The sequence below is a fragment of the Leptolyngbya sp. CALU 1928 genome, from assembly GCF_056784215.1.
Genome location: NZ_JBXBCE010000003.1, coordinates 57,672 through 173,014, shown reverse-complemented (window position 1 = coordinate 173,014; position 115,343 = coordinate 57,672). Strand labels below are relative to the sequence as shown.

Annotated in this window: 104 protein-coding genes and 1 pseudogene (2 of these 105 cut by a window edge); 58 read left to right on the top strand and 47 right to left on the bottom strand. The window is 48.4% G+C overall.

Annotated elements, in window-relative coordinates; all coding sequences use genetic code 11:
• The 3 genes in view from AC1S5B_RS18950 to AC1S5B_RS18940 are tightly spaced (at most 51 nt apart) and all read left to right on the top strand, a layout consistent with a single transcriptional unit that may run on beyond the window.
• Positions 1–907 carry the 3' portion of a WD40 repeat domain-containing protein gene (locus AC1S5B_RS18950; protein WP_482037257.1) on the top strand. It extends 542 nt beyond the left edge of the window, so the window shows 907 of its 1,449 coding nt (coding positions 543–1,449); its start codon lies beyond the left edge, outside the window; its stop codon occupies positions 905–907.
• Between the two features lie 29 nt (positions 908–936).
• Complete coding sequence (locus AC1S5B_RS18945) at positions 937–2,664, top strand: hypothetical protein (protein ID WP_482037256.1); 1,728 nt, start codon at positions 937–939, stop codon at positions 2,662–2,664.
• Between the two features lie 51 nt (positions 2,665–2,715).
• Complete coding sequence (locus AC1S5B_RS18940) at positions 2,716–4,254, top strand: FHA domain-containing protein (protein WP_482037255.1); 1,539 nt, start codon at positions 2,716–2,718, stop codon at positions 4,252–4,254.
• A gap of 57 nt (positions 4,255–4,311) precedes the next feature.
• Here the strand turns inward: AC1S5B_RS18940 and AC1S5B_RS18935 are convergent, their stop codons facing one another.
• From AC1S5B_RS18935 to AC1S5B_RS18900, 8 genes are all read right to left on the bottom strand, one after another.
• A complete protein-coding gene (locus tag AC1S5B_RS18935; RefSeq protein WP_482037254.1) occupies positions 4,312–4,977 on the bottom strand; it encodes a hypothetical protein in 666 nt (221 codons plus the stop codon).
• 44 nt (positions 4,978–5,021) lie between these two features.
• Positions 5,022–6,374, bottom strand: coding sequence for a hypothetical protein (locus AC1S5B_RS18930; protein WP_482037253.1), 1,353 nt, complete (start codon positions 6,372–6,374; stop codon positions 5,022–5,024).
• A gap of 217 nt (positions 6,375–6,591) precedes the next feature.
• Positions 6,592–8,061, bottom strand: a complete 1,470-nt coding sequence (locus AC1S5B_RS18925; protein WP_171576384.1) for a beta-barrel domain-containing protein — start codon at positions 8,059–8,061, stop codon at positions 6,592–6,594.
• Positions 8,062–8,084: 23 nt separating this feature from the next.
• Positions 8,085–11,171 (bottom strand): peptidase domain-containing ABC transporter, encoded by a 3,087-nt coding sequence (locus tag AC1S5B_RS18920; RefSeq protein ID WP_482037252.1) that lies wholly within the window; start codon positions 11,169–11,171, stop codon positions 8,085–8,087.
• Positions 11,171–11,944, bottom strand: a complete 774-nt coding sequence (locus AC1S5B_RS18915) for a peptidylprolyl isomerase (protein ID WP_482037251.1) — start codon at positions 11,942–11,944, stop codon at positions 11,171–11,173. Before AC1S5B_RS18915 ends, AC1S5B_RS18920 begins: the two co-directional genes overlap by 1 nt.
• A 3-nt stretch (positions 11,945–11,947) precedes the next feature.
• Positions 11,948–12,553 carry a hypothetical protein gene (locus AC1S5B_RS18910; protein ID WP_171576387.1) on the bottom strand — a complete coding sequence of 202 codons (606 nt, stop codon included), beginning with the start codon at positions 12,551–12,553 and terminating at the stop codon, positions 11,948–11,950.
• Positions 12,554–13,227: 674 nt separating this feature from the next.
• Complete coding sequence (locus tag AC1S5B_RS18905) at positions 13,228–14,292, bottom strand: sensor histidine kinase (protein ID WP_482037374.1); 1,065 nt, start codon at positions 14,290–14,292, stop codon at positions 13,228–13,230.
• 119 nt (positions 14,293–14,411) lie between these two features.
• Positions 14,412–15,122, bottom strand: a complete 711-nt coding sequence (locus AC1S5B_RS18900) for a response regulator transcription factor (RefSeq protein ID WP_482037250.1) — start codon at positions 15,120–15,122, stop codon at positions 14,412–14,414.
• Between the two features lie 374 nt (positions 15,123–15,496).
• On the opposite strand from AC1S5B_RS18900, the gene AC1S5B_RS18895 reads away from it, so the two are divergent.
• The 16 genes from AC1S5B_RS18895 to AC1S5B_RS18820 all read left to right on the top strand — a co-directional run bounded on the left by AC1S5B_RS18895 (position 15,497) and on the right by AC1S5B_RS18820 (position 41,808).
• Complete coding sequence (locus tag AC1S5B_RS18895; RefSeq protein ID WP_482037249.1) at positions 15,497–16,225, top strand: hypothetical protein; 729 nt, start codon at positions 15,497–15,499, stop codon at positions 16,223–16,225.
• Between the two features lie 72 nt (positions 16,226–16,297).
• A complete protein-coding gene (locus AC1S5B_RS18890) occupies positions 16,298–16,705 on the top strand; it encodes a hypothetical protein (RefSeq protein WP_482037248.1) in 408 nt (135 codons plus the stop codon).
• Entirely contained in the window at positions 16,702–19,527 is a 2,826-nt protein-coding gene (locus AC1S5B_RS18885; protein ID WP_482037247.1) for a hypothetical protein, read from the top strand. Before AC1S5B_RS18890 ends, AC1S5B_RS18885 begins: the two co-directional genes overlap by 4 nt.
• On the top strand, positions 19,517–20,584 hold the full coding sequence (locus AC1S5B_RS18880; RefSeq protein ID WP_482037246.1) for a hypothetical protein: 1,068 nt from the start codon (positions 19,517–19,519) through the stop codon (positions 20,582–20,584). Before AC1S5B_RS18885 ends, AC1S5B_RS18880 begins: the two co-directional genes overlap by 11 nt.
• An 83-nt stretch (positions 20,585–20,667) precedes the next feature.
• Positions 20,668–21,795: a hypothetical protein gene (locus AC1S5B_RS18875; RefSeq protein WP_482037245.1), complete on the top strand. Its 1,128-nt coding sequence runs from the start codon at positions 20,668–20,670 to the stop codon at positions 21,793–21,795.
• A gap of 33 nt (positions 21,796–21,828) precedes the next feature.
• A complete protein-coding gene (locus tag AC1S5B_RS18870) occupies positions 21,829–22,587 on the top strand; it encodes a hypothetical protein (protein ID WP_482037244.1) in 759 nt (252 codons plus the stop codon).
• A gap of 39 nt (positions 22,588–22,626) precedes the next feature.
• Positions 22,627–24,327 carry a TrbI/VirB10 family protein gene (locus AC1S5B_RS18865; protein WP_482037243.1) on the top strand — a complete coding sequence of 567 codons (1,701 nt, stop codon included), beginning with the start codon at positions 22,627–22,629 and terminating at the stop codon, positions 24,325–24,327.
• Entirely contained in the window at positions 24,324–25,136 is an 813-nt protein-coding gene (locus AC1S5B_RS18860) for a hypothetical protein (RefSeq protein WP_482037242.1), read from the top strand. The genes AC1S5B_RS18865 and AC1S5B_RS18860 overlap by 4 nt, the downstream gene beginning before the upstream one ends.
• A gap of 4 nt (positions 25,137–25,140) precedes the next feature.
• Complete coding sequence (locus AC1S5B_RS18855; protein ID WP_482037241.1) at positions 25,141–26,445, top strand: hypothetical protein; 1,305 nt, start codon at positions 25,141–25,143, stop codon at positions 26,443–26,445.
• A 7-nt stretch (positions 26,446–26,452) separates the two neighbouring features.
• Positions 26,453–28,267, top strand: a complete 1,815-nt coding sequence (locus AC1S5B_RS18850; RefSeq protein WP_482037240.1) for a type IV secretory system conjugative DNA transfer family protein — start codon at positions 26,453–26,455, stop codon at positions 28,265–28,267.
• A gap of 14 nt (positions 28,268–28,281) precedes the next feature.
• On the top strand, positions 28,282–29,739 hold the full coding sequence (locus AC1S5B_RS18845) for a hypothetical protein (protein ID WP_482037239.1): 1,458 nt from the start codon (positions 28,282–28,284) through the stop codon (positions 29,737–29,739).
• A gap of 34 nt (positions 29,740–29,773) precedes the next feature.
• Positions 29,774–32,008, top strand: coding sequence for a hypothetical protein (locus tag AC1S5B_RS18840; protein ID WP_482037238.1), 2,235 nt, complete (start codon positions 29,774–29,776; stop codon positions 32,006–32,008).
• Positions 32,008–32,526: a hypothetical protein gene (locus AC1S5B_RS18835; RefSeq protein WP_482037237.1), complete on the top strand. Its 519-nt coding sequence runs from the start codon at positions 32,008–32,010 to the stop codon at positions 32,524–32,526. The genes AC1S5B_RS18840 and AC1S5B_RS18835 overlap by 1 nt, the downstream gene beginning before the upstream one ends.
• 19 nt (positions 32,527–32,545) lie before the next feature.
• Positions 32,546–34,228, top strand: coding sequence for a hypothetical protein (locus tag AC1S5B_RS18830; protein ID WP_482037236.1), 1,683 nt, complete (start codon positions 32,546–32,548; stop codon positions 34,226–34,228).
• Between the two features lie 115 nt (positions 34,229–34,343).
• Complete coding sequence (locus tag AC1S5B_RS18825) at positions 34,344–34,466, top strand: hypothetical protein (RefSeq protein WP_482037235.1); 123 nt, start codon at positions 34,344–34,346, stop codon at positions 34,464–34,466.
• 31 nt (positions 34,467–34,497) lie between these two features.
• A complete protein-coding gene (locus tag AC1S5B_RS18820; protein ID WP_482037234.1) occupies positions 34,498–41,808 on the top strand; it encodes a strawberry notch C-terminal domain-containing protein in 7,311 nt (2,436 codons plus the stop codon).
• A 65-nt stretch (positions 41,809–41,873) separates the two neighbouring features.
• On the opposite strand, the gene AC1S5B_RS18815 is transcribed toward AC1S5B_RS18820, so the two are convergent.
• Positions 41,874–42,638 carry a hypothetical protein gene (locus AC1S5B_RS18815; RefSeq protein WP_482037233.1) on the bottom strand — a complete coding sequence of 255 codons (765 nt, stop codon included), beginning with the start codon at positions 42,636–42,638 and terminating at the stop codon, positions 41,874–41,876.
• Positions 42,639–42,791: 153 nt separating this feature from the next.
• The gene (locus tag AC1S5B_RS18810) at positions 42,792–42,932 is read right to left on the bottom strand and encodes a hypothetical protein (protein ID WP_458652232.1); all 141 of its coding nucleotides are present in this window, start codon (positions 42,930–42,932) and stop codon (positions 42,792–42,794) included.
• A 184-nt stretch (positions 42,933–43,116) separates the two neighbouring features.
• On the opposite strand from AC1S5B_RS18810, the gene AC1S5B_RS18805 reads away from it, so the two are divergent.
• Genes AC1S5B_RS18805 through AC1S5B_RS18790 form a run of 4 tightly spaced genes read left to right on the top strand, consistent with a single transcriptional unit; the run spans position 43,117 to position 47,348 of the window.
• Complete coding sequence (locus AC1S5B_RS18805) at positions 43,117–45,522, top strand: hypothetical protein (RefSeq protein ID WP_482037232.1); 2,406 nt, start codon at positions 43,117–43,119, stop codon at positions 45,520–45,522.
• Between the two features lie 9 nt (positions 45,523–45,531).
• Positions 45,532–45,963, top strand: a complete 432-nt coding sequence (locus AC1S5B_RS18800) for a hypothetical protein (protein WP_482037231.1) — start codon at positions 45,532–45,534, stop codon at positions 45,961–45,963.
• A gap of 12 nt (positions 45,964–45,975) precedes the next feature.
• A complete protein-coding gene (locus AC1S5B_RS18795) occupies positions 45,976–46,599 on the top strand; it encodes a hypothetical protein (protein WP_482037230.1) in 624 nt (207 codons plus the stop codon).
• Positions 46,596–47,348: a DsbA family protein gene (locus AC1S5B_RS18790; protein ID WP_482037229.1), complete on the top strand. Its 753-nt coding sequence runs from the start codon at positions 46,596–46,598 to the stop codon at positions 47,346–47,348. The genes AC1S5B_RS18795 and AC1S5B_RS18790 overlap by 4 nt, the downstream gene beginning before the upstream one ends.
• Before the next feature lie 25 nt (positions 47,349–47,373).
• Here the strand turns inward: AC1S5B_RS18790 and AC1S5B_RS18785 are convergent, their stop codons facing one another.
• The 8 genes from AC1S5B_RS18785 to AC1S5B_RS18750 form a co-directional block, all read right to left on the bottom strand.
• Complete coding sequence (locus AC1S5B_RS18785) at positions 47,374–49,074, bottom strand: M23 family metallopeptidase (RefSeq protein ID WP_482037228.1); 1,701 nt, start codon at positions 49,072–49,074, stop codon at positions 47,374–47,376.
• A gap of 237 nt (positions 49,075–49,311) precedes the next feature.
• Positions 49,312–49,863, bottom strand: a complete 552-nt coding sequence (gene lepB / locus AC1S5B_RS18780; protein ID WP_482037227.1) for a signal peptidase I — start codon at positions 49,861–49,863, stop codon at positions 49,312–49,314.
• A gap of 10 nt (positions 49,864–49,873) precedes the next feature.
• The gene (locus AC1S5B_RS18775) at positions 49,874–50,077 is read right to left on the bottom strand and encodes a hypothetical protein (protein ID WP_482037226.1); all 204 of its coding nucleotides are present in this window, start codon (positions 50,075–50,077) and stop codon (positions 49,874–49,876) included.
• A gap of 2 nt (positions 50,078–50,079) precedes the next feature.
• The gene (locus AC1S5B_RS18770) at positions 50,080–50,589 is read right to left on the bottom strand and encodes a thermonuclease family protein (RefSeq protein WP_482037225.1); all 510 of its coding nucleotides are present in this window, start codon (positions 50,587–50,589) and stop codon (positions 50,080–50,082) included.
• Between the two features lie 5 nt (positions 50,590–50,594).
• Positions 50,595–51,080: a hypothetical protein gene (locus AC1S5B_RS18765; RefSeq protein ID WP_482037224.1), complete on the bottom strand. Its 486-nt coding sequence runs from the start codon at positions 51,078–51,080 to the stop codon at positions 50,595–50,597.
• Positions 51,081–51,190: 110 nt separating this feature from the next.
• Positions 51,191–52,486, bottom strand: a complete 1,296-nt coding sequence (locus AC1S5B_RS18760) for a hypothetical protein (protein WP_482037223.1) — start codon at positions 52,484–52,486, stop codon at positions 51,191–51,193.
• A gap of 129 nt (positions 52,487–52,615) precedes the next feature.
• Positions 52,616–54,529, bottom strand: a complete 1,914-nt coding sequence (gene mobF, locus AC1S5B_RS18755; RefSeq protein WP_482037222.1) for a MobF family relaxase — start codon at positions 54,527–54,529, stop codon at positions 52,616–52,618.
• A gap of 6 nt (positions 54,530–54,535) precedes the next feature.
• Positions 54,536–55,024, bottom strand: a complete 489-nt coding sequence (locus tag AC1S5B_RS18750; RefSeq protein WP_482037221.1) for a hypothetical protein — start codon at positions 55,022–55,024, stop codon at positions 54,536–54,538.
• A gap of 365 nt (positions 55,025–55,389) precedes the next feature.
• On the opposite strand from AC1S5B_RS18750, the gene AC1S5B_RS18745 reads away from it, so the two are divergent.
• The 8 genes from AC1S5B_RS18745 to topA all read left to right on the top strand — a co-directional run bounded on the left by AC1S5B_RS18745 (position 55,390) and on the right by topA (position 63,042).
• Positions 55,390–56,538 (top strand): ParM/StbA family protein, encoded by a 1,149-nt coding sequence (locus tag AC1S5B_RS18745; protein WP_482037220.1) that lies wholly within the window; start codon positions 55,390–55,392, stop codon positions 56,536–56,538.
• A gap of 8 nt (positions 56,539–56,546) precedes the next feature.
• Entirely contained in the window at positions 56,547–57,071 is a 525-nt protein-coding gene (locus tag AC1S5B_RS18740; RefSeq protein ID WP_482037219.1) for a hypothetical protein, read from the top strand.
• Complete coding sequence (locus AC1S5B_RS18735) at positions 57,068–57,214, top strand: hypothetical protein (RefSeq protein ID WP_482037218.1); 147 nt, start codon at positions 57,068–57,070, stop codon at positions 57,212–57,214. The genes AC1S5B_RS18740 and AC1S5B_RS18735 overlap by 4 nt, the downstream gene beginning before the upstream one ends.
• A complete protein-coding gene (locus tag AC1S5B_RS18730) occupies positions 57,211–58,287 on the top strand; it encodes a SpoIID/LytB domain-containing protein (protein WP_482037217.1) in 1,077 nt (358 codons plus the stop codon). The genes AC1S5B_RS18735 and AC1S5B_RS18730 overlap by 4 nt, the downstream gene beginning before the upstream one ends.
• Before the next feature lie 87 nt (positions 58,288–58,374).
• The gene (locus tag AC1S5B_RS18725) at positions 58,375–59,676 is read left to right on the top strand and encodes a pentapeptide repeat-containing protein (RefSeq protein ID WP_482037216.1); all 1,302 of its coding nucleotides are present in this window, start codon (positions 58,375–58,377) and stop codon (positions 59,674–59,676) included.
• Between the two features lie 59 nt (positions 59,677–59,735).
• A complete protein-coding gene (ssb, locus tag AC1S5B_RS18720) occupies positions 59,736–60,458 on the top strand; it encodes a single-stranded DNA-binding protein (protein WP_482037215.1) in 723 nt (240 codons plus the stop codon).
• Positions 60,459–60,465: 7 nt separating this feature from the next.
• On the top strand, positions 60,466–60,687 hold the full coding sequence (locus AC1S5B_RS18715) for a Mo-dependent nitrogenase C-terminal domain-containing protein (protein WP_482037214.1): 222 nt from the start codon (positions 60,466–60,468) through the stop codon (positions 60,685–60,687).
• Between the two features lie 99 nt (positions 60,688–60,786).
• Positions 60,787–63,042 (top strand): type I DNA topoisomerase, encoded by a 2,256-nt coding sequence (topA, locus tag AC1S5B_RS18710; protein WP_482037213.1) that lies wholly within the window; start codon positions 60,787–60,789, stop codon positions 63,040–63,042.
• Positions 63,043–63,135: 93 nt separating this feature from the next.
• Here topA and AC1S5B_RS18705 read toward each other — a convergent pair whose 3' ends face one another.
• The gene (locus AC1S5B_RS18705; protein WP_482037212.1) at positions 63,136–65,586 is read right to left on the bottom strand and encodes a two-partner secretion domain-containing protein; all 2,451 of its coding nucleotides are present in this window, start codon (positions 65,584–65,586) and stop codon (positions 63,136–63,138) included.
• Positions 65,587–65,648: 62 nt separating this feature from the next.
• On the opposite strand from AC1S5B_RS18705, the gene ggt reads away from it, so the two are divergent.
• Complete coding sequence (gene ggt / locus AC1S5B_RS18700) at positions 65,649–67,487, top strand: gamma-glutamyltransferase (RefSeq protein WP_482037211.1); 1,839 nt, start codon at positions 65,649–65,651, stop codon at positions 67,485–67,487.
• A 114-nt stretch (positions 67,488–67,601) separates the two neighbouring features.
• Positions 67,602–69,338: a ShlB/FhaC/HecB family hemolysin secretion/activation protein gene (locus tag AC1S5B_RS18695; RefSeq protein ID WP_482037210.1), complete on the top strand. Its 1,737-nt coding sequence runs from the start codon at positions 67,602–67,604 to the stop codon at positions 69,336–69,338.
• On the opposite strand, the gene AC1S5B_RS18690 is transcribed toward AC1S5B_RS18695, so the two are convergent.
• The 8 genes from AC1S5B_RS18690 to AC1S5B_RS18655 form a co-directional block, all read right to left on the bottom strand.
• Positions 69,335–69,988, bottom strand: a complete 654-nt coding sequence (locus tag AC1S5B_RS18690) for a hypothetical protein (RefSeq protein WP_482037209.1) — start codon at positions 69,986–69,988, stop codon at positions 69,335–69,337. The genes AC1S5B_RS18695 and AC1S5B_RS18690 overlap by 4 nt on opposite strands.
• A 21-nt stretch (positions 69,989–70,009) precedes the next feature.
• A complete protein-coding gene (locus AC1S5B_RS18685) occupies positions 70,010–70,738 on the bottom strand; it encodes a hypothetical protein (protein ID WP_482037208.1) in 729 nt (242 codons plus the stop codon).
• A 158-nt stretch (positions 70,739–70,896) separates the two neighbouring features.
• Positions 70,897–71,892: a ParB/RepB/Spo0J family partition protein gene (locus tag AC1S5B_RS18680; protein WP_482037207.1), complete on the bottom strand. Its 996-nt coding sequence runs from the start codon at positions 71,890–71,892 to the stop codon at positions 70,897–70,899.
• Positions 71,879–72,694, bottom strand: coding sequence for a ParA family protein (locus tag AC1S5B_RS18675; protein WP_482037206.1), 816 nt, complete (start codon positions 72,692–72,694; stop codon positions 71,879–71,881). The genes AC1S5B_RS18680 and AC1S5B_RS18675 overlap by 14 nt, the downstream gene beginning before the upstream one ends.
• A 384-nt stretch (positions 72,695–73,078) precedes the next feature.
• Positions 73,079–73,780: an IS66 family transposase gene (locus AC1S5B_RS18670; RefSeq protein ID WP_482037205.1), complete on the bottom strand. Its 702-nt coding sequence runs from the start codon at positions 73,778–73,780 to the stop codon at positions 73,079–73,081.
• 787 nt (positions 73,781–74,567) lie between these two features.
• Entirely contained in the window at positions 74,568–78,443 is a 3,876-nt protein-coding gene (locus AC1S5B_RS18665; protein WP_482037204.1) for a hypothetical protein, read from the bottom strand.
• Positions 78,444–78,464: 21 nt separating this feature from the next.
• On the bottom strand, positions 78,465–78,722 hold the full coding sequence (locus AC1S5B_RS18660) for a Precorrin-3B methylase (protein ID WP_482037203.1): 258 nt from the start codon (positions 78,720–78,722) through the stop codon (positions 78,465–78,467).
• Between the two features lie 42 nt (positions 78,723–78,764).
• Positions 78,765–79,985 (bottom strand): saccharopine dehydrogenase family protein, encoded by a 1,221-nt coding sequence (locus AC1S5B_RS18655; RefSeq protein WP_482037202.1) that lies wholly within the window; start codon positions 79,983–79,985, stop codon positions 78,765–78,767.
• Positions 79,986–80,240: 255 nt separating this feature from the next.
• On the opposite strand from AC1S5B_RS18655, the gene AC1S5B_RS18650 reads away from it, so the two are divergent.
• A complete protein-coding gene (locus AC1S5B_RS18650; protein ID WP_482037201.1) occupies positions 80,241–81,254 on the top strand; it encodes a hypothetical protein in 1,014 nt (337 codons plus the stop codon).
• A gap of 61 nt (positions 81,255–81,315) precedes the next feature.
• Here AC1S5B_RS18650 and AC1S5B_RS18645 read toward each other — a convergent pair whose 3' ends face one another.
• The 3 genes from AC1S5B_RS18645 to AC1S5B_RS18635 form a co-directional block, all read right to left on the bottom strand.
• Positions 81,316–82,149, bottom strand: a complete 834-nt coding sequence (locus AC1S5B_RS18645) for an aldo/keto reductase (protein ID WP_482037200.1) — start codon at positions 82,147–82,149, stop codon at positions 81,316–81,318.
• An 18-nt stretch (positions 82,150–82,167) separates the two neighbouring features.
• A complete protein-coding gene (locus tag AC1S5B_RS18640; protein WP_482037199.1) occupies positions 82,168–82,557 on the bottom strand; it encodes a DUF4174 domain-containing protein in 390 nt (129 codons plus the stop codon).
• Positions 82,558–83,004: 447 nt separating this feature from the next.
• On the bottom strand, positions 83,005–83,151 hold the full coding sequence (locus AC1S5B_RS18635) for a hypothetical protein (RefSeq protein ID WP_482037198.1): 147 nt from the start codon (positions 83,149–83,151) through the stop codon (positions 83,005–83,007).
• Positions 83,152–83,173: 22 nt separating this feature from the next.
• Between AC1S5B_RS18635 and AC1S5B_RS18630 the strand changes: the two genes are divergently transcribed.
• Positions 83,174–83,536 carry an EVE domain-containing protein gene (locus AC1S5B_RS18630; protein ID WP_482037197.1) on the top strand — a complete coding sequence of 121 codons (363 nt, stop codon included), beginning with the start codon at positions 83,174–83,176 and terminating at the stop codon, positions 83,534–83,536.
• Here AC1S5B_RS18630 and AC1S5B_RS18625 read toward each other — a convergent pair.
• Both AC1S5B_RS18625 and AC1S5B_RS18620 read right to left on the bottom strand, forming a co-directional pair.
• On the bottom strand, positions 83,519–83,785 hold the full coding sequence (locus tag AC1S5B_RS18625; protein ID WP_482037196.1) for a hypothetical protein: 267 nt from the start codon (positions 83,783–83,785) through the stop codon (positions 83,519–83,521). The two genes, AC1S5B_RS18630 and AC1S5B_RS18625, sit on opposite strands and share 18 nt — an antisense overlap.
• Before the next feature lie 188 nt (positions 83,786–83,973).
• Positions 83,974–85,443, bottom strand: coding sequence for a transglutaminase domain-containing protein (locus AC1S5B_RS18620; protein ID WP_482037195.1), 1,470 nt, complete (start codon positions 85,441–85,443; stop codon positions 83,974–83,976).
• A gap of 300 nt (positions 85,444–85,743) precedes the next feature.
• Between AC1S5B_RS18620 and AC1S5B_RS18615 the strand changes: the two genes are divergently transcribed.
• From AC1S5B_RS18615 to AC1S5B_RS18575, 9 genes are all read left to right on the top strand, one after another.
• Positions 85,744–86,346 (top strand): class I SAM-dependent methyltransferase, encoded by a 603-nt coding sequence (locus tag AC1S5B_RS18615; RefSeq protein WP_482037194.1) that lies wholly within the window; start codon positions 85,744–85,746, stop codon positions 86,344–86,346.
• 7 nt (positions 86,347–86,353) lie between these two features.
• Entirely contained in the window at positions 86,354–87,853 is a 1,500-nt protein-coding gene (locus AC1S5B_RS18610; protein WP_482037193.1) for a phenylacetate--CoA ligase family protein, read from the top strand.
• Positions 87,854–87,904: 51 nt separating this feature from the next.
• Entirely contained in the window at positions 87,905–88,711 is an 807-nt protein-coding gene (locus AC1S5B_RS18605) for a M90 family metallopeptidase (RefSeq protein ID WP_482037192.1), read from the top strand.
• 26 nt (positions 88,712–88,737) lie between these two features.
• The gene (locus tag AC1S5B_RS18600; protein ID WP_482037191.1) at positions 88,738–89,559 is read left to right on the top strand and encodes a GNAT family N-acetyltransferase; all 822 of its coding nucleotides are present in this window, start codon (positions 88,738–88,740) and stop codon (positions 89,557–89,559) included.
• A 124-nt stretch (positions 89,560–89,683) separates the two neighbouring features.
• A complete protein-coding gene (locus tag AC1S5B_RS18595) occupies positions 89,684–90,010 on the top strand; it encodes a hypothetical protein (RefSeq protein WP_482037190.1) in 327 nt (108 codons plus the stop codon).
• Between the two features lie 23 nt (positions 90,011–90,033).
• The gene (locus AC1S5B_RS18590) at positions 90,034–90,942 is read left to right on the top strand and encodes a hypothetical protein (RefSeq protein WP_482037189.1); all 909 of its coding nucleotides are present in this window, start codon (positions 90,034–90,036) and stop codon (positions 90,940–90,942) included.
• Between the two features lie 45 nt (positions 90,943–90,987).
• Positions 90,988–91,479 carry a hypothetical protein gene (locus tag AC1S5B_RS18585; RefSeq protein ID WP_482037188.1) on the top strand — a complete coding sequence of 164 codons (492 nt, stop codon included), beginning with the start codon at positions 90,988–90,990 and terminating at the stop codon, positions 91,477–91,479.
• 6 nt (positions 91,480–91,485) lie between these two features.
• A complete protein-coding gene (locus AC1S5B_RS18580) occupies positions 91,486–91,881 on the top strand; it encodes a hypothetical protein (protein ID WP_482037187.1) in 396 nt (131 codons plus the stop codon).
• A gap of 57 nt (positions 91,882–91,938) precedes the next feature.
• The gene (locus tag AC1S5B_RS18575) at positions 91,939–92,118 is read left to right on the top strand and encodes a hypothetical protein (RefSeq protein ID WP_482037186.1); all 180 of its coding nucleotides are present in this window, start codon (positions 91,939–91,941) and stop codon (positions 92,116–92,118) included.
• Here the strand turns inward: AC1S5B_RS18575 and AC1S5B_RS18570 are convergent.
• From AC1S5B_RS18570 to AC1S5B_RS18560, 3 genes are all read right to left on the bottom strand, one after another.
• Entirely contained in the window at positions 92,104–92,298 is a 195-nt protein-coding gene (locus AC1S5B_RS18570) for a hypothetical protein (protein WP_482037185.1), read from the bottom strand. The genes AC1S5B_RS18575 and AC1S5B_RS18570 overlap by 15 nt on opposite strands.
• A 54-nt stretch (positions 92,299–92,352) precedes the next feature.
• The gene (locus AC1S5B_RS18565; RefSeq protein ID WP_482037184.1) at positions 92,353–92,574 is read right to left on the bottom strand and encodes a hypothetical protein; all 222 of its coding nucleotides are present in this window, start codon (positions 92,572–92,574) and stop codon (positions 92,353–92,355) included.
• A gap of 65 nt (positions 92,575–92,639) precedes the next feature.
• Positions 92,640–92,978 carry a hypothetical protein gene (locus AC1S5B_RS18560; protein ID WP_482037183.1) on the bottom strand — a complete coding sequence of 113 codons (339 nt, stop codon included), beginning with the start codon at positions 92,976–92,978 and terminating at the stop codon, positions 92,640–92,642.
• Positions 92,979–93,470: 492 nt separating this feature from the next.
• Between AC1S5B_RS18560 and AC1S5B_RS18555 the strand changes: the two genes are divergently transcribed.
• The 4 genes from AC1S5B_RS18555 (at position 93,471) to AC1S5B_RS18540 (ending at position 96,171) form a co-directional block, all read left to right on the top strand.
• Positions 93,471–93,722 (top strand): multiubiquitin domain-containing protein, encoded by a 252-nt coding sequence (locus tag AC1S5B_RS18555; RefSeq protein WP_482037182.1) that lies wholly within the window; start codon positions 93,471–93,473, stop codon positions 93,720–93,722.
• Complete coding sequence (locus AC1S5B_RS18550; protein WP_482037181.1) at positions 93,697–94,893, top strand: ThiF family adenylyltransferase; 1,197 nt, start codon at positions 93,697–93,699, stop codon at positions 94,891–94,893. Before AC1S5B_RS18555 ends, AC1S5B_RS18550 begins: the two co-directional genes overlap by 26 nt.
• Positions 94,883–95,284 carry a ubiquitination-like system serine protease family protein gene (locus tag AC1S5B_RS18545; RefSeq protein WP_482037180.1) on the top strand — a complete coding sequence of 134 codons (402 nt, stop codon included), beginning with the start codon at positions 94,883–94,885 and terminating at the stop codon, positions 95,282–95,284. Before AC1S5B_RS18550 ends, AC1S5B_RS18545 begins: the two co-directional genes overlap by 11 nt.
• A 413-nt stretch (positions 95,285–95,697) precedes the next feature.
• Positions 95,698–96,171 (top strand): SH3 domain-containing protein, encoded by a 474-nt coding sequence (locus AC1S5B_RS18540; RefSeq protein ID WP_482037179.1) that lies wholly within the window; start codon positions 95,698–95,700, stop codon positions 96,169–96,171.
• 634 nt (positions 96,172–96,805) lie between these two features.
• Here the strand turns inward: AC1S5B_RS18540 and AC1S5B_RS18535 are convergent.
• The 3 genes from AC1S5B_RS18535 to AC1S5B_RS18525 all read right to left on the bottom strand — a co-directional run bounded on the left by AC1S5B_RS18535 (position 96,806) and on the right by AC1S5B_RS18525 (position 99,904).
• Complete coding sequence (locus AC1S5B_RS18535) at positions 96,806–97,153, bottom strand: SRPBCC domain-containing protein (RefSeq protein ID WP_482037373.1); 348 nt, start codon at positions 97,151–97,153, stop codon at positions 96,806–96,808.
• A 151-nt stretch (positions 97,154–97,304) separates the two neighbouring features.
• On the bottom strand, positions 97,305–97,493 hold the full coding sequence (locus tag AC1S5B_RS18530; RefSeq protein ID WP_482037372.1) for an ArsR/SmtB family transcription factor: 189 nt from the start codon (positions 97,491–97,493) through the stop codon (positions 97,305–97,307).
• Between the two features lie 431 nt (positions 97,494–97,924).
• A complete protein-coding gene (locus AC1S5B_RS18525) occupies positions 97,925–99,904 on the bottom strand; it encodes a DUF4209 domain-containing protein (protein ID WP_482037178.1) in 1,980 nt (659 codons plus the stop codon).
• A 208-nt stretch (positions 99,905–100,112) separates the two neighbouring features.
• Between AC1S5B_RS18525 and AC1S5B_RS18520 the strand changes: the two genes are divergently transcribed.
• The 4 genes from AC1S5B_RS18520 (at position 100,113) to AC1S5B_RS18505 (ending at position 101,390) form a co-directional block, all read left to right on the top strand.
• On the top strand, positions 100,113–100,598 hold the full coding sequence (locus AC1S5B_RS18520; RefSeq protein ID WP_482037177.1) for a VOC family protein: 486 nt from the start codon (positions 100,113–100,115) through the stop codon (positions 100,596–100,598).
• Positions 100,599–100,602: 4 nt separating this feature from the next.
• Complete coding sequence (locus AC1S5B_RS18515) at positions 100,603–100,986, top strand: nuclear transport factor 2 family protein (protein WP_482037176.1); 384 nt, start codon at positions 100,603–100,605, stop codon at positions 100,984–100,986.
• A gap of 132 nt (positions 100,987–101,118) precedes the next feature.
• Positions 101,119–101,253, top strand: a complete 135-nt coding sequence (locus AC1S5B_RS18510) for a hypothetical protein (RefSeq protein ID WP_482037175.1) — start codon at positions 101,119–101,121, stop codon at positions 101,251–101,253.
• Positions 101,235–101,390 carry a hypothetical protein gene (locus AC1S5B_RS18505; protein ID WP_482037371.1) on the top strand — a complete coding sequence of 52 codons (156 nt, stop codon included), beginning with the start codon at positions 101,235–101,237 and terminating at the stop codon, positions 101,388–101,390. The genes AC1S5B_RS18510 and AC1S5B_RS18505 overlap by 19 nt, the downstream gene beginning before the upstream one ends.
• Before the next feature lie 42 nt (positions 101,391–101,432).
• Here AC1S5B_RS18505 and AC1S5B_RS18500 read toward each other — a convergent pair whose 3' ends face one another.
• On the bottom strand, positions 101,433–102,536 hold the full coding sequence (locus AC1S5B_RS18500) for a PDDEXK nuclease domain-containing protein (RefSeq protein WP_482037174.1): 1,104 nt from the start codon (positions 102,534–102,536) through the stop codon (positions 101,433–101,435).
• Positions 102,537–103,211: 675 nt separating this feature from the next.
• The gene (locus AC1S5B_RS18495; protein ID WP_482037173.1) at positions 103,212–103,751 is read right to left on the bottom strand and encodes a hypothetical protein; all 540 of its coding nucleotides are present in this window, start codon (positions 103,749–103,751) and stop codon (positions 103,212–103,214) included.
• A 135-nt stretch (positions 103,752–103,886) separates the two neighbouring features.
• Here AC1S5B_RS18495 and AC1S5B_RS18490 point away from each other — a divergent pair.
• Together AC1S5B_RS18490 and AC1S5B_RS18485 are read left to right on the top strand one after the other, a co-directional pair.
• A pseudogene (locus AC1S5B_RS18490) lies at positions 103,887–104,765 on the top strand (IS982 family transposase).
• 20 nt (positions 104,766–104,785) lie between these two features.
• Positions 104,786–104,995 (top strand): PIN domain-containing protein, encoded by a 210-nt coding sequence (locus AC1S5B_RS18485; protein ID WP_482037370.1) that lies wholly within the window; start codon positions 104,786–104,788, stop codon positions 104,993–104,995.
• Positions 104,996–105,097: 102 nt separating this feature from the next.
• On the opposite strand, the gene AC1S5B_RS18480 is transcribed toward AC1S5B_RS18485, so the two are convergent.
• Together AC1S5B_RS18480 and AC1S5B_RS18475 are read right to left on the bottom strand one after the other, a co-directional pair.
• Positions 105,098–105,469, bottom strand: a complete 372-nt coding sequence (locus AC1S5B_RS18480; RefSeq protein WP_482037172.1) for a calcium-binding protein — start codon at positions 105,467–105,469, stop codon at positions 105,098–105,100.
• 45 nt (positions 105,470–105,514) lie between these two features.
• Positions 105,515–106,066, bottom strand: a complete 552-nt coding sequence (locus tag AC1S5B_RS18475) for a hypothetical protein (RefSeq protein WP_482037171.1) — start codon at positions 106,064–106,066, stop codon at positions 105,515–105,517.
• Positions 106,067–106,214: 148 nt separating this feature from the next.
• On the opposite strand from AC1S5B_RS18475, the gene AC1S5B_RS18470 reads away from it, so the two are divergent.
• Entirely contained in the window at positions 106,215–106,616 is a 402-nt protein-coding gene (locus AC1S5B_RS18470) for a phosphorylase family protein (RefSeq protein WP_482037170.1), read from the top strand.
• Here the strand turns inward: AC1S5B_RS18470 and AC1S5B_RS18465 are convergent.
• Complete coding sequence (locus AC1S5B_RS18465) at positions 106,580–107,659, bottom strand: ISAs1 family transposase (protein ID WP_482033858.1); 1,080 nt, start codon at positions 107,657–107,659, stop codon at positions 106,580–106,582. The two genes, AC1S5B_RS18470 and AC1S5B_RS18465, sit on opposite strands and share 37 nt — an antisense overlap.
• A gap of 96 nt (positions 107,660–107,755) precedes the next feature.
• Here AC1S5B_RS18465 and AC1S5B_RS18460 point away from each other — a divergent pair, with 96 nt between their 5' ends.
• Entirely contained in the window at positions 107,756–108,181 is a 426-nt protein-coding gene (locus AC1S5B_RS18460) for a phosphorylase family protein (RefSeq protein ID WP_482037169.1), read from the top strand.
• 26 nt (positions 108,182–108,207) lie between these two features.
• On the opposite strand, the gene AC1S5B_RS18455 is transcribed toward AC1S5B_RS18460, so the two are convergent.
• The 4 genes from AC1S5B_RS18455 to AC1S5B_RS18440 all read right to left on the bottom strand — a co-directional run bounded on the left by AC1S5B_RS18455 (position 108,208) and on the right by AC1S5B_RS18440 (position 113,183).
• Positions 108,208–109,827: an SAVED domain-containing protein gene (locus tag AC1S5B_RS18455; RefSeq protein ID WP_482037168.1), complete on the bottom strand. Its 1,620-nt coding sequence runs from the start codon at positions 109,825–109,827 to the stop codon at positions 108,208–108,210.
• Between the two features lie 42 nt (positions 109,828–109,869).
• The gene (locus tag AC1S5B_RS18450) at positions 109,870–110,316 is read right to left on the bottom strand and encodes a Mov34/MPN/PAD-1 family protein (protein ID WP_482037167.1); all 447 of its coding nucleotides are present in this window, start codon (positions 110,314–110,316) and stop codon (positions 109,870–109,872) included.
• 65 nt (positions 110,317–110,381) lie between these two features.
• Positions 110,382–112,118 carry a ThiF family adenylyltransferase gene (locus AC1S5B_RS18445; RefSeq protein ID WP_482037166.1) on the bottom strand — a complete coding sequence of 579 codons (1,737 nt, stop codon included), beginning with the start codon at positions 112,116–112,118 and terminating at the stop codon, positions 110,382–110,384.
• On the bottom strand, positions 112,119–113,183 hold the full coding sequence (locus AC1S5B_RS18440) for a nucleotidyltransferase domain-containing protein (RefSeq protein ID WP_482037165.1): 1,065 nt from the start codon (positions 113,181–113,183) through the stop codon (positions 112,119–112,121).
• A 182-nt stretch (positions 113,184–113,365) separates the two neighbouring features.
• On the opposite strand from AC1S5B_RS18440, the gene AC1S5B_RS18435 reads away from it, so the two are divergent.
• Both AC1S5B_RS18435 and AC1S5B_RS18430 read left to right on the top strand, forming a co-directional pair.
• Complete coding sequence (locus tag AC1S5B_RS18435; protein ID WP_482037164.1) at positions 113,366–114,217, top strand: helix-turn-helix domain-containing protein; 852 nt, start codon at positions 113,366–113,368, stop codon at positions 114,215–114,217.
• Positions 114,218–114,449: 232 nt separating this feature from the next.
• On the top strand, positions 114,450–115,343 hold the beginning of the coding sequence (locus tag AC1S5B_RS18430) for a DEAD/DEAH box helicase (RefSeq protein WP_482037163.1). Its footprint extends 4,629 nt past the window's final position; the window shows 894 of its 5,523 coding nt (coding positions 1–894); its start codon is at positions 114,450–114,452; its stop codon lies off the right edge, out of view.

Sequence of the window (115,343 nt, the reverse complement as noted above, 5' to 3'; positions counted from 1 at the left end):
GTCTCCTCAATGGGCTACAGCGGTAGGAGTTTTGTCATTGATCACGACAGTCGGGTTCGTCGGTGTTTGGCAGTTCTCGGTGCGGGGTGGGCAGATGAGCGAAGCGATCGCGTCCATGTTGCCCATGTCCAATCAAACAAAACTAACGCTCAAGCACGATTTGGTCGTTGAGAATCCCGTTGATCTTCATACCGTGAGTGCGATCGCTGTGAGTCCTGATGGTGATTTATTAGCTGTCAGTAAAGACCAGTCGTTGTACTTATGGAACCTGCGATTTGGGCGATTGGTTCAGACCCTCAATGATCATCAGACTCAGGTAGCTGCCGTCGCCTTTAGCCCGGACGCTCAAATGATTGCGGGTGGTGGATCTGACCAGGTGTTGAAAATCTGGGATGTCCGCACCGGAAAGATCCTGCAAACCTTTGCAGACTTGGGCGCACCCATGACGGCTGTAACATTTGCACCTACTCAGCAACTGGTGATCGCTGCGGTTGGCGAACGGGTCCAGGTTTGGGATCTGCGGACTGGAGAACTCCGAAAGGTATTCGCAGGGCATAAAGGGAAGATCAATCATTTGCTCGTCAGCGAGGATGGCAGAACTCTGTACAGCCTGGGGGAGGATCGGGCGATCGCCTGGAGTTTAGATAGCGGCGAACTCCTACGGGTATTCCCTAAAGAATCTGGCATGGCAATGACCGGGCGAGTTGAAAAACAACACCTGGTCACGGTTCATTCAGATGGAATGCGAATCTGGGACAAAAAAACAGGTGTCTTATCTCGCGTCGAGCGAGACACTTCACCTCATCCATTGGATATGAAAACCGTTCGTTGTTCAGACCGATACCTTATCACCAGTGATTCGGATCAACGGTTCAAAGTTTGGGAAATATCAATGCTTAGGAAATAGTCATGTTAAGCAAAACATCAGAGAAAACAATGCATCGCGTCCGATGGGTGTTGACCCTTGGATGGTTGCTCCTCATTGCATCCCTGTACTTTGACCCGGTTACAAAATTCTTTTTAGACTCCAGCACAACCTGGAGTCCATTTCGGCTTGATCCATCGTCTTATCTGGACCCAACCAAATGCCCCAAGATTCAAGGGCAGTGTGTGGTTCAAGACCCTCGCTATATGAGTGCCATGATTTGGTGGACGATTATCGTGCCAGCCGCTATTTTGATTCTGATATCTGTTGGTCATGAGTTTTGGAGGCGCATTTGTCCGCTTTCGTTCATTTCCCAAATCCCACGCGCATTGGGTATTCAGCGCAAGCGAAAAGTCGTTGATGTTGCCGGAAATGTTCGATGGGAGGTCGTCACCATTGGAGACAATTCCTGGTTAGGTCGTAACCGTTTGTACGTGCAGTTTGGGTTATTTCTTGCAGGACTGTCAGCCCGGTTGCTGTTTGTTAACGCTGATCGCACGGTGCTGGGATTGTTTCTACTAGGAACTATGCTCTGTGCAGTTTTAGTGGGCTATCTGTACGCCGGAAAGTCATGGTGCAACTACTTCTGCCCAATGGCACCCGTGCAATTGGTCTATACAGGTCCGCGATCGCTCTTAGGCAGTGAAGCGCACCTTAAGCCCAAGCCTGCAATCACCCAGTCCATGTGCCGCACTGTAGACCCACAGACAGGGCAAGAACTAGGTGCCTGTGTTGCCTGCAAATCTCACTGTATTGACATTGATGCAGAAGATTCCTATTGGGCAGGACTCAACGATCGCGGACGAGATGTGGTCGCTTACGGCTACTTAGGGGCAGTCATCGCCTTCTATTTCTACTACTGGCTGTATTCCGGGGATTGGAGCTACTACTTCTCTGGCGCTTGGACACGGGAACAAGGTCAGATGACTCACCTGTTTGATCCAGGGTTTTACTTCAATGGGTTAGCCATTCCCATTCCTAAGCTCTTTGCCGCTCCACTCACCTTTGTTGTTTTTGTAGCTGTTTTTGTGGGGATTGGACGACTGGCTGAGAAGGGATGGTGCAACTTCCAGTCGGTTCAGGGGCGACCTGTTTCATCAGAGCAAGCACGCCATTTTATGTTCACCGTCTTTACAGCCGTGTCCTTCTGGACCTTTTTCACCTTTGGGGCACGTCCCTGGGTGAATCGGCTGCATCCAGTCTTGTTCTATGGTTTCAATGCATTAATCGCCGCCTTGGGGTTTGCATGGTTACTGAGAACCCTGCATCGGAGTCATGCTCAATATGAACGTGAACGCATGGCAACCAGTCTCCGAAAGCAGCTCCGAAAGATTCTAGACCCCTCCATGCTAGAAGGGCGATCGCTTGAAGATTTAAGTCCGAACGAGGTCTATACGTTGGTCAAGGCGTTAGACAAACTGTTGCCTGAGATGTCCAAGCAGTCACGGCTTCAGGCGTATATCGGGGTAGTTCAGGATCTTCTGAGTCAACAGGTCGTAAGTGAATTGAACAGTTTGAAGTTTTTTAGTAAGTTGCGGCAAGACCTCGATCTCAAGGATTCAGACCACTTTGAGGCGATGGAATCAATTGCTCTTACCCAACCCAGTCTTTTAGTGTCGCAGGAACTGACAAGCTCCACTCCTGCTGACTCTGAAACGGTTGCCAAAACCTTGCGGAGAAGGCGCGATCGTAACCAGACTATCACCTTCGGTGAGGCACCCGGTCGGTCTCGACGGTAACACCATCCAGCAATCTGATTTGTTCAAGCAATTTAGTGCGGGTATTTTCTTATGATGAAATTCAAATCAGTCAACTTTCAGCAGCAGGTATTCAACGAATACGCACTCCCTCAGAAATACCCTGGACAAACCGAGTGGATCATCGGACGGTGCGACACCTGTGATCTGATCTTAGATAGTCCCGTTGTTAGCAGTGTGCATGGTCGTATCCATTTCACCGAGGGGGAGTACTATTTTGTTGATCTGGGCAGCCGCAATGGTTCGTTTGTCAATGGCAAAGACGTACAGCCTAATCAACGAGAATTGCTCCAGCTTGGCGACTTACTCCAGCTTGCAGAGACCTACCTGCATATTGAAGAACTCGAACCAGTTGACCTCTCAGTCCCATCAATCATGCCAAGCCATTTACAGGGATCTACCTGGACGGCTGAAGAAATCACCGTGCGCTGCTGTCGCATTATTCAAGAAACCTCAGATGTCCGAACGTTCTATTTTGTCGCAGAGCCTGCCGTTCGGTTTGATCACTACCTGCCAGGACAGTTTACTAACTTAGCGGTTGAAATTGATGGACAGCAGGTGATCCGTCCTTACTCCATCTCATCGTCTCCAACCTGTCCAGGCTCTCTCGCTTTGACGATTAAGCGAGTGCCCAGCAGTACTCCTGATGTGCCGCCAGGACTTGTTTCTAACTGGCTACATGACAGCCTGATTGTGGGCGATCGTCAGAAGCTTTTGGGTGGTCCATTAGGTAGTTTCACCTTTCTACCGGATGCTCCATCCAGGCTGCTCCTGATTTCAGCAGGCTCCGGCATCACTCCCATGATGTCAATGGCACGATGGGCTTACGATTCCTTTGCCGATATTGATATTGTGTTTCTCCATAGCGCCTGCACTCCAGAGGATATTCCCTTCTACGACGAGCTGCTGTTGATCGACAAACACATGCCGAACTTCCAACTGGAGATTACGGTGACCCGGCAACGTCCCGGAGTGTCATGGGCAGGGCACAAAGGGCGAATATCCCCAGCAATGCTCCAGCTTGCTGCGCCCGATCTGCATGAACGTTCTGTTTTCGTGTGTGGTACTGATGGCTTCATGCAAGAAATTTGTTCAACCTTGGAAAACCTTAACTTCCCAATGGACAATTATCACCAGGAGAGCTTTGGTGGATTCAGGGCATTTGAAGAAGCTCCAGACTCAACGGAAGACGATGTATGGGCTGAGGAGAGCGCCCAGCAGGAGCATGTACCCATCCAGCAGGATCAAGGACAGACTCAGATCGTCACCAGTAATAGCAGTAGCTTAAATGAGAATCAGCCTGATTCCGCTTCCGTGGTTACGTTCACTAAGTCTCAGAAAGAGATTGCTGGCGATCGTGATCGCTCCATTTTGGAGTTGGCGGAAGAGGCAAGAGTTTCAATCCCTAAAGCGTGCCGGATGGGTGCTTGTGGCACCTGTAAGGTTAAAGTTGCTCAAGGGTCGGTTGAATATAAAGCAGCCCCTACAAACCTTACTTCAGCCGACAAAGAGGCAGGATATACACTTGCCTGTATCGCAGCTCCCGTTGGTCGAGTTGCTGTAGAAGCGTAACAGATGCAAAAAGTGGAGGTGTTACACTTCCACTTTTTGCATCTATCGTCATTATGGCTACTGATTAGACTGATCCGATGAACTTGGTTTGGACTGCCAAACCGCCGAGACTTGACGCTCACTGGTTTGTGGCTCAGTTGTTAGCGATGGGGCTAAATCGCTAGGAGCATATTGTACGGCTAACCAATAACGACCAGCCTTCTGCGGTTGAGTCCCTGTAAAAACGACCGTGTACTCGCCCGTTTCCGGCAATTTCATGCGGATAAACGCATCAACGGTTCCAGGAGCCGCGTTTGTTCTGGCAATCAACCGGTTGCCAGAACCATATAGCAACACGTAAGGGGTCAGGCTTAAGTTGTTTACCTTGCGAGAGTCCTTGCTCCCTTTGACTTGAATTTGAACAGGAGTACCCGCTTGTCCAGAAAATTTGTAGGCTTCCAGGTAGTATCCGTTCAACTTGGCATCCCTACTGTCGAGAATTCCCGGCAACACCGTTCCTAGCTTAATCGGGGTTGTTTTAACCTGAGTACCTGCTTGACCGTCTGTAACCATTTGTTCGCCAATCGGTGGTGCTGGTGCTGGTTGCGTCTGTTGAGCATTGACCTGATTATTCAGTACAACAGGCACTAGCAGCAGTCCAAAAATAAAGCCAGGTAACATTCCTACACCTAAAAGGTGAAACAAACTTGAACTCAACCGATGAACAGATCTGACCACAACCATAAGATTTCCCTCAAATGTAAAAGGTGACGTTGTTTTTGAATGTCCTAAATTGAATCGTCGTGACTGCCTGCCATGCCTCCAAGCAAATCAGAGCTATCGACTCTGACCGTTGACGCATCCGAAACTTTAGGTGCCCTGCTGTTAATCGTCATTGCTCTGGTGGTGTTGAAAGCAGGGCTAATTAGAAGCGGACGATTTCTCAGCAGTGAATCTGTAAATGTGCTCAGCGTCACGGCGTTTCCCAAATGCCGAGAAACTTTGTCTATGTCTTTGGGCTGTGGCAACGAATCAAACGGACTGAACGCTGTCATGACAGTCGTTGTTTGCATAGTGGTAGGTGTTGTTCCTTCTTGCGTCACGCTCGCTCTGAGTTGATCAAACGCTGCCATTCGTTCTTGAATTGATGAAGGTTTATCTTCAATAGGGATTGTGGTAAATTGCTCCCGTGCCATTGTTGAGAATGCTCGATGTGAAGTCATCCCATCAATAGACTTCACGGTTTGTACTTTTATCTTTTCCGTTGCGCCCAAAGTCTGTTCTTTCTCTGAAACAGGAACTATTGCAACGATTTCAGAAGCAGGCGTGGGCACTGTAGCAACCGTTTTGATCGGGGCAGTCGCGGGAATGGGAACTGTTGAGACTAATATCTGTTTTGGTTGAGCCGATGAGATCGCAGCCGGTTTGACATCAACCGCTAATGCGTTGTCTATTTCACTGCCGACGGTGGCTGGCTCTGTGGAGACTTGTGCGGTCACAACGCTATCAGTAGAAGCGGGCATCCTGGCAACGGCTGTCCTGGTTGTGATTTTGTCAGGTTGCCCTAAATGATCGGTTGCCAGTTGAAGGAGTTGCTGTACCTGAGCGCTTTGGAAGATGGGCATTCCCTTCAATCGATCGAGTGATTTGAGCGCACTATGCCAATCCTTTTTGGCGATCGCCGTGCGAACCATTTCAAACTGCTCTCCCTGTTCACCCCAATCCTTTTGCAGTTTTTTGGCTTGAGAAGAACTGGTGCTAGAAGGGGCAACTGCATCCAGCATGGCTAAAGCAGTTTGAATATCACCCTTCTGATATTTGTCGTTGGCGTGTTGTAGCAAACTCTGTGAAAACTCATCCTTGACCTGCTGTGCGTGAGCAAAGTGCTGACTGTTCTTTGGAATCCCTTCCAGGTTCAAAATAGCTTGTTTAAACTGGTTATTCTTTGCTTCCGTTTGCGCCTGCCCAATGAGCGACTCATACGTGTCTTCCAGGTCTTGAGGCACTGGTCCAGGAGAATCAGTTAAAGAAATATCATTGCTGGCAACATTTCCTTGTCCATCGTTTTGCGTCACACCATAGGTAATCGCTGCGAGAATAACCAGCAAACTCGCCAGGGTCCACCGATTTAGAAGAATCATGAGAAGCCTCCATGAACGTGATTAGGTAGAAAAGTACAAAAACCATTCAGCGTAAACTATGCGCCATAGAAGGCGCTCCATTGACTAGAACTGACGAAATAGCGAAACTAGCGGGATTTGAGAGAGTAACAGTAATAGAAATATTCCGTGATTCGAGCGTATCATCCTACAAGCAATACTTTCTCTATCTCTTGTTAGAAAAAGTAGGATTATTTGCTCATCGAGCCGATCGTAAACCGTCGAATGCTCGGACGATTTCCCCGAATACGAAACTAATCGGTGCTCTTGATTCAATCTTGATATTGGCGGTTGTCGCCATGCCAGGAGTTAAATTGAATCGTTCACTCCGCTTCTCTAAAAACTGCTGATCTAAACGAATTTCCACCGGAAAAGCGGTTGTTTGTCCCGTGCGGTCAATGGGCACAGCATCGCTGCCAACCCTGGAAACCACTCCTTTCACCGATCCAAATTCGGTAAATGGAAACGCATCAATTCTCACCTCTACGGGCATTCCTTCCCGGATTGACCCAATATCCTTGTTTGCCACCTGCACCCGTGCGATCAGCGACTCGTTTGGAACCACCTGAAGCAAGACCTGCCCCGGTTGTGCCAAAACACCTGGCACTCTCTGTCCTAAATCAAAGACAACACCAGTAACAGGGGAGCGTAAATCCTGTTGCTCCAGGTCAAGGTTGGTCTGATCCAGTTGAGCGCTGATTTGAATCAGTTGCCGCTGGTCATCTTTGATGACGGTATCAATCTGAGTATCGATCGCTGCCAATTCCCGCTGGAGTCCTTGAAAGAACTGCCCTATCGTTTGATCCCCATCGGCTTGTGCCTGCATTACGCTCGACATCAGCTCACTTTTCTGTACGCGATTTTGAACCACCTGATTTTCCAGGTTACTAACGTCTAATGCCCTTTGTAAGTAGCTGTTGCGGGAAATCGCTCCTGCTTTGACCAGCGGCTGCAACCGATTGACGATTTCTTGCTCGACCTTCAATCGCCCCGATGTGGTTGAGAGTTGAGCGTTTGCCCCAGACACTTGTGTTTGTAGGGCAGACACTCTGACTGAGTTGATAGAGACCTGCTTCTGTAACTGCTGGCGGAACAGTTGATACCGTTGATGCTGTGCCGGAGCTAAACCACTGCCATCTCCAGTAATTTGAGCAACGAGTAACAGCCGATCTTGGACCCGATTCCGCAACTCAGGCGAAAGCCCTTCACCCGATAGAACAAAGCGCCCTTCCCTGGCTGCCCGCAGCACTTCGACCTCTTTGACCAGTAAATCCCATTGCCGGGAGAGCGCATCCTTGCGGGTCAGCAGGGGCTTCTTGTCAATCTGCATCAACAACTGGTCTTTCTCAACCTGTTCACCTTCTCGGACTTGAATCGAGGTAATCATTCCGCCCGCGCGGGATTGAATTGCCTGCGATGCAGAAAGTGGCTCCAACTTGCCGCGTGAGGACACCACCACATCGACCCTGGCAAGAAATCCCCATCCGGTGGCTAACGTCAACCCAATCACAATGATTGTGGTGGTACGCCGAGAAATCTTGGATGGGAGTGGCAAATCCAACGCGGGATTATCCAACGCTTTCTCTGCTGTCTCTATGGTTGATTGGTATCGCTTTTGCAGTGTCCCAACCATGTTTCTAAACCAGCGGTTGTTCCAACGATTGTTCATAGAAATCCCCTTTGACTACACAACTACACAGCTTCGGTTTTTTGCTGTTCCGATAAGCAAAAATAGCGCCCCTGTAACGCCATCAACTCCGCATGAGTGCCCTGCTCTACCACACATCCCTGCTCCATCAGCACAATGAGATCGGCATGGCGAATCGTGTTCAAACGGTGCGTGATGAAGAAAACGGTGCGCCCCTTAAATTTCTTTGCCAAATTCAGACACACTTGTTGCTCTGTGTTGTAGTCCAGAGCAGACGTGGCTTCATCAAGAATCAGTAAGCGAGGATTTCGCAACACCATTCGAGCGATCGCAATCCGCTGCCGTTGCCCACCAGAGAGCTTTGCTCCCCGTTCCCCAACCTGAGTGCTGTAGCCATTGGAGATCTGCATGATAAAGTCATGAGCATCTGCGACTCTCGCCGCTTCAATCACGTCTTCATCGGCAAATGTGTCAAATCGAGTGATGTTGTCCCGGATAGTTCCTTCAAACAGAATCGAATCTTGCGGGACAATGCCAATCTGTTCTCGCAGGGAGAATAGGTCTACCTTGCTGATGTCATACCCATCAACGTAAATGCTGCCTGCATTCGGCAGGTACAGCCGAGGCAGGAGTTTGACCAGCGTACTTTTACCAGAGCCACTTTGACCCACAACTCCAACAAATGAGCCAATGGAAATGTCCAGGCTGACGTTGGATAACTGCAATTGCCCCGGTTTGAAGCCGAAGCTAATTGCTTCATACTGCACCCACCCTTCAACGGGTGGTAGCGCGACATTACTTTCATCCTCTGGCAACACCTCGGTTGGAGCTTCTACAATATCTGTCAGTAGCTCCAACGAAAGGGCTGTTTCCTGGAACCGTTGCCATAGTCTTGACAATCGCACCATCGGACCCACAACATACCCGGCAATAATGCGGAAGGCAATTAATCCCCCTAACGTCAACTCTCCTTTGAGAACTAATTCAGCTCCAATCCACAGCACTAGTAGGCTGCTTAAGGTGTTGATCAGGTTGCTTAAGGAACCGAATGATGTGTTAATCATCCCGGTCTTAAAACTGGTGCCTAAATATTGCAGGTATTGGTCTCGCCAGGTCGCCTGTGCCAAACCTTCCATGTTCTGAGACTTGATCGTAAAAATCCCACCCAGAACTTCGATTAAATAGGATTGAACTCTTGAATTTTGATCTGCTTTAATCCGAATTTGCTTGTTCAGGATGGACGCAACCAATAAGGTCAGGACAATCACGATCGGAACAAATGCCAACACACAAATCGTGAGTTGAACACTGTAAAGCAGCATCACTCCAACGTAGAGGAGTGAAAACACAACATCCAGTACTGCTGTTAATGCTGTGCTGGTTAAAAACTGCCGAATATTCTCTAGTTCTGACAAACGTGCGGATAGTTCACCGACTGGACGCTTCTCAAAGAAATTCAACGGTAAGTTTAGTAAATGACGAACGACAACCGTTCCCAACACTAAATCCACTCGATTGGTCGTACTCGAAAGTAGATAGGAGCGGAGTATTGTTAAAATCGCTTCTAAGGACGAAAATGCAACCATCAAAATCCCAAACATGGGAAGTGCCGCACCACTACTATTGATGATCACTTTGTCAATAATCTGTTGAACTAATAGTGGGTTGGCTAACCCTAAAAGCTGCACAAACACAGAGGCAATCAGAACCTGCATCAACACGCCACGATGCTGATTGAGAATTGGTAAAAACCAACTCACTCCAAACTGCTTGAGTGGCGTTTGTGCGTGTCGCTCGACGATTAATGCTTGGCTGACCGGAGTACCAGATTCAATGCTATCGATCGCGATTTGGTCAGCAACATCTTCTGGTGGAAGTATGACAATGCCTGTCCGAGGCGACCCTACGACGACTCCGTTGTTGCGAGTCAACTCATACAGAAGTGTCAGCACTCCATCCTGCATGATCAAAGCCGGAAACTGTAAGCGTTTTAAGCCAGCAGCGGTCGGTACAAACTTGATAATCTGTGTTTTTAATCCCACTGCCTCTGCTACCCAGGCGCAAAATAGCAGACTGTCTCCGGTTACATTTTCCCGACGCTGGAGCCATTGCCGCAAAAGATCTGGGCGAAACGGCACTTTTAGCCGATCTGCCAGCATCCAGAAGCAAGCAACCAAATCTTCAACTGGATCAAATTCTCTGGAATAGTGAACCGGGTAATTTTTCAGGAGCTGCTTAAGTTCTTTCGTTTCGCCTCGGTTAAGATTTTGCTCCAGGGCTTCTTGTGCCTCTACCAGAGCGATCGCCGACTGCGATTCCAACATCAATTCTGGTTCGACGGGGATCGTCACTCCATCCTCTTCTACTTCCATTAATGTTGGGAGTGAGCCTTTGAGGACGACAGCCGCTAAGAAGTTGCGGTCAATGCCAATCAGTCGGAGTGGAAACGGTGATCCGTTGGGTGGGTGTAAATCAACGCGAACCGTGATGGGAGTTCCGATTTCTACTCGTTTCGTTTTTCCACTCACAAGCCACACTCGTTCAGAAGGGAGTCGCAGCGTTTGAGTTTCTAAGTGTACCGATTGCGGAGACCAGTGAATGACCAATGCCATCTGCTCCTGTTCGGTGTATCGAGCGACCTCCTTGATGTTGATATCCAGCTTGGTGGGAAATAGCGATAGAAACCGGGACAACGTGTCATAGAGTTCTATCTGTGTCACCTGTTCAGTCAATGCCTCCTCTAAATAGGTGATCGCTAACCGCTCGAAATCATCGGCTGGTAATGCTAAGGTAAGCACTTCGTCTGTTCCGGCTGCCCGTACAGATCCATTCGCAACCCGCCGTAGGAGACTGTCCCACCCTACTACCGCGCCCTCCCCTTTTACCGATAGCGTGGGGCTTTTAGCTGCCGCAGAACCCAACAGCCGAATTTGCCCTTGAACCACGCAATGGACGGCGGGCGGCAATTCCCCTTCTCTGTGAATGACTTCTCCAAGACGGAACGTGCAAAGCGTTAGTCTAGAAGCGACTTGCCCTCTAACATCTGCTGGTAATCGGCAAAATGGATAAACGCTAAAGAAATTGGGGATGAATGAGTCAAGCTGCGACTGTCGTGAATCGATCCCTGTCATCAGACTGCTCCTTTAGTTGTCGCACTGGGAAGGATGCCTTGAACCTGCACGCCGTTCGGCTGTGATTTAACCGATTGAATTTGCGATTGCAGCCACTCCATAAAGAGGTGCTCAATTAATTCCGTTCGCACCGAGTCATTTAAACGAGCAAAAATAAACTGTTCAGGTCGGACAATCCAAAAGCTGCTTTGCACCTGAACAGGACTGTACACCTCTCCTGGTTGCCCACTCCGAAACAAACTGGCAATTTCATTAGGGAGAGTTGAAAATCGAACCGGACCGACTAATCCTCCGGTATGTCGCTCAAAATCTTGTGAATGCTGCTGTGCCAATACAGCAAAATCTGCGCCATCGTCACGGATTTGAAAATATAGCTCTTCTGCTAGTGCTAAGTCTGTGACTTTGATGCGTCGGAACTCTACCTGGTCTAGATCCTGCTTCCGCCGCAAAAACTCAGCTTCAATCCGATCTGCAAACAGTAGCCTTTTTAGCTTTCTGACTTGCAAATCTCTCAGAACAACCGTCTTTACATACACTGGGGAAACGCCTTTGCTCTCACACCATTGAACTAAGAACTGATCGAAATCTTCTGGCATTTGAGCTGATCCAGTAAGCGCGCGAACAACTTCTTCCTGGGTCAGTCGAACTTGGGGTAAGACATCATCTAGAACCACATGCCCAATCAGTGACTCCAGTAGCTTGTATCGCACCAGAGACGATACAAGCTGTTCTCCCGTTAGCAGGTGATTTCCAATCTTTAAGCAGGCTTCCATATTTCAACTTTGAGCTTGAGGATTCGCAGCTTGCATGGAGTTGATCGCTTGCTTCAAGTCTTGAACTCTTTGGCTCCCTAGCAATGCAGGATCTTGAATGAGCGAAATTGTTGACAGGGCTGTAGTACAGCGGCGTTCTTGATGGAATTGTTCAGCCAGTTCTAAGACCGTTGAATTCTTAAACCAGGTCTTTCTCACCTGGGCATATTGCTGCTGCGCTGGAGTATTAGCAGGAATCCTTTCAGCCAGGTCGATCGCACCATTCACATCCCCCTGCTCATATTTGTTCAAGGCTTGCTTGAAAACCTCATCTGCCCACCGCTGTTTAACTTGCAGAAGCGTCTTAGCTTCCTCTGGATTAGCGGGTTGGATTTTGTCAACAGTAGCGATCGCGGCTGAGAAATTGCCTTGTTTCGCTAATTGCTGTGCCTGGTTAACCAAATCAACAGCGCTACTGGATGTTGGAGCGGACGTTGGTTGAGCTTGAGCGACAGAAGGAGATGAAAATATACTAGCTGCCGCAGTTAGGGATGGATAAACCTTCCAAGCAGTGCCGATGATAAAGCTGACAACAGCAATAGCCAAGAAGGACACAATTCGCCTTTTCATACAAAACTCCGTGAAAAAATAGATCGAAAATTTGTGGAGATACTTAAAAAAAAATTCATGCCCTGGAGGACATGAATATTGCCCTGGGTAGCTTTCAGGGTGGGGAATTGAATTCGAGTCAGATAGACGAATTCAAACGGCTTTTCTATAAATTAGTTAAACGCAACATTGAGTTTGGTTAAATCACTCGCTGGATAGAGATCTAATACTTTTAAAAACAAAATAAAGTGATTGTATTAATTATATTGTCTCCCTTTAAAGATGAAAAAGCCAACCCTGGTGTGTGGTTGGCTAAACTTGCTTGGATTGGTAGAGCCGAGCTAATGGGGCGCAAGGAAAACGTTAAACGATAACTAGCACTGAGAGCGATTCTGACTTTGGAGAAGAGAGAACACACGGACTGAAATACCAGTAACAAGGGTGCAGAAAATCTTGAGTTTCAGGTGGAGTATCAGACCAGATGAAATCAATGTCAAACTGGGACCGTTCTCTGTTACGAACTAAGACTCTTCGGACTAGTTGCTGAAACTCGATGCTTAGCAACCATTCTGCACCTTACACTTCAAGTGTTTATTGAACGAAATGTTGAGGCTAAAGAACTCTACCTCCAGATAGAGACACAAATACTTTTAAAAGAAACAAAATAGTTTGTGTTGTTTATAGGGTGTAAATAATCAGGCAAGCTCTGTTGTCGCAAGGGGTAGCGAAAAACGAAAAACGGTTCCTTTGTTTAGTTCGCTTTCTACATTAATTTGCCCACCCTGGACTTCTACCAGGTGCTTTGTAATCGCCAATCCGATCCCTGTTCCACATGCATTTTGCCTTCGGGAAGACTCTGATCGCCAAAATCGATCAAACACACGGGGTAAGTCCTCTGGAGCAATTCCAACGCCTGTATCAGAGACTTCAACCCATATCCGCGTGTCATCATTCCAAGCCCGAACGATGACACGCCCTTGTTCCGTGTAGTTCAGGGCATTGCTAATCAAGTTGATGAGAACTTGCCGAACGCGATCGGGGTCTGCAAATACTTCAGGCAAATTCGTAGAGCAATTTAGTTCCAGGCGAATCCGCTTGCGGTTTCTGACCGATAAGGCTCGAACAACACTATTCAACAGCGGATTTGGGTAAACCACCTGCAAATGTAATGGGAGATTGCCAGTCTCCACCTTGGAAAGGGTTTTCAAATCCTCTAATAGTCGTGCCATTCGTTCAGCTTCTTCATGGAGTTGCTGCCCGACCGATGGGGTAAGCGACATCTCTCCATGACTTATCAACTCCAGATATCCACGAATCACCGTTAGCGGGTTTCCCAATTCATGTGCCAGGTCCCCAATAACTTCCCGGCGACGCTCTTCTACACCCTGCAAACGGCTCGCTGCGCTGTTCAGGGTCAACCCTAATCTATGCAGTTCGGGGATATCGCTGGGAGGAATTCGTGCATTCAGATTACCACGATTGAACTGGCTGATCGCTCGCTCAATTCCTCGCAGTGGACGGTCAATCGTTTCCGTTAGGGTCCAGGTAATTAACCCAACGATCACAAAACTAACCAACACAGCCAAGTGAGTTCCCCGGTTATTCACTTGCTCAAATATTTCAAGCAGTCGATCCGCGTCTTTCTTTTCTGGCGCTGGCTTGGATGGGTTGGTTATTACAGTATCGGAAACTTTCTCCTCAAACGTCTGGGCTTTGTAAATGTGAGCAATACTTGTTGCACTGACTAATGTGACAAGCATCACAAGAAAATTTGTTAGGAGTAGTCGCAGACGCAGGCTGAGAGAGGTTCGTCCTTTATTTAGAAGGTCTCTCGCACTCATGGTTAATAATGCTACTTCTTAATAGATTTTTCTGAGAATTAATCAGGGGCATCATCAAAACTATATCCAACTCTTAGATGAGTCTTGATGTAACGCTCTCGATACTCCAAAGGGCAAATTTTATCTCGCAATCGTTTAATGTAACTGTCCATTGAACGTTCGTCCCCCACGAAGTTTTCTCCTCTCACTGCATTTAACAATTGATTTCGGGTAAACACGACTCGTGGTCGAGATGCCATCTTAAACAGCAAATCAAATTCCACAGGTGACAAAGTGACTGTCTCCCGCTCCCCATCGGGTGCTTGTTGCACAAACACTTCTCGTCGCGCTGGATCGATGAGAAAATGGGGTGTTTCGAGGGGACGGTGCTCTGGATGAGTTAACCGCCTTGATCGCCTGAGCATCGCCCGGACCCGTGCGATTAACTCCTGGGGGCTGAATGGTTTAGGAAGATAATCATCGGCTCCAGCGGTGTAACCCATGATGCGATCGCCCTCAGACGCTTTAGCCGTCAACATCATAATCAGTGGCTCTTTTTTGGGGCTTTTACGAATTTGTTCACACACATCTAACCCATTCATTTTAGGCAGATTCAAATCTAGAATGACAACATCGGGTTCCTTCTGCTCAAATAACTTCAGCCCAGACTCGCCATCATAGGCGACTGAGCAAGAATAGCCTTCGGTCTCCAAGCACCTGCGAATCAGCGACGCAATGTTGTGCTCGTCTTCTACTACCAAAATTTCCATAACCTAAAACCTATGCGCGTTGATCAGGAAGTCGCTATGTGTAGAAAAGCCGTTTTTCCTTCGCGCTATTGACGCAATCCCTCACACCAATTTTGCCATACAGCACAAAATTTATCTCTACCTTGATAATGACATTTTTACCAAAAGTTCAGTCTGCTGGCTTTGGATGGTAGTTCCACAAAATTAGTACGTAACAGTAGTACGTAACAGTTGCCAGTTTGGATGTATGGTTCTTGCCTCTGGCAAAAAATTGCGAATGCCATAGAAATCCTGAACCATGCCATGCCCATGCCACATCGCCTATCTAATCTCAAAACTAGAACCCTCATTCATCCAGTCCTATGACCTGGTTTCCTAATTATTGAGAAAAAGATATGCCAACAACCACAACCGTCGCTTCTTCCCCGGATGAAACCGTTGCTGAGATAACTCGTCAAAAGCTGCAACTGTCGCTGTCAACTCCTTTAGCTTCAGAAGAAACTCCTCTTGTCGTCTCTCAATCAAAGTCACACAAGCGCTTTGGCTTGCGCTCGCTATTTGCTCAATTCTTTACGAGTGAGTTTCGTGTTCGACTCCGGAGAATAGCTCCCTGGCTTATCTCTGGTGGTATTTTAGGTCTGAATCTGGTCATGCACGCTCCCACCTTCGTTTTGGGTGCTTGCATTGCTGGGCTGACAGTACAAATTGTCAAAGCCATCATCAAGAGTAATCCTTTGTGCCAACGCATCTGGCAAACGTTGCTGGAAAAAGCTGGTATTCCTGAGCACAAACTGCCCTGGATGTCTGTTTGCTTTGGTTCTGGTGCTTGGCTGGCAGCCGCATTCCCTTCTCATGCCCTATTTTTTCAAGCCGCTGAAGAGTATGTTCAGACCATTTTTGCAGGTGCAAATACGGGTGGTGGAGCAGCGGGTGTTGATGGACTCATCCCTTTGCTATTTGGTACGCTGCGGGTTATTTTCGTCCTCTACATCGGAATTGCACTGGTTCGTGTGATCAACGCCTTTAGAAATGATGAAGACTGGCAAACAGCCGCCAGAATTCCGTTGATCACAGTTCTGTGTATTGTGATTGGAGATGCCCTCTCTACCTTGATCGTGACGTAAGGAGTGGTGGCTGCTTCTCAACGAAGGAAATTCTATTTTGTCCTAAGTTCCCAACAATTTTTGTCCTTCAATATGCCTACTGAACACGACTACAACTTTGACGAATTCATTCCTGTTAACCAGGTGCTCAACTCAAAGCCTCAGCTCGGTCCTATTCCAGGAGAACAGGTAATTCCGTGGGTTGTGATTGCTATCATTTCCTACGTTCTTTGCCAGGGCGTTTTCGGACTTGGTTGGCTACCCACGCTGCTTGTTGTTGTCTGGGGTTGTGCCAGTTGGTGGGTGTTAACTGGAAATGAGGGTTGGCGGTTCTTGAGCAAGTTTCATGGGGTTCCAACCTGGAAGCAAGGCGGACCCGTTCAATATGAAAGCTTGCTTGATCAGCCGTCTTCCTTACGCAAAGATAAACGCGCTGCAACTTGTTCCAGCAAGAACAGTAAGAAGAGGAAGACTCAGGCGCAACGGAGGATATCGAGATGAAGCCCAAATTAGGTAAGCAGCGGGTGGCGGTAATTGAACGAAACAAGAAGCAAACAGTTACGCAAACTGCGTTTGAAGATTTCAACCATCTGGAAGGATTTGCCCAAATTAATCTGAAGGGGCGGAGTGTGGGATCTGCGCTGCTTCAAAAAGGCAAAAATCGATTTTGCTTTGTGTTTGGCTTCAAGGCAACTGGGATCCACGACACGCTCAAGCCAGACCAAGTTCAACCTACCTTAAGGGGGTTTGAATCTGCTTTGAAGGAATTGCCCAATGGTGAACGGTTGACTGTTCACCTTAGCTCTTTTACCTCTGATAGCGATCGCCAAGTAGAGTTAGATCGTTTATTGAGTAAAGCACCTTCAGCCGAGCTACGCTTGCTATTAATGAGTGAGAAAGCGAGGGCACAGGAATTAAAAAAATCCGGCACTCGCAAACCCAAGTCCCTCTATCTTTACGCCACCTACACCATCGAACCCAACCAGAAGGTGACAAACGACGCTGACTGGATTGAAAAAGCTTTAGCAAAAGGGGTTGAGGTTTGGGAGTTATTCAAAGGCAACGGCGATCGCGTTGTGCAAGAACGATTTGAAACAATGCTCCAGCGTGCTTTTAGTGAAGGCTACTTGCGCTGGGAGCATTTGCTCAATATCAAAATGGGGTTGGACATTAAGCCCATGAGTGTCCAGGACATTTGGACACAAGTGTGGCATCGATTTAACTGGAGTCCTGCCCCTCCAGTTCCACAGCATATTGTGATGTCTGAGCGGGGCATCCAAGAAATCGTTCAAAACGATGTTCACGCTGTCAGTGCTCTCATACAAGGGGAGTATGGGTACTCCAACGTCCCGCAAGCAGATCGACGCTGGCTTAAGGTGAAAGGAAAGTATGTTGGCGCTTTGACCTTTAATGCTAAACCGGGTGGCTTCAACAATATGAGCGTGCAATTGCGCTACCTCTGGGATGTCCTCTGCCGTCCGCATGTCGTTGATACTGAAATTTTCTGTCAGATCACCAGTCGCAACTCTACACTGGTGAAAACCAATGTGCAGCGCATTCTTAAACAAAGTAATGTGGCAGCACAATTGGCAGAACAAAGCCGCAGTATTGACGTAGCGGCGCAGGTCAAAGTCCGGCGATCAGTACAGGCACAGGAAAAGCTCTATGAAGGGGCTGTTCCAGTCAATATTGCGACCGTCTTTCTAGTTCACCGAAACAATCTGGATCAATTGGATGAGGCATGTGCTGCTTTATCTGATTGCTTCCTGTTGCCTGCCAAAGTGATTCGTGAAACTGAAATTGCATGGCGCGTTTGGCTGCAAACACTGCCGATCTCCTGGGAAAGATTGTTAAGTGCGCCATTCAAACGGCAGCTCACATACCTGACCAGTGAAGCACCCGGTCTGATTCCTCTGACCTTGACTCATCCAGGTGACTCTAAAGGCTTTGAACTGATTGCTGATGATGGGGGCACTCCCGTCCGAATTGACTTCATTGAGGAACATCGGAATATTGCCGTGTTTGGCACGACCCGCTCCGGGAAATCAGTTCTGGTATCGGGGGCAATGTCACAGTTTCTCGCTGAAGGCTACCCGATCGTCTGTCTGGACTATCCCAAACCAGATGGCACCTCAACCTTCACTGACTATGCTGAATTTCTTAAACCCAGAGCTGCGTATTTCGACATTGGACGTGAGTCCAACAATCTATTTGAGATGCCAGATCTACGGCATTTGAACTTAGACGAAGAGAAGCTACGTGAACGGTTTGAGGAATATCGCTCCTTCCTGGAGGGAGCACTGGTCACGATGGTCTTGCCAACCACTCAGCAAGATCCCCTGTTGGAGAATACGGTACGGGCACTGATCGGTCGAGCATTGGGCAACTTCTTCAAAGACCCCGACATTCGCAAGCGATATGACGAGGCTCAAGAAAATGGATTTGGCTCAGTGGCTTGGAATGATACTCCAACCCTGGCTGATTTCATGCAGTTCTGCTCTCTAGAAAAATTAGGAGTAGAAGATGAAATTGGCGTTGTTCGGAGTGCTCATTCGCAGATTCAGCTTCAACTAGAATACTGGCTAGGTTCTCGTGTGGGACGCGCAATCAGCCGACCTTCGTCATTTCCAACCGATGCTCAACTGCTGGTTTTTGCACTGCGAAATATCTCCAATGAAAATGAAGCTGCTGTACTCTCGTTGAGTGCCTATTCAGCCGCACTTAGACGAGCGTTGGAAAGTCCAAAGTCAATCTTTTTTATTGACGAGTCTCCGATTCTGTTTGCGTTTTCAACGATCGCTCGCTTAATTGGACGATTGTGTGCCAACGGTGCTAAGGCTGGGATTCGCACATTTCTATCTGCACAAGATCCTGGCACAATCGTCAACTCTGTTGCTGGGTCGCAAATTATGGAAAACATGAATACGCGACTTGTGGGACGGATTCAACCGATCGCCGTCGAATCATTCGTTAAAAACCTCTCCTACGAACGCTCAATTATTGCTCGAAATGCAGGAGAGTTCTTCTTTCCAAAACGCTCAGAACTTTACTCCAACTGGTTATTAGACATTAATGGCACTTATACCTACTGTCGTTATTATCCCAGCCCAATACAAATTGCGGCAGTTGCTAACAATCCGGATGAGCAGCTTGCTCGAACCCGTGTCTTAGCCCAATATCCCAGTGATCATCTGCTGGGAATGGCAAAGTTTGCCGAGCAGTATGTAAAAGCGATTCGTTCTGGTTCTAGCCTCAATGAGATTGGGGCATCTCCGACACCGACTCATTCTCATTCAAGGAATATCCTCTCCCATGCTGCCTGAATCTTCTTTACAAACTACAAACTCAACTTTGAAGACGGTACAACCGCCTGTCCAACCAAAACGTGCTACGCAATCTCAGTTCAAACTATGGGCTTGGACATTAATGCTGATTATTACAGGAATAGGAATTGTTCCGATTGCCAAAGCCGCTCCCTTAGATGAACTGACAGGCACATTACAGCAAACAGTCACAGATGTCACTCAGAAGGCACTTAACCCGATCGGGCAGATCCAACAACAGATTGGCGATACCGTTGGCGGACTGACTCGCCCACTCGAAAATCTGGGGAATTTTGGAAACATATTTGGTGGAGGCAACCCAATCGGAAACCTCTTAAATCCATTCACTCAGCAGATCTCACAATACTTCCAGGTATTCAACGATTTCATTAACCGCAGCATGTCCAATATTTTTGGCGATGTGTTGGGTGGCATTTTTGGTAATGGTACAAATTCTGCTAACGGCACTGGAGACAACGGAGACAGCCGTCCTACAGGAGCATTGGGACTTCCTGACTTTGAAGCCGTGCATCAACAGATTGAGCAACAGACAGTCGATGGTGGCGCGAATGGGGCAGCGAACGCTCAAATGCAGAAAGTAGACCAGTTTAACCTCAACCCCTTAGTGCTGGCGCAATCCGTCAAGTCTGAAACGGATCGAACAATGAACCGAGGAATGGCATCTAGTGTGGTTGGCAAAGCAGGTCAAAACGCAATGGTGCAGGAATTACAGGGTGCGGGACAAACGCTCCAAACCATTCAGAGCAAAGCTCAAGAAGCCCAGGGAAAAGATGTTACGCAAGATGTGATGAAAGACCTGGTGACATTACAAGCGGGACAATCTGCTCTGCAAGGAGGGGCTTACACCAACCTGATGCTCCTGCGTCAACAAACGGCGGCAAACAGTCTTGTGATGTCTAACATCTCCGATGCGGTTGACGAAACAAATCGAATGCAGCATTCAGAAAAAATTGCCGGAGCCGTTAGCTTGATTCAGGCTTCTGGAAATGTTTACCTGCCTGGAGTTACAGGTAATCAAACAAATGATAATCCATAGTTAGACAAAAGCTGCTCAATGCCATACGGTAGTCAGATCGCCTGACTACCGTAAAAATATCGATTGATAAGAGACCTTGACTCATGCTGAATCTTCTCTCTTCTTCCTTGCTTGGCGCACTTGGTGCTGGAGACATTCTTCAACGCGGCATTGACACCACGCAAGGGATTGCCCAAGCCTGGAATAATCACTGGCTCAACATTTTTCAAAGTCAGCTATATGCCACGATCGTTGGAATGGCTGGGCTATTTGCGGCAGGTTCGCTAGTCTTTTTCATGCTGCAATTCATTCGCCGTATGGTTCATGAAGAAGACTATCACTCAGCCTTACAAAGCCTGCTTATCCCGCTTATCATCGTTGTTCTGCTAGCAAACAATGGCAACCTGCTAGGAAAGATTACCTTTAGTTTGCGAGGAGTCATCCACAATGTTTCAGAGCAGGTCTTATCAACCACGCTCCTGGAGGTCAAACTCCAGGATGCGATTCAAGCCTCTGTGGATAAAGGGGCGGTGTCAAGCCAGATTGGGGCGTTGCTGAGTCAATGTCAGGGGATGGTTGGGGAGCGGCAGGTTGAGTGTATGAAAAACGCTAACCAGCAAGCCCAGCAAGTGATTCAGGATTATCAGTCGAAGCATCCTGTTGGAAACGCTTTCGCAGATTTGGGTAATTTGCTGTCTCAAACTCCAAACCTGCGTGCTGCTCAAGGTGCTGGTGAAGCTTTTGAAGGTGGTCTTGATCAAGGTCTCTTATTTGGTGGAGCGAGCTATGCGGCTGGTTTTCTAGGTGCTATCTCTCAATCTCTCGTTCAAGTTGTGCTATTAGCATTTCAATGGGCGTTCGCCAATATCCTCGAAATTGCCATGCTGCTCACTGGATTGATGGGACCGATCGCGGTAGCAGGCGCGTTCTTATATGACGGCAAATCAATGTGGGCGTGGTTAACCGGGTTCTTTTCCCTGGGAATGGCGCAGGTTTGCTACAACATCATCGTGGGAGTCGCGGCGGTGGTAGTCGTCAATGCCGAAGTGACAGACACAATGGGCTTTCTGGTGATTATTGCGCTGCTTGCACCCGCGCTGGCTCTGGCATTAGCAGCTGGCGGTGGAATGACTGTTTTCCATGTGATTAACAGTGGCGCAGTTGGAATGCTGTCAACCGTTGCTGCCAATGTCCCTGGACTCAAGAATTTCCGTGGCATTCTCGCTCGGTAGTCCATCACCCACCCATTTGAGGCTTAGGTCATCATGCAGTTAATGAGTAAGAAACGACGGTTTGATTCGTCAGATATTCTCCCGATGTTCGCGCTTGGCACGTTGGGACTTCAAATTTTGATTTTGTTTCTAACTCTTGCTATCGCGACTGGAACCTGGGCAGTGGCTCGAAAACCGTCTCCTTCAATGGTGCAACTTGACAATGGGCGATCGATTGCGATGGAACCAGTCGATCACTTTTCTCGAACGCCAGTCACTGTCCACCACTTTGTCAAAAACGGGTTAGGACTGCTATTCACCTGGAATGCAAAGCTTGCTTCTAAAGATGGGGCAGGAGCGACAGGTCAAGCCAACCGAGGATCGTTAAGTGATCCAGGAGTTCAGGTGGGCAGAGGTCGAATTACAACCGGAACCTGGCAAGCCTCGTTCATGTTAGCTGAGGATTTTCGCAATCCGTTTCTGCAAGAGGTTGCCAAAATGACCCCGAACGGCGTGTTCAGCAATGCGGCTCAAAGTGTCTTGAGCTTTGAATCGGTTTCTGATCCAAAGCCAGTCAAACCGGGAATATGGCAGGTCGATGTGGTTGCCAACCTACTGATTTTCGACGGTGCAAATCCGCAAGGGCGTGTCATTCCATTCAATAAATCTGTCTTTGTGCAAGCCGTTGAACCGACCAGTGACCCTCTACCAGAAAACTCCACTCTAATTCAACAAGCCGTCTATCAAGCGCAGCAAAGTGGATTACGCATTACCGAAATGCGTGATCTGGAGATTCAGCAGCTTACCCGTTAGACCTCGCTACCAACCTCGCAACGATTAGACCTCGATATCATGCATCCCTCCTCCCAATCCTCCAATTCTCAACAATCCCCATCCTCAGAGTGGGATGATCTTGCGGCGATGACAGGCTTTGTCTCAGAACCCCCTCCCGGCAAGCCTACTCCACCTTCAACGGCAACAGTTGTTCTTGAACGAGAGTCTGCTACTGATCAGCCAGAATTTCTAGAGGAACCCATTGACCCAGAAGTATTCGATCTAGAGGCTTCAGAGGAAGAGTTTCTGCTTGACCCCGAAGATCTGGAAGGGGAAGAGGCGTATTCCACCGCTAAAACAAAAACTCCAATCTGGAGTGATCCATTTGCCAAAGCTGGACTTGTCTCAGTTCTGATGGCAGGTGCGGTTGGCACGGTGGGTTTGTTCCTTTTGAGTGTGAATAGCTGGGATGACAAAGCTGCCCCGAAACCGCCTCCGCCATCCCCTGAGCCGACACCGACCGCTGATCCATCAGCACAGGAAATCGGCAGACTCAAGACTGAAACCGCTCTAAGAACCCAAACGCAAACGATCGCGCAAACCAAACAGAATACTACTCAACGTCTTCCCAGCAGACCAAACACCCAGAAAAGTCCGCTCAAGACGGCTTCGTCGAAGCCGACATCTTCCACATCGGTTCGTACTCCCGCCCCTGTCGCAGTCGCTCCACCTGTTCGCAGTTATGCCTCCGTTGTCAGCCCACCCCCGATTGCACGTTCTGCACCTTTGACAGGTAAGCCGCTTAACTCAGTTCCAGAAAGCAAAGAGCCGAACCAGGCATGGCAAGATGCAGTAACGGTTGGTAGCTTTGGTCAGGGGAACGATGGGGAAGAGGATGTCTCTACTGCTGAACCGGCTATGGACTCGCCTGTTTCACCCTCTTCCCTGGGCACTCCTCCCTCTACACCATCAGCAGTGACAGCCGATTATTCCTCTGCCGTGCCCTCATCTTCGACTGCGGTTGTAGCACAATCTAAGTCTTTGAACAGCGGCGATACTCGCCACCAGGAATTTGGTAGTCCGCAGCGGTACGACGCTGATGTGAATGCGATCCTGACGGGTGAGCCAAGTCAGGTATCCCAATTGATGCCTGGATCTACGGCAGTCGCCACGCTCAACACCCCGATTGTGTGGGCAGAAGATATCCAGCAAAAGCAGCCGCAGCAATTCACAGTTCAACTCAATGAACCCTTGCTTGGATCAGATGGCTCAGTCGCGCTTCCGGCTGGGACAGAGTTGGTTGCTCAAGTGGAGGCGGTGTCTGATAGCGGTATGGTTCAACTTTCTGTTTCCTCCGTTGTTATCCCTTCTACCGCAGGCTCTCAAATCGTTCAGGCACCACCAGGCTCTCTGACGATCACGGGCGAGGGTGGCAATCCAGTCATGGCGGACAACATCAACAGAGAGAGGGGCAGATTCGGTAAAGACCTGATGGTGGCGCTCACGGGTGCATTGGGTCAGACTGGCAAACTGTTAAATCGCCCTCAAAGCGAGAGTGTAACCTCAACTCCCTCTCTGTCGTCATCCAACATCACGAACGGTAAGACCGACATTGGCGGTGCATTGCTTGAAGGGGCATTTGGGGCAGTGCAGAAGCAACTGACCGATCGCAATCAACAGTCAGCAGAGAGCAACCGCAATCGAGCAAAAGTTTGGCGGGTTCCTGCCGGAAAGCAACTTCAAGTACAAACCAATTCCATATTTGAGGTGACGCGATGAAAAAGCATCTGCTTTCTTTAACAATGATTCCGCTGTTCGTCGGTATTGTGTTCAGTTCTATCACTCCGGCGATCGCTGCACCACGCGTGCGGCAGGTGTCCCAATCTCAGGCACAAGGGCTAAAGGGTAATGGCACATCCGTAACCGTTTGGCAGGGATCTGGCACCAATATCGATTTCACCCGAATGGGTGAGACGATTTTAAGAGCGTGGCTCGACGACCCCAGCAAGATCGTAGTTGATTTTGATGGTTCGTTAGGAAAGCGTTCTGGAGCCAGTATTGTCCACTTAAAGCGTGTGACAGGAATTCAGTTCCCCAACATTCCTCGAACAGAATCGACCCTGTTGACGATCATTACTCAATCGCAATACGGCAGAAAAACGTACTTATTTCAGGTTGGTTACGGTTCTGGCAAGCCCCAATATGCCTCCATTGCGGTCACACCCGATCATCAAAACCTGGCTGATGGGGGTGGAGTGGTTGTGGCTGGCAATCGTACCGCCAACTGGAACGATGTTGAACGCGGACTGCAACGGGCACTGAGCCAGCGGTTAATTTCCTCATCTAGCCCGGTTGCAAAGCGTGTACGGGCGTTCTTGGCTCAAGTCCGAAACGGGATGCCAATGCAGCAGGCTGCTGGGCGATCGCAACTATCACTAGCCGTTGTGTCCAAATTGGCTGAAATGGGTTACTCAACAACTACTCCTGCGACACTCCCAAATCCCTCATCCCCTACTCCCTCTGTTTTTCCCTCGTCTGCAACCCCTGCGTCAAGTTCGCAGTCAACTTCAACTCCTGGAGGTGTGTAACACTATGTCCTCTCGTCGTATTATTCCTATTGTTCTTGCTGCTGTCTGCTGGGGGTTTACATCACTTCCGACAAAAGCCGCCAGTATTCCGACCGTTACGGTTCAACAAGGCGAACGATTCGCCATTGCCCCAAACTGGGATGCCCTGACGTTTACTAAATTACCCAGGCTTCAAACATCGGGAGCGGTTAAATTTCGATCTTGGCGAACAGGTCAACCGTTGGATCAAGTCCTCACCCTGAGCGACTTTGAACACAGCTTCCGCCTGCAAGACTTGAACTTATTTACGATTGCGGTTGGTACTCAAGTTTCACCGGAAGCAGTCAAATTGAGCCAGTTCAAGCTGTTTGAGCGTCAAACGTTAGCCGATTTAGCTGGGGCAATTCCAGAGTTGGGTACTCAATCGATCGCTAAGGTGCCGTTACTCAAAGATCGGCTCAGTGTCGTCTTTCCACGTCCCACCCTGGCTCGCACACTCAATGAAATCATTACCAGTGATCCCCAACTAGGAACCGTTAACTTTATCAACTTTGATTTATCGCGCTATACGCTCAAAGATGTTCCAGGATTGTTGTCTGTACCATTGCAACGATTTCAGTTCTGGCAGACTGCTCGAATTAGCGATGTTCCTGGGCTAAAAGAATTGCCCTGGAGCTTCTTTCCGGTTCCGCCTCAATCCAGTGGCTCTGTTGGCATCATGAAGTTGACTGGCAAGTTGGGGGTTAACAGTCTATCGGGCAGTGATATTGCTGGGTACAGAGTGCCTTGTAACACCATTACCTGCTCTGGAATTCAGTTATCTGGCGATCAAGCCATTCATCGAAAAGTTTGGCTGACAGGTCGGCAACTGGTTCAAGGTGGACAGGGGGAAGGTGCTCAGTTGAGTAATGGGCTTGAACCAACTGGGCGTAATATCTTCAGCAATGCTTTTAAGGTCGTGTTAACAGAAGCGAGTCAGCAAAGCATCAAGACAGCTTTATATTTTCGTGCTTGTCAACTGTCCTCATCAATCGAACCCAATTGTTCCCCATTCGTGATTGGACCTGTTCCTTTCATCAGCTATCGCCCTGGTGATGGCATTGTCGTAGGTGACATTGAGAATGACACCGAAATGGCTGAGGTGAAACAGGTACACGGCTTTGCCGTTACCGCAAGGGTCGCCCAACCACTTAAACGCGAAACGCCACAAGAACCTGTTCCAATCATTGAGCCGGACGACCCACGCGAAACGCTCCAAGAAAAGCTACTAGCACTTACAGAAGGCTTACGGCAGTGGCTTAAAACGGTATTCCCTGATCTCACCGCTTGAGGTTGAAATGCAACCCTCTCCCTTGATGCAATCCCAAACAATCGCCTTCCGTGCCAGTGAGCCAAATACGTTTGTCCAGAGTGGCTCTCAGTATGGGGGTGGAATCCTCCAGTCCCTTAAAGGGGGTAATGGTCTCATGCTGCTGATTGTGGCGATTGGCTGGATTTCCCTCGCCTGGTTAGGGAAAGGTCGGAAGAATGGCAACAAGATCGCCACCGGCTACCTGGCTGGCGATCGCGAAAAACGAACCGCTCGTAAACGTGCTCTAGACCAACTGGAAAAGCGTAAGCACAATGCGGTGACGCTTTATGCCGGACTGTTTAAGCGCAATGACAAAGGTAAACCTGTTGCTGGGAAGAAAACACTTTGGATTCCGGACGCAAACCGGGGGATTGCCGTGTGTGGTGGACCTGGATCAGGGAAAACCTTCTCACTGATTAATCCGGCGATTCGCTCTGCGATTAAAGAAGGCATCCCCTTGTGTATTTACGATTTCAAATATCCAGAGCAGGCAGAATTGCTCGTGCCGTTTGCGGCAAAGCATGGGTACGATGTCAAAGTGTTTGCTCCAGGCTTTGAAGAATCTGAAGTTTGTAACCCCTTAGACTTCCTCCACAGCCCTGATGATGCGTTAATGGCGCGGCAAATTGCGACGGTGATGAACCGTAACTTTGCGCTCTCTGCCAACGCTTCGGAAGACAAATTTTTCGCCGATGCCGGAGACCAGCTGACCCAGGCGATGCTGATGCTGGCAAAGGGTTTACCAACGCCCGACATTCTGACTGCATCCACCATTCTGAGCCTGTCGAAACTGCCAGAACGAATTCAAGCGGCGTGGGAACGGAGTGAATCCGGTCAGGGGCATCCCATTAGCCAGTGGGTTTATCTGGCGTTCTCGCAGCTTCTACAACTGGCCGGCAGTGAAAAAACAGTATCAGGGGTCGTTGGAACAGCAAGCAAAGTCTTTAGCCGTTTCCTTAGCCCGGAACTGGTGGGTGCGTTTTGTGGACCCACCACACTGCCATTAGACCTGGAAGGCAAACGCATGATTGTGTTAGGTCTCGATCGCCAGCGCCGGGATGCGGTTGCTCCACTGGTTGCCACTATTTTGCACATGCTGGTGGCTCGCAATGCCCGCAGTGGTCGGAAAGATCCGTTTCTGGTAGCCGTTGACGAGCTGCCCACCGTCTACCTGCCAACCCTGACTCAGTGGCTCAACGAGAATCGTTCTCTTGGGCAAGTCACCCTGATTGGCTATCAGAACTTGAACCAATTAGAGAAAGCCTACTCGCGTGAGATCAGCCGCGCCATTCTGGGTGGTTGTGCCACAAAAGCCATTTTCAATCCACAAGAGAGCGAAAGTGCTCGGATGTTTAGCGACTATATCGGCGAAGAAGAACTCACCACGCGCCAAAAAAGCCGCAGTACAGGCAAAGGTGGGGGCAGTACCAGTACGGGAGAGCACTTGCATAAACGCGCCATTGTCGAGTCTGCACAATTCAACAAGTTTGTTGCCGGAAAATGTGTGTTCATTAATCCCGCCTATGGCACCAGGGATGAAGGCTCGATTCCAATGATCACGAGAATCACGTTACCCAAAGAGGATATTAAGGCGGATGAATGGAGCCGCAGTAAATGGGAAAAAGTGCGACAACGATTAATCGAACGGTCTCAACAAGAGTTCTTTTCTGAGGAACATAGCCGAGAACAAATTGCGAAACGAATGGCGATCGCCCAAGAGTATTTCCCAGCACCAGAAGAGAAACCTGCTAAAGGAGGAACCCGTTCTCAAGAAGACGGAAAAGTCAAAGTCACGTTTTAGGGAGACCTTAATTTATGGCTACAGCACCGATTGAAGAAACGGATACACAAACTCAGCCGATCGCTGAACTGAAAGTGTTTGGCAAAGGCAAGGGTGCAATGGTTTTTGAAGATGTCGCTCTAGCAGCGGCTGAAATTTTAGGGGTACAACCCGAATTGACCCGGAATGAAGATCCCATGCTCAAAATTGATGCCGCACAGTTTGAAACGGTGCAGGCAGGATTAGAGGAGCGTGGCTATCAAGTCTCTTTCGTTGAAGAGAAGACCGCTAATATCACGTTGCATGGACACAGTGCCACCATCTACGGACAAGCTGCAAAGGATGTGGCTCAGGAGTTTAATTTGCCATTAGGACAAACTAGCAAACAAACTCCCAAAGTAAAACTGGATCGAGATGATGTTAATTCTATTGCGGAGTGGCTGAAATCTCAAGGCTACAAAGTGGAATCTCAAGAGCTTGAAAGTAACTTGAAGCCCAAAGTGGTTTTCCGAGAGGCACCAGATGGCGAAACCTACCATGTCTATGATGGCTCTGCCAAAAACCTGGCGAAAGCTCTGGAACGTGAACCAGACGAAACTCCGGGTGGGAGACCCATGCTCACTTTTGATCGCGCAGCATACCGACAGATCAAGCAGGAATTTGGTGAGAGCTTAGACATTGCTACCAAGGATCTGAAACTGGAAGCGACGATCGCAACCTACGACGGCAATAACGGCAAAGGGGCAGTGATTACGGGTGCTGTGGCTCAAGAAGTTGCCGGGGTATTAGGTCTAGAAACAGGCTATACCAAGCCCTCTGCTACAACGGGTACGGCAATGCCTAAACTCAACCTGACTGAATCGCAAATCAAGCCCGCCAAAGAAGCGTTGGAATCGCAAGGGTATAAGGTTTCTTTTAAGGAACTAGAGGCGAGCAATGTTGCCAATGTCAGTTTATATCCAGATGGAGGAGCCGTTCTATTTGGTAAGCCTGCGGAGATTGTTTCTGAAAAAATGGGTGCTTCAATGGAGCAGACAGCAAAGCAAACTCCGATGCTAAAACTGTCTCAATCCAATGTGAATGATGCGATCGCGATTCTCAAAAGCGAGGGTTACGAAATCAATACAACAAATCGGCAGTCTGCAAGTCAGCCTGCGGATCAAGCAGAATCCTCCAGCCGCCCACGCCGCGTTGTCAAAGAAGTCACACTTGCCCCAGAGAACCAGACGAATGTCGGAGACTTGATGACCTATTTCCAGGCAGCAGGGGTGGACAAAGCAGATGATAGAGCCACTGGACTATCGCTTGAATATGCTGAAGGGAAGCTAACGGCAATCACCTCTGAAGGTCACACATTGACCGTTGAAGGAGACTCAGTACGAACGAATTTTAACAGTGCTGACTTCAAGGAATTGGCAGATTTTTCACAGAAGACAAATCAGGCTTTAGCAGTAGAAAGCGAGTTTGACTACGATTTTGAAGTTGATGATTAGTAGTCATCGCAATCATGCTTGATGGAGGGACACGATGGTATTTACAGTCAGTGAAGCAAGTGCCGAGAAAATCGAACGGGATATTTCTGAACTTTATCGAGCACTTGCCCGAATACTCAATCAGGACATTCCTGAAATTCCTAAGCCACAACCTGTGTTACCTTCCATTGAAATGCAGGCGGAGTTGGAAGAGGAGTCATTTATTGATGGAGAAGTACTCCCCGAATTGAACGTGTTGATGGGCCCTGAGCAGGCACAGCTGATCGGTAGGGAACCTGATTTGCTGCGTGGAGTTGACCCAATCGCCATAGAAGGGAACGATCCACCTTTATTGCAAGCCTCAGAAGCAGCAGAGGTTCGACTTCAAATTGGCAACACATTAATTGCTCGTCCGCTCCTCGCCATCCCTGAAGCGTTGGAAGCAGCGCCTCCAGAAAAGATTGCAGCTTTGCGTGCAGCAGTTGAGCGTCCGGTGTTACCTCAACAGGCATCTGTTGTAGAGGTGGTAGATGGTGAAATTTTAGATGTCGAAGTCAATGGTGTGCAGCAATTTCATCAAACTGAACAAGGAGTGATTGCAGCGAATTCACTGTATCCAGTTCTAGTGGAGCAGAATGCAGTTGCGGTCGCCAATGGGCAGCGACAGATTCAACTCCAACAGCTTCAAGACCTCGCTAATCATCTGCTGGAGTCTTACGCTGCACCATCGGACAGTGGCTCTCGAATGATGAGCCTTGAGATTGATGAGGAGCGCAACCCAATTTATGGAACATCCCCTCACCTTATGCTTGGCTCGTCAGATGAAGGGGTATGGATACTCAAGCTTCCAGATGAGAATAATCCTGATCTCCAAAACGAAGAAGTGGTGATTGCCGCCAAACTGTCTGGTCAACTTAAAGAAGACCTGTTGGGGCAACCAGAATTCAAGCCCCTTTTGACAAATCAAGCTTATGGCGTTCTGCAACGCGAACTAGGGCGGCAGGTAGAGGCTCAATTTGCTGTTCAAGCCCGGTTAGTGGATGCAGCTAATGTCTTTGCTCAACCTGACGCAGAAGTAACTGTCCGAACTGCTTACTACAATCTGCAAATTAGTTCGGATGCTGAGGATGTTACCGAAATCGGTTGCATTTCTTCTGAAAACCAGGAGGTTCTTAAGCCTGTTCTGACCCGCCAAACCGATGGCAGTTATGTCTCTTTAGCTGAAGATTTAGAACCGATCGCCTACGGGCTAGAACAACAAGCGGCTGCAATATTACAGGTTGAGCAGTTTGGGCAGTGGAATGCTCAACAAACGATGTCGGTAGAGCAATACTACCGCGCCATGCCCAATCAACTGCTGGAGCAAGCCTCTGAAGATATCTGCGGAATCAGGATGCCTCTGGCTTCTGTTGGAGCAGGACTGGATCGAGAAACACTCATCGCAACCATTTTTGACCATCAAGGGGCTGAGTTAAAAGAGCGTAGTCTGGTTGCGGCTCAAGCGATCGCGGATTACCTTGACCCACAAGCCCAGCAAGACTTGCTAAAGATTTATTCGGGTGCTGTGCGCTATGAGCTGTACCGTCCCTATCAAGGCTCAACAGAATTGGAAGGTATCTGTGCTTACGTCAAAGATACAGCACAGCCATTTATTTCGATTGCAGGTGTAGAAGATGGTCCAACACTCCCAACTCAACTAGAAGGGTTAAGCAATCTGGCAGCAGACCTGGGGCAGATTGCAGTCGAACCTCAAATGGTCTTGCGACCCATTGGGGAAGTCGAAACGGTTACAGGAAAAGAGCTTGGAGACTTAGAATATCTACATGGAGCAGTGGTGGCAGAGTCCCCCGTTGTGTTAGTGCAGGTAGATGACCAGGGACGACCAATCGTCACCGCTTCTGTTGTGGCGCATGTGGAAGCCACTGAAGACGAAGTGAAGACGGACGTTAAAGACCGCGAAATGGACTTGGCTCTCCCCTTAATCGAGCCATCCAGTGTCGTTTGGGAGAATCTAACGGCGATCGCCGACTACCTGGACTCCAATCCAGATGTTGCGATCGCCCAAGAAAGTAGCAGCGGTTTAACTGCGAGTTTTGATGCAAATAATTTGTTGAAGTTGCAAACGCCGGAGGGACGAATGCTGATTGTTGGTTTGGCAAGCGAGGTGCAAACTGACTTTACTGAATCAGACTTTCAAGCCGTTGCAACCTTAACTCAAAAGACCACTCTGGCAATGGCTGCTGATGTTGATGTTGATGAGCAGTTTGACTATGAAATGGAGTGTGAATAATGCATAATCCGTTGATTCCTGCGAGTTGGCAACAGCCGTGGCAGGACTTTTACGACACCTTTAAGGCGGCAACTACGGAAACGAAATTAACCCCTCTTGAGGTTGAGAGAACGACTGGTGACAGTGGCAACAACTCTCACCTGCATCAGGCTCTTGGTCAACTGCGTCCTGCAATTCTAGTTCCTGCTTCTTGGGGCTTATCTTCAGAAGCGCTTGTGGCTTTAAGCGAGAATCCGGGCTGGATTGAACGACTGATTGAAGAAAACCGTAAGCCGCCACTGCCACCCAAATACACCCCCCAGGTGATCGAGATCTGGTTTGATGAGATCTTATTTATCCGCTGGATAAACGGGCTAATCGGTTATCTGCGTTCATGCCCTAAAACGTATCAGCCTCCTTTGATGGAAATCTACTTTGATGAGCAGCTTGCTCTGGCATTAGTACAGGGAGAGGTTGTTGTAAATCGAGCTACTGCGATGGTTCGTGTGGACGAGGTTCTCGGACGTTTAGCTGCATAAGTTTGCGAGGGATTTTACGATGTCAACTTCTTCAGTTAACCAACTTATTGATGCGATTGCTGAAAGGTCAGGTGTTGATCCAGAGGCGATGGATCTCAAGATTCGATTTGGTAAAAATGGGCGCACAATTTTCGGTCAGATGGCATCCGGTGAACAACGCGATGAACTAACCGAAGACCGGATTGATTTAATTTCAGCAGTTATCAAAGAGGCACCCAGTCAGGGGGGTGAACTCAACGATTACGCCCAGAAAAATCCGCAACTAGAAATTCGCTCTGGGGACAACATCTTATTTCGTCAAGAACGAGATGGGGTTGTTTCTACGAATGCGCTTTGGCAACCAGAGACAGAGGTTGGCCTGGATAATTCCTGGAGTACTCAGATTGCGGGAATAGCGGCAATCGTTTCTGAGCCTGAAGGCTTGTCTATCACCACTCCACAAGAGGCGGCGCAAGCCATTATTTCTATGGCTGATGAGTTGATGAATCCGTTGGGTGATCCATCCTTAACAGAACCTGTTGTGATGGTTGGCGACTATGCATTGGTGGCGCAAGGTAACAATCTTGCTGTGATGCTGAATGAATCGCCTGTTGCTTATCGTATGGGAACCGAAGCGATCGCAGTAGCAGGAACTTCTCCAGCGATCGCGCAAGCGTTTTCTCAATGGGTAGCTGAGCCACCTCTTAGCCTGACAATCGCCACGGAGTTTTACCACGATTCTGCTCAAGAACCCCATTTTGCCCAGGTGCTGACGATTGACTTACCTCCTGCATTGGTGGTTGCATCGCAGCAAATCGCCCAGCTCCCAGAATCTGACAGCAAAGCTTTTTTCCAATCCGTTGTTGAAGACTTGGCTGCTCATTCGCAGAGGGCAGTACAGGCGGTGAAGGATGGATTGGAGAGTGGAACGTTTCAGACGGTGAAGCAAACAGTTCTAGAGGGGGCGAAAAAGATTTTCAAAGCGGTTCAAGAAGAACTTGGGAGTGAGCGGGTTCAAACTCTCAAACAACAGGCTCAAAGCTCGTTACAAGCAGGAGGGACGAAAGCCTTAGAAGTAGGTGGACGCGGGCTGGAGAAGGCAGGGCAATGGCTTGCCTCTCGACCTGCTGCCATTCGGACTCACCAGGCTGCAAAAGCGGCATTAGAAGTCTTCAATCAAGGTTTTGAGCGTACCCAGGAACGGCAGTATGAACACCACGACTTCCGTGTCGCTTTTGAGGGGCAAAACACTTATCGGCTGAGTGATAGAGAAACAGGTCAAGACCTACTGCGGTTCAAAGTGGAGAGCGTTTTCTATCAGAAAGACCCCAAAATCACGGTTTTGGAGCAGCCGGACACACTCTCCCGTGAACAGAGTCAAGCTTTGTCTTTGATGCGGCAGGATGCTGAAAATGTCCGGGGGTCCGAACGGGGAGAACAACACCATGCCCAGAAGAGTGAGCAGTTTGCGATCGCGGCTAGATCTGTCGCCCAATACAACGAGACGAATCACTATCAAGACCATCATTACTCCGTTGAGATTGGCTCAAATTCGCTTGTGGTGATGGCTGTTGATGGTCGGGGTGAACTTTATCATCAGCAGGGTGATCAGATTGAATCGCGACTCGAAACACAAGATTTTGAGCGTGCCAGCAAGGTGATGCAAATGCTTCAACAGGTCGCTCAAGCCCAAGAAACGAATCGCGACTTTGAATTGAATTAAAAGGAGTCCTCTCTTGCCTAAATCAAATGGATTTCCTAGTAGCTGGTGTGATGCGTGGAGTGCCCTTGCTCTTGCTTTTAAAGATGAGAGCCACCCACACAGTGATAACACTTCTATGAATGCCCCTCTCCCAGTAGCCGACTATGACTCTGATGATGCTTCTTTAGTTCTGCGAGAAGAAGACCCGGATGTTGAGTTACGCCTAGACCAAATGTTTGAACCCAGTACAAAATTCTAAACCCTTTAACAGTTAACGGTTTGCTTCAATCATGCCTGACATTGACCGTGAAGCTCTGATCGAATCATTTCAGAGTCATTTAATTCAAGGAAAGAGCTACGCCCGGATTAATGAAGCACGGGCGCAGGCTGAGGCTGTTTTGGGAACAGCCATTCCATCCGGGAGTCCCCTCACAAAAGTTGTGGATGAGGCAATGGAAGCGGCGGTTGTGCGATCGGCACGGGAAATGATTGGGCAATCTCAAACCATCCATGAAGCGTTTGATCGATTGGTTGATTTGCTAGAGCGTCAACCAACGTTAGGGGTTCGTTCTTCCACATCCGTCCGCCAGCAGGCTTACAGTACTCCAATCGCGATCGCATTTCTGGCAACCTCTCTAGCAGGTATCACGGCAGAGACAACCGTGTACGAGCCAACAGCGGGACATGCGGCACTCCTGCTCACGACAAATCCCCAACGGGCAGTCGTTAATGAGTTGAATCCAGACCGGGTAACTGACCTGAGATTGCAGGGGTATACCGTCACTGAACATGACGCGGCTATTTACTTACCTGCTGAACAGGTGGATGTGATGTTAGCCAACCCTCCATTTGGGTCGGTGAAGGAGAATGGGCGGACAAAAGAATGGTTGGTGTGGGGCGGACCTGCAACTCCGCAGTATGTCACAACCCAGATTGACCAGACGATTGCCCTTAAGGCACTTCAGGCAATGAAAGATGATGGACGCTCTGTTCTCATCCTCAGCGCGCCAATGGGGAATAAAACTGGAAATCAAGCTGATGCTATCGCCAGCTATAACTCGCGGCAAAATGCTCCTTTCTACAAAAGCCTGTACGACAACTACAACGTCACCCAGCATTTCTGTATTGCAGGAAGCCTCTACTCTAAACAGGGAACAACCTTCCCGATCGACGTGATTGTAATTGAGGGTAGGGGCAAATCTGCCCGACCTTACCCTGCTGCTGAATTACCCACTGTTTACCGTTCCTTCTCTGATCTCAAGGAGTTGCTACCCGATGGCGATTTATCTCCCGTCCACCTCGAAATTCTGGACTCCACCGACCGAGGACTCGCTGATTCTGCAATTGACAGCAGTGCTCATACCGCAGAAAGTGACCGAAATCCAGAGCTACAACCAATACCTGGAACTCCTGAGCGATCGTCTGGACTGGCTGATTCGCGAGACGTTGGAACAGAAGAATTTGAGCGAGCAGAAGCTATATCAGCAGATCCTCAATACGCTCAGTCAGGGCGAGATGTACCAATTGGTGATGCCAGAAATGGACGAATCGACGTTGGTATGGGCAGAAGCTCTGACGACGAGCAATACGGAACTCCAGGAGGCGATGCTGTTCTTGCGTCCCTCGGACTGGAGGGAAGGAGTGACACTATTCGACTTTCCGGTTCAACCGACGACCGGGAATGGACTGGAAATGATTCAAACCTTGATTCAAGAGACATCGCTGGAGGAGTGGTTGAACCGGATGATCACCGTTTGCCGCAACCTGTAGCCGCTACTACCACTTCATTGGAAACAGCCATCATGGATAACGACATCAAGCAAGTTCCCTACCAACCGCAGAGTCAAGCACCCTATGCTGGAACATTGGTGCCGACGAATCTGCAAACTGCCGTCAAGGACTCGCTGATCCGCTTGGAGCAGAAAGTGGGTTCAATTGACACCTTTGTTGATTACAAGGTGAATCTGGGCACAACTCGGATTCAGCCCTTTGCCGAACAAATCGACAGTGTTGCTCTGGCGATCGACAACCTAGAGCAGGGTGAAGCCTTTATTCTGGGAGATCAGACCGGAATTGGTAAAGGTCTGCAACTGGCGGAAATTGCCAAGGCTCAACTCAGTGGCACCTTGAATCTGCCATCTTCTCAGGATGTCAATACGTTGGTGTTCGTCACCTATGACGCAAAGCTCTACACGGACTTCCTGCGTGACCTGAATGATGTGGGCATCGAAACGATTAAGCCCCTGGTGACGAACTCTGACTTTACGTTGAACCTGCCAGATGGCACCAAGAGCAAAACAGGGGGAAGTAAAGAGCAGAAAGCCTTGCTAGAACGACTGGCAGTGCAGCAAGATCTCGGTGACTACAATATCGTTTTCACGACTTATTCTCAGTTGCAGACTGTTAAAGGTCAAGAAACCGCACGACGAGATTTCTTGAGATCGATTGCCCCTCAAAGCTTGTTCATTTTTGATGAAAGCCACAACGCCGGAGGGACATCAAATGATACGGCTCAGTCGGGTCCTCAAAACCGTGCCGATTTTGTGCGATCGCTGGTACAACAGGCGGGTGGAGTTGTGTTCTCCTCTGCCACCTATGCCAAAAATCCTTACACGATGACCCTGTATGCATCTCGCACGGGGATGCGCCATGCTGTTGAAGACCAGTTCAGTTTCAGCGATATTGTCCAATCCGGTGGCGTTCCACTCCAGCAAATGCTGGCGGCAAAACTGGCGGAGTCGGGTCAATACCTGCGGCGAGAACGCTCCTTTGAAGGCGTTGAATTTTCAGCCAAAGTGGTTGAGGTAGATAAAGAAATCGCCCAGAATATGGCGACGGTCATGAGTTCCATCATGGAGTTTGACCGTGCCAAGAAAGTTTCTGTTAAGCAAATAGATAAAGACCTGAAGAAAGAAGCTAAACAGGTTGTTTCAGATGGCTCAACGGGTGCGGCTGGAGCCAGCAGTACCAATTTCACCTCCATCATGCATAATGTCATTGGGCAGACGTTGTTAGCCCTGAAAGCCGAGGAGACGGTGCAGGACACGTTGGCAATTTTGCGAAATAACCAAAAACCTGTCATCACCCTCTACAACACGATGGGCAGTACGATCGGGCGTGCGGCTGAGGAACAAGACCTCAAACCTGGTGATCCAATTGATCTGAGTGCTGGAGACTTACTGCTTCGGTATCTGGAACGATCACGGGATGTGATTGAAAAAGATGCCTTTGGCGATCGCACTCGCCGCCAACTAACGGATGAAGAGTTAAATCCTCTCGCACTGCATCTGTATGAGGAGACCAAAGAACTGATTCAAGAAACCGACTGGAGCGGGATTCCGGTTTCTCCGATTGACTATATCCGCCATCGCCTGGAGCAAGAGGGCTACCGGACTGGCGAAATCACTGGGCGCGACGATCGGATTGAATATAGTTCCGATGGATTGCAAACGTATCAAACCCGCTCCAGCAAAGAACGAGGGACGACAGCCGCGATTCAAAATGTCGCTGCCTTTAATGCTGGGGAGATGGATGTCATTATTCTCAATCGCTCTGGCTCAACGGGCATCAGCCTTCATGCCTCCGAGCGATTTGCCGATCAGCGTTCCCGGCATATGCTGATTTGTCAGCCGGATTTGGACATCAATCAGTTCATGCAAACCCTAGGCCGAATTCACCGGACAGGTCAGGTAGAGCTGCCGAGTTTCAGCCTGGTTATGGGTGACATTGCGGCGGAGAAACGTCCTGCTGCGGTATTGCTCAAAAAGATGGCATCCCTCAACGCCAACACAACCGCTGCACGAGATAGCAGCTTTAGCCTGGGTGAAGTGGTAGATTTCCTGAATGAGTATGGCGATCAGGTAGCCGTTGAAGTGATGGCAAACCATCCAGACCTGCACGCCAAGTTAGGCTACCCCATCTCCGGGCTGACAGAGGACTCTGATCTGAATACGATCGACACAGAAGGGGCGATCGCCAAAGTCACTGGACGCATTCCCCTGCTACCGCTGCCCCAACAGGAACAGGTCTATGGGCTAATTGAGCGGGAATATCTGGAACTGCTGGAACGAGAACAAGCGATGGGCACCAGTTCTCTGGAGGCAGAAACCGTCGATTTACAGGCAAAAACTCTTGCTCGCATGGAAGTCATGCCTGCTAAAGAAGGTGTTGACAGCCCATTTGCTGAGCCAGCTTTCCTGGAGATTGTTGAGGCTAAATCACCCCGGAAGCCATTAACGGCGCTGGAAGTAACCAATTTGGTTCGGCAAGAACTGGGACTACCAACCGTTGAAACCTTGGAGCAACACGATGAAAGTTTGATTGATGAACGGGCACAGCAGCAGACTCAGCAAACGATTCAGAATTTGCGAGAACGCACCCAAGTTTATCGAGAGCGGACACTGGAACGGCTAACTCAATCGTTTGTCGGTGGACAGGAAAATGCTGAAAACGAAGGCAGTGAAACCGAAGCGAACGATAAGCTAACCTTCAAAATCACCCAATTAAACGATAAACTCAACCGACAAGCTCGAACCGTCGAGCAGTGGTTAGAGCAGTTTCCAGTGGGTCAGTCCGTCTGTTTGACGGGAAATCGAGATGGTGACTTTCACTATGGCGTTGTGCAAAACGTCATTGATCGCTCCAGTGAAGAAGGAAATCCAGTTGCTCCCTCGATGTGGCGACTTCAAATCCAGGTGGCAGATGCGACTCAGCAACTCATCGTTCCGTTCTCCAAAATCAATACGGAATCAATCACTGGAGTCAGCTTGAGACAAGAGGTGCTGGACTGGCGGGGCAATGAGATTATTAACAAGTTTGACGAAAAGCAGCAAGAGGTTTGCGAACAACGCCAAATTTTCACAGGCAACGTCATTCGGGCAGCGGAGCAGTTTACAGGCAAGCTGATTAACTACACCACTGAGGACGGTGAGATCCACCAGGGGATGCTGATGGCGCGGAACTTCAAGATTGAAGAGGCGCTGGAAGAACAGCCTGTCATCATGACCACACCGGAATCCTGTCAGCGATTTTTGGAGGTAACAGAGAGCAAAGGGACTCTGAAATCGGTAGACCAGAGGCTATCGGTGATGGGGCTTCGAGATGGCAATCTAGCTCTCATGACTGACGCGAGTAAGCAGAAAGGGGGAGATTACTTTCTGGATGAGGGGTTGATTGCTGTCGCTGGAGCGGAATTTACTTCTCTAGGAGAGAGAATGCGTTTGGTAGTTGAGGCTGACAAGGTTGAGGCGGTTTTGACCTATCTCTACGAGTCTCACGGCAAACTCAGGGCGTTCACCCATCAAGACAAAGCGCGGGAATTGATGGGGTTGGATCTGCCTACAATGGAAACCGTTGAACCGCCAATTCTGGGGTCGGTATCTCCGACCCCAGAATCCTCAACAGTTCCAATCCAAGCCGAACTGCCCATTGTCTCATCCGTAGAAGAGGCAAGTCCGGGTGGGGATTCTTCACCAAATGGAGATACCATTGCCTCCAGTGAAATTGCAACGGCTACGCTCTCAACGGCTTTAGGCGATCTTACTGTACGGGTGCTTGAGGCTCCTGATGATTATTTGCGGTTGGAGTTTCAGGGAGCAACGGCAAATTGGATGGAATATCCTGCTCAAACGCGAATTGATCATGTCATGCAGTCTGATGTAGCTGTCATGGCAAATGGTTTACAGGATATAGCCAACTACGCTCAGTTTGCTGTACAGCAAGTGCATCAAGGCTTTGTGCAGCACTTAGATACAGAAGTTCAGCGAATTGCCCCAGCATTGCGTCGATGGTTGCAGCAGAACGAGGTTGGTGATTCAGAAATTGCCCCTGCCTTTATAGAGCATTACCCGGAGCGCGATCGCATAGGGCTAACTCCTGAATTTATGCAATTAGCGATTCAAACAGTGGTGCAGAGTGAATTGGAGCGCTCAGACCAAACCCACTCGCAAGAGGGGCTAGGTCAATCGCCTCAATCGGAAGCCACTGTTGAAGACGCAATGGAAACCTCTCGAATTTTGCCCTCCAAGGATCAATTTGGTCGAGCAGAGAAAACCATTGCGAAATTTCTCGATCAAGCAGGACTTGCGGATGTCATCTTCAACGTACCAGAGCCAGAGCGAGACTTTCATCTCCGAATTGAGAATGAGCCATACCTCCCACTGGTCATTGAACGGCATGACAATCTTCTCTATTGCACCTACTATCGGCAAGACGATTTTGATTTGGTTCATGACGGCGAAATTGTGTTTCATCTTTCTGATACTGGGCATCTGAAACTTTGTGAAACAGCGGTTCAAAATCCTTTCACAGGCGGTGAGTCACGCGGACTGGATAAAGGCTTTGGAGCCATGTTTGCCCGAAATATTCTGGATCAAGGATTTGCAGAAGCGGCACAACAAGCGTGGGCAGCGAGGCAGACAACACAGACCATGCCAGCCGTTGAAAGAATTGAGTCAGGTATGGTGGAAGCTACTACACAAACTGTGCATGACGGTGTAGAACTTTGTGAGGGGCAACTGACTCAAAACTTTGACGTTGAAATTTCTTCAGCGCAAGCAAGAGAGACTGAATTGGGGAGGGGACAAGAGATCCTTCAAATTGCAGAACGTGCCTACGCCTATGGGGAAGCCATAGACAAACTTCAATTGGATGCGAATGATGAGTTCTGGACAGTTTTCAGTCAGAATTACGACATCAGCTACAATCCCCTGAGCGATAACTTCTTCGTGGTTGGCAAAGATGGGAGTGAGATGACGGCTCAAAGCATTGGGGGAGTTCTCGACCCCGATTGCACGGGCAACATTTTGGAGGCAGATTTGCAAGCGTTTCGGGCGACGGCGGCGGCATTGGATCAGGCAAATTATCAAACTCAGCGATCGCCTGCGGAAACAGTTGCGATCGCCCAAGCCAAACAAGAACAATCTGTCAGTCAATCAGAGCCACTTGCATCAGTTTCACCGATTGCTGCTGTTAACGCTATGCCTGATTCTGTGGCTCAACCCAATTCTCCTGCCTCAATGGTTCCGACAACCGAGCAACCGGAGCAATCTCAACGACAGGTTAGTGTTGAGGATGTCCGAAACTGGTATCGCCAAGCGCGAGATGTCGGGCGTTCAGATCGTCATTTGAGCAAAATTGAACAAATTGGCAAGGCTTTTGTGCAGGCGCAACCACTGGGCGATCGCGACCTAAAAGCAATGGATCAGGACAGATCTGCTTGGCGTGAGCAGACATTAGTGATTGCCCATCACGCCAGCACCATCCTGGAAGCTGGGGGAGAACCGGTAGAAACTAGGAAAGGAATTGGCTATATCGGCAGTACCTACACGGTTTACGCTGAACAAAATACGGTTTATGCTTTTGCGAAAGGGCGTGGAGTTCAGCCATCGGAGGCAGATCGTCAGAATCTTCCCTCAGAAATTCTAAAGTCGGGTCGGGGAATGATTTTAAAGGTAGAGCAGGGTGAACCAGATGTGAAAGCAAGCAGAGTGACAACGGCAGACGCTCACCGATTTGAAATGGTTGCCAATCGCCTGCAACGACAATCTCAACGACAAGAAAAAGACGTTGAACGACTACATGCGGTGGGGTTCGATCGATGACTTCGTGACACTCTCCCTCTTCAACACAGTACAGATAATACTTTTGCTAGAACTTCTTAAACTACTCAAATGGGATATTGTGCCCCCTTCTCTCGCCACATAGACACAATATCAGCAGCCCACCTTGGATGGTTGGCTGCTCGCAGAGTTGTACCTGAAAGTACCTTCTGGGCAATCTCCGCAGCTTCATTAGCTTGCTGCGGTCGCCAACCCAATTCAGACACCAGCCACGACTTTACCTCATCCGGGTTGAAAACTTCCCCAGCAACGTGAAGTAGTCGGAACATATCAATCGCGGCAGCTTTGTCTGAGGGGTGTGATAAACCTGTACTAAGATTAATTCGTGTTGTTAGGCTTTCAAGTGCAGCTCGAACTGTTGGGTTCAAGAAAGTTTTTGGAGGGTGTGGAGAAGTATCTCCTAATTCATAGACATCCCACATTTGAATCCAAGGTTGCACTTCAGGAATGGACCAAGGAACAACCAAAATTTCTGACACGCTTTGTAACTCATCCACACTATCAAGCAATCGTTGCGGTGGATAAAGCACGAGAACTGGACCGGCCCATGAGGATCGGCGAATGCTCTCGGTCATTAGGTGAAGTTTGCCACTTTTAAGCTGTACTGTGTTGTTTTTTTGCAGTTGCTTTGCTGTCTCTTCGCCAAGTGCGCCCTTGATATTCTCCAATGTTTTTTTCACAGGAACCGCAAGAAGACCTTGATGTGCGGGAGAGGTGGTCATTTGCCTTTGTAACCAGGAGAAGGCAATCTGAAGTGACTGAGGGTTCGGTCCTTCTTGATTGATAAACCAGCGTTTTGTCTGAACTGCCATTGAAGGTTTCCTTTGCTCGATAGACAGAGTTTCTGAAGATGAATTTATCAGCACTCCGATAGTTAATCTTGCGTTGCTTGCCCTGTAGTTGACCTTCTCCACGCTTTAATTGAGAGGTCAAAACCAATAGGTGTTTACGCTCATCAGAAGTTCTTAATAATCTACTATCTCAGAGAGGACTGCTGGATTAGAAGGTTCTTGTCGTTGGCTGGAAAATTCCCACTTCAACTGTCGTAACAACGCTGCATGGCGATCCCTTTCTGTTCTCTCCCACATTTGAGCAAATTCTTCCATGCTGGCTCCTGTGACTCATTGTTAATGAGGTTGCTGGGAACCAATTGTATTTAATTCTCTAAAAAGTGACTCTCCTTTAGGGCTTTCAAACAAATCTCAGTATTGTCAGACAGACCCTAACCAGTGCCATACGCCAGTCAGATGGCGTTCATAGGCTCGTAGAGTGTGGTTCTTAAGCCCCTCTATGAAAGCCTGTTTTCGACATCTCCTCTGGATCGTCCTTGCCGTTCTGCTGGTCTTCACTGGAATCTTTGGTAATCCCTCAATCGCCAGAGCCGCTGAAACATACGTCCCAACTGCGACCTACAACGGTGCTCCCGTTCCAGATTGGGGTAGCATCTCTTTCTCAAGCCTCCCGACACTTCAAGACGGTGGCTCTATCGACATTCCAACCGATGCGGTGAGTCAGCTTGGGTACAACCCGTCTCGCAGTTGGCAAGCTGGAACTTCACTGGGCGATGTCATGATGCTCGGCGACGTTCAAGATGCTTTTGGCTTTCAAGGGTTCAGCTTGAATGACATTGCTCAGTTATCAGGACTGGATTTAAACGCCATTAGTCTGAGCAACTTTCCCCTCATTGGGCGACAGACGATCGCCAGCCTGATGCGCGCAATCCCAGGTTTAGGAGACCTGCGTTTGGGTCAGGTCAAACCACTTGTGGACTTGGTGAATAGGAACCTGCCCCAAGCTGCACTGAAAAATTTGAACTTAAACGACTGGGGTGGACAGGTGCTGGCTGCGCCAATCTCCGCGATCGCCAACCATGAGGTGTTGGGCAGTCTGTCTCTAGATAAATTGCCACTCGCTCAGTACAGCTTCACCCAAATTCCTGGTCTGGATCAGGTTCAGCTAGGCAACTTTCAGGACTGGCAGACTGCCTTTGTGAATGGAGTGCCAGGACTCTCTCAAGTTGCGTTTTCCCAATTCCCACTGAGTCCAGGACAGTTTCTCGGCTTTGTTGCCATCCATGACGTGACCTATGGGGGCGATCGCTCGCATAAAGAATCACGTCAGACTCCCACAAAATTCTCAATTACGGGAAGCGACAAGGTTGGATTTAAACACCCCTGTGCCCAATCTCAAGGGTGTGACTACATTGAACTGAGATCGCCACTTAGTCTGGGATCAGCAGGTTCTCCTGAATTGAATAATGCTCGATGGATTCGCGGTGGTAAAGGTTCAGGAGAGCAAATGGTGCGAGGTGGAGAAGGCATCCTCGGTCAACTCAATGGTGGTAAAGAACCCACTGGACGGCATCCGTTTGGTCCTGCCTTCAAAGTCGTTTTAACCCAAACAGATGAATCTTCTGGCACGGGTCAATTCAGCCTGTATTTTCGAGTCTGTCACCGGGGAGCGATCGACCTGGGTTGCACACCTTACTTCATCGGTCCTGTTCCCTTCCTACCAACTAAAGAAAAGGGCATGGTGTTTGTCGGTTTGACTCCCATGACTCCGCCCGCAGGCATTGAACCACCTGAAACTCCTCAAGAAGTACAAGACCTGATTGACCAATATGATTCAGGCTCAAGTAGTGACAATTCAGAAACCTGCCAGATTGATCCAAGTAAGCTGGATGCCGTGAGTCGAGCTGCACTATCTGCTCTACCAAATGGCGAGATGCAGAAAGCGGCAAAATATATACCCCACATCATGCAAGCATGTGCGAAAGCTGGGGTGACAGACAAAAATCAACTTGCCTATATTCTCGCTACGGCTGAACACGAGACGGATCACTTCAACACAACCAATGAATATAGTCGCGCAATGTATGACTCCTGCGGTTGGGGTGAAGGATTGATTCAAGTGACGTGGTGTGAGAACAAACGGAAAGTTTTCCAGAAGCTAGGGTTGCCTAGCTACAAGGGGTTAAGTGACAAGCGGTTACACCAACCTCAAATCGCTGCGGATGCGTTGTGCCGTGGCATGAAAGAAGGTTGGTATACCAATCGCAATATTGGACAGTGTATCAGTGGCTCTAAAGCTGATTTAGTCTGTGCTCGTGGTGTTGTCAATGGAGACTACGACAAAGTTGGTGGGGTTGTCAACGAAAAGTATCAACGATTTGAGCGAGCCTTGCGATCGGCAAATAGAACCAGTGCTGCCGGAAAAGATATTTCTGGGGCTGTTGTTTGTTCATCACCAAATGGTTCTACTGGAGGCTCCACTGGAGGTGGAGCAAAGAATAATCGGATTATGCAAACTGCTCAGAAACTGCGAGGAATGAATACGAGCATGGGTCCCCAAGGAGGACGGGAAGCCTGTGCTTGGGCAGTGAATAAGGTGCTTGCAGATGCAGGCATTGCCCCGATTGGTTCCAACCCAAACTATGTGCCCTCGGTTGCGTCTGCCATGAAATCCGGTCGGGGAACTCGTGTTGCGCCTTCTCAAGCGAAAGCCGGAGATATCATCCTGGCAAGAGGCTATGAGCATATTGGAATTTGTCAAAACGACGGTTGCACTCGTGTTCTATCCAATTCGTCCAGTCGAGCAACGTTTTCCTGGCAATCCGATCGCAACTTTGCAGGTAGCTACAACAACAGTTCTCATCTTGGTGAAGCTCCAACTGAAGAAATCTATCGCGTCAAATAGGAGGTCATTATGCAACGACATCGAATTCAGCGTCAGCTTACCTTAGTGGTTCTCTGTGGTGTAGCGATCGCTGCCAGCCTCCTGATCGAACCCTGGATTCATCCTGATCAGGCTGTCATGGCACGTCAACCCCAGGCTGTTGCAATTAATGCTGATTCAAAAGCGATTCAACAAATGGCTCTCAAGCATCTCAACTCACGAGGCATTAAACCCAATGCAGCGATCGCTGAAGTTGCCCAAGCCAATGGATATGCACTGGTTGGGTGGACACGAGGGGAAATGGCTGGCAATACCCTATTGAAGAGAAAAAGAAATCGCTGGAACGTAGTTACTTCGGGTGGTGGTTCTTTGGGTGTGCAGGGATTGGTAGAAGCTGGCGTTCCAAAACAAACAGCAGAGCAGTTGATGGATCGATACGACGCAAATTGGCGTAAGCAATAAGAGAGGCTTGAAATGCGACGAAGAATAAGATTCGCGATCGTCCTGCTGGTAGTTGGAGTTGGCTGCTTTTTTGCGCTTCGTGCCTATACGAAAAGCACCGCGCCCAATCTTCCCAATGCCGCTACTCTATTTCAATCAGTTCGTCCCACACTAGAGCGAAGTGGTGTTCCGTTACGTTTACCGACCTATATTCCAGCGGAAGGACAACGCCCAGCGGTGAAGCAATATTCGCCACCGTCTATTAGCGCAACCGCTCGACAGCCTCAACCCGAACGAGGGTATTTAGCTATTCTGGGCTACTCCCCCGATTGCGATGGCGGAAATGCTTGCCGATTTGGATCTGTTTCAGGTGGAATGAAACCCTCTGAATCCATTGAGGAATCTTTTGGGCGAATCCTGTCTGAGCAGAGCCAAAGCAGTTTTCAGGAGCATCGATCTAAAGAACCGTTGTCACGAGTCAAGCTGGCGAATGGCATTGAAGGTTGGTTTCTGCCCTGGATTTGCCGTCACGTTTGCACTGATGCCCAGGTGTCTTGGGACGAATACAGTTACCGCTACTCAGTTGGAGTCAAACTGGGCGATCGCGCGTCGCTCATTAAAATGGCAAACTCTGCAATCGAGGCAGGTGGAAAATGAAGTGGTGGCAGCGCATCCTGGTGATTTTGCTGTGTTGTAGCATCTGGCTGTTTAACATCATGCCTGTTTTGGCTACAGTGAATGCCAATTTAGAGAAAAGCATTTTAGAGGTCATTGATAAGCACCCAGAAGCAATTCTCAAATCTCTGTCTGCCTATCAGCATCAGCAGCGAGAACAGCAGGCGCAGGCACAGGCGCAAGTGTTTGAGCAAGTCCGGCAGCAGCTTCCGCAAATTCTTGAAAATTCACCTGTTTTGGGCGATCGTCAACATGCCGTTGTCACTTTGATTGAATTTGCCGATTTTGAGTGTCCATTCTGCATTCAGGCGCATCTGGGTCTAAAGCAACTGCGCGATCGCTTCCCGACAATGGCATTTGCGTACAAGAACCTGCCACTCGCCGATATTCACCCACAATCAATACCAGCGGCAAAAGCCGCATGGGCGGCTGGACGACAAGGCAAGTTTTGGCAGTACCACGATGCCTTGTATGAAACAGAGAAACCATTGGATGAGGCGGTTTACCTGAAAATCGCTAAAAAATTAAATTTAGATCTGAGCAAGTTTAATCGCGATCGCCAAGGCATTGCAGCATCACAAGCGATTGCTCAGGATTTGCGACTTGCAGCACAGTTGCAAATCACTGGCACTCCATTCTTTCTTGCCATTAGCTCGACAAATATTGAAGCGGTCTCTGGTGTTGATTTTGAGCGTCTTGAATCTATTCTGGATCAAGCCATTCCCAGATGAGAAAATGATTTTGGTTCTTAGCTACTCACTTTGCTGGATCTAAGTCAAGTCCAATTACCCGGATTATATTCATCAGAAAGGTTGTGAAAGGAACTGAAACCTTATCTGGAGGTCTATCGGTTGCTGTAGGTATCAGCATTGCCAGAAACGGATAGAGCGACCATTTGAACTTGGGCTTATCCGCAATTAGAGAATTTGAAGAATTTCCCTGGCTTGAGTTGGAGGAGAGATGAGCGTACAGCTCAATCAGTGTTGTATGGTCCAAGCTGGTTTTTTGATCCTTTTTACTGCGATCGTCCGTTGGCAATATGGGAGTGTGGCGAGGCGTACCTATCGTTAATGCTTTTGCAAACGCTAGATTTCTTCGTCGATGGTTCAGTTGCTGAATGTTAAAAGGAGTAAAACGATTTCTGGAAACGTGAGCTACAGGAATGGCTTGATTCAATTGTGTTGCTGGATCAACTGCAACCCAGCCCTCGGCAGTGTTTTGCCGAACTTCAAAGTGAAGGTGAGGTCCAGTTGAATTACCTGTGCTGCCAACTGCCCCGATAGGTTGACCCTGTTCAACCCACTGCCCTGATTGAACAAAAATTTCTGATAAGTGAGCATACAGCGTTTCTTCCGTGCCGTCCTTGTGCCGGAGCGCGATCGCTAATCCGTAGCCTCCCTGCCACTGGGCAGCCACTACTTGTCCAGAGTGAGCCGCAATGACCGTTGCACCCATTGGTGCTCCAAAGTCAATTCCTGCATGAAATCGGCTCTCACCACTAATTGGATGGACTCGCCAACCGAATGAGGATGTAGTTGAAGCCGCAACTGCCAATGGAAAAATTAGTCTCAAGTTGCTCCGTACTGACGACGGGTGGGATGGTGACTGCTTAACTATTGGAGCAGGAAAAAACTCCTGATTAGAGAGCGTTCTGGTCGGTGCCGATGGACTAATCGTTAGTGCTCTCCTATCGCCTCTCCGTGGCGCTGGCAGTTGATGGGAACTCGGTTGTAACGGGATGGAGGCTTTATTAGTGATGCTGAAGTTGGCAGTTTTGTTGGCTGTTGGCTGATCTTCTGGAGATAGCGTTGATTGAGATGCTTCCACTGGATTAAGCGGTGCTTGAATGGTCTCCGCCTCAATTTCATTAATCTGTTGAAACAGTTCTGCTTGAATGTCCGCAGGGAGTAGCGGGTTTTGCGCCGTTTTGCGAGCCAGTTCAAACTTTCCAGATTCAGCGTAGTGCAGAACTGCCATGACTAAATACTGCTTGATCTGTTCAGCTTTGTCCTCATTCTCTTGATCCGCTACATCTACCAGTTGTTGCTCTAAAGCCTTCTGCCGTTGTGACTTAGCTTTCGGCTTAGTTAAGCCTAGCCCTGGATTTAAGTCCGACTGCTGGGGAATGCTCTCCGTCTCCTCCAGAGTTTCTGGCTTTGCTTCTAGTTCTTGCTCATCTGTCTGCTGTTTATCCGGTTGTATGACTTGAGTAAAAACCGTTTCAGGTACTTGAACGGGTTGATCTGCCTGTACCGATGTTTTTGTAGGTTTAATGTGTTGTTCGATCTCAGGCTCAACCGTTGATGGTGTCGCTAATCCTTCTGCTGTCGGGTCGGCTTCTTTTGGAGCACCGATCATCGGCGAACTTTTGGGTGCAGGTTCCTTAAGGACTGCTACATCATCAGTTTTTCCAGACTCATAAATTACTGGCGGTAGAGCAGATTGTGTGGAAAACAATGTGTCCTCCTGTTGAGGGCGAGGAATTAATCAGAATTAGAGTTTTTCAACTGGAGGCTCCAGCACGACTCCAAATGGTTGATGTGCTGAAATCGTCGAATTAACTGCTGCTCGATTAGGTAATACCGCCTGAATCGTTGAGGTAGCAGGATCAGAGGTTGTTGCGGTTCAAACAGAGGTTGCTTAAGGTATTGCCAAAGAGGAAAAAGCATTTTTGGTTCTCCTGAATCAAGTAAGTTAAAGGAGTCCAAATCGAGATAGATTCAAGCGTAGTGAGGCGTGCCCCACAATGACATCACGCGGGACAAAGCCCCAAAGATGGCTGTCATAACTCTGATTCCGATTATCTCCCAGTACGAAGTAATGATCTTGGGGAATTGTGACCGGACCGTAGGCGTAATTCGGCAGCGCGTGGAGATAGGTCTCTGAAAGTTCCTGCCCATTGACAAAAGCCTGTCCACCTTGAACCTGCACTACATCACCGGGAAGTCCGATGATGCGCTTGATATAGTCTCCATCCAGGTTTTGAGCCTTCAATTCTGGTGGAGCCTGGAACACTACGACTTCACCCCGTTGAGGAGAACGAATGTGGTAAGACAGTTTCTCCACAATGACGCGATCGCCCTCATGGAGTGTGGGTGTCATAGACCCGGATGGAATATAACGAACTTCAGCAACAAAGGTATGAACTCCCAGTGCCATTAGTAATCCAAGTCCTGCTGTCTTGGCAGACTCAATCCATTCGTTCTTTGGATTTTGTCTTTGTTGAGATGCAGTTTGTGTTGTCATAGCTGTTGTTTTACAGTGAAATTGCAATTAATCCGATCGCGGCGATCAATCCTTTGAGCCAAAGGGGGAGCGGTAGCGGTGGCGCAATGCCTACAGCCGTCAATCCACAGGCAATCGCAAGAAAATTATCAGCGCCAATTACAGACGCTCCTGTAATTAGGAGAAAACCTGTTAAGAGCCAACCGAGAAGGTTTTGCACGGAAGCGAGGGACATCCTTAGTATCCCCAAATGTTTTTACGTTGTTGTTGGGCTGAGGTTTGTGCTTGTTGCAAAGCGTTTCTAACCTCATCTGGTAACTGGCTGAGTTGTGTCTTGTCCAGCTTCGCCAGTCCATCTGCCACTAACACTTGTTGAATTGATGTCCCGTTTGGTAGCTGAGCGATCGCTCTAGCAACCTCTCCTTTTCCAATGGCTTGTGTGATGGTTAGATCAACTTGCTGGTGGGAGGACTGCAATAGAATTGCGATGACTCCATTTGCCTGTGCTTGCCACTTGGAGTCAATCGGCATGATGCCTGCCAATGTTACTTGCTGTTGGGATTGATCTGAGGCGCGCAACGTCCAGACCTCACCACGAACTCTCTCAACGGTATAACGAGGGGTGGAGGACTGAGAGAATTGCCTCTCCAGATGCTCTGCTAAAGGAACCCAAGTCGGAACTCCAAGCTTGACTCCAAATGGCAGCAGGAGGAGTGCAACACAGAAATAGAAAAGAGGTCTGGTCATCACTGTCACCGTAGCCAGTGGTTGAGGAAATCGAATTCCTTAAGCAGGATTTGCTTGAGATACCGCCAGTTCCCTGGTTGTACCTGCGATTGTTCTACCTCCATGCAGGGAGTTCGTTGCTGTGGTTGCGGTTGTAAATCGCTCACACTTAGGGTAATAGCAGTCAATTGCAGCTCAAGCCGACGCATCAAGTCCAGGTGCTTTCTGCCGATTGGTCGATTTGACAAAATCCCGACCGCATAAACAGTGGCATCCACCTGTTGTGTTAAGTGGTTAATCAAGTCTGTGTCACTGTATTCGTTCAACTCAACAGCAACGCTTTTATTCGCAGATTCAGTCATTGCCGTCGCTACCTGTTGTTCTATTCCTTTGAATAAATCGCCAAATGCCGTTCGCATTGCAGTTTTGTCTTCGTCTGATAAATCTTCGGTAAGAGTTGGGTCTCCAAACACCGTATTCAAAAAGCCGTCAAGCGGTTGAGGTTGGCTCATAACAGGAGTGCTCTAAGGCAGCGAGTAATCCATCTATTCACAACATTAGAGAAGCAATCTGACTGTCGTATGGCATGGGTCTGCTTTTATCTGGTTAGGCTGTCGTGGGGTTACTCTCTCTCCTCGTAGTCAATCGGGAGGTTGTCCTCAATCTCAAAGAGGGCAGTTTGTTGCTCATTCACAACTTCTACGCCGCTAGTTTCCACCTCCGGAGGTATTTCCGTCAGTAGAGGATTGTTGTTCTCTAACCTTGAACTAACTATAGGCACTTGTGTTTGGACAATAGCCAGATCCATGCGTGTTTGCCCAATAATTCCTGGCTCGCGTTCAGTCAGTGACTCCTTCGCCTGGAGCCACGCCTGCAAGGATTGGAAGTAGGCAATATCATCCAGGTTGATTGCGCCCAACTCATTGAGTCCCTCCAGTTGCCATCGACCTGCATTCAAATCATAGTGCTGATGATGATTGATGGCGGACACCATCACAGTATCGCCTCGCTGCATCCAAAGGGTATCAGTGGTTGAGTTATAGCCGACTTGATAATCTCCAAAACCATTGGTGACATGATTCTGCTGCGATTCATCCAGTCTCACCCCTCCCTGTGATTCCTGATAAGAAAACACCTGTTCAGCGATCGCAAGCAAGACATTTGCCCGGTTTTCCTGTTGACTCCAGTAGGTTTCCTCCCAACTGTTCTTTGATGCCTGTGCGGCTTCATCCTCCAACCGTTGGCACTCTGCTACCCATGCGCCAATCTCCGCCCAAGTTTTTATGTCTGCTTGAGTAACGCTCTGTCCCGTTGATAAATCAAGGTTTGCCCCTTCCTGTTGAAGGTGATAGCTGCCCGCTGCATCATCCCGACTGACAACGTAAATCTTGTCCTCAACAGCTAAACGGTATAGGTGCTGGGTACTCTCAGGCGACAATTTGTAGGCAACTTCGCCCTGGCTGGCGTAGTACTCAAACAGTTGTTCAACGGCATTGGCAATTGAGCCGCGATCGTCTTCAGTGACAATGTGATCCTGGTTCCATTGCTGTTGTGCTTGCTGCTGAACGGCTCGTAAATCAACATCTCCAACCACATCCTGTTGCTCAAGGTAGTCCCGCAGCGCTTGAAAGTCTTGAAGTTGCTCTTCCGTAATTTGAGTGTCGGGTTCAGGAACAAATGCCTGCTCATGGAAGTTAACGCACCAATTGCTATCATTTGCCTCAATCCAGAGGGCATCGGACTCTGGATCGTAAACCAGGGTGTGCTTGTCCCCCTGGTATTGCCAGCACTCATCACTGATTGGCTCAACCCATCCGTACTGCTGGGCTAGGGCAAACGTGCGTTCCAAAATTGGGCGAATCTCATTGGCTCTTTGCCCCTGTTCTTGCCAGTATTGCGAGTCTGATATTTCAGGCATGGTTACTTCCTTCCTCCCAATTTGATGAGGACATCATTGATGCGGTTGTTGATGTGGTTCATTCCCTTGGGGTGGTATTGAATGAGTGATGCAGTCAGGGATGCAGTACAGAAAATGATGAGGACTATCTCAAGGGGTTTGGCGAAGTTCCATTTCTTCTTGCCAATCGGAATCTCCAGCCACGGTTGACGCTGGTTCCTGTTTTGGTCGGGTGTTGAAGATAGATCGGTCTGGATTGACTTCGAGTTCGTTGGCAATGTGGAGAGCGTTTTCAGTTGCGCCTTCAGTTCGAGGATGCTCTGATTTGTCTGCTTCAGTTGTTCGGTAATCAGGTTCAGGTGCTGTCCAGTCGAATCCTCCACTTTCTGTTGAGGTTGTTGTGGTAAAGACTTCTTCAAGTCTTCCAAAGTCTCCTGCAAGTTGACTAAGGGCATCTGAAGATCGGTTCGCCTGGATGTTGTCTCCAGCAATTGTTTGAGCGTGATCAAACTCTTGGGCAAGGGTTGGAGCAGGGTAATCAGTTGCTCCATCTGCTCGGCTGTGGCAGGTGCTGGAGCTGTCCACCCTTCCCACAAATTGGGAGGAATTGGTCTCGATTGAGAATGAGACCGTCCCAGGTTCTGGCGATAGTTGACTGCCTGATTGTGCGTTGGAACTGCCGTGGTACTTGCTGCTGTTGCTCGATCGCTCTGGAGTGGAGTTCCCGATGTCGAGTGTCCTGAGTCCCCCTGCTGCCCATCGATCTGTTTCGAGGGTGACTCCAGTAACGGACCCGCGATCGCTGACTTCTGCGGCATCTGAGTTGTCTGTGCCGCCGCCTTCGGTCGAGGGACTTCCAGTACCGTGCCTGCTGGTGGTGATTGCAACGTCGGTGGGGAGAGTGAGTTCGCCTCCTTCGCTTCTGTAATCTTGTCTTTCATTTCTTGAAAAATCATAGTCGTTCTTTCTAATGAGAGGAGTTGGGTGGTGGTTGATCGCCTGTTGTAGATCAGCAAAGCTCACTTGTCCTGGTTGTTGCAGAACCAAACGCTCAATTTCTTCACTGCGATAATCGATGCCTTGTTCAGCCAAGACAGTCAGGCTCTGAGCGACCAGGGTTTGTACGAGTTCCTGTGAGGTCTGAGTCATGAGTGGATGAGTCGGAGCTATTTGCAGCATTTGAGCGGTGATTGCTTGCTCGTGCCAGTGCTTTAACAGGTCAGATCGAGGGACATCGTGTTTGCGGCTACGAGTCACACGGGTTGCTGCCCACTCCTTTGTTTTGCTGCTGGCATTCACTCCAACAGCCGCTTCAATTTGCTGGGACCGGGTGCTAAACGCCTTAAGTTGACGGTCAGAAAACCCCTCCAAATCCCAAAGTCCGTGACGCTGATCTGTGACCTGAATTCGGTAGCCCAAGGCTTGAACCTGCAATGCCAACTCATTCCGGTAAATTTGACCCAGTAGCATCTTGGCGTGATAAATTTCAGCATTATCCAGGCTTTGCCACCTGCCGTTATCAGGTCGGCGCTGGAGATTCAGAATGACGTTGTGAGTGTGAATCTGTGGATCGAGTGAACGGCTGGTGTCGTGGTGAAAACTGGCGATCGCTAACTTTCCGGTTCGCACTTTGCGCCGTTTGCCTCCCTCCCGCAAGCAAACGATGGCGTAACGGTCTTCCAGGACTTCCAACATCCTGGCATTCGCCTGCTGTTGAGCCGCTTCTAATCGGTGGTCTCCAAATATCAACGCCTGAATGCTGACCGATTTAGGCGCACTGGCAGTTACATCAATGCCAGCGCGTTCAGTCGGGGGAGTTTTATTGGCATCTCTAGCATTGAGTTGCTGTTGATGCAATCGAAGTTTGTCAATCAGGATCTCTCCCGCTGCCCCTCTGCCATTCAACAGGTTTTCCAACTCAAAGTGGTTGACCGATCCTCCCACACCCAACGGCTGCAACAACTTTCCACTCCAGTGAGATACCTGCATTTGGCTAGAAACATTTTGGGATGCGTAATAGTGGCTGGCATGGGATGGAGAGACATTGATGAGTGAAACAACCATCGATCGCTACCTTGGTGCTAAAGTCTCTGCTTCAATTTGCTGTAGCCGCAGCTTCAGTGATTCAATCAAGTCTTTTCGCTTCAGTTTGAGAGCATCACTGGCAGTGTCTGTCGCCACACATTCCAGTAGGACAAAACAGGCTTCCTGGGTTTTCTGAAGCAGGGATAGGTGAGTCAACGGATTCAAGTGCGATCGCTGGTCGTCCACCTGTTCTTGCATCGACTCCACCCTTTCCATCAGTTTCTCCATGAGCGGCGTGGCGGGTTGGAAGTTCGCGGAAGTGGATGGAGAGGCATTGGAAACCGCTGACTTTTCACCAAAACTCCCATCTGGAAGTAATTGGCATCCAGCTTCCTGGGCGGCTTTGCCCAGTCGAATCCAGTTGCGGATGACATGAATCGGTTTTGCGCCGCGATCGCGGGCGATTTGTTCAATCTCCTGCCCTTCCACAATTGGCAGGGTGATATGGAAATCTTTGGAAGTTCTGGTGCTCATGGAGATGGAAAAGCCTGGAAATGGCACTTGGAAATGGAAAGGGAATGGAATTTCCATCAAGCCGTTAGGTGTGGGAGGTCAGACAGGGTGAATATTGGAATTTCCATTCCCTACCGTACCGCTGTCATCTGACTGGGAGATGGCACAAATCTGCCAACTTCGCGCAAAATCGCAGACCAGTGCCATACGCCAGTCAGATCATCGGTTTAGTCTGAAAATAGTAAAGCTCAAAAAGGTTATCTGGATTCACTTTCAGAAATAGTACCGACCATTTACCGACCATCTACCGACCCAAAAAAGCAGTTCTGAGCCATCGACTGACCATCTACCGACCATTCAACGACCAAAAGAGGTAACAACAAGCAATGGTAAGTGTTACAGCCGTGCCCATTTCAACATCCACACCAGAGAAGCCTGCCACGATTTACCTTGCTGGGGACTTGGGCAAGTCTGCCTGTAAGTTTCTCTATTGGAATACTGCTGAAGAACTCCAACCACTTTGGTTGGGGTCTGACGTAGCTGAAGGAGTCAGCCCCTCCGTTATCCACAAATTTGATGCGGCTGGAGACCTGGCTGAATCTGTCTGGTTGCAACTGGGCGACAGCACGATTCTGGTGGGTAACTCCGCTGCCGATTATGGCAGTAGCTTTTCGGCGGACAAAGTTCAGGTTGCCGCCTATCAAGTTGTCGCAGCGCTGGGCTTAGCGGCGATTCACCTGGGGATTCAGGCGTACAACGCGGTCATTTCCCTGGCAGTTCCACTCAACGAGTATCGCTTCAAAGCGGAGATTGAGACCCGGTTGAGGGAGATCGGAGAAGGCGTAGTCTTCTGCGGACGGCAGCAGCAATTTACTGTGACTCCCTCCTTTTACCCAGAAGGCACAGGGCTATACCTGCTGCACAAAAAAGAGCGAGAACAAGCGATCGCTGATCCCTACACCCGACGAGTCGTTGTCTTGATGATGGGGCACCGCAACTTATCTGTTCTCGTCTTTGAGGGTGGTAGACTCAACGCGAACCAGTCCCAAACCAGTGACAACTTAGGGTTTTGGAATTGTTTCAAGGCGGATGCAACCTCCTCTGGCATTCGGGAAACCGATTACCCCTCACTCATGGCAGCGGTTACCAGCGGCAAGCCGCAACAGCTTTCTAAAGTGGCAGGTGGCTTGAAAGATTTTTCAACGGCAGCACAAGCAGTCAGAGAAGGTTTGACGAGTCGAGTGGAAACCTTCTGCCGCGATAACGTGATGGATCTGCTGATTAATAGCGATCGCCAGACCGATGTGTTGATTGGAGGGGGAGTGGCGCATGTGATGCGCTCTGAGTTGCGGGACTACTTCACCGAGTTGGGATTGGCTGAGAATTTGTACTTTGCTGATATCGTGGGTGGGCGATTGTTGACCCTGGCAGAGCAAACCCGTAATGCTCAAGGAGACCTGGCGCGTCCACTCCGTTTTGCGGATGTGTATGGGTTAGCTCAGGCACTGGCAGGCAAAGTGAATCGGGGGCGTTAGAGAAGCCGATGGCACTTTCAAAAGTTGCTAAGAAACAGACGGGGCGATCTCGCCGGGAGTTTTCCTACAAGGCAGAAGACGGTACGACCGTTGCTCTTCTCATTGATTACTTCAATGGCAAACTTGCCTCTCTCATTTCGATTCGAGAAGGCAAACGCCTTGCGCTGGAAGCGATGGCAGGGTTTTGGCAAGCCTATGCGCTCAGGGCGAGTGGTGCTGAAACCGATCAGCAAAAGGAGGCTGCCCGGTATTCGATCACGGTATTGAGCCAGCAAATTCGGGCGATTTGTGAGGACTTTGGAGTCGTGTCGCCTTTCACTGAGTCACTGCCAACCGCCAACGCTAACTCAACGGTGCTTGATGCCCTGATGCAGCTTCTGCAATCTGGCTCGTCGACTCAGCACGTTTCACCACTCAAATCTGCCTCTGAGTCAACTCAAAACGCTCGCTCAGTTTTAGAGGTAGACAAAGTGTCTGTTGGACTGGAAGCAATTTATGTCGATGACGACGAACTATTAGGAGACCTGGCATGACCGAACTGATTAATGGCGTGATGATAACGACTGGTGTTTTAGCGATCGCCCTGCATGTGTTTGCCCTCACCCGGCAGAAGAGAAATCGCCGCCCTATTCACTACCTTCCTCCGACACGCTCACAGGAGTGGTTTGAGCAATGATGATGCTACCGCTTAGACGTTGGGCTGGTGTGGGGATGGTAGGGGTCACGGGAGTCATTCCACTGGCACCATTGATTGGAGCAACGGTACAAAAAACTACGGCTCAAGCTCAACCCCCAATCCCGACAACTCTTTCTCCCAGTTTGATTGCACCAGGTCTCTCTACAGCAACCAGCCCCTCAACCACGAAATTCAACCTCACTTTCAAACAACAGCCAGCAGCAAAACAACGCTCCAAGTCTTCTAAACCTGAGAGCAAAATGTCCAAAAGTAGGGCGAAGTCATCGACAGATCTATCGGGTGATGCTCCAACCACAGCACCAGTTCAACGACAGGTAGTGCCCCCAACGTCCACTTTTATTCGAGTGCGGGTTGCCTCTCACTCAAACCAATTGCAAATTGCCACCTCTACTCCAGCAGATATCCTTGATGCTGATGGCAAGGTTGTTGCCAGTCTAAACTCCAATCACCCGTACTTGGCAGAGATCGGCTCCAATGGCTTGCAGGTTGGCTCTCAAACCATTCCCAATGGCGCGTTGATTAATCCAGGTTCAGACGGTTTGACATTCGTGGATGGGCATTGGTATCGGGGAGTTATGCAGCTTGTGTATGACGGGGAAAGCCTGCTGGCAATTAACTGGGTTGACCTGGAAGAATATCTTTACGGCGCAGTTGGGTCTGAGATGCCACCTTCATGGAACATTGAAGCGCTGTCCTCACAAGCAATCGCTGCCCGTTCCTATGCTCTTTCATTTTTAGAGCAACCTGCCAGTCTGTACTTCGATCTTGGCAATGATGAATACCATCAAGTCTACCGGGGTGTTGAGGCTGAAACTGATTCGACAATCGCTGCTGTAGAATCTACTCGCGCTCAGGTGCTGACCCAAAACGGGCGAATTTTAATGGCGCAGTATGCCTCCACGGAGGAGGTTAGCCGTGAGGCTCATGGGGGAGTGGGCATGAGTCAAACCGGAGCACAGAATTTGGCGGAAGCAGGCTACCATTACGCTTCTATTCTGCAAACCTATTACCCATCCGCTCAACTCTCACTGCTATCCACAACCAGCAACTGAATGTCAGACATTTCCTGACCCGTGCCATACCGGTGCAAGATCGCAGATTTAGTCTGAAATCATTGAATGTAAATCAGAGGTCATTCAGTGCAACGTTTCCGCTGGCAACAACTCCTACCAACCGCTTGCGCGACCCTTGCGGTATCGGCTTTGCCGTGCGCCCTTGCTCCGTCTCTCTGGTTCGCAGGAGTAGTCCGTGCAGGCGATTCTTTACCCACTCCCTCTACGTCTACTGACCTGCCTCCGATTGAAAAACTGAAGTTGCAACTTCAGCAGCGATCGCCATCGCCCGCTCCACCCAAAGCGACTTCACAAAACGCATCAACTCCTCTCGTCACACCTGTCCCGGTTCCGTCTCCCCAAACAACACCCGCTTTATCAGAAGAAAAGCCGCAAAGTCACAGGGCTAACCTGCCGCTTCTGCTGTTTATGGGTGGAGGTGCTGTGGGTGTTGTCGCTATCGGGGTGACTTTGACTAAAAGGAAGAGCGATCGCAGTTCCGAACTCGATTGGCATGAGCGGCAGGAGGATATTTCTGATTCCGTTCAAGTGCCTGAAATCAGCGTTGATGAGTCCCTCGAAGCAAAGGAACAACTTCCCCCCTTTGCTTTAGCAGACGGGTTGGAATTTCTCCTATCAGGTGACCTCAACGGTTGGAATCAATGGCGTGAGGCATACCCAAATCAAAAGTTGAACCTGTCTAAAATGGATCTCTCCGGTCGCTCTTTGCCGGGGTTTAACCTATCCTGTGTTGATTTGTCCGCCGCGAACTTAGATCGTATCAACCTGTCCAGCGCTGACTTAAGCTATGCCAACCTCAGCGCTGCCCGATTGCAAGGGGCAAAGTTGACCAGTGCCAAGCTTGCCTTCGCAGATTGCCGTAGAGCTTCACTCCAGGGAGCAGACCTGTCATTTGCCGATCTGACCTACACCACGCTCAATGAAGCCAATCTGATTTCGGCTCAACTCAAATCCGCTAACCTCAGCCATGCGCGTCTGATCAATGCCAATTTGTCCCATGCTTTTGCGAAATGGGCAATCTTGCAGTCTACGGTGATGACACAGGCGATCGCTCAGCGCACCAATTTTGAAGTGACCCAAATGATGGGCGTGGGGCTGCAAAGAGCCGATCTCTCTCATGCCGATTTCAGGTGTGCCCTTCTCTATGGGGCAAAGACTGAAGGCACCAACTTCACTCAAGCGGATTTTCTGGGTGCACAGATTGAAAACTGGCAATGCGACCAGTGGACTAACTTTTCTGGAACCGTTTTGGAGGAAGAAGCCACTCAAGCTCTTCCTGCTGCACCTGTGATATCTCAGCCTGCTAGCTGGATTTTGTCGCAGGTTGGAGCGATGGAGTATCCCGAAATTACTCCTAAAGCTGCCTGAACAAGTTATCCAAACCAATCGCCCGTTTCTCCTTTCGACCATAAAAAGAGGACATTTCTATGAACAATATCTTTTTGACTGGAACTTTGATCCGTGCTGAACTCCGGCATACACCCCAAGATCAAACACCCATCTGTGAATTTGACCTGGAATTTCAGTTTGAGCGCAGAGATGCAGTTGTCCGAGAAACAGTAGCTGTGACGGCTTGGAATGAGTTAGGAACAGAGGTTTACAACCAATTTTCAGTTGGCAGTCGAGTCTTGGTCGAAGGGCTGACCCAAATTGAGCTAGTTCCGGTTGCCGAAAATCGCACTATTCCACGGTTGAGCATCCGGGCATTACGGGTTCAAAGTGCATCCCCAGAGCAGTCGCTCAATAGCGTGATGTTGGTTGGGTATGTCGGGAGCGATCCAGACCGCAAAGACCAGGAGTCCGGCAACGTTGTCGCCAATCTTTCGCTGGCAATTAATCGCCCCAAAGCAGAAGAACCCGACTGGTACTCATTGGAATTATGGAATAAACGCGCCGAAGTTGCGATGAACTACGTTCGCAAGGGAAGTTTGATTGGGGTTACCGGGGCACTCAAGATTGACCGTTGGACAGACAAAGCAACCCAGCTTCCACGAACCAAGCCTGTGATTCGAGTCGATCGCTTGGAACTCTTAGGCGGTAAACGCGAAACAGGTTCAGAAGAAACTGAGGCAGTGCCAGACGTTGAAACACAAACACCGGAAGTAGCACCAAACCGCAAGCGTAAAGCCACAAAAGCATCAGCCGCGTGAGAGAACCATGTTGAAACCATTACAGAACTGGCTTGATCGCTGGAAAATCCAGGATAGGCTTACAGCCACTTTGATTTGTTGGTTCATCCCTGCAATCTGTCCATTTGCCCGCGAAATTAAACTGTTTGGTCGAACGATCGCCCGCATTCCGCCGCTATGCAAACTGAATCCTCTTTACGACCAACTGATGGGTCTGCGTTTCCGTGCTTCGACTTTTCTTGAGTCTTGAGGTGATTTCAACTCCGTAATCCTGGCTGCTATGCCCCTGCTCACCTCAATCAGAACACTTGCACTAAAATACTGACAACTGCATGGAAGTGTTTTAACAATGGAGACCTCCACTCACAACCGTTCTGGTTCCGCTACAGGTCATTCTAGAAACTCAAAAGGTAAGCTCCTGATTATCATCGAGGCTCCCGGTAAGCTATCAAAATTGCGTCATATTTTAGGAGATGACTATCTGATTCAGGCAAGTGGTGGTCACATTCGGGAGCTGGCAAATGATGGCGACGAGCAGTTAGGGTTTGACCTGGTGGGCGATCGCGTACAGTGTCGTTGGGAAGCGCGTGGGTCACGAGGTAAACAAGCGATCGCCCAATTGCGAGAAGCGGCAAAGCACGCTCAGAGTGTTATTCTGGCAACCGATGAAGACCGGGAAGGAGAAACTATTGGCTGGCATATTGCTCAGGCATTAGGATTGAAAACCGTTCAACGAATTACCTATCGAGAAATCACGCCTGCTGCCGTCAGAGCCGCGATCGCCCATCCACGCCCCATGGATTTGAACCTGGTTCATGCTGGGATTTGCCGTTCTGTCTTAGATAAGCTGGTGGGTTATCGCGGTAGCCCTCTCGTTTGGAAGCTCAACAATGGAGCGAAATCGATCGGGCGAGTGCAGTCTGCAACGCTGCATCTGGTGGTCGAACGGGAGTTGCAGATTCGCAACTTCAAGCCCCAGGACTACTGGAGTTGCTACGTGGATTACAAAGAAGGGTTTCGAGCGTTTTACTATCGAGGTGGGAGTAGCCCATCTACAGAGGAAACTGTGGACGATGCGGCTGATCCTGCGGATAAAAAAGCCCCCGAATCGGATCGGGTGTTAAGTGAAGCAGAAGCCGATCGACTCATCCAGTTCGCACAGCAGTACCCCCATCGAGTGGTCAGTATCGAGGGAAAAACGGTGAATCGTACTCCGCCTGCTCCCTTTACGACTTCCACACTTCAGCAGGCAGCAGGTTCTAAGTTGCGATTGTCGCCAGAGCAGACGATGCAGATTGCTCAAGGACTGTATGAAAAAGGTATCATCACCTATCACCGCTCCGACAGCACCTACTTGAGTCCGGAGTTTGTTCAATCTGTGCGGAATTGGTTGTCCAGTCATGACCCAACGAACCTGCCGCAGAAAGTGACTCAGCACAAGAGTGGTAAAAACGCCCAGGAGGCTCACGAAGCGATTCGACCCACGGATGTTCATCGTTCATCAGAGTCCCTCAAAGCAGAACTGGATGCGGATACTTTTTCTCTCTATGTGATGCTTTGGAAGCGCACCGTCGCATCGCTTTGTCAGCCTGCACGAATCCAGCAGACGCGCATCATCACTCAATCCGGGGATGTGCAGTGGCAGGCGAGAGGTCAGGTGGTTGAGTTCGAGGGGTTTGCCAAGTATTGGCGCTCACTGGGTCAAGATGCCGAGTTACCGATCGTGCCGCAGGGGCAGTCACTCCATCTAGAGCGAGCTGCCCACGAGAAGAAACAAACTCAACCGCCGCCCCGCTATAGCGAAGCTCAACTTGTTGCGTTAATGGAACGAAAGGGGATTGGTCGTCCCTCCACCTATGCACCGACGATTCAGACGTTGAAGCAACGGGAGTACGTCGGCATTATCAAAAGCAAACTCCAGCCTACAGCGGTGGGTGAGCAGGTCGATCGCTTCCTGGTTCAAGCCTTACCAAAGTTGGTCGATGTTGGGTTCACGGCAGAGATGGAAGCGTCACTGGATCAGATTGCCAGTGGCGAATTGAGTTGGGAGCAGTGGCTGACTCGTTGGAATCGTGACTATTTTGCTCCAGCATTAGAGCAGGCACGGAAGGTGATTCCCAACTATGCCAGTGAAGCTCCAGTCAGGAAGACTCCTGAAGTTTCGGATACCCAATGCCCTCAGTGTCAAAAGCTGATGATCCAACTTCCTTCTAAGAAGGTCAAGAAGGGTTTCTTTCTCAAGTGCCAGGGCTGTGAATCGGTTTTGTTTTGGAGCGATCGCACTTCAACCTGGGAACAGCCGTGTGCTAAGTCGGAGCGATCGAAAGATTCTCCCGCAAAATTAATCGAGCACGTCTGTCCAGTCTGCAAGAAACCATTGGAGGAATACGGCTACCAGAAGGACGGGCAGCCAAAGGTGATGCTGCGCTGTTCGGATGTGAAAGCACGGCAACAGAAAAAGCATGAAGGGGCAGTCTATTTCCAAACGTCGAAAGGCTTTTGGAGTCCCAAGTTTGGAGAGTTGAAAAGTGAACAATCCGGTAAAGCCCCGATTCTAAACGCTAAGCAACAGCCTTTGGGCAAGGCTAAAAGTCGCAGACGTTAGGCAGTGGAAAAAAACAGGAGTTTTCTGCATGGTAAAAAACTTAACCATGCAGAAAAATGAGGTTGGTTCCCGTGAAGTCATGACTATCCTCTATCACCGTTTCACACACCCAGTTGATGCATCAGAGTAGTAAGAACTTGACGCACCAGGTGTAACAGCGAAACGAACCGTTTTGGCGGAGGTTCTTTCCCAACCTTGAGCCTCCACGATCGCTTGCCCTTTACCCAAAGGTGCTGTACTGCTCTGGGATTGCGTTTGCTCTGGGTCTCTCCATCCCCCCTGGCTCCCTAAAAACTCGTCAGGGTTGGTTGGAATTCCTCCTGTCCCACTGATGGTAAAGCTGTTGGCATTGGCAGTGCTACCGCCACCGCACGTTACCGCCACTTCGGGAACTGCTGGAGACGGAACCGCTTGAACGCCGCTCCGCGATAGATCAATATCGGGGGTGTTGATCTGAACAATTCCACTGAACTGCGGTCCTAATGCAGACGTAGCGGTAATCAAGCTGTCAGGAGATAGAAATACTCCCTGGGCATTGATAAAAATCCGCCCACCTGAACCCTGGTTTGCATTGGCACTGATTCGACTTCCTTCCAGTAAAGCAATTAAATCGCTGGCGATGGTGATGTTACCCCCATTGCCCGTGCCACTGACCGCTGCAACGATGCTTCCTCCCTGCCGAAGAATTAGTGTTCTGGAAGTAATTTGAATATTTCCCCCCTGCCCACGGTTGGTTTGAGCCGTGATTGCGCCATTGGATAAAACTCCAACTCGATTCGCGTTGATGATCAGGCTACCCGCATCCCCAACCCCCTCATTGCGGACACTCACTTGCCCTTCATCCCTAACCGTGAGTTGAGGCGTATTGATGGTGACGTTGCCAGCCGCCCCTGTCGGAATTCGTGGCAACCCAAAAAGTTGCTGGAGCGAAGGGTCAACGATCGCAGCCGCAGAACTAATCAAACTGGGATTGCGAGATTCTGGCACTGCTCCAGACACAGTGACAGATCGATCTGCGGTAATAAATACACTGCCTGCCGAACCACTGCTTTGAGTCGATGAGTCAAGGCGACCGCCATTGAGCACCGTTAATGTCGGCGTTTTAATCGTGACAGAGCCTGCATTGCCCGTTCCGAGCGTCGATGATCCCAAGAGACTGGGCTGGAGAAACGGTCCTGCTACCCCATTTAGCTCAACGCCTGAAGTTGCATTCACCCAAACATCGCCACCCTCACCCCTGCCATAAGTAGCAGACTCCAAAAAGCCCCCATTAGTGATTCGGAGAGTTCCCGTGTCGATCTGAACGTCTCCGGCTCTGCCTTCTCCCAGGCTTAACGAAACCAGGGTACTTTGCACACGGCGATCGCGGGGCGAGGTTCCATCCACTTGAAATGTCCCAGGAACCTGAATCCGAATATTGCCTGATGGGTTTGCCCCAAACGTTTCGGTGACAATCAATCCACCCGCTTCCAACTTCAAATTTGGACTGGAGATTTCGATCGTGCCGCCCGGTGCCCTACCAGCCGTCGCATTGATAATGCCGCCTGGAATCCGAGCAATTGGATCAGTGCCACTAACGGTGATTGATTCTGTGGCGTTGAGTGTAAATGCGCCAGAGGCAATGGTGCCGCCATTCAGACCAATCAGCACTGAACCGCGATCGAGCAGGATGTTACGCCCTTGTAAGTTGAGTGAGTTGCCGCCGAATCCCGTGGTATCTGCGAGGGAGCGATTGGTGATCAACAGGTCGTTAAAGCTGTGCGTCTGTCCATAGTTGAACCGCCACCCGGTCAAGCTGGGCACAAGGCGAACCGTTCCATTTCCCACACCCGCAATTTCGACGTGTCCACTGGGAACATTCAACACCCCACCATCCAGTGTCACAGCACCTCCAATGATTGCTAATGTCCGTCCTGGTCTGACGGTGAGTCCGGGATTGGTTCCCAATCCAATTGGAGGGGTCAGAAAAGTTGGACCGATTAAGGAATGTCCCTGCCCTTGCACCTGAATCGGTCCTGGATTGAGGAATCCTAGCCCAACTGGAATGCTGCTGGTGAGTAATGGTGCTGCCTGGGGGTTGGTGGCGCTAAACTCGACTCCATCGGCAAATCGAACGCTTTGGGCAGTGCTGGCTAAAAACGACCCGCCAATATTGAGCCTTGCATTCGGTCCCAGGGTGATGCCATTGGGATTGATGAAAATTAGATTCGCCATACCATTCGCCCGCATCAGCCCATCAATCGTGGATGCATCGGTGCCAGTCACACGGCTAATAATTGACTGGAGGTTGACGGCGTTATTAAAGTAAGCGGAGCCGCCCGTTGGGACTGAGAATTGGCTGAAGCTGTGAAATAAATTCCCCCCACGAACAGATCCGCCGTCGATGGTGCAGTTGCTACAGTTCGGTGTGACGGTAGAATTCACAGGAAGCGTTGCGTCTGGAACAATTTGGGCGATCGCGGGGGCACTGAAACCCAAATAAATGATGAGTCTCCCCAATCCTTTGATTAAGAGTAATCCGAACGCCGTGGGTTTCGTCTGCATAGCGGTAGGAAATCACAGAGATTGAACATTCTTTTAACAGTACGAGCAACAAGCGACAACTCATGTCTAACCTTCGACAGAGAGAACCCGAAAATCACTCGCCAAAGCAACGGAAACGTTCATGGAAACGGTGCCTTCGACTGTGTGGAGGAGCCGTCTTATTACTGACTCTGGGCATTGGTGCCGATATGCTGATGGGTCGAAGTGTCTATCGTCCCCTAACCCATGTCTATCAAGTCGGAAGCTGGCTTTTCTGTCAGCAGTCGCCAGCCTGCCAGGATCAGAAATACTCCACTCGTGAGGTAACAGGCAAGCGTGGAATGGTCGTAACCGAGCAACAGGAAGCCTCATCTGTTGGGGTAGACATCCTTAAATCAGGCGGAAATGCGGTAGATGCCGCTGTCGCGATCGGCTATGCTCTGGCGGTAACCTACCCCTGCTGCGGCAACCTGGGCGGTGGCGGCTTCATGCTGATCCGTCAAGCGAATGGCAAAGAGACGGTGATTAACTTCCGCGAGAAAGCGCCTTTGCGATCGCGTTCCCAGATGTATGTGAACGAGAAAGGTCAGGTGCAGTCCGATCTCTCTAGAAAAGGCTATCTGGCAATCGGGGTGCCGGGGTCGGTTGCAGGATTGGATCAGGCGCTAACAACCTATGGAACCATGACCCGGCAGCAGGTGATGGCTCCTGCGATTAAACTTGCTGAGAATGGATTCGTTTTACAAGCAGGCGATGTTGACATTCTGAAAAAGAATACTCGCAAGTTCTCAGGGCAACCCAATGTTGCAGCGATCTTCTTGAAAAATGGCAAGCCTTTTGAAGTGGGCGATCGCCTGGTACAAACTGACCTGGCACAGACGTTGAAGCTAATATCCCAACAGGGACCGCAGGCATTTTACGGCGGCTCTATTGCGGCAGAAGTGGTGCGAGAAAGCAACGCTCATGGGGGAATTCTGACGCTGCAAGATTTTCAGTCTTACTCTGTTTCTGAATCAAAACCGTTGCGCTGTCAGTATCGAGGCTACACGGTTCTAACTACTCCACTGCCAGGGGGCGGAGTGACCGTCTGCCAGATGCTAACGACTCTGAATGGCTATTCACTGAAGCCAAAGGATTTTCGATCTACTGAGAGTGTGCATTGGTTTCTTTCAACCATGCTATTTGCTTACGCTGACCGCAACAAATATCTTGGAGATCCAGAGTTTGTTCAGAACCCGGTTGACAGGCTACTTTCTCCCAAATATGCCGCTCAAGTTCGGCAACAAATTCAACCCGATAAAGCAACGTCTCCCAAGCAACTGTACGCTGACTCTGAAGGGGAACACACCACACATTATTCAGTGGTTGATCGGTTTGGAAATGTCGTTTCAGTCACTTACACGATTAATTCTCTGTTTGGGGCGGAGGTGATTGCGGGCAAGACCGGATTTTTCCTCAATAATGAGATGGATGACTTTGCCACGCAACCAGGGTCTGCCAATCAGTTTGGGCTTGTTCAAGGAAACGCAAACGCGATCGCTCCTGGCAAACGTCCGCTCAGTTCCATGGCTCCTACCCTGGTGATTAAAGACGGGAAGCCCCAGATTGTGACAGGTAGCCCTGGGGGGCCTACAATTTCCACGACGATCCTACAGGTTGTGAGCAATGTAGTGGACTCTGGCATGACGGTAGAACAGTCCGTTGCTACACCCCGCATTCATTACCAGGGACTTCCCAATGTGGTGGTGACCGAACCCTTTGCCCTTGAGCCAGCCGTTGTGCAATCGCTATGGGAAAAAGGCTATCGGGTTGTTCCTATCCCAAACTGGGGAGCTGCCGAATCAATTTTGATTGATCAAGAATCGACCTTTCACGGGGTGAACGACCCTCGAAAATCTGCAGGGCAGGCAGCAGGATATTAATCCTACGGTTGTTAATTTCTCTTTGGTGAAAGTACGAAATTACTTCTATAGATATATTTTTTAGGTGCCATTTTGCCTTAAAAAATACTGAAAGTTCCTGAGTTTCAGTCAGTTTTGAATCGTTATCTTTTCGCTGTTCTCATCCTTGGCTTATTACCAGCAGGCGTTCCCGCTAACGCTCAAGTTCCCAATGTGACACCCCAACTGCCATCTCCTGTTCTACCCAGACCGATTCCAACACCAGATCTGCCGCGACCTACTCTGCGATCCCCTCCTCTCGATCAATCGCCCCAGCTACTCTTACCATCAGAGCCACTAGAATCTCAAGACACTATTGAAGTTGCTCGATTTGAGTACCAGGGCAACACGATAGTGAGCGATCAAGATCTTGATGCCATCACCGCTCCCTTTAGGGGTAGGCGAATCACCTTCTCTGAGTTATTCAAGGTTCGCTCTGCCATCACCCAACTTTATGTTGATCGGGGATATATTACATCTGCCGCCTTTATCCCAATTGAAGGAAATGAGGCGGTTCAGATTCAAGGTAGTGTGGTGACCATCCAGATTGTTGAAGGCAAACTAGAGCGCATTGATATTACGGACAGCGATTACCCCAATGGGGGAACGGCTTCGCACCGTTTGGCGAAATACATTAGACCCAGATTGGAGAACGCCGCTAATCCAATCTTGAATGAGAAGAAACTACTCGAAGCCTTGCGGCAGCTTCAGTTAGATCCACTCATTCTGTCGATTTCTGGAAAGTTGGAATCTGGTAGCCAGCCAGGTTTGAATGTTCTGACCATCACCGTGGAACCTGCCCCAACGTTTAGAGCCATAGCGGAACTTAATAATCGGCGTTCTCCGACGGTTGGGACGCTTGAGCGGCGGGTTCAGCTAACGCAAGCAAATTTGCTAGGACTAGGAGATGAATTGCAAGTTGGCTATGCTAATACCAATGGCAGCAGTGAAGTGGATCTTGACTACACCATTCCGGTCAGCCCGCGTAATGCAACCGTTTCTTTTCGATACAGCACCCTTTTCAGCCGGGTGATTGAGGAGCCGTTTGATGAGTTTAACATTCAAGGAAATTCACGTATTTATGAATTAACCTTCCGCCAACCCATTATCAGAACTGCCACGGCTCAGTCATTCAAAGAGTTTGCGATCGGCATTACGGCTGCTCGTTTGGAGAGCGACACCTCACTTTTAGGCGTAGACTTTCCCCTTTCTGCTGGAGCGGATGACAGTGGCAAGACGCGAATCTCAGCGCTACGAGTATTTCAGGAATATACTCAGCGGAGCAATCGTCAGGTTTTACTGCTGCGATCGCAGTTTAGTTTTGGGCTAGATGTCCTGGGTGCAACAACGAATTCTTCTCCACCAGACAGCCGCTTCTTCGTTTGGCGAGGGCAGGTAGCATTCTTGCAGCGGTTGGGTCCACGTCCCTACCTGTTGCTTCGCTCTGATCTTCAGTTTGCAGATCGCCCGTTAGTTCCCTTGGAGCAATTTAGCATTGGAGGGTCTTCCACTGTCAGAGGCTATCGACAAGATGCCCGATTGGGCGATAACGGTGCTGTGGGGTCAATAGAGCTTCATTTCCCCGTTGTTTCAACCCAAACGATGGAATTGCAGCTAGTTCCATTCTTCGATGTGGGGTATGTATGGAGTAACCGAAACATTGGATTTGACCGTAATACTCTGGCATCTTTGGGGCTAGGTGTGCAGTGGACGTGGGGAAACTGGATGGTCAATCTCAGCTACGGGGTGCCCTTAATCAAGGTTCCTCGGATTGGAGACACATTGCAGGAAAGTGGATTGAATGCCTCGCTCAAATATTTTTGGGCTTTTTAAGCCTTCACCCAAACGCCTTCAGTCTGGTAAAAGTCGCCCCGTTGTTCAATCACGTATCCTCCGAGCAGCAGTGCCAACCAAATTTCGATAAACGGCATCTGGAGCGATCGCTGGAGTTCAAACAGGGAAACGTCCTTGTTCTGATGCTCGTTCATCCATTGCGAGATTTTCCCTATCCAGGCAGAAATATCTTCATCATGGGCAACGGCAAGCGCGTCTTGCTTAGCTTGTTCTTGCTCCATTTGGGCTAAAAACTCTAGCAGGTTGCTCTGATCAACGGCACCTACAACGGAATCTGATGGCGAAGGATTCTCTTGCCATGATGGAGCATCTTCTAGAACTTCATCCAGATTCAACGTCATAGTTTGCCGCAGGACTTCATGCAGCAACTCAGCCGTCAGAATTGGCTCACCTTGGGCAGGATTGTACTTATCCTCCCATTCTGCTAGCAAACAATTGGCACGGGAGGCATAAATATCAACGAGTTGAGCCAGGATAGTACCTGCAACTTGTAACTGAGATTCTTGGGGTAAATCAATCAGCGCTTGCTCTAGCCTACCTAGGAGTTGATGTAAATTGGCAGAACTCGGATCAGCGATCGCCTGTTGCATCGCCAACTCTAAATCCGATTCTATCTGTTCTACTGGCATCGACTCAACGGAGGAATTGCTTCATTGTACCGGGACTGTAAGCTTCAACGGACAGGGAATAACAGGGCAATGCTGAACTGGAACTTCCTTCACCACATCCTCAAACTTAGTGACTGCAAACTGCTGATTCAGGGATGTTAGTAGTTGTTTAATGTAGTCGGCTACTTTATCGGCTCTCATTCCCATGCAGTGTACAGGCTTGACTTCGGCTATTTTTTGATTGCCTTGCCAAACTTCGGCTGCCACTGCATGAACTGGGGCGTTAGGAGATTGGCGATATAAGACGAGAATGGCGGCAGTCGCAATCGGGAGCGACGGCGGCTCGACCTCAAACACCTCTCCCAGTGAATTGGAAATGGATGGACTCGGCTTGCGAATATTGCGACCCTTGCGACTCTTGTCATCCCAACGACGATACTGGGACTGTTCAATTTTCCAGAGTTGCATTTTGATGTATTCAATTTGGCTTTCAAGCTGCTGCACCTGCTTGCCGCGATCACACGCTGCCTGATAGTGGGCGATTTTCTCAACCGGAATGTAAAGGCTCTTTTTCCCATTTGGAAGGAGTTTCCCTCTGCCCGCTCGTAGCCTTGCATATTTACAGGTTTCCTTTGCTGCAATGGAGGCTGATCCGCCCGCAGGCGATCGCTCAATTCGGACTCCGACGAGATAATCCCCGACTCCCTTGATGGACTCCAACTCCGTTTCTAAAGACGACAACTGACTTTGCAAGTCGTTTATTGGCGGCATGGTATTCGTGTTACAAACAGTCTTAAATTAAAGTAACACGAATACCAGCCAGGTTTGACCAAACTGGCAGCATCGGCAACTTGTCCCTGTGTTTCCGAAGGATTTAATCGAAAGGCAAAAGGTTTAACTGAAATTCTCCCTGATGTCGCTTACCTTTACTACTCCTTTTGCAATGCTGCATTGACCGCTTTAAGCTTTTGCTTCAGAGCATCTTGAAGCGCAACCAAATCTTCATGGGAAAGTCCTTCTGTTTTGATTCGCTGAATCGGTTTAACAAGTTTCGTCGCTTTGTTAGCGGTGGTTTGAGCCGCACCGTTTAACCCTTTAATCTTGGCGTTGATCTCAGATAACGATAATTTGCCTGCGATCGCTGCTGCCAAAATATCTCCCTGCTGCGATTCTGCAACACGAGAAATTGCTAGCGCCTTGGTATATTCTAATTGCCCTGCCTTCAAAACTTCTTGAACATCAGGTGGTAACTTTAATAGCTTGAGACGGGTAGTAACAAAGGACAACCAACTCAACTTCGGTAGATACTCTTCAATCAACCGCTCAATCTGCTCTGCGTTGTAAGGATTTACTGCCTTACCTTCATAAGCATTCTTCATTTGATAAAGAGTGCTTACAACTTCATCGAATGAAAACTCTAGCTGTGAAGCGATCAGCTCAATCATGCCAACCGTCTCCTCAAAAGGATTTAAATCTTCTCGCAGAGTGTTCTCGGTAAATGTAAGTAGTTTGGCAGTCTGAGGATCAACATCTACAACTTCTCCTGGAACGTGAGACCAGCCTAAAAGCTCTGCTGCCCTCAACCGTCGCTCCCCATAGATTAATGGAAACTTCCCATCGTCATCTTGAGTGCCTAGTAACAGGGTGCCCTTAAACCCAAACCTCCCAATCGCATCAGCAAGTTTTTGGAGCTTGTTGGGGTCAAACCATGTCCGCACTTGGTCAGGGCTGCGACGAATATCTGCGATCGCCACCTCTAATCTTGAAGAGGTAACCCCTGATTGATTCAACCGATTCACTAGCTGACTGTTTTCTTGCGACAAGCGCTCTAGTTGCTGCTTGGCTTCTTCCAACTCTGTCTCTAGAGAAGCATTTACTGAACTGGACGCAAAAAAGTCGTCAGCTTCATATCTATTCTTTGCCACGAACTAAACCCTCCAGGTCATCAGCGATTTTGATTAAATCCTTCCATGCTTTATGCCCAGGACGATACTTTTTCAGTGGTACTCCCTGACGACTAGCATTTTTGAACTCAGATGAGTATCGAATTGGTTGATAGCAATTAACATTTTGCCGCGCCAATGCTTTTGGTAAACTCTCGATTAATCCCCGCTGCATTGCTTCACTATCATCGTATTGATTAGGGACAAAGCCTAAAATTTTTGGTTGTGGAGATAGCCTTAACAATCGATTGCGTTCCCGTAGCCATGTCAACATTGAATCTGCTCCCTTAAAACCCTTCGGCGAAACCTCTGAAGAGATAAGGACATAAGTGGATGCTGCATAGGCTATTTCGCTCAACAACCCTAATGAGGCTGAACTATCAAGCAGGATCAAATCATGTTGGAGTGGGTAGTCTTGAAGAATGTCAGCCAACAGATACTCACGTCGCGGTCTGCTAGATAATTCCTTTTCCGCATCAGCCATAATCGGACCCCCTAAGCACAGCTCAAGCATTCCATTCGGACTCCCCCACTCTGGCAAGAAGAATGGATATTGCCCTAAGAAAGATGAGTGAAATATTGCGGCTGTCGTTTTCTGTGGAGGAATGTCAGACCTCAAACCGCTAAACTGCATCATGGACTCATTAGTGTCTAGATCAATAGCCAGAACCTTGAACCCTCGTTGAGCCAACTCGTACCCCAAATTGATTACCAGTGTAGTCTTGCCTACACCACCTGCATTTGCTCCAACCCAAACCACAGGTAGATTGATATTTTCTGCCATACTGCCTTTTTGTCTGTTGCGATCGGTTTAGGAAAAACGTTTTTCCTAAACTGCTTTTTCTAGACTCCACTCTTCAATCTGCAAAGATTTTAGCTCGTAAACGCGAGAAGTTTACTATTTGACTGTGAATTTAAGGTTTCTAGTACTATCAAAAACAAAAATCATTCACATTCAGGTAGTTAGATGGGTAAGTAGACCAATAACGACGTTTTGCAAAGCAAAATTAACAACGAAACAATGCAAGAGATAGGATGAATTCTCAGAAAAAACTTTACTGCTTGCACTTTCCGCAATTATTTTCGTCGTTTGGCTTGTAGAGTATATCGGCAAGCCCACGACATAAAGACTTAGTAATGAGCAACGCAGTAAATAAGAAAAGAGTAACTACTCAGGTGAGAGAACAGGAAACACGGGATTGCCCATCAATAAATCTACCAACGCATCGAGAACGGGAATCCCTTGTTTTCTGAGTGTAGACAAGTAGCCGCGAATGCGGCAGAACATCCTCGCACCGTCAATCGAGCGAAAGCTACCGGAGATTTTCTGCTTCAATTTCATCATGCGTAAGTCCCGCTCGGCTTGATTGTTATCAAACGGAACAGTGAAATCATGCATAAAGCCAAGCACGGCTGCTGGCTGGTGAGACAGGCGATGGAGCAAATTGCGGGGCAGCGATTGTTTGACTCGTCCGCGTCGTTTTTCGGGCGGCGGCGGTAGCGGCGGATTGGCAGCGAGTCCTTGCGCTATCACCGCCTGATAGCGTTGCTCAAATTCTAAGACCCAATCTGGGGCAAGGGCAGTTTGCCCAGCGGCTTTCGCCCCATCGACCTGGTGCTTAATGGTGCAAAGCAGCAGAATCATCTGAAACGCCCAGGGTTGCCCATATCGCTCGAAGATAAAGGTCAACTCCCGCAGATGATGGGCATCACACAAGAAGTGAGTACAGCCCTGGTAGCGGCTATAGCTCACCCAGTTATCATGCACTGCTTTTCCCTCAAATTGGGGCAAAATGTTCATTTCATCCATGGCAGCTTGACCTCGTTTGGGATGGACAAAATAGGGGTCAAGTAGAGAGGTTTCCTCCAATGTTTAGGCTTGCTTTGTATTCCCCGTTGCTCTCACCTTTCGGAATACGAGAGTGTCACACGATTTAGCCTTGCATCGTTGGAAACCTCCCCCTCACAGAAGCCTGCCTGCGGTTTTCCCGCACAAGCCTCTTCATTGAGCCATTCACCCGCTCTAATAGAGCGACACGAAACAACCAGGTCTGGGGAGAGGATGCCACGCCAGATAGCGTAGAAAGCTCTCCCATCGAAAGCTACGTCGTTGACTCCGCCGATTCAGCCATTTGAAGACCAGCTTGTGAACTGCGTCTTCAAAGTGGTAGAGCGCATCCCTGCTCACCTGGCAACTTTGGTTAGCTCGACCAGAAGTGCCAGATTCCCCGCTCCCCTGGCAAAAATCCGCCGCTGACCGCTCACCCGGTCGGACTGCTAACGCCTTTGCAGCAGTTTTAGCCGCGATTGGTTCACCTGAACCCCTCTCAAACCTCGTGGAAAGTCTCCTGGTTGGACTCCAGGTCATCCTCGTGCGCGTCGCATTCGCTATCCCACGGTCAAAAAACGTTTCACCAAACCCAAAGGGACTGCCAAAAAATCCGCTTAAGCTCTGACTTCCTTGATTTTTTTCGCACCACTCAATCCTTATGGGGCTTGGGCTATTTCCCCTGCCATTAGTCTAAACTTCAGTGATTGAAATGTAGGATGTTCGGTTATGGATACACGCAAACGGAGTAGCGCTACGGAAATGCAAGGCACGAGTATCCGTTTGGAACCCTAGCTGAAGGAGCGATCTCGGGAAATTTCTGAGGGACTCAGTTTCGTTCTCTAGATATTTCCCTTTCTAGCGAACGGTAGATATCTCTTGCCCAAAAAGACATTTCGGGCACTGGATGACTAAACCATGTTTGCAAAGGAGCTAAATATGCTTCAAGAGACGGGACTATAGAGCCTGACCATGTACTGGGATAGAGTCTTTGTTCTAGAGAATGTCGAAATTCTTCAACTGCTCCAAAATGATGACTGAGCCTTTCTAAAGCTGGATGCCATCGGCTATTTCTCTCTTCATCTACCTCAATTACGGGATAGAAAATGCATAGGAATGGCGATCGAAGTTCTGGACTAGCTTTAGCCCAGTCTACAAATTCCGCTTCAGAAATGCTGAATAGTGTTCCTTCTTTGTTATGGGATTCTCCATCAAAAGTGTTTTCTAATGATCCGACAAGAGCCTTTAAATAATGAGTTTCTGATGGAGTCGCAATCTCAAAGAAACGCGATAACGTTTTCCACAACAACTTTGGTTTCTCTTGAACTAATAACTGGATAATATTTCGGCAATAACTATCTAATGTAGAGAAGACGTGGTAGTCCTTAACTTGGCAAAGCCTTACAATTTGACTACTGAGTTCAAGGGCAAACTGATCATCAACACCATAATGTTTTTGAACGAGTAGAACAAGTTGCTCAAACAAATGTCCATCTCTTACACCCGTTTTCGTACTTTCAAGAAGCTCTTGCGATGTAATCAGTTGTCGTATTTGATTGGCAAGTTGCTCGTCAAGAGTCTCCCGATCATGCTGGTACATAAGAATAATTTCGAGAGATACCCATATACCTTCTGAGCCATGATTGTTAGCTAACTCGTGAACCAAGGGAAGAATGTCCTTAACTTGGAGATGGTCTAATCCCCTACCGTATGAAAAATATGCACATACTGCCGCAGGAATGCTTCCTTGTCTTACGCTTTGAATAATTTCGTCTAACCTATCAACAGAGATGTTAACAGCAGTGTATATATTTACCATCTGATTCTTGAGAGTATTAGATTCAAGAGCAATCTGAATGCATTTAGATGTAGATTCAGAGGCTCTTTTATCAATACCAGCAAGTAACCCGCGAAGAAAATGTAATCCCTTCTTCTCAGCAGATTTCTCAAACTCTGTGACTGCAATTTGAAAAGCCTCAACTGGATCTTCTAACTTCGTTGCCAGTTCCTCGGTAAAGGGGAACACGTTGTTGAGATCTTCTCTAACCATTATTTGAATGGCACGATATGAAAGCTGCTTGTCTTTTGCAATTTCAGCAGCAATTTCCTTGGCTTTTCTAGACGAGTACTCGAAATCTTGACTGGCTCTATCGTCTCTGTCATAGCTCAGATCAGGGTCACGAATATCTGCTGTCCAAAATTTAGTGTAAAGAAGTGCTCGTTCGATTAGATCAGTTGGTATAAGATCATCATAAAGCTGCCTAACCTTCTGTGAAAAGTTCTCCGGTGCTTTTTTTTTGTCAAAATAAAGCCAATCACCAATTCCCTCGATCGCCTCAAGCCAAATCCCCTTCTCTTTTACAATTTTCTTGACAATACTTTCGACATCGCCAAATAAGTTTTCTAAAAGTAGAGATCGAATGTGAGAGGCAATAATCTTCTCACACCTAGCTGCAAATTTTCTGTGGTTAACACGAACACTTGCGAGTCGTTGAAGACCATGCTTGTAAAAATCAAAAATTTCTTCCCAGATTTTTGGACTCCAGGCTTTAAGAGGAGGTCGGTTTCCTATTAATTCAGCGCCTCTATCCCAAACAAAGTAATCTGGCTTTAACGTTCTTTCTAATGCTTCAATACAAACTAAGATGATCTTCTCATCGCCAGACGATAAACCCTGGTCAAGGATAGCAAACCTATCAGAGGGTTCAGCTTCAGTTCCACTAAGCTGTAGCTGAAAAAGCTGCTTAAAGCGCTCAGATGCGTCGGACATGTAAGTTCCATGCTCGATCGCAGCCAATTGCATCAATAGTGATGCTGCTACATGAAATGAGTTCTTCCGAAAAACAAGGATTTCTAGAACTTGCACAAGATTCCATTTTCCCGTGACTACTTCCTTCAGTTCATCTGTGGATAGCTCTCCATAGGTATACCTAATTCTTTCAGCCACGCCATCAGGGTCAATATGCACGATGGCAGCGAGGCATTCTGAACCAATCTGTGTCTTTAGCTTTTCCAGTGAGCCGCACAACCCATCTCGCGCCAGAAGCCGCTGAGTAACTGTAAAGGCTGTTTTTGAACCATCAAAGTAACGGAATTGGCTTAAGAAAGATGCACGTAATGTCGAAGGTGCGCTTTCTATGAGGTTCAGAACGGTCTTGACACGCAATAAATCTAATCTTCTTGCACCAAGAAACGCTGCTATAGGTAAAGGTTGTACTGCAAAATAGCAACCCCGATAATCGACAAGATGCTGTTTTGCTGCATGGGCTAAATGCTCATACATCTCATCACCAGTTTGTCTAGCTAAACTCTGGGCAACAAAGTCAAGCTCACCACTGCAATTTTCATCTGCGCCTAGCTGCTTGAATAAAGCAAGACACTCAATGGCTCGAACCTGTTCGACTCGATCGATGCCACACCCTACGAGGATGCGTTCCACAACATCTTCAACGGATTTTAGAATATGTGCGCCTTCTGAGTAATTATTTGTTGCGAGAACTGCAATACGTGGGTAGCCTCCACTTAACTCTCTAATAAACCGGAGATCTGAGTAGTCAGCTTTTGGGTATCGCTGCTGAATAATTCCATCTATCAGAGCGTCATCAGCAGGAGCAACGGAAATATTGAGGCAATTATTTTTCTCAATTGGCTGATTGTCATTGCCAATGGTTAATATTCTGAGGTTGCTTCCTTCAGTTGTGACGATTTCGCAAAGTTTAATAGCGGTCTCGCGTGGACATTCATCCACGATCATGAGCGCCGAACTGCCAGCCTCCGAAAAACTTTGAGCGATCTGAAAAATCTGACGACCAACATCCCTAAAATCACAACAGATGATGGACGTTGCAAGCGTTATCCTTGACGTAGTGGTTTCATCTCTGAAGATCTCATACACAAACCGAGTTTTGCCCACACCAGATGAACCGAGAATTCTAACGGATGTTTTAGAGTCAGCCAGATAATCCGAAATTCGCTCTTTTACTTTCGCAAATGTTAGCGAGTTTTCACCAGCGGAATCGTTGTTTGCTTGCCTGCTATTATTCTTCCCTACAATCAGGAATCGGTTTGCTTTATCCTCAACCTGTGGGACTGTCAGGATATCAGACTTTTTGCCCAATCTCTCAATGGTTCGAAAGCCTCTAAAGGTCAGGTCAGACTGCTTTTCATTGAGCCACACTGCGATCGCAGGATATCTAGATGCCCAACCTGCGATTTTGTTCGCATCATAAATCTCAACGGCTTTCAATTGATCAGGATCAGCCCCAGCCTCCCGAATTCCCTGTTTAATGCCTTCAATTCGTTCGTCACACTTGGAACCAATCAATACAGCAGAGGTAAAGCCAATGTAAGATCCACTTTCAGCAATCGCCTTTGTTACTGCTTCGTTCAACGTCCGTGTGTGTCCGTTCTTTTGACTACTCTTTGTCCAAACTTCTTTTTTCCACCCTGCTTTGTTTGGATCGGTCGCTTTTGACTGAAATATACAAAATCTGGAGGGTAAATAATTTGTTTGCTCAAATCCCCCTACCCATGAAACTCTTGCATCCTCTCCTCCATCTGGAACAGTGATCTGAAGAGGAACTGAAACTCCGCGTAAAGAGATGCCAAAACACTGGGCTTCCGCATACAGCAACTTTTTCAGCAATTCAACAAGCTGCTTGCTATCTAAGGCTTCAATTTGGGAGGAAGAGACATCAAAAATCATGCAATTGTTTGGAGGATGGAACTATTTCAATTTGCGTTTCGATCTAGGTGGCGTGCGGTGTACGCCAAAGTATTTTTCACTGCGATAGCGTAGCCACACCCTTAGCTGTTGTGGAATTTGCTCCTGTGTCAAAGTGTTGTAAAGGGCTAGGGCGCGTTCTCGCTCTCCTCGACAGACAGCGTTGTTATGAGCATCCCAATAGCTGCGGGCAAGACGAATCCGCCGACAAACCTCTTTGACCAGTGCATCTTCCACCAGGGGTTTTTCCTGCTTTGCCATCGTTTAATCTAACTGTCCTGTTTCCAATCCTAGCCCACAGAATTACAGGTTCATACTCACGGTCATCCCAGCTCGACGTAATCGTTCTGCCAGCACATCTCCTAACCCGGTGGCTGGTGTGAGGATGCCTCCTCTCGCCTGTCCACCGGTTAGTTCATCGATTTGTAGTGCCAGACTCAATGCCGATTCACAGATAAATTTGACCGTTGCTCGATTGCCAGGGTCGCCCTGATCTCGAATGATTCCGCGCACCTTGCGCCCATCGACAGCGGTACCCACCAGTTCACAGGAGAACCACCCCTCGTTCATCGTTTGTTCAGAGGGACCTTCGCCAGGTTGGGGTAGGAAGGGTTGCAGCAGTCCGCGCACTTGGGATTGTTGTAGAACTCCCATGAACAGTCCCAGTCCGGCAGTCACACCGATTGCCTTCAACCATGCCAGGGGTGGGTCAAACTTGAGATACTCTTGATAAGTGAAGTCGGCTCCATAGGGTTCCTGCCACTCCTGGTACAAAGCACTACTACGACGGACGATGCGAGTATTGACAACTCCCATGAAAAAGGGAGCAACCCAGGTGTTGAGGTCGGCAGCAAAGGAGGGGGCTTGTGGGTCACGATCGCGCTCAGCTTCGGCATGAGAATGAGCGGTCGAGGGATTCAGCAGGAATGGTTCATTCATCTGAGTTGCGTCTGGAGAATCGTAAAGATTGAACGCCGATGCCAGAGTGCCACCGTTAAATCTACCAAATGCTTGAAAATAGGCATTCACCTGCTGACAGGGCACACCCAATTCTCGTTGCAGGTAACGAACGACCAGGTAAGTCCCAAGATCCGATGGAACCGAATCGAAGCCACAACAGGGAATAATGCGCGTGCCATCGGTAGCAGCTTGAGCATGATAGCGATCGATCAAGGTTTTGACCCAGAGCGTTTCTCCACTGATATCGACATAATGAGTTCTGAGCCGAACACAAGCATCGACTAGGGCATTGGCATAGAGGGCAAAGGGTCCAGCCGTGTTGAGGATTACTCGTGCTTGAGAAACGATCGCATTGATCGCCTGTTGATCTTGGCTGTCGGCAACCAGCACATCTACGGTTATGCCAACCTCATCTCGAACAGCCTCTAACCTCTGGCGATTTCGTCCCGCGATCGCCCATCGCACTAATTCAGGAGCAGCATGGTTAGCAAAATATTGCACCGTCTGCTTGCCAACGAAACCACTGGCACCGTAGAGGACAATATCATAGGGGTGATCGGACATGACAAAATCACTCCTAACAACAACTACATTATTGGCAACTTTAACTGAGTTGTCGCTTCCTCTTCCACTTGGGAACAGAGATTTATGTTTAATGCGGCGAAAAGTGAGTCAGTAGCGGGATGTGGAGAGCGGAGCTGTTTTGTAAATCTGTTTTGTGTTGATATGAACAAGCTGTCATAGCTCTAGATTTAAGCAATTGCCAATCTGTCAGAATAACGTATTAGCAGCAAATTCATAAGTAAAGAGAATCTAATTGTGCAACCTCAATGGCTATACGAGCAAATTAGGCAGGATAGTCAGGCGACAAACAAGGCTTGGAAGCCAGAATTTTCACTACCTAGTACTCTCAACTGGATGCAAGCCCTAGCTCATGAAGTTGAACAAGAGCATGGCACAGAACCGCTCGATCAATTCATACGATGCCGTTCACACTTTTCGAGCATTGCACGCTTAGATCGAAAGGCTTCATTAGCTCCAGTCTTTGGCTCTCTATTTCACGCGCTCACCTTTAGCGTGACCCTAATTTCAATGGTCGAATGTCAGCCCTGTCGCCCCTGGATATTTCCCACCGCTATCGTCACTTGGTATTACGCTACATACAATGCCCTCCGCAGTATTGTAGCGGCATCAGGCAATATACCGCCTGAGACGCATACCGGCTTGCAAAAATGTCTTTTTGGCACTAATATCCGTCCGAAATTGCCCCATCCTTTCAATGTGGTGGCAATGTACAAAAACAACGAGAACTACGAGCCTACATTGCCGTGCTATCCTAACGTAGCATCAGAGAAGTTAGAACAAACATTCATTCAGAAACGCTCACAGTCTCAAGGAATGCTACTCGCTTACCTTAATGGAACAGCCGCTTGGGAAGTAGATCATATCAAACTCCAGTTGAAGCGCGATCTCAGGGTTGATAGCTTCCGAACCAAAGATGCTCAGCAAGCTCGAAATGAGCGACTAAAGAGGAAGTTGCCTGAGATTAATTTTCTACATTGCGCCTTTCGCTATCGTGGCAAAGCTAATTATCGGGACAGCATTTTTCTAGCATACGGGCAAGATGATAGTCGGATTAGCACTGCATTTATTGAGTCTTTGGAGATAACTGCCCGGTTTGCATTTATTTGTGGACTAGCCTACGCGGAACGCCGTCTCGGAAAAGCAATAGCTAAAGATTTTCTGGTGGATGTATCCCGCCATTTTAGAGGTCAGACACAAGGTACTGCAAGAGAAAAAATATGGGATGTAATTTTATTAGAACAATATTAGTCAATCCGTACACAACTTAAGGTCTATCCGAGACCCTGTGCGTCATCATTCACTCAAGAAATTACAACATTTCCAGGGGGACAGGTTGAGTGGGCGGTGGAAAGGTAGCATCCAGAGTCGCTAGTTCTTCAGGACTCAATCTCACATCCAAGGCAGCGCGGTTTTGCTCTACATGCTCAATGCGGCTGGACTTGGGAATTACGATTACGTTTTCTTGATGCAATAACCAGGCGATTGCCACTTGCGCTGCTGTCACTCCACGACCTTGAGCGATCGTTTTCAAGGTCTGGTTGTTGAGCAACTGTCCTTGCTCAATGGGGGAGTACGCCATGATGGGAATCTCTTGCTGCCGACACCAGGGTAACAAGTTCAACTCAATTCCCCGTCGCATCAGGTTGTAGAGTACCTGATTTGTGGCAATCGTGTTCCCACCCTTCAAATGGATTGCTTCCTGCATATCTTCAGTATCAAAATTACTCACCCCATAGCTGCGGATTTTTCCCGCCTGCCGAAGGGTCTGAAAAGTGTCCAATGTCTCTGACAACGGTACAGAACCACGCCAATGCAGCAGGTACAGATCTAGATAGTCAGTTTGCAGTCGTTTGAGACTGCGCTCACAGGCAGCAATTGCTCCTTTTTTAGAGGCGTTATGCGGATAGACTTTGCTGACCAAAAAGACTTCAGAACGGCGATTAGCGATCGCCGGGGCAATCACCTCTTCGGCTCCACCTTCTCCATACATTTCGGCAGTATCAATCAAAGAGAGTCCCAGATCCAAGCCGTGACGCAAGGCATTAATTTCAGTCTGTCGATTGCTGGAATTCTCGCCCATTCTCCAGGTGCCCATGCCAAGCACAGGAACGGTTTGTCCAGAGTGTAGTTGCAGCGATCGCATGAGTGTAATCCTTTTAGGCTACTGTCGAGAGCGCATTTCTTGCTGGCGCATCGGCATTGTATCAATTGTGCGAAATAACATTGCCAGATCAACCAGATCAATAGGAGTTCGACTCCGTTGTTTCTCTGTCCCGTCTTTGCCAATTAAAATCACCGCAAACTCTTCAACAGGAACTCCAAATTGTCGCCTGAGCCTGTCCGCTGATGCTGGGCTAAGGAATTTCCCATCAACTCGACTCTCTCCTGTTCCCAACACTTCCACCAACTTGAGGTCGCGATCTCCTACACCAGCTCGCTCCGCTTGCCACATTTGTACTTGTTGTTGGTAAGCAGGTATACGCTTTGAAGGCGCGAAGATCAGCACAGTCCGATGCTGCCATTGGTAGTCACTCAATTTGAATTCAACCATCTGCAAACGACCAGAAGTTGAATCAACACTGGTTGTTGAGAGTCCAGAACAAGCAGGGACAGGTGAATCACTCATTGAGATGGGAGGCTAACTGTAGACACAGCCTTGCAAAAGGGGCAGAAGAACAAAAACCGCTAGAAACCACATTGCTCAGATAGAACCGACTTCCTTACTGTAGCCAAATCTTTGCAAAAGAGGCTGATTCCCAAGAGGGAATTTCGCGGTTCACGGGTTAAGCGGACAAGGGAAAACCTGCTGCCAGTAACCAACCGAAAAATAGAGCAGAACTGATCGCATACACCCATGCTCGATTCAACAAACCTGCAACCAGAGACAGAATTCCCATTAGCGGTGGAAATAGAGGTAGGAGCAGGAACGTGAAGCTCAACTGGGGCAGGAAGTTAAGGTCAGCACGAAGCCACCGATCAGAATGACACTTTGTCCCAGTCACCAAAGGATGCGTTTGCCAACGCCAATATTCTGCTGCACGATTCCTGATGCCAGAAACCAGGGAAGACAGGCGATCTCCAGCGGTAACCATAGCCTCAACCGAATCGGAATCAGCCACCACTGGAGCCAGACCACCTGAGCCATTGCGCCAAAGGCAACCCAGAGGATGCTCTACTGGCTCGTCACGCGGTACAACGATGACATTACAGTGGACGACCAAATCCTGATTTGGATTGCCGGAAAGCAAGCGGGAATTTATGAGATCGCTCGTGTGCTTGAACCACCCCAATTCCTGGATCGTCCACCAGATCTCGCCTATTGGACAACACCCATGCGAGCGATCGGCAGGTTTTATGCTCCGGTCGAGTTCACTCAAAAACTTCTGGATGCACCTCTGCTAAAGTCTTGTCTCCAACACGACCCAGTTTTGCGAAAGTTGCAAGTGCTTTGGACTCCCCGGAGTACAAATTTTGAAGTGACCCAGGAACAATGGCAAAGAGTTGAAGCGTTGCTACAACGGCACTACTAACCAGGTATACGCCAAAACACCCAGAAGGGACACCCCCAAAAACAACTCCTGCTGCTCATGCCAGGTGTTCCGCAGTCCGTTCAAGAAATATCTGAAAGATTCTTGGCGAGCTTGCCCCAGTTCTGCCATCAGCACCTTTACTTGAGCATCGACTTCTTCAAGGGATACTTCTCCCCGTTGATAAGCCGCATCCAGTTGGCTCAACTTGCGCCAATAGGTGTTCGTCGCCTCTAATAAATTTGAACCCATGACAGAAATCTCTCTTTGTTAACCTTTGTAACAAGTCTAACGAAGTAAGTTCCTGACTGAGTTCTGTTGAGCGGTAGAAGCAGCAGCGTCAATAGTTAGAAATTGCCTCACTTCTACATCAACACAAGAGCAAAAATCTCCATGACTTCTCTAAAAAGTACTCCTGTTGTAGATCAACGGAGCGATCGCTACCCCTTGTTAAATTCCAGTTGTCCAACGTACTCATATTGTCCATACTGCTGATCGCCGCTAAATAATTGCACCTCATAAGTTCCCGTACCAGGTAAAGCACAGGACAACTGAGGCTGTTGACTCGTCTGCTGGGCGCAGTGTTGGGATTGCCCACTCCCTTTGGCTCCATAACTTGCCATCAACCAGCGCTGCCCAGGATTTTCTAGTTGAATCATCGCGTTGTTCCGAATGTCCGTTTGCGATCGGGTCGGTGAAATTAATTTCAACCCCTGAGCAAAGAAGTTGGGACGCAGCATCGGTTGCCGCAGGAAATCACCACGAGTTATAGGTTGGGATAGAAGCTGCCAAGCGGCATCATCGGGGAAATGGCTGACAATCATGACTTCTGGCGGTGGAAACAGGTAGCTAGTGCCATATTTTTTCGTGAAACCGGAGGCATTCACGTAGCCACTGTCCCAGGTCGCGTCGATCAAGTACCAATTTCCCTCAATCTTCGCTGCATTCCAGGCATGGCTACCACCATTGAGGTCGCTGATCTGACTGCGAGAATCACCGACCACATACACAATCTCTTCCCCGATCGCCTGCCCCAAAGCTTCTAACAACTTGGCATATCCAGCACAGACCGCTTTGCGGGTGCGAAAGATGGTTTCCGCATCCTGGGGTGGACGAGGAACTTGTCCGAAGAAAGCCGGAGCATCATAGGCAATGCGATCGGCAACATAATCGTGTAATGCTTTCACCCGTAGGAACGGATCTTTTTCCTGTTGAGCGAGGTATTGGGCAACCGCTGCGATACTGGTTTCAACATCCGGTGGCATTTGAGCAACCGCAGGATGAATACTCGCATCAACTGACCATAGATTTGCCCGATGGGTTGCAGCAGTCTTTGCAGCAGGTTGGGGTGTGGGCTGTGGTTGTGGAGAAGCTTGACTGCTTGGTGTGGGCTGTAGAGACGGTTGAACTTCAGGGTGGGGAGTAGGGCGAATCTCTCTAGTGTCAGCGTACTGCTGGTAGGGATTCTGATGCACTGCCAGATACAGCCACTCTAGCCCGTTCGCCAGTTTGAATAGCGATCGCCGTACCAGTTCAATCTGATTTCCCTGCCTGCCATCGAGCATCCAATCGCCCCGTGTTGAAAGCGCCAGAAATGAAGTTTGGGGGCGCAATGCCAGCAGGCAAGCCAGGAAAATCAGGTTGAGCAGGAGAGTTCGCAAGACCAAGCGATCGCCCCAGGTTAAAACGGGCGGCTTTCGTTGGCGACGTTTGCTGCCCCATAAATCCCAGGCGATCGGCAGCAGGGGAAACAGGAGAATGCCGGAGATGACTGCCAACCAGGTTGGACCATTTGTATACGCCACCAGGGAAGATGCTAACCACACACCCAGGACAGGAGTGAGGAAACCCAACAGGGTTAGCAGTCCTTTGAGCCGCAGAATGGGGAGGTCAAGGAGGAGGAAACGCATAAGATCAAAAAGAATCGCTTACCTGACTTAAGGGTGCCCAATCGTATGAGCTGAAAGTTTAAGGTTTGGTTGGAGGGGAAACTTCAAATAGATACACTGACTGGGCGATCGCTTTCTGATTCAACGCATCCTTGGGGCAAACTCGATAAATGAACACTTACACCAATTCTGGGCTGTTCAAGCTCTAAATCCTACCTTTTCAGTCAAGCAGCTTTCGATGCGACTGCTAGTCTTACCCTTTAGTATGAGGATGTTCATCGCTAAAATGAACGGATGCTGTAAATCTTTAACAGAGTAACAATGACGGCACGAGAATTTCCAAACTGGGAAGCGCTTTATCAGGAGAAATCCGTTGAAACCATGCCCTGGTTCAACCCAGACTTAGATCCGGATGTTGAGGAAGCTCTCATTGTCCTTGATCTGAACAGTGGCACCCTACTGGATTTGGGAACCGGACCTGGAACCCAGGCGATCGCGTTAGCTGAGCGAGGCTTCCAGGTAATTGCGACCGATTTGTCAGAAACAGCCATTCGTCAGGCAGAGGCGAAAGCAGCAGAGAAAGGACTAGAAATATCGTTCCGCCAAGATGACATTCTTAACAGTCATCTGGATCGCTCGTTTGACCTGATTTTAGACAGAGGGTGCTTTCATGTTCTGCCACCGGAGCGTAGAGGAGATTACGTTCAGACGGTTGCGAACCTATTAAAACCCAAGCGTTACCTGTTGTTGAAATGTTTCAGTACCCAGCAACCAGGAGAACAAGGTCCTTATCGGTTTACTCCTGACGAGATTCGGCAAATATTTACAGAGCGATTTCATCTGCGATCTGTTGCCCAAACCGTTTATCACGGCACCCTCGACCCGCTCCCTAAAGCACTCTTTTGCATTCTAGAAAAGCGGTGATTTGACGATGCACCACCCTCGATCGCAGCACATTCTTGAAGCATTCCAGGCTTTTTTGACCACGCCGCTTGCAGCCAAATTGCAACCGCACAGTCAAGCGGACTGGGAAAAATCGGTTCTGAACTTGTTCTATCAAACGGTTGCAACGGTTCCTGCCTATGGATCATTTCTGCACACTCAAGGCATTAATCCGGCTGCTATTCAAACGATCGCAGATTTTCAGCGCCTTCCCCTGACCACGAAGGATAATTACCTGCGGCAATACCCGTTGGCGCAGTTGTGTCGTCAGGGGCAACTAGAAGACTGCGACATGATTGCCGTTTCCTCTGGCTCTACTGGACAACCCAGTTTTTGGGCGCGATCGCTCACCGATGAATTTCAAATTGCCACCCGCTTTGAGCAAATTTTTCATGATAGCTTTCAAGCAGATCAACGCCGGACTTTGGCGATCGTATGTTTTGCCTTAGGAACCTGGGTCGGCGGGATGTATACCGCAAATTGTTGTCGTCATCTGGCAAGCAAAGGCTATCCTCTGACCCTGATTACCCCTGGAAACAATAAATCTGAAATCTTGCGGGTTGTTCAAGCTCTAGCTCCCCAGTTTGAGCAGGTGATACTGCTGGGCTATCCTCCATTTTTGAAAGATGTGATTGATAGTGGCATAGCTCAGGGTGTTGATTGGCAAGCTTATCAGGTGAAGTTGGTGATGGCAGGGGAAGTATTTAGTGAAGCATGGCGATCGCTCGTAGGCAATCGGCTTGGCTCAACAGACTTCTGCTACGACTCGGCTTCGCTCTACGGCACAGCGGATGCGGGAGTGCTGGGGAATGAAACACCCTTGAGCATTTGTATTCGTCGTTGGTTAGCAGATCACCCCGATGCGGCTCGCGCCCTGTTTGGTGAATCCCGATTGCCGACGCTGGTGCAATATGACCCGATAAGTCGCTTTTTTGAAGTTCAAGATGGCACCCTGTTATTTTCCGGTGATAATGGCATTCCCTTAATTCACTATCACATCTCCGATAATGGCGGCTTGATCACGTATCCACAAATGCTGCAATTTTTGCAAGAGTGGGGATTTGATCCCATCAAAGCGCTGCAAGGCAGGCGGGGAGTTTATCCGTTGCCGTTTGTCTATGTATTTGGGCGATCGCATTTCACCATGTCTTACTTTGGTGCTAATGTCTATCCTGAAAATGTCACGGTTGGATTGGAGCAAGCGCCCATTTGTGAGTGGGTGACTGGAAAATTTGTTATGCAGGTGACGGAAGATGTGGATCAAAATAAGACTCTTGCCATTGCGGTAGAGTTAGCTCCTGGTGTTATAGGCAGTGAAGAGAAGCAAGATGCGATCGCGACTGCTATTCACCAGCATCTGCGACGACTCAATAGTGAATTTGCCAACTACGTGCCAGAGGCGTACCAAATTCCTCATCTCACTTTGCATCCAACGGGTGATCCCGATTATTTCCCGGTTGGAGTCAAACACCGTTACACTCGCTCATAAAGTGCTTCAGTTTTCCAGCAGGCGATGATTCAAACTTTGATTGTTCTACTGATGGTCGTTGTTATCACTGCCGCGATTTTGCTTCGTCCTGCTTTTATGCGCTGGCATCGCAAACGCCTCAAACATCGCCCATTTCTCCCGCTTTGGAGAGCAGTCATTCAGCAAACTCTGCCCATGTATGAGAAACTCTCGCTAGACGAACGCAGGCAACTGCAAGGACATATTCAAGTATTTTTGGCAGAAAAACAGTTCATTGGCTGCGCGGGGTTGCAGGTTACTGAAGAGATGAAGATCACGATCGCCGCGATCGCCTGTTTATTGCTGTTCAATGAACGAGGACAGTATTTCCCGAAGCTGCAGTCTATTTTGATTTATCCAAGCGCTTATGTCGTCAACACGACAACTTTTGTGGAGAATTTTGTCGTTGAGGAAAGACGAGAAGCCAGACTGGGAGAGTCTTGGAGTGCGGATCAAGTGGTTCTAGCATGGGACATCGTGAAACGAGATACTCTTCATTGGACGGACGGACACAACGTTGTCCTCCATGAGTTTGCCCATCAGTTAGATCAAGAAGACGGTCAAGCTGAGGGTGTGCCGATTTTGCCAAGTCACTCAGACTATGCCATTTGGAAACAGGTGATGACCCAGTCCTATCAACAGCTTTGCCAAGATATAGAGAGTGGGGTTCAAACCGTGATAGATAGTTATGGGGCAACCAATCCAGCAGAGTTTTTTGCCGTTGCGACTGAGACATTCTTTGAAAAACCACGCCGATTGCTGACTCACCACCCAACCCTCTATGAACAACTGCGCCGCTATTATCAGCTTGACCCACTGCAATGGATAGAACGGCAATGAGTAAAAAGTTCTATTCAATTCGACCGATGAGCCGCGTAGATCTTCAGATTGCGATCGCGTGGGCAGCCGCAGAGGGATGGAATCCGGGGTTGCACGATGCTGAGTGTTTTTATACAGCCGATCCAACGGGGTTTTGGATGGGTTTATTGGGGGATGAACCGATCGCTACCATCTCAGCCGTTAAATATGGCGACTCTTTTGGATTTGTCGGATTCTATATTGTCAAACCAGAGCATCGGGGGCAAGGCTATGGGATTCAACTCTGGAATGCAGCATTGGATACATTATCAGGTCGCAATATTGGTCTAGATGGTGTGCTAGCTCAACAGGACAATTATCAGAAATCTGGATTTCAATTCGCCTATCGTAATATTCGCTACGAGGGTGTGAGTGGTAGTGAGTCAACGAATCATTTAGGAGTCGTTGACTTATCCACCATTCCGTTTGAAATGATTGCAGTTTATGACCGCTCACTTTTCCCAGGCGATCGCCCTCAGTTTCTACGGAGTTGGATTAATCAACCTGATAGTACTGCTTTGGGGATTGTGCAAAACAACACGCTGGTAGGGTACGGAGTGATAAGGCTCTGCCACACAGGTTACAAAATCGGTCCGTTGTTTGCGGATCAGCCATCTTTGGCAGAAGCGTTGTTTGTTGCCCTCCAGTCAACGGTAGCGGCAGGTACTCCCATTTACCTGGATGTTCCTGAAATCAACGTAGCGGCTGTCAACCTGGCTGAGAAGTATGAGATGAAGAGGGTGTTTGAGACCGCTCGGATGTACACTCAAGCCTGTCCTGAGTTACCCTACGATCGCCTGTTTGGTGTGACAACCTTTGAACTTGGATGATGAATCGCTGTCGCTTTAAAGGGTATATCTGGCTACCAATTTCTGAGCAGACTGACAATGCTTTTCAACTAGCTTCAGTGGTGCTAGAACCTGAGCATTTTCCAATGGACAGAGATCGCCAGAGGTGAAGATTTACCACTTTGACGGCAAGGATTATCAGGAGCAGGCAACGGGCGGCATTCATCCCGGCAATTTGGAGGGAGATTTAGAGTTGTTGATGCGTGCTGTGTTGAAAGTAAACAACATCCGCGAGGATCTGGGTAAAGTGGGTCCGGTGATTGCCGCACAGGTGGAAGAGGCGATGTTAGGGCGACGGGTGACACTCGACACGTCCAAAGCTGAACGAGAGTCGGAACCTGTGCGTCGGCTGCTCAAGTTTGAGCGCAAGGTGCGGGAGCAAATTGAAAAGCTACGAGAGCACTGCATAAAACGCGGCAGAATTTGCGGCTGACTCCAGAGAACATTGAGTCAGTCGTGCGAATTGGGCTTGAGTTGGCAGATCAGCCTCCATTGATTGAGGCAAAGGGTGAGGAGATACAAGGGCGTGCCTTTCATCTACCCCAGTTAAAGAGTAGCTGGGCAGCCTGTGCTGAGTGGTTAGAGCATGCCCATACCAAGCAAATTCGTCCGATTACATTTGACTCTGATGTTGCCCACGGACGCGATGATGTGGTGCTGGCACACCTGAATCACCGATTGGTGCAGATGTGTCTGCGGCTATTACGGGCTGAAGTTTGGTCCACAGAAGGGCGGAAGAATCTGCATCGGGTGACTGCCAGAGTAGTGTCCACAAAGGCAGGGTTAGAAACTCCGGCAGTGGTGACGTATGGACGATTGGTAATTTTGAGAAGTGATCAGCAACGTTTGCACGAAGAGGTAATTACGGCAGGTGGAGTCTTGAAGGAAGGGCGATTTAGCTGTTTGGGGGTGATGCAATTACAAGCGGCATTGGGAGCGATTTCTTCCGGTTCAGTCCCTGAAACGATGCAGCAGAAGTTAGCCCAGATGTGGGACAAATATGCTGAACCTCTGATGCAAGCTTTAGAGGTGCGGAAGGGAGAGCGTGCTACAAGCCTGCAACGGGATTTGCAGAACCGAGCGGAGAAAGAGAGCGCAGACATTACTGCCATTTTGACGGAATTGCAAAAGAGCATCCTCAAGGAGTTGGAGGAGCTAAAGGTAGAGCATTTGACATTATTTACTACGCCAGAGCGAGAGCAGTTTGAACGAAATATGAACAGCCTCAAAGCCAGAGCGGAGCAAATTCCACAGGAGATTGAACAGGAGACAAGTCTGATCCAGAAGCGGTTTGAAAACCCAACGGCACGACTATTTCCTCTGGCAGTCGTGTTCTTGGTGCCGCAGAAACTCATCCGACCCTAGTAGGCTAGAAAAGCTGACTTTTTGTTTAATAGTGTTCGACGATTTATGCAAAAGACTCACGCCTTCGCAATTCTTGCCCCCGTCCCAGAGATACATTTAATCTCAGGAATGGAGACGCTTGTTGCCCAAATCGATGCCGACGATCTGCCGCCGGATCATGTGCCCAAAGTTGCCTTTGGCAGCATGGACTTTGAAGTGTTTGGTGAGGTCGAAAAGCTGAGGGGTGGCAAGGCGATCGAGGTCTTCATCTACGCCTCTCAAGCCAAAGGCGATCAGCCATTGAACCCGGAAGTGACCTGGCGGGGATTGTACATAGGTTATGTGGGGTCTCGTCGAGGTCGCTATCCGGGTAAATTGATTTGTCGTCCTCAATCAACTGCTACTGATCCCCCGACCTGGGCGGTGTTTTGGGAGGTGCAAGAGCTAGAGCAGCTTAAGCAGCCGATTCCAATTGGTGGCTTGCGTGGGAAGAATAAGAAAACAAACTATCAAGCTCGATTCATTCCAGAAAGTCCAGTTTTGATTGAATATCCTTAACCATCTATGTCTATTGCCCGTCATCATGCTGAATGGTTGTCGCTGGTTGAAGCATCGGGTCCGTTTCTAAGCTTACCTGTGCTGCTCAAGGCGTTTCCAGCAGGATTGGATGCCCACACCCAGAGCATGATTCACCGAGCGTGGGTGGAGTTTGTGCTAGCAAACGCTGGAATTGCTCGAGGAAGTGTTTTTGAGTGGGTAACAGATTCCACCGGGGTTGAGTGTGTCCGTTGCCGAACAAAACGAAACCTTACGCCCGGATTGGGTGGCGGTGAATCCGGCAGAGGCAGCGGATGCGGGGAAGCCCCGGATGCTGGTGCAACTTGCTTCTCTAAACGACTTACCGCAATTTCTAAACGATCAAGTCGTTTGGAAAGACCTTTCAGGTATGACTCAATCTGATCAAGCTGTTCGGTGATGCTGGCTTCACGGTTCAATTCCAGCGGTTGAGATCTGTAAGTGGAATCTAGTTTTGCACCCAGCCTGTCTACCTTACTCCCAACTGTTGCAGCCGCAGTGGCTAAAGGATTCTCAACCGCAATTTGTTCTGGCTCCGCTGTTGGCGTTACCGTTGCACATCCGGCTGCCGCTTCTTGTAAACGGCTGGTCAGCTTTTCTACCTGCTCATTCTACCGCTGAAGTTCTCGGACAATTCGTTCTTCGTTCCTCATCGTCCTGAGCTGCCAGGTTTTCTAATACTCCCTGCCCAACCACAATACCCAAGGTTGCCAGTTGTCCTGCCAGCCCTGCCACATTCACTCCATTGGTTTCGCGCCCATTTACCGCAGCCGAAGCACTGAGCCGCGACGCTTCCTCCATTGGGTCTCGGTAGCGGAAGTCTCAATGATTGGATTTACTAGCTTTGCCTTGAGCCTACGCCCTTGGAGTTTTGCTCTGAGCTTTCGCTGGCATTTTGGCTTGAGGTTTAGCTGTCGGAGGCAAAGCAAGCTCCTCATCCCCTAACTCATCCAAATCGGCATCTAGTAGCGTCTCTAAATCTTCGTCTGGCTCTTCATCAAAGTCGTCATCGAGATCAAGAGCATCGTCCAGGTCAGCATCCAGATCATCAAATTCTGCCTCTTCAAACCCAAACACCTCAGCAATGTTGAAAGGCGTAAAGTAGTTTTCATCCTTGTCTGTAAAGCCTTCTAAGTTTTTGATCAGATACTTGCCGCTGGTTCTCTGCCTGGGGTCATTGCTGAGATAGAAGCGGTAGCCTCGAATTTCATCATCATTGCTACCACCCTCAGAAAGCTCAACAGTGATGGAGCCTTGCCTGATCGCTCACTAAACGCTTCTACATAAACCTTGAAGTCTTCGTGCGGCTCAATGCCCCCCTCTTGAAGTGCCTTGGTAATGGCTTTATCAAGGGTGTTTTCAGAATGGCGGAGTTTGCGACGATCTGTCAAATTCTTCCACGTTCGGCTTTGCCGACTCAAAGAGTCTCGCTTTTGGGCACTCTGCCGCTGCTTGGGTCGGGTGGGTGTTTTGGTAGCCATAGGCAGCCCTGGAACACAAGTTAAGGTGCTATGGATATCACCCTAACAAGGCTCTATGGCTTGCTACCTATACCTAATGGCAATTTGTAGAGTATCCATCTGGCTACAATTAGTGAGAAATTCTTAAATACTGAATTGTAGTTAGTAAGAGTGAGTGAGTGAGGTTCAAAGTCACGAGAATACGCTCCCAAAGCTTGTAAAACTTCACATTAGCAATCAGCATTGCGATCACCTCATGGGAATGGTTATTAAATTCTCAATCCTCAGCTTTCGATCATAATACGTTTTTGCTTCTCTTCAGACAAGTTCACCTTACTACCTCACCCTAAATAAGCTTTTGTCAACCAATTTGTAACAAATTGCTACAATATAGTACAATGGCACTACACTCTAGTAGCAAGAGGTTAAAATTTGCCTATAGTTACGCTAGGGCTGGAGTTGTTAAGTAACTCTCAGTTTATATAGCTTTCATTCACCTACTGAGAACAGATTATGGCGGGAGAAAAAAAGGCGGTCACAATTGTTGTAGAAGGCACTCCTCATGAGTGGCCCAAGGGCGAAATCACTTATGCAGAGGTGGTTACGCTTGAAGTGCCAAACTATGCGCAGCATCCTGAGATCACGTACTCCGTGAAGTACAAAAACGGTCATGGTAACAAGCCTGAGGGTATCCTCTCATCTGGTGCCTCTGTAAAAGTTAAAGAAGGGATGATCTTCAGTGTTTCAGAAACTGGTCAATCATAACGACGACATACGGCGTTTGGTCGAAAAGGGTTACGCAGTTTCCTTTGACAGTAACCATCTTGTTATACGTGACATTCCATATTTGGACAATAATCGACAATTGCAGTTAGGTGCTATTGTCACGAAGCTTGTATTTGTAGATCAGGAGCAAGTTACCCAGGACGATCACCAGATTTTCTTCGCCGGCTCCGTTCCACATAATCTTGATGGAACAGCAATTCCTAATCTTGGGGGTGGCTGCACTCAATGTCAATTGAGCGAGGCTAGTAGTGATGTTATTGTGCAGCGCTCATTCTCGAACAAACCTCGGAGCAGTGGTAAGTTTGAAGATTTTTTCGAAAAGATTGAAAGCTATGTCGGTATAATATCTGGTCCAGCAACTGAATTGTATAATGCTACTCCTTACACCTTTCGTGTTGTAGATGAGGTTGTATCAGACTCTGTATTCAAGTTTCAAGATACGCTGACGAGTAGAGCAGAGATTACAGACTTATCCGCAAAATTTAAGGATGACGTGATTGCTGTAATCGGTCTCGGTGGCACAGGTGCATACGTTCTGGATTTCCTGGTGAAAACTCCGGTGCGAGAGATTCGGGCATTCGACCTCGATACGTTCCACGTACATACCGCCTTTCGTTCACCAGGCAGGCTTGACTCTACTGAACTTGGCCAGATGAAGGCAGAGGTTTATGGTTCGCGTTATGAAAACTTCCGGACGGGGTTATCCATCACGCCTCAGTTTATTGACGCTTCTTCCACAGAAGACCTCAATGGTGTGACTTTCGCATTTGTATGCGTTGACAAAGGGTCGTCTCGGTTTGGCATCTTTGATCTGCTCATTTCAAAGGACATTCCTTTTATTGATGTAGGTATGGGACTTAATCGGAAAAAAGGTTCACTCAATGGTATGTTACGCACAACTTACTACTCCGTTGAGCATAGCCAGACGGTACGTGACATGGATTTAGCCGAGCTTGCTGATAACCCGGGCGATCTATATCGAGCCAATATTCAGATCAGCGAACTCAATGCGTTGAATGCATGCTTAGCTGTTATCCGGTTCAAGCAGCTGCGCGGCTTCTATTTAGAAGAGCTACCGTACTATCACCTTTTGTTTGAGGTAGGAGATCTTAAGATAGTTGGGGAGTCGAAGTTCAGTGATGAAGATTGAACTGCAACATGTCCACTACATGCCAAAAGAACTTAAGCCTGGCGTGTTGTATGTTTCAGAAGAATTCGGTACTGCTGCACATCTTTGCGCGTGTGGATGTGGTTCCAAAATTAGAACCCCATTAGGTATAACTGAATGGTCTCTTGAGGAGACCGATAGCGGACCTACGCTTCACCCTTCAATCGGAAATTGGCAGCAGACTTGCCAATCACACTATTTAATACGTCGGGGTGAAATCATCTGGTCCGACAAATGGACATCTAAGCAAATCAATGCGGGTCGTCGTGGCGAAGAAGAACGCCGTCGCGCTTATTATGATGCTCTTGATCGTCAGCGCAGCGGAGTTCTACGGAAGTTCTGGCGCTGGTTGAAAAGCCTATTTGACCGATAGTTGACACTTTATTGCTTTGTTGTACTCACCGCCTGAGCTTCAACGGGCTTGAGTAAGCAGCCAATTGAGTTAAAGGGGTAATTGAAGAGGCGACGCAACGAGGGCAATTATCCCTCATATGTCACTCTAGTTAAAGTAAAATTCAGGCGAAACCCTGAAAGTCTTGCACCGACTGCTGTCTGGTATATACGCTTCATTGTCAAATGTTTTGAAATATCGGAAATAAGCTGCATATGCTAAGACTCAAGCCGTATAGAAGCTTCAGCATTTTTTATTAAATTTGTTTTTCCAAAAGTGATTCAAGAGGGATAAGTTGCCAAAGAAGAAGTCGTTCAAGTCGTTGACTCTACCGTGATCAACAACAGGGTATGTGGTATCTGGTTCAACGTTCTTCCGGTCAGGATGGTTAGGTCATGGGGCAGTTCATCCGGTTCAGTGGGAACCCCGATCTCTCTGCACGTCCTTCTGTCGTTATGCGAGGGGGAGGACCCATTCTCGCTCAACCTGGCAATGATGCTCGTGTGATTGGACAAGTCCGAGATGGAGAAGTAATGACCATTTCTCGTTCCGTTGAAGTGCCAGAGTTAGACAATCGCAATAGTACTTGGCTTCAAATCAATCGCGGTTGGGTTTCGGCTGAACTCATGTTCCAACCTGCTTGTCTTCGATTTAATGGTAATCCGATGCGAGTGGTGGGTGTAGAGGGAGCGATCGTCCGAGCAGAACCAAGCAGTCAGGCGAAGCAAGCTGGTCGCTTAGAGGGAGGAGAAACCGTTGTTCCCCTGAAGATTGAAACAAATGCACAGGGAGAATGGCTCAAAACTGAGCAGGGATGGGTGAACAGCAAGCCACTGTTTCTTCTAGCCTACCAAAGTCGTGATTTGTAGAATAGATAGAGTGTTCCCTCTCAGATGACTATATCTGGTTGTGCAGAAAAATGATCGCATCAATCGACATATCCCAACTCCAGAAGGATAGACAAAAATAAGTTTGTGGCTAACGCGATCGCACCAACACCACAGCCCAGACAGAGAAATCTTTATAATCGATTGATGAGTGTGTAGCCCAAGCAAACGAGCTTTTACAGTGCAGGAAGTTGGCAGCAATGAAGTGAACCGTCCATCCATCCATTCCAAGAGGAATCATGAAAGTCTTTCACCAAACATTTCACTCAGAAGCAATTTTGTGCGAGGGTTTCAAGGACGCTGAGACCACCTATGAGACAGGTCAAATATTCAAAGGTGTCTGGGTGCAGCCGATGCTCCCCTCGACGATCATGGAGGTGCTAATGGCGACGCAGTTCTCTGCCTTGAAATTCCTGACAGGCTATTCGAGGAATACGAATGGGTTGAAGAAGATCTTGAGTGCAGACTATATCGGGAATCATTCATTCCGGCAGCAGAACTGAATCGCTATCCGATTCAAGTCTGGAATGAGGGAGAGTAGGGATCGTAGCTTTCAAGAATGGATGTTGATTTGCTGATGAGTGAACTCATCAAACATGGAAAGATTCATGCACTTCTAAATTTGCTTCATATGGGCGACAAGCTGATCGAGAGCTTTGCCCCATCCATCATAAAATCCCATATCCGCATGGGTCTTGCAGTCCTCTTGATTTCCATGAATAACAAGTGCGGTATATTTCGTTCCCTGCTCGTGCGGCTCAAGCGTAAGCACGGCTGTGAACGGGAAGTCACTACTGTTTTTTTCAACTGATTGGATGACGGGACGATAACCCGGTTGAAGGGCATTTGTCCAAACCAGCTTTTTGTTCGGGATGACTTCCAGGTAACATCCAATATTTGGAAACTCTTGCCCCTCCGGAGAACACATTACGGTACGGAAAAGCCCACTAGGGCGAAGATCAATTTTACAATCGATCGTCTTTCAGGGTGCAGGCGTAAACCAGTGCTTTAGGTGCTCTAACGTTTTCCAGGCAGCCCAAACCAGTTCTGGTGAAACATCAACGATGCGTTCAAAGACAGGTCAAGTTGAGGATCAGGTTGATGAGTTAATGGAGTCATCGCTTTTCTCCTTCAGTTGGGTGAGGTAAGAATCTAATTGATTGAAACCAATCACACTCGCTCAAAACATTGAGGTGCTGAGTAAACGACGGCAATGCCATATCGAATGGCTGCGCGAGTTCGCTAACGGCAGCAGGTCCAACACTGAGCCGTTCGAGGACGGCACGCCTGGTTGGGTCTGCCAGGGCATGAAAAACACGATCAAGTTGGATAAATTAGTTAGGCATATACCTAACTATAACGCCATCAATACTTGGGTAAATACCTTTCTTTTGTTGGATTACCGAGCGATCGCTTCTCCTGTTTTTTGGAGATGGTGACTGCGATCGCCTACACCCCCCATTTGCTGAGGTGTAAACACCTGCCATTCAGTGTGCATCAGCAGAATGTCGCCTGACTAAGTACCTGTTTGATGTTGAAGTTGAACTTAATGCCGAATAATTTTGTCTATGCCCCCTAAAATGGGAGCTGAGGCCGAAACATTCAGTCTAATAATTGTTAGCCGCAAGTTCTCGATGGTAACTGTACCCAAAAGCTGATCTGTCAGTATCCACATCTAGATGCTGCTTAATTGACTTTAAGGTAAGCTATAGCGATCGCGTTAGCAAATGCTATCCTAGCTTTTTTCCTTCTTCTCATCAGCCCATTTTCTGTAGGTTGGCACGAGGCATAGATGCAGTGTTAGCCACCAAAAATATGGCAACTCAGATATGAAGAAGCGTTCATAGTCAAGTAAACCGTGGCAAATCTCATTTCTTAGATTAGATCCCATACGTTCAACCAACAAACCCTTCAAAGTAAAAATTATGTCCTTCTTTAAGATGGACATTAAATCGGGTGAACTTAAGACTTCATGTAGAAGAAATTCATCCTGAATAGTTTCCCTTTTAGATGCTATAGAACCATTCTGCTTCAAGATATGACGCAAAGAATTCTCTACCTGTGGAATCAGTAAGTGTGCTGCAACAACAGGATTTCCTTTTAATCCAGCTATTAAACCCTGAGCATAGAGAGGCTCGCGCCCTTTTGGAATAAATGAGTTTTCATAGAAGACAAAAGATAAATCCTCTAAAGTTACAGTGTGTTCAGAGCAAATTTGATCACAAGCAGGAACAATAAAATTTAGCCCATACCAACTTTGATAGAATTTTGCAATTTGGAACATTTTGTTCTTTAAATCATTTTCGCCATTTCCGCTAATAGCTTTTGTCTTTCCCTCACCATCAATGGAGGTTGTTGGAATTAAATGCAAGAACTTGTAGGATTGCATTTCTTCTTTCGCTTTCACTTCAAGATCTTCAACAGTATGAATCAGTCTATAGCCAAAGGCTAAACAATACAAAGTTTCACGTAGGGACTTTCCCTTGACTAATTCTCTTGCAACTTCTTGCATTTCTGGATCATAAAAATCATCTGGTTTAGCAAATGAAACACTAACCATTTGAGACATTGACTGTTTCTGATAAGCAAGCATCTCTTTGTGCAACTCTTGCATACGTTCAGAAGTATCTTGTCTTCGCCCAAATGTATCTTCGACTTTCTTAAAGACTGCGATTGCACTTTCAATTCGTCCAGCAGCCACAGCATAAGAATTAGGTTCATTATTAATCAATGCTTGTTGAGCGTACCAAACTTCTACTTCCCCAAGGTGCAGCCTTGCATTGCGTTCAGATTCTTTGTCATTAGATATTTTATACCACTCACCTTCTATTTGTCTGTAGGCTTTCTTTTGATAAAAAGATTTATGATAATCTTGAAAGTTTTCCGCGAAGATTGCTTTCCGTGCGGCAAGTTCTGCACAATTCTTTGCATAGCTAGGGAGATCGGTCTGAATAGCACTGAGGCTTTTCCTTAAGTCCTCTTGAAGTACTTTCATTACACTACCAGTTAAAAATTCATTTTCTATCGTTGCGTAACAATCTATAAGATCGTTGATATATTCAAAAACCTCAAGACGCATTTCCATAGTTTTCTTGCCATCAATTAAAGGTGCCAACTGTGCTGCTCGCTTCAGTCTTGCATAACAGTTCATCCAATCCTCCACACTCTCAAGATTTTTGGCTGATTGAAGGTAAGCCTTTACAGCTTCTCTTGCCATTTGTATCGGTCTAGACCGCTCCGGATCTTGTTTTTTGCAAATCCAAAGAATGTCAGCTATTCTTGCTTTCATTTCGGGATCGTCGGTTTTACCAACTAACTCTCTTAATATAAAAAGTTCTTTTTCCGACAATGATTCATCTATTATTTTCTCTATATAAGAGGCATTTTGTGGCTCTAGGGGTGCTATTACAATCGAATTAATATGACTCATAAATTCAAAGATATTCTGAGCTAAAGTATCGCCAGATGATTGATTTATTGCAGCTTCTACTCGGAATTCATTGCTGTAGTTCCGACATTCTTTTAAGCTTACTCGCTCTGGTATTTCTGTCCATTGGTATTTATCGAAGTCTGCTGCATCAAACAACGGTTCGGGCTTAAATGTTGACATGGTGTAAGTTGTGAGATGTTGGCCAAACTTAATGATTTGCTTGGTTTTTGCTTGTAGCATATTGTAGTATAAAGTCAAGATTTTGGTTGTTGATCGTGGCAGCATAACAACCAAAATGCACACCGACCGCTGAGAGTCTGTCTATTGGGCATTTAAGGTTATCTTTGTCTGGTAATCGCGATCGTTATCCCGCCTATGTAAAGCACAGCGAAGCCGCGCTAGAATGGGCGGAACTGTGGTCCGAGCCAATACTCTTCGACTGAGCACATCGTTGACTACGGTTTTGGGTGGCTCATCTTGATGGAGAAGTAACATGGAGAAGCCAGCAAAGAACACGATTTGCCTCTGGTACGATGGCACTGCCGAGGACGCAGCGCGGTTTTACGCCGCAACCTTTCCCGATTCGTCCGTCAATACAGTGCACCATGCACCGGGAGACTTTCCGTCAGGGAAGCAAGGGAACGTGTTGACTGTCGAGTTTACCGTGATGGGGATTCCCTGCCTTGGACTCAACGGAGGACCTATGTTCAAGCACAACGAAGCATTCTCGTTTCAGGTCGCAACTGTTGACCAAGCAGAAACCGATCTTTACTGGGACGCGATCGTCGGCAATGGCGGACAGGAGAGTGCGTGCGGCTGGTGTAAGGACAAATGGGGATTATCCTGGCAGATTACGCCGATCGCCCTGACGAAGGCGATCACCGATCCCGATCCTGCTGCCGCCAAACGTGCGTTTGAGGCGATGATGCAGATGAAAAAGATCGACATTGCTGCGATCGAGGCGGCACAGCGTGGTTAAGCTTATGCCAGATCAACCTGCACTAGAAATCGAGCTGCTACGCGCAGCGTACGCAGCCTTCAACGGACGTGACATTGATGCCGCTCTTGTCCTCATGGCTCCCGACGTGCATTGGCCGAAAGCATTCAAAGGCGGTTTTGTCCGTGGGACTGAAGAAGTCCGCGCTTACTGGACGGAGCAGTGGAGCGAGATCAATCCACACGTCGAGCCAGTTGCCTTTCACCCAGAGGATGCTGGGCAGGTCTTGGTCGAGGTGCATCAGGTTGTGCGCGATCTAGCCGGAGCCTTGCTTGCCGATGAACACGTTGGTCACCGTTTCACTATTGAGCATGGCTTGATTCAATCGATGGAAGTCTGTCCCCTGCCATCGTCCGACCTCGGTGCCTAACCATTCACTCCAGTGAACAGGCTGGCGTTCAGACCCTTGCTGCTTGTCTTTTCAGTGGCAAGTTTGAAAGTACCTCAGCCACGAGATCGCTTCGATTTCAGAATTTGCTATGATTTTACTCTTTGTAAGCCTATGAAGACACCCGATCAATGTGAGAGTATGGTGGATATCCGAGCCGAAATCGATCGGTTAGACCATCAAGTTGTCCTCATGCCAAATGTGCAGTTTGCGACCAGCAGCACCTCTTCATTTCCAGTGCAAACCTGACTGAGTATGCAATGTCTCTCAATATCGAGATGGGTATTCTAATTCAGAATTGCAGGCTTGCAAGACAGGTTGTGCAACAAATGGAGCAGCTCATTTTCTATGGAGATTTAACGTTTTGGGAAAGCGACTCTTCGTAACCAGGTTGGCACATCCGCTCCGAAGGAAACTTGCAAAACACTTTATTCTTCATCAAGGGTGGCAGGGTCAGCAAATAGGGAAAGCTGTTCTATCTCCTGAGAAGCTAGAGACTGCTCAACTTCGGCAGCGATCGCCTCCATTTCTTCCTCCAGGTCTGCAATCGTCGGTAAACTCATCTGTAACTCTTCTGGTAATGGTGTGCCCATGTGGTAGGTGGAGATGCCGATTGGTTTATGAACGTCTCGCAAGGCATACTCAGCAACTGTTTTACTCTTGGTCCGGCAGAGGATAATCCCGATCGTCGGTTTATCGTCAGTACCTCGCAACAAGTCATCCACCACTGAAACGTAAAAGTTCATCTTCCCGGAAAATTCTGGCTCAAATTCGACGACCTTTAGATCAATTGCGACGAAACAATGCAGGCGGAAATGATAAAAGAGCAGATCGATTCTGTATTCTTTCCCGTCTACAACCAAGGGATATTGACTGCCAACAAAGGAAAACCCCACCCCTAACTCCAGCAAGAACTCCCGAATGTGCTGAATGAGAGCTGTTTCTAGCTCTCGCTCTAGAGCTTGCTTACCTAAACTCAAGAAGTCGAACGAGTACGGATTTTTAATGACCTGCTGTGCTAGTTCGGATTGGGGATCAGGGAGGACTCGGCTAAAATTGGTAATCGCGCTGCCCTGACGACGGTAAAGCTGACTATCCATTTGGTGAATCAAGACATTGCGGCTCCAGCCATACTGAATGGTTTGCTGGATGTACCAAATTCGTTCTTTCGGGGTCTTTACTGCGTCCAAAATCCGGACATTGTGCCCCCAGGGAATTAGTGCAACAACCTGTTGCACAATTTCTATATCTGGGTAAGCCTCTGCGAATGCTCTCATGTAAAGCAAGTTACGGGCAGAAAACCCTTTAATATCTGGGAATGCTTTACGCAGGTCAGTTGCTAGTCGATTAATGACTTTGGCTCCCCATCCCTGCTGCTGCTGTCGCTGCAAAATTTCCTGCCCAATCTGCCAATAAAGGAGAATGAGTTCCTGGTTTACTGCCAGAGCTGCCCTGACCTGAGCGTTGCGAATTCGCTCTTTTAGCTCACCGAGAAACTCTTCATAGCCTAGCTTTGACAGATCGCTCCCCATTGCCTTTCCACTCCCAGCTTATTGATTGTATAGGAGAGGCATTTCAGACGGTAGGCTTGTCCAAGTGTTTTTGGGCAGTTTGTCGGGCTGGCTGTTTTGACTGAGATCGCTCATAGTACCATACTCAAATCTTTCAGCAATAATTAAGAATGAGGCGTCCGAGAGTCAATGATGATTTAAGCATTACACTGATCAGGATTTGTTTGATGAGTTGATCCCTATAAGCAAAGTGCCTAGAAACTTTGAAGAGTTTCTGGTTGTTACTGGTAGCAATACCCATTACCCATTAAAACAAGCAAGTATATTGAATTGTCCCTATCACTCGTGGAGCCTGAGTAGTTTAGAAGGGTATGCAACTGATGCATCACCCATAACACGTTCTAGAGTCAATGTTCCCAGAACTATCTTTGTAACAGAACTAGAGCATCATTGCTCTCATCGGGATATTATTCAAGCTAAATCTAGTCGAATTACACCTGAAAATCGAGAACGATGCGGTTTCCGTAGTGGTAAAGATCAAGAAGCATTTTGTGAAATTTGGAGATTTGAACAGCGTTTGTGTTGCAGAACCTGTGTTTTTGAAAAGGTTTGTACAAAAGCGGAGGTATTTCAAGGATTACCTTGCAAAGATGCTTCTATTTTGAGCTAATAAACGACCCATTGTCATTCTCTAACCTAATTTCTCAATAATTCAAATCGCATGATCTCTTCAGTAGGCGACCAATCCTGCTCTACGTGCAGTGTGTAATGAGTCCCATTTATTGTCGTTGCCGCCATCACTAACCCTTTTGCTTTCGCCTGATCAAACCATTCACTAAAGCCAGCAGGTACGATCGCTTGAGGAACCGCTAAATTCCAGCCTTCTATGATCGCCTGATAAAGATACCCAACTGGATTTTTGATCGGGCGTTTCTGCTGTTGGTGATTCAGATAATCAATTGCAGCTTGCACTCGATCAGGAAATTGCGCGATCGCCCTTTTGAGGGCAGTCGGTAAAGGGGAACCTGCCGGATGCGCGTAGGTTTGCCGCCCGGAGGGTATCGCTTGAGCTACTGCATCTATAAGTTCTGGGAACTCTGCATCTTGAATTGTAAAATCGTTCCCAGAACTAGCTGGAGAAAGGCTATCTTCTCCGAGGGTTTCCGCTTCTACTCCAGAAGCTTGATTGCAACTTTGTGCTTTCAGGGAATCCACATCTTCAAGATTTTCATTCATGTCTAAAACAACATCCGTTTGTTGTTTTGAAAGAAAAGTGTTTGAAGAAGTATCTGTATAACGTGAGTTCGGGATAAGGAGGGGCGGAATAGATAGAGTTGAAAGTACCTAATTCTCAACTTATCTAACCACCCCATGCTTAGTCTAGAATCCTTGTTTTGTCATGTCGATGACTTTTGCCAGTGGTTTGAACCCCAGTGGCAGCAGCAACTGTTAGGGGACGGCTTACAGATGAGGCAGCGGTCGCGTCGCCTGTGCTTAAGCGAAATGATGACAATTTTGATTGCCTTCCATCAGTCGGCATACCGCAATATCAAGTGGTTTTATACTCAGTTGGTTGGTCGCTATCGGCGTAAAGCCTTTCCAGGCTGGGTCAGCTACAATCGCTTTGTAGAATGGATGCCCTCGACTCTCATCCCTTTGTGTGACTATTTGCGTCAGTGCTTTGGCAAGTGTACGAGGCTTAGTTTCATCGATGCGACCAGTATCAAGGTCTGTCACAACCGTCGGATTGCCTCTCACAAAGTATTCAACCCCTTAGCTGCCCGATGCAAAACCTCCGTAGACTGGTTTTTTGGCTTCAAGCTGCTCTGGTCACTAACGAGCAAGGAGAACTCCTCAACGTCCAGTTGACACCCGGTAATACGGATGACCGCAAGCCCGTGCCTCACCTTCTCCAACGGCTCTTCGGGAAGGTGTTTGGCGACCGGGGCTACGTCTGCCAAACACTAGCCCTCCAGCTATGGCAAAATTCTGGCATTCAATTGATCACCAAGCTCAAGCGGAACATGAAGAACCGCCTGGTGGTTTTGAGTGATAAGCTGCTGCTGCGCCGACGAGCGGTGACGCGAATCGGGGATTGACCCGCTCAAGCACATTTCTCAGATTGAGCATTCGCGTCACCGCTCGCCCATCAACTGCTTAGTCAACTTAGTCTGCGGGTTGATCACCTACTGCCACCAACCCAAGAAGCCCTCTCTGCTCATTGATACTGCTTTGCCTGCTTTTGCTTAAGCCGAACTGACGTTAATCTAATTCCAGATCTGCCAAATCTCAGTGCAGGCGAACGCGAAGCCCTCAGTTTGGCGATCGCCATTCCCGATTCCCTGGTGATCCTGGATGATGCACTGGCAAGAAGCTATGCCCAGCAACTGAACCTTTCGATTACAGGGACATTGGGAATTCTGTTGAAAGACAAGCAATCAGGCCATGTGGAGGCGATCGCCCCGCTCCTTGACAACTGAATGCCCTGAATTTCGTCTGGCTCCAGTGAGCCGTGCTGCGGTACTAAAATTGGCAAATGAATGAGTGTGAAACAGGACGAACGTAGAATTGAGCACTAAACGCTACCCAAACTCATAGCCCTGATTGACCCAGTAATGCCAGTCGGCAATGGCTTGTTGCGTCTCTTCGTCTGCCTCGGTTGCCTCAAGCTGGATCAATGGCACTGCAAGAGTATCACCCTCCCATTCAATCTCCACAAACATCTCCTGCTCGCATTCATCCTCCGGTGCCATGCCCACCACCTCCACAGTTGCCCCTTCTTTCAAAGAAGAAATACGTCGCTTACTGACACAGACTGCTGTCAAGGGAAACTGCATTGTATCCTGCAAGTAGTAGTACCAGCCCATTGCCTGATCTTCCTGACCATAGGCATCTACCACAATTTCCATTGTGATGCGCTCTTCACGCTCCTCATCCCGGCTTACTTTTGCCATAACAGCACGCCTTCTTACTACAAAGTGCTACACCTGGATTAATCGTTAACGCCCTTTCCTCAAGTCAGCATAAATGTAAGTTTCAACCCCCAACATGATGAGAAGCAAAAGCTCCACCCAGGAGAGAATCGTTACTCCAATAGGTGGGTTAGGAACCAGAAACCAGAACGCCCCCAGAGCAATCAACCCCGAAGCAACAAACGTAATTTCGTCCACAATCAGCTGCTGAATCTTGCGGCGCTTGCGGTGTTTGTCGTCCCGGTGGGCAATCTCCCAGCCGAAAAGTGTTTCCAGGTCGTCGTAGCCCGTATGCTCTTTCACCTTATCAACCAGCTTGTAGCGAATGTACCTGCCGATCGCCGAAATCTTCTCATCGTTGACCACGTAAGTCCAACCCAGGATCAGGCATACCCAGGGAACCACCAGTAGGGCGTAGTAGTTGCTTGCATTAGAAACCGCAAACGAGATGATTGTGGCAAACAAGCCCAGCGTCACGTAGAGCAGGTTGTCCCGGAAGCCAATGCGTTGAGCCTGCTCAGACTTCAGCTTGTCATATTCCTTAAAGAAAATTTCAAGAATCTGATCCTTGTCGCTCATGGTAGCCCCCCAATTCCTCAAACGCTGTCTCTATTTTGGCTGATGGGGAGCGATCCCTCATCAAACCAAAGAAATCCTCTAAACTATGGGCAATTCGAGATTGAACAGCCAGAATAGGGAGTATTCAGGTTACTCGAAGGATTAGCCTATGCCTTGCGCAGTGATACTAACTGCTTTGCCCGTTGAATATTCGGCTGTCCGTACTCATCTCATAGATCTCCGGGAGGAAACACATCCTCAAGGGACGATTTACGAGCGCGGGCGATTTTTAGGGAACGGCCAAGAATGGGAAGTTGGGATTGCCGAAGTGGGAGCCGGGAACGCAGGGGCAGCTGTCGAAGCAGAACGAGCGATCGCCCATTTCAAACCGGACATCCTTTTCTTTGTGGGCATTGCTGGAGGCATCAAAGACGTTGAGATCGGCGATGTTGTAGCAGCAACAAAAGTTTACGGTTACGAGTCTGGCAAAGTCGGAGAGCAGTTTTTCACTCCCCCTACGTTAGCAGGGCTGATTCATTGGCAGAAGGAAAATAGGCGAGGGATATCATGAGCAACCTGTCGAATCGCCTGAGTCAAAGAGTCAAACCCATGCTGCCGGAAGAGATTAAGGGCAAAGGTTCGCACAATTGCCATATTAATCAAAGCGTGACCCTCACACAGTGGAGTCGTATCTTCTTGAAAGACCACATCTTTACACCAGTGGAGGCGATTCTCAATGTGCCAATGCTGCCGGATACGACGGGCAAACTCGGCGGCATCGGTTGCCAGCGAACTGATATAAAACACCGTCTGTGAAACGGGTATGCCTGCTCTTAGTCCGGTGCGTTCGACCCGAATCACTCGTTTAAGAGCGACCCAACTTGGGTCAATGGTGGCACTTGGCTCCAATACACACACACGGCGTTGGGTTGAGCGATTGCGCGTCCGCTCTGAGTCCACGTGACAACTGAGGGGAGACGAGTGTTCAAACTGCTGCTGGATTTGGGCTAATAATTTGGGTTGATTCCCTTTGATGGCAATTAAGTAGTGGTTCTGACTGGCTATAATTTGCTGAACTGTTTTTTTTTTGGCGTGCAGGGCATCAAAACTAAAACACACCCCTTGCAACTGAAGGTGCTCCAACAAGGTTTGTACCGTTACAATTTCACTACTCGTTTTGTTGTGCATGGATTGCACCCCAACGACCAGTCCCAGTCGAGTGCTGACCACCGACACCACACTGACAAAATCTTGATACGCCTGGTCGTAATCTCTCAGACTGACTCGGATGCTCTTGCCGTCAACGGCACAAGCGGCTTGCTCTTCCAGCTCAACCGTTTCCTGTGCCCATTGATTGAAAACCTCGGTTAACGCCTCAAAGTCCACTCGCACCAAAGCGCGGCGAATCGTCGAGTAGCAGGGTAACCGCTCATAGGGCACTTCGAGTACCCCTAACAATTGGGTTTGATGGCGCTCCACAAAGCACGCGATCGCTCGATACCCCACACACCCGCTCATCGTTGCCATCAGTACCAGCAACAAAATCACCCACAATGGATACTGGGGTTGGGTTCGATAGTCTCGTACTTGTTTGAGAGCATCAATCAGGCTCATGGCTAGCTAGGGGTGAAAGAGCATCACCCATTATCATTTTTCTACCACTGATGAACTAGCCCTGCCCTACGTTAGGACAATCAGCCCGCTGCATTAATGCAGCGGGCTAGAGCAGAGGCAAGAAAAGGCGAGTGGTTAAGGCGGCTACCTAGCAGTCCAGCTTCTCAGCCCCGTGTGTTTGTCGCTTCTATTGCTGCCGGGGAGAAGGTTATTGCCTCGAAAGAATCAGATGTTTTCAACTTTGTTAGAGCAAGCTATAACGATGCGATCGCTGTTGAGATGGAAGGGTTTGGCTTTCTGAGTGCAGCCTTTGCCTATCCTGGAATTAGGGCGATCGTGATTCGCGGAATCTCTGACTTGATTGAGGGAAAAACTTCGATTTCCAAATATTGTGTCAGGAATCAGAACAGACTCGACAGGAAAAGGCGTTCTCTTCACGCTAGTACATTGGGAAGCCTTACGGAGCAACTCCAGTCCATAGGAGTTGAGTTCAACTTACTCCATTCTGAATCGAGCGATTAAGTTAGTAATATTTTGGGACAGAAATTTCACGGGCGCACCACACATTCCTCTCCAACACACGCAGATACTATGTCAATTGCCCAGTCGTAGACTGGTCGATGATGATTCCAGACCACGACAGGTGGGTGAATATTTTCAGAGATCTGTTGCCCTAAATGAAACCCTAAGCCATTGGGTCCTGCATAGAATAGATGAATCCGTTGCCCTAGAGGAAGGTTATGAGCAATCAGATCTAAGACTCGGCGAAACTCTCGTCCATACTCCCGCACCTGCCGTTCACTCCGGACAATACCCCATTCTGGATTGGAAATAGTCATATCAATTTCAATCGCTTCTGGTAAATTCGCAGTGGCTGTCCGGGAAGACAAAACAGGATAGGTGACCGAAACACGTAGAATGACATCTTTAGCTTGCCAAGAATGGCGATTGGGAACGCCATAAACTTCCATTTTTGGAAAACTTTCTCCCTCATCAGGCCATGCCCAACTTCGCGAATCATTGCCAAACAAATCAAACAACTGCACTGGCACCCGATTACTCACTAAATGTCCGATTAACACCTGAAATGGGATATGAACCAGACCTTGAAAAACTAGGTCTACTTCGCTTGAGCGAGCAATTGCTGCTAATAGGTCACCCTGAGGGTTGGTTAATTGTCGAGCCGCCTCCTCCGGGTTTGTAAATATCCCTTTTTCAACAAAACCTGTGAAATCAAACAACACTGTCTCTCGGTTTCGTTGCTTTAACATCTCATCAAATCCAGTCAAAATTTCATCTGGAGCAATTGCCCTCAAGGATTGAGCACACAAAATCAGTAGTGGCTTATGGGAGGAGATAGATTTTGGCTTTGCTGAAGTTAAAGGTGGTATTGGGCGATCGCGCAGCCATCCAATTGTAAAAGCAGCAGCCACGTTAGCTGCATATTCGTGCCAATCGTCGTTCTTCTCAGCATCAGCAAAATCACAAATTCCCCGAATTTCAAGAAAGCGAGGTGGGCTGGTATGGCTTTTAGCAGCACGTGCAACTCCTGCTCCCTCCATTGCAACGGCTACTAGTTTGGGACAAATTTGCAATAGCTTTGGGATCATAGCTACATCTGCAATTACCTTTTCTCCACTAGCAATTGGATCGAAATGCACATTGGGTAAACTCTCCTCCATTTGTATTCCTGGACGTGCAACTCCTATTGTCCCTCTCCATTCAGTCGCCTCATAAACATATGCCCGCCCCAACAAGAGGCGATCAGATGGGAATTGTTCCGGTCGCATTCGCTCACCATTCAGCGTGAGTTTTGCCAGTTCATAATAAAAGCAATATTTAGCAACAACAACATCTCCTAATTGCACTTTGTCGCGGATTCCACCTGCGATTCCTACCATTAAAACATTGGCAGGCTCCCAACGTTGAAGCAACCGTGTTGTTGCAACAGCCGCTTCATCATTGCCCATATCCAGTAAAAGGCAGACAACAACGGTATAGCGATCGGTTGAACCAGGAATACTAATATGCCCAAGATAAAAAGGCAGTGGTTCATTCTCATCCCTGATCAACTGGTAACCATCATCCAAACGATTTAGCACCGCATCTCGCTCAACTTTCAGAGCGGTAATAATTCCAAAGTCCATAGTGGGTTTTATCATGGTCATTGGTAGTGCATGTTTTGAGAGAATCGGTCGGATGATGAAAACTCAGTTGTGACTGTGTTCTGATGAGCAGTTGGCACAGTTCACTTCGCCAATTAATGTATAGTCCAGACTTTTTCGATGGCCTTCCCAAACTCTGATGAATTTAGTACCAACAATGATGAAAAACAGTGTGTCGCCACTGAACCTATCTTCTTGAAGATGCTGGTTCCAATTGGTTTGATCGATCACTGAAGGAGTTGGAGTCTCCTCTGGATGAGTATGCCACTCACCCAGATAATGAGTGGTTCCCTCTGATTCCTGCCATGCCTGGTCAATTGCTTGTTGATGACGATCTCGAGCGCGGAAAAAACTACAGCGTCCTCGGCGATCGCCACGCATAGGAATCGTACCATCATCAATCACCACATTCAGGCAATCTCGAATATATCGCCCCATCAGTACACCCCCTGCTTCACGCTTCCAGCAGCTATCTTGTCGAAATTTCAACATTCGCGACATTGCAAGAAGACTAATTTCCAGTTTGCCACCATCAGATTTTGGAAAAATAGGGATCCTCATAACCAGTTGGCTACACACACAGGGCAGGCAGGATTGATATAACCATACTGATTCTCGCGCAATTGGTCCTCTGTTTGCTGGTAGCGAGGAGAAAGCCGAAACCCCGCAGATGTAAAGGTTTCAAATCTACCTTTCCAGGAAACCAGAGGGCTTTGCTGCTCATGTTTCAATAGTCCATCTAACGCTAATCTGACTGTCTGCTCCGCCGTTTTCTGAGCGTCTAGTCCCCCAAATGGGGTGTAAAAACTGCCGCAGCCCAGATCGTCCTTGGCAAAGGACTGTCCATAAGCGGCAAAGGCGGAGCGATTATATAGCGGAGTATCGGGGTCAGAAGCGTCTGTGAAAAGGCATTGTAGACATCCTGATTGTCCAGGACGGGTAAGCAATGTATGACCACCAATACCATACGGTTCAATCCATGCAAAAACTATGATTGGCTGCTGGCATTCTTTATGCAAAAGCTGATTTAAGTAAAGTTCAATTGTTGGATCACCGATCGCCACAACTACCAGATCGTAGTTGCACAGATTTATACCTCCCTGAAGAATTGCTTTCTCAATAGAGGTTTGATGTGATGCAATTGATAAATAGGGATACTTGCGCTCTAATTCATTTTGCAATGCAATGACCTTAGGCTTTCCTTCCGCACTCATCCCCAAGACATGCCGAAAAATGTTCTCTCGTGTAAGCGTATCGGGATCAATCAAAGTCAGGTGACGAATCCCTGCTTGAACCAGCCCAAATGCAATATATCCCCCGACAGAACCACAGCCAATGAGAATTACTTTGAAGTTTTCCAAGTCTGGTTGTCCACCTCCACGAGGTAGTAAATAACTGGTATCGTAGCGCTGAATTACGATCGGTTGAGGTGCATCCAGTACTTTATCTGCCTTGATAGGTTTTTCTTTATGAGCGGCGAAATTGAGTCCTGCCAGTGTCTTTCCACCACTAGGACGTGGTAATCCTAAAATCATAAATTCCTTGAGTCTCCGCTTCTGCACCAACCTGGCAAATCGCTGGCGATTTTCCCAGGATAAATTCTCCTGAATCAGTTCGTAGATTAGGCCAGAAGTCCAAATTTCCTTAGGATTGGGCGGGGCGACAAAGACTCCTTCGTTCAGAGGGATGTACAGGGCACCCCGTCGATTCAGCGCGTTCAGCCCTTGCTTCTTACCATTGAAGTAGGATTGGATCGTTTCGCTTGAATCTGCCACGAATTGATCACCATTACTGTCACTGTAAACAAAGACTTTACGAAGTACGTCATCAACCGAGAAAAATCCCGGTAACCTTTCCGTGCCGAGCCGTTCCCAGTAGAGCGGTAACTCGTCCATGAAATCCAAATGGTTATCGCCACTGACTCCTGATTGTACTATTGCGATCGCCCGGTCTAACGCATCGTGCAAAATCCCTACAGGGTCAGCAGCATTCAGCAATAATCCCTCAGTCTGGGTGTAACAAATATATCCATCTCCATCAAGATGGGGAATTACCCCAAATGCATTGGGCGGGCGTAGAAAGATAATTGGCAGAGATCGAGGAAAGTTCTCCCGCACACCAACACAAAGTTGAACTGTTGTGTCCGCGATAGTGACATTTCCGGCGATCGCGGCTACGATACCCCAGTTTTGGAGAAATAAATGCTCGACAGGAGAAAGAAGACATACCTCGTGCAAATAGTGGTTTTGAGCGAGGCTTGCCAAGATGAAGTTGATTTGAGCAATTGGCAGCATTTAGGCTGAGGAACTGGAAGAAACAATGGCAGGAGGGCGCTTTTGACCAGTAGAAGGGCGATCCGGTACCGGAAAATCCTCTCCAAATTGTTCATCATGAAGCAGCTTGCATGCTTCGATTGGATCTGCTTTTTCCTGTGCTTCGTGAATTGAAGCTAAGAGAGCAACCAGTTTCTCTTTGAAAGTTGTCATTTGGCTATCGGTCATTTTTTCGAAGAGATCGCAGTACGGCGCAACAGGAAGTTTAACTTCAAGTCGCTCATACCAGCTACCATCAGCATATTTTGACTGAAAGCGTGAAATCATTGCCTGAACAAAGCAGCCGAGAGCATCAAGATCATCGTACTTTCTCTGAGAATTGAAGGGATCAATGCTTCTCTTCGGTATGAACCAATGATATGCCGCTACAGTAATCCCGATTCCAATTGGTGCAGCATTACCACCACTGGAAAATTTCAGATCCTTCCAGCGTTTGAGATACCGAATAATACGGCGAAACTGCTTTTCATCCTCACTATCCTGGAAATGATTTTTGATTAGATCCATTAAGCCTTGTGGATCAGCTTCTTGCCAGATTCGATGCTCTGATGAGGAATTTTGCTTACCTTTAGCAAGATACATCTTGCCATCAGGATTACATTGACTGTCAGAGTAAATAGCTAAGTCAACATGGTAGATAGGTTCTCCGTCCCGTTGATAGAAGACAGTTACGCATGGACGACGAATCTCCACCCAGGAAGTCAAATTCTTGAGTGCTTCAAGCACCCACTCTTTGACTTTGACAGGGTCAAGGTAGTCTGCTTTTGCGATCTTAAAGCAGATGCCCACATCAATGTCATAGTTGCCTTTAAGGGGTTTGACTCCCGTCCCCATTGCGTAGCTACCCTGACCAAACCACTCATAGCTGGGCGGCTGAAGATTTTTATTGGCGAAAATTTTCTTCAAGCCAGCATCTAATCGATCCAGAATAATTTGCCGCTTTTCAAGTAATATTGCGTTCTCCTCAAATCGCTTGAGTTTAATCGCTTCGTGAAACTGCATCATTTGAGTTTGTATATTTGCCATAATTCCTGGAGCCAAAAAACTGTAGAGAGTAGCTAGATATAGCTTGAGAGTGATTTCACAAATTGTGAAATCTTAGAGTTAAGATACACAAGTCCTCTGAAAGTGTCAAATCTTGCTATGCTATTCACGTATTGTGAAATTTAAATTCTAGCAACAGAAAAAGTATTGTAGGTTGTGGAGCTATGGCGGATGACCTTTACCATGCAATCGGAGAGCGGATTCGGCGTGCTCGTGAAAGTGTGGGATTATCTCAGCAGGACTTGGCCAAGCGAATTGGCTATTCGTCACCAGCGACTATCTCCCATTTTGAATCTGGTGAACGCAGAATTAGTATTCAAGACCTGCAACAAATTGCTCAAACTCTTGGATTGCCCACAGACCACTTTCTTCAAACTGAGACCCCTTATCAGGGCATTGAGTCCTTTCGCCTAAGAGCGCACGCAATTCGTCCAGCAGCCAGAGAACCCGTTCTAGCATTTTTAACATTTGCTCAGAAACACAGTCGGACTCTTAAGCAAATGCCATCAGGCTTGGAGAATTTGCGACCGGGAAAAGCTGCTGAGCGAGTTTTGGCTGACCTCAAAATTGAGGAACCTCCAGTTTCTCCCCGCGATGTTGCAGTCGGATTAGGAGTGCCAGTGTTTGAATGGGAGTTGCCGGACGAAATTTCAGGGATCTTCATAAGCCATCAAAATCAGTTTTGCATTGGGGTCAATGAAGCTCATCCACGAGTGCGTCAGCAATTCAGCATTGCTCATGAGATTGGACATTTAGTTTATGACCGCTCGCAAAGCCTTTTCCTGGATTTTACAGAAGTCTCGATGACGGCTGACTTGGAAAAGTTACAGGATTCTAAAGCAGAAACTAGGGCAAATCAGTTTGCGGCTGACTTATTAATGCCTGCTGTGTGGTTACGTAAGGACGTTGAGCGGTATGGTGCAAACGATCTAACCTTCCTTGCTAAGCGCTACGAGGTAAGTCAACAGGCTTTGTGGTTCCGTCTTCTCACTCTGAAGCTTGTAACGGTTGTTTAATTCGCCTTACAGCACTTTGCAAATTGGTAAGCTACGGGAAACACTGAAAGGCTGATTCCTGATCCTTTGGCAATTAGGTTGGGAATTGCTTTAATGGAAAGGGGTTTAAGGCTCCACTGTTGAGGGTGTATTCATGCTGGGAATACTAAAAGAGTTGGTGAGCGGGCCTTTGTGAGATGGGATGAACCTGCGACCAAAGCCCCAGTTTAAAAGTTCTATCCCGAACCAGTGTATGAATATCTTTGACTTTCGCGATCGCCTTGTCCGGGACTACTCTGACTATGTCACCAGCTTCATCGAGATCCAGGACAACCGTATCCGACAGAAAGTTGAGGAAAGCTTCGATGCTGGCATTCTATGGCCCGATCCCTTAATTCAGCTTAATCCTTCTTTTGAGTCTGGTGGTTGGGTCGATGATCTTGTAGCAGAAGGCGTACTGCACTCGGAATGCTCCCGTATTTTTCGGGTTAAGAAAGATCATCCACCGCATCAGGGTAACCCACTTCGGTTACACAAGCATCAGGCGGATGCTATCCGCATAGCCAGAGGTGGACACAACTATGTTTTAACAACGGGAACTGGTTCTGGTAAGAGCTTGTCCTATATTGTTCCGATTGTGAACCACGTTCTTCAGCGCGGGAAGGGGCAAGGCATTCAGGCGATCGTGGTTTATCCCATGAACGCCTTGGCGAACAGTCAGGCGAAGGAACTGGAGAAGTTTTTGTGCCAAGGCTATGAGGACGGGCATCAGCCTGTTGCCTTCGCTCGCTATACCGGGCAAGAGTCAGAGGCGGATCGGCAGATGATTCTAGCAAATCCGCCGGATATCCTGCTGACCAATTACGTCATGCTGGAGCTAATTCTGACCCGACCCAGGGAACAGGATTTAATTAATGCCGCTCAAGGACTACAGTTTCTGGTTTTAGATGAACTGCATACCTATCGGGGGCGACAAGGGGCAGACGTTGCTCTGTTGGTGCGGCGAGTTCGAGATCGTCTAGCAAGTAACCAGATGCAGTGTGTTGGAACTTCAGCCACTTTGTCCAGCGCAGGCACCTATGAGGAACGGCAGGCAGCAGTTGCAGATGTCGCATCACAAATTTTTGGGGCAAAGGTACAGCCAGAA

What these genes read in the sequence shown, in the direction of transcription:
- AC1S5B_RS18945 (WP_482037256.1), top strand. Translation starts at nt 937, where the DNA reads ATGCATCGCGTCCGATGGGTGTTGACCCTTGGATGGTTGCTCCTCATT.
- AC1S5B_RS18940 (WP_482037255.1), top strand. Translation starts at nt 2,716, where the DNA reads ATGATGAAATTCAAATCAGTCAACTTTCAGCAGCAGGTATTCAACGAA.
- AC1S5B_RS18935 (WP_482037254.1), bottom strand. Translation starts at nt 4,977, where the DNA reads ATGGTTGTGGTCAGATCTGTTCATCGGTTGAGTTCAAGTTTGTTTCAC.
- AC1S5B_RS18930 (WP_482037253.1), bottom strand. Translation starts at nt 6,374, where the DNA reads ATGATTCTTCTAAATCGGTGGACCCTGGCGAGTTTGCTGGTTATTCTC.
- AC1S5B_RS18925 (WP_171576384.1), bottom strand. Translation starts at nt 8,061, where the DNA reads ATGAACAATCGTTGGAACAACCGCTGGTTTAGAAACATGGTTGGGACA.
- AC1S5B_RS18920 (WP_482037252.1), bottom strand. Translation starts at nt 11,171, where the DNA reads ATGACAGGGATCGATTCACGACAGTCGCAGCTTGACTCATTCATCCCC.
- AC1S5B_RS18915 (WP_482037251.1), bottom strand. Translation starts at nt 11,944, where the DNA reads ATGGAAGCCTGCTTAAAGATTGGAAATCACCTGCTAACGGGAGAACAG.
- AC1S5B_RS18910 (WP_171576387.1), bottom strand. Translation starts at nt 12,553, where the DNA reads ATGAAAAGGCGAATTGTGTCCTTCTTGGCTATTGCTGTTGTCAGCTTT.
- AC1S5B_RS18905 (WP_482037374.1), bottom strand. Translation starts at nt 14,292, where the DNA reads ATGCTTGTCACATTAGTCAGTGCAACAAGTATTGCTCACATTTACAAA.
- AC1S5B_RS18900 (WP_482037250.1), bottom strand. Translation starts at nt 15,122, where the DNA reads ATGGAAATTTTGGTAGTAGAAGACGAGCACAACATTGCGTCGCTGATT.
- AC1S5B_RS18895 (WP_482037249.1), top strand. Translation starts at nt 15,497, where the DNA reads ATGCCAACAACCACAACCGTCGCTTCTTCCCCGGATGAAACCGTTGCT.
- AC1S5B_RS18890 (WP_482037248.1), top strand. Translation starts at nt 16,298, where the DNA reads ATGCCTACTGAACACGACTACAACTTTGACGAATTCATTCCTGTTAAC.
- AC1S5B_RS18885 (WP_482037247.1), top strand. Translation starts at nt 16,702, where the DNA reads ATGAAGCCCAAATTAGGTAAGCAGCGGGTGGCGGTAATTGAACGAAAC.
- AC1S5B_RS18880 (WP_482037246.1), top strand. Translation starts at nt 19,517, where the DNA reads ATGCTGCCTGAATCTTCTTTACAAACTACAAACTCAACTTTGAAGACG.
- AC1S5B_RS18875 (WP_482037245.1), top strand. Translation starts at nt 20,668, where the DNA reads ATGCTGAATCTTCTCTCTTCTTCCTTGCTTGGCGCACTTGGTGCTGGA.
- AC1S5B_RS18870 (WP_482037244.1), top strand. Translation starts at nt 21,829, where the DNA reads ATGCAGTTAATGAGTAAGAAACGACGGTTTGATTCGTCAGATATTCTC.
- AC1S5B_RS18865 (WP_482037243.1), top strand. Translation starts at nt 22,627, where the DNA reads ATGCATCCCTCCTCCCAATCCTCCAATTCTCAACAATCCCCATCCTCA.
- AC1S5B_RS18860 (WP_482037242.1), top strand. Translation starts at nt 24,324, where the DNA reads ATGAAAAAGCATCTGCTTTCTTTAACAATGATTCCGCTGTTCGTCGGT.
- AC1S5B_RS18855 (WP_482037241.1), top strand. Translation starts at nt 25,141, where the DNA reads ATGTCCTCTCGTCGTATTATTCCTATTGTTCTTGCTGCTGTCTGCTGG.
- AC1S5B_RS18850 (WP_482037240.1), top strand. Translation starts at nt 26,453, where the DNA reads ATGCAACCCTCTCCCTTGATGCAATCCCAAACAATCGCCTTCCGTGCC.
- AC1S5B_RS18845 (WP_482037239.1), top strand. Translation starts at nt 28,282, where the DNA reads ATGGCTACAGCACCGATTGAAGAAACGGATACACAAACTCAGCCGATC.
- AC1S5B_RS18840 (WP_482037238.1), top strand. Translation starts at nt 29,774, where the DNA reads ATGGTATTTACAGTCAGTGAAGCAAGTGCCGAGAAAATCGAACGGGAT.
- AC1S5B_RS18835 (WP_482037237.1), top strand. Translation starts at nt 32,008, where the DNA reads ATGCATAATCCGTTGATTCCTGCGAGTTGGCAACAGCCGTGGCAGGAC.
- AC1S5B_RS18830 (WP_482037236.1), top strand. Translation starts at nt 32,546, where the DNA reads ATGTCAACTTCTTCAGTTAACCAACTTATTGATGCGATTGCTGAAAGG.
- AC1S5B_RS18825 (WP_482037235.1), top strand. Translation starts at nt 34,344, where the DNA reads ATGAATGCCCCTCTCCCAGTAGCCGACTATGACTCTGATGATGCTTCT.
- AC1S5B_RS18820 (WP_482037234.1), top strand. Translation starts at nt 34,498, where the DNA reads ATGCCTGACATTGACCGTGAAGCTCTGATCGAATCATTTCAGAGTCAT.
- AC1S5B_RS18815 (WP_482037233.1), bottom strand. Translation starts at nt 42,638, where the DNA reads ATGGCAGTTCAGACAAAACGCTGGTTTATCAATCAAGAAGGACCGAAC.
- AC1S5B_RS18810 (WP_458652232.1), bottom strand. Translation starts at nt 42,932, where the DNA reads ATGGAAGAATTTGCTCAAATGTGGGAGAGAACAGAAAGGGATCGCCAT.
- AC1S5B_RS18805 (WP_482037232.1), top strand. Translation starts at nt 43,117, where the DNA reads ATGAAAGCCTGTTTTCGACATCTCCTCTGGATCGTCCTTGCCGTTCTG.
- AC1S5B_RS18800 (WP_482037231.1), top strand. Translation starts at nt 45,532, where the DNA reads ATGCAACGACATCGAATTCAGCGTCAGCTTACCTTAGTGGTTCTCTGT.
- AC1S5B_RS18795 (WP_482037230.1), top strand. Translation starts at nt 45,976, where the DNA reads ATGCGACGAAGAATAAGATTCGCGATCGTCCTGCTGGTAGTTGGAGTT.
- AC1S5B_RS18790 (WP_482037229.1), top strand. Translation starts at nt 46,596, where the DNA reads ATGAAGTGGTGGCAGCGCATCCTGGTGATTTTGCTGTGTTGTAGCATC.
- lepB (WP_482037227.1), bottom strand. Translation starts at nt 49,863, where the DNA reads ATGACAACACAAACTGCATCTCAACAAAGACAAAATCCAAAGAACGAA.
- AC1S5B_RS18775 (WP_482037226.1), bottom strand. Translation starts at nt 50,077, where the DNA reads ATGTCCCTCGCTTCCGTGCAAAACCTTCTCGGTTGGCTCTTAACAGGT.
- AC1S5B_RS18770 (WP_482037225.1), bottom strand. Translation starts at nt 50,589, where the DNA reads ATGACCAGACCTCTTTTCTATTTCTGTGTTGCACTCCTCCTGCTGCCA.
- AC1S5B_RS18765 (WP_482037224.1), bottom strand. Translation starts at nt 51,080, where the DNA reads ATGAGCCAACCTCAACCGCTTGACGGCTTTTTGAATACGGTGTTTGGA.
- AC1S5B_RS18760 (WP_482037223.1), bottom strand. Translation starts at nt 52,486, where the DNA reads ATGCCTGAAATATCAGACTCGCAATACTGGCAAGAACAGGGGCAAAGA.
- mobF (WP_482037222.1), bottom strand. Translation starts at nt 54,529, where the DNA reads ATGGTTGTTTCACTCATCAATGTCTCTCCATCCCATGCCAGCCACTAT.
- AC1S5B_RS18750 (WP_482037221.1), bottom strand. Translation starts at nt 55,024, where the DNA reads ATGAGCACCAGAACTTCCAAAGATTTCCATATCACCCTGCCAATTGTG.
- AC1S5B_RS18745 (WP_482037220.1), top strand. Translation starts at nt 55,390, where the DNA reads ATGGTAAGTGTTACAGCCGTGCCCATTTCAACATCCACACCAGAGAAG.
- AC1S5B_RS18740 (WP_482037219.1), top strand. Translation starts at nt 56,547, where the DNA reads ATGGCACTTTCAAAAGTTGCTAAGAAACAGACGGGGCGATCTCGCCGG.
- AC1S5B_RS18735 (WP_482037218.1), top strand. Translation starts at nt 57,068, where the DNA reads ATGACCGAACTGATTAATGGCGTGATGATAACGACTGGTGTTTTAGCG.
- AC1S5B_RS18730 (WP_482037217.1), top strand. Translation starts at nt 57,211, where the DNA reads ATGATGATGCTACCGCTTAGACGTTGGGCTGGTGTGGGGATGGTAGGG.
- ssb (WP_482037215.1), top strand. Translation starts at nt 59,736, where the DNA reads ATGAACAATATCTTTTTGACTGGAACTTTGATCCGTGCTGAACTCCGG.
- AC1S5B_RS18715 (WP_482037214.1), top strand. Translation starts at nt 60,466, where the DNA reads ATGTTGAAACCATTACAGAACTGGCTTGATCGCTGGAAAATCCAGGAT.
- topA (WP_482037213.1), top strand. Translation starts at nt 60,787, where the DNA reads ATGGAGACCTCCACTCACAACCGTTCTGGTTCCGCTACAGGTCATTCT.
- AC1S5B_RS18705 (WP_482037212.1), bottom strand. Translation starts at nt 65,586, where the DNA reads ATGCAGACGAAACCCACGGCGTTCGGATTACTCTTAATCAAAGGATTG.
- ggt (WP_482037211.1), top strand. Translation starts at nt 65,649, where the DNA reads ATGTCTAACCTTCGACAGAGAGAACCCGAAAATCACTCGCCAAAGCAA.
- AC1S5B_RS18690 (WP_482037209.1), bottom strand. Translation starts at nt 69,988, where the DNA reads ATGCCAGTAGAACAGATAGAATCGGATTTAGAGTTGGCGATGCAACAG.
- AC1S5B_RS18685 (WP_482037208.1), bottom strand. Translation starts at nt 70,738, where the DNA reads ATGCCGCCAATAAACGACTTGCAAAGTCAGTTGTCGTCTTTAGAAACG.
- AC1S5B_RS18675 (WP_482037206.1), bottom strand. Translation starts at nt 72,694, where the DNA reads ATGGCAGAAAATATCAATCTACCTGTGGTTTGGGTTGGAGCAAATGCA.
- AC1S5B_RS18665 (WP_482037204.1), bottom strand. Translation starts at nt 78,443, where the DNA reads ATGATTTTTGATGTCTCTTCCTCCCAAATTGAAGCCTTAGATAGCAAG.
- AC1S5B_RS18660 (WP_482037203.1), bottom strand. Translation starts at nt 78,722, where the DNA reads ATGGCAAAGCAGGAAAAACCCCTGGTGGAAGATGCACTGGTCAAAGAG.
- AC1S5B_RS18655 (WP_482037202.1), bottom strand. Translation starts at nt 79,985, where the DNA reads ATGTCCGATCACCCCTATGATATTGTCCTCTACGGTGCCAGTGGTTTC.
- AC1S5B_RS18645 (WP_482037200.1), bottom strand. Translation starts at nt 82,149, where the DNA reads ATGCGATCGCTGCAACTACACTCTGGACAAACCGTTCCTGTGCTTGGC.
- AC1S5B_RS18640 (WP_482037199.1), bottom strand. Translation starts at nt 82,557, where the DNA reads ATGGTTGAATTCAAATTGAGTGACTACCAATGGCAGCATCGGACTGTG.
- AC1S5B_RS18635 (WP_482037198.1), bottom strand. Translation starts at nt 83,151, where the DNA reads ATGGCTCAGGTGGTCTGGCTCCAGTGGTGGCTGATTCCGATTCGGTTG.
- AC1S5B_RS18630 (WP_482037197.1), top strand. Translation starts at nt 83,174, where the DNA reads ATGCTCTACTGGCTCGTCACGCGGTACAACGATGACATTACAGTGGAC.
- AC1S5B_RS18625 (WP_482037196.1), bottom strand. Translation starts at nt 83,785, where the DNA reads ATGGGTTCAAATTTATTAGAGGCGACGAACACCTATTGGCGCAAGTTG.
- AC1S5B_RS18620 (WP_482037195.1), bottom strand. Translation starts at nt 85,443, where the DNA reads ATGCGTTTCCTCCTCCTTGACCTCCCCATTCTGCGGCTCAAAGGACTG.
- AC1S5B_RS18615 (WP_482037194.1), top strand. Translation starts at nt 85,744, where the DNA reads ATGACGGCACGAGAATTTCCAAACTGGGAAGCGCTTTATCAGGAGAAA.
- AC1S5B_RS18610 (WP_482037193.1), top strand. Translation starts at nt 86,354, where the DNA reads ATGCACCACCCTCGATCGCAGCACATTCTTGAAGCATTCCAGGCTTTT.
- AC1S5B_RS18605 (WP_482037192.1), top strand. Translation starts at nt 87,905, where the DNA reads ATGGTCGTTGTTATCACTGCCGCGATTTTGCTTCGTCCTGCTTTTATG.
- AC1S5B_RS18600 (WP_482037191.1), top strand. Translation starts at nt 88,738, where the DNA reads ATGAGCCGCGTAGATCTTCAGATTGCGATCGCGTGGGCAGCCGCAGAG.
- AC1S5B_RS18585 (WP_482037188.1), top strand. Translation starts at nt 90,988, where the DNA reads ATGCAAAAGACTCACGCCTTCGCAATTCTTGCCCCCGTCCCAGAGATA.
- AC1S5B_RS18580 (WP_482037187.1), top strand. Translation starts at nt 91,486, where the DNA reads ATGTCTATTGCCCGTCATCATGCTGAATGGTTGTCGCTGGTTGAAGCA.
- AC1S5B_RS18570 (WP_482037185.1), bottom strand. Translation starts at nt 92,298, where the DNA reads ATGGAGGAAGCGTCGCGGCTCAGTGCTTCGGCTGCGGTAAATGGGCGC.
- AC1S5B_RS18560 (WP_482037183.1), bottom strand. Translation starts at nt 92,978, where the DNA reads ATGGCTACCAAAACACCCACCCGACCCAAGCAGCGGCAGAGTGCCCAA.
- AC1S5B_RS18555 (WP_482037182.1), top strand. Translation starts at nt 93,471, where the DNA reads ATGGCGGGAGAAAAAAAGGCGGTCACAATTGTTGTAGAAGGCACTCCT.
- AC1S5B_RS18545 (WP_482037180.1), top strand. Translation starts at nt 94,883, where the DNA reads ATGAAGATTGAACTGCAACATGTCCACTACATGCCAAAAGAACTTAAG.
- AC1S5B_RS18540 (WP_482037179.1), top strand. Translation starts at nt 95,698, where the DNA reads ATGGGGCAGTTCATCCGGTTCAGTGGGAACCCCGATCTCTCTGCACGT.
- AC1S5B_RS18525 (WP_482037178.1), bottom strand. Translation starts at nt 99,904, where the DNA reads ATGCTGCCACGATCAACAACCAAAATCTTGACTTTATACTACAATATG.
- AC1S5B_RS18520 (WP_482037177.1), top strand. Translation starts at nt 100,113, where the DNA reads ATGGAGAAGCCAGCAAAGAACACGATTTGCCTCTGGTACGATGGCACT.
- AC1S5B_RS18515 (WP_482037176.1), top strand. Translation starts at nt 100,603, where the DNA reads ATGCCAGATCAACCTGCACTAGAAATCGAGCTGCTACGCGCAGCGTAC.
- AC1S5B_RS18510 (WP_482037175.1), top strand. Translation starts at nt 101,119, where the DNA reads ATGAAGACACCCGATCAATGTGAGAGTATGGTGGATATCCGAGCCGAA.
- AC1S5B_RS18500 (WP_482037174.1), bottom strand. Translation starts at nt 102,536, where the DNA reads ATGGGGAGCGATCTGTCAAAGCTAGGCTATGAAGAGTTTCTCGGTGAG.
- AC1S5B_RS18495 (WP_482037173.1), bottom strand. Translation starts at nt 103,751, where the DNA reads ATGAATGAAAATCTTGAAGATGTGGATTCCCTGAAAGCACAAAGTTGC.
- AC1S5B_RS18480 (WP_482037172.1), bottom strand. Translation starts at nt 105,469, where the DNA reads ATGGCAAAAGTAAGCCGGGATGAGGAGCGTGAAGAGCGCATCACAATG.
- AC1S5B_RS18475 (WP_482037171.1), bottom strand. Translation starts at nt 106,066, where the DNA reads ATGAGCGACAAGGATCAGATTCTTGAAATTTTCTTTAAGGAATATGAC.
- AC1S5B_RS18470 (WP_482037170.1), top strand. Translation starts at nt 106,215, where the DNA reads ATGCCTTGCGCAGTGATACTAACTGCTTTGCCCGTTGAATATTCGGCT.
- AC1S5B_RS18465 (WP_482033858.1), bottom strand. Translation starts at nt 107,659, where the DNA reads ATGAGCCTGATTGATGCTCTCAAACAAGTACGAGACTATCGAACCCAA.
- AC1S5B_RS18460 (WP_482037169.1), top strand. Translation starts at nt 107,756, where the DNA reads ATGCAGCGGGCTAGAGCAGAGGCAAGAAAAGGCGAGTGGTTAAGGCGG.
- AC1S5B_RS18455 (WP_482037168.1), bottom strand. Translation starts at nt 109,827, where the DNA reads ATGACCATGATAAAACCCACTATGGACTTTGGAATTATTACCGCTCTG.
- AC1S5B_RS18450 (WP_482037167.1), bottom strand. Translation starts at nt 110,316, where the DNA reads ATGTTGAAATTTCGACAAGATAGCTGCTGGAAGCGTGAAGCAGGGGGT.
- AC1S5B_RS18445 (WP_482037166.1), bottom strand. Translation starts at nt 112,118, where the DNA reads ATGCTGCCAATTGCTCAAATCAACTTCATCTTGGCAAGCCTCGCTCAA.
- AC1S5B_RS18440 (WP_482037165.1), bottom strand. Translation starts at nt 113,183, where the DNA reads ATGGCAAATATACAAACTCAAATGATGCAGTTTCACGAAGCGATTAAA.
- AC1S5B_RS18435 (WP_482037164.1), top strand. Translation starts at nt 113,366, where the DNA reads ATGGCGGATGACCTTTACCATGCAATCGGAGAGCGGATTCGGCGTGCT.